The following is a 114,536-nucleotide window of genomic DNA, read 5'->3' as shown; positions in this document are numbered from 1 at the left end:
AGACCTCCATCTCCCGGTCGGACAGGCGGGTGTGCGCGGCCTCTTCGTTGGACTCCCCCAGGCTATGTGCCAGTTTTTCGGCCATGGGCGGGCTGACATAGGTGCCGCCGCGCGCCACCTTTTGCAGCGCCGTCACCAGTTCGGTTGCGGCGCTTTCCTTGGTCAGATAGGCTGCTGCCCCGGCGCGGAAAGCCCGTGCGACGTACTGCTCCTCTGCGTGCATGGTCAGCACCAGCACACGTACGGTCGGGTGATCGTCATGCAACTGGCGCAACAGCTCCAGCCCACTGCGCCCCGGCATCGATAGGTCAAGCACGATCACCTGCGGCTGGTGCTCGCGCACGAGCTGCAGCACCTGGGTGCCGTCGGACGCTTCGCAGGCGACTTCGAAATCTCCAGCCCGCTCCAGGATATGGCGTACGCCGTCGCGCATGACAGCGTGATCGTCGGCAATCATCACGCGGATCATGGTCCGGTCTCCTCGGTCACTTCGTGGGCAGCAGGAAAGCGCACGCTCACCCGAAATCCGTTGTTTGGCGTATGCGTGATGGAGGCCTGACCGCCCAGCAGACGCGCGCGCTCGCGAATGCCCAACAGCCCCAGCGGCTTGCGCTCACCCGCTGCGGGCGGCACCCCGCTCCAGCCACGGCCGTTGTCCTGAATCGACAGTTCAAGCATGCTGCCTTGCTGCACAAACTCGATATCGACGCGGGTCGCGTCGGCATGGCGCACCACGTTGTTGAGCGCCTCCTGCACAATCCGGAACACCGAGATTGCCGCACGCTCCTGCAGCGGCGTCTCCTGAGCGTGTACGTTGACGATCAGCCCAAAGCGCTGACGGAAGTTCTTGCCGATCCACTCGATGGCTGGCACCAGCCCGAGTTCATCGAGCAACGGCGGACGAAGATCTGCAGAAATCTGCCGCACCGCCGCAATGGTCTCGTCAATCACGCGTTGCATGGCCTCTGTCTGAGAGATGAGCGCCCTGTCATTTTCCCCGGCCTGCAAATCCGTCGCCAGCAGTGAGATGTCCATCTTGAGCGCGCTCAGGCGCTGCCCAAGGTCATCGTGCAGCTCCCGGGCGATGCGATGCCGTTCTTCCTCCCGCGAAGCCAGAATGCTGTCCGATAGATGCTGCAACTCCTCTTGCGAGCGCCGCAGCGCAGCTTCTGCCCGCATGCGCTCCGTGGTGTCGCGCAGCATCACGGTAAAGAGCTTGCCGCCATTCACCTCGATCTGCGAGATCGACGCCTCGATCGGGAATTCCCGGCCGTCGGCATGCAGCGCGAACAGCGGACGCTGCTTGCCCATCTGGCGCTCTGATACGCCCGTCACGCCAAAACGCCGCACGTGTGCCTCATGTGCACCGCGAAACCGTTCCGGCATGAAATCGGACAGCGGACGGCCGATGGCATGCTTGGCCGGGCATCCGAACAGGGTTTCCGCCATGGGATTGAACAGAACGATGCGCTGGGCATCATCCACGGAAATGATGGCTTCCATGGAGGAGCGGATGATGCCCGCCAACCGGGCCTCGCTCTTCTCCAGATCGGTCAGATCCTTGGCCACCGCTGCCCGCAGCATGCGGAGTCGTAACCAATAGAAGACGAGCGCCAGGACGACCGCAATGCTTGCCAGGGCTAACAATACGAACGGCGCATCCCGGGCCTGAAGTGCCATGGCAAGCCAGGCGACTGACGCAGCCAGCAGCAGAATGGCCAACCCGCCCGCCACCAGTTCGGCCGGTGTGGAACGCGATAGAAACAGGCGCCTGCGCGACGCCCTCTTTGAGGAATGGCTGTCTTGCTCCACCACAGATGCCACCAAAAAAGGCCGGGATGCACACAACATAGCGCATTCAGATGGCGGCAGATACTAGCCGTGTGATGGATGCGCCTCAGAAGAGCTCGCCGTCCTTGTCAGGGATCCCTGACAGCATCGCAGCGTATGCCGACGCACATCTCAGCGCCGCCTGATTTCGCGCAAACGCCGCACCTTCGATACTGAGCATACGGACACCGAACTGTGGCTGCATGCGGTGGCCGATCCCGCTCCGCCCAACCAGGCGCGGGACCTAAATACAGTGCGTGCCCTCCGGAGGCCCCATGATTCCGAGCTCTCTCCAAGCCCAGACGTCCGTCGACGTTGTCCGCCCCACGTCCCTGCCCCCGCTCAAGCTGGTCCGCGATGCAACACGGAGCAGCCAAACAGCCAGCCCGGCGCTGAGCAGCCAGTGCGCCAACTGCATGATGCATTGGGCGTGTATCACCGCAGCCGTACCTTCCACGCAACAAGAACAGCTGGACCGGTTGGTGCATACCTGGCGCAAGGTCGGCAAAGGCGAATCGCTGTTCCGTGCGGGCGACACCTTTCATGCGCTGTATGCCATCCGCTCCGGCTCCTTCAAGACGGTCGTTTCTCACCCCAATGGCACGAACCATGTGACGGGCTTCCAGTTGGCGGGGGAAACCCTTGGTCTCGATGGCATTGCCGCCGATCGTCATACGTGCGACGCAATTGCCCTGGAAGACAGCACCGTCTGCTCGATGCCCTTCCACTGTGTTGAAGACCTGTGCCAGGACATTCGTCCGCTGCAGCGTCGGCTCCACCAACTGATGGCGGAAGAAATCGTGCGCGAATCCGGGTTGATGCTGCTGCTGGCTGGGCTGACAGCAGAGGCGCGCGTCGCCACCTTCCTACTCAATCTGTCCACACGCATGCAAGACCGGGGCTATTCCGGGTCCAGCTTTACGCTGCGGATGACGCGCGAAGAGATTGGCAGCTATCTGGGCATGCAGCTGGAAACCGTCAGCCGAGCGCTGTCGCGGTTCCAGCGCGAAGGCTGGATCGCGGTGAGCGGCAAGCAGATTGAGATTGCCAACAAATCGGCGCTCAGTGAACTGTAGCCGCTCGATGGAAGGCAAGCGCCGCCGTTGAAGATGCTGGCGGCGCTGCCCTGCCATCAAGTGGCGAGCTGCAGATGGTCGATGACTTCCGTCACGCCAGGCGCAGACCACGCGGCCCCCGTGGCCGCCTTGCGTTCCGATGCGGAGTCGACGCGGCCACTCAACGTCACCGTCCCGCCCTGTACGGACACCTGGATATGGTTGGCTTCGCGCGCGGCATGACGCTGGAGTGCCGCCCCGATCTGCTGCGTAATGTTGGCCGGCACCACGCGCGACTTGATCTTCAGGCGGTTGATCAACCCGGCCACGCCACGCAGTGAACCGACGGCATGCGCCGCAAGTTCACACTGGTAAGGCCAATCCAGCTCGCCCGAGAGCGTCACCCACCCGTTCTCCACCAGAACTTCGATGCGGTTGGATGGCAGGCTGGAATGCCACTCCAGAGCTGAGCGCGCCGCCTCGGCAACGTCCGCGTCCGTGTGTGTACCGGGCAATCGCACTTCGATCTTCTGAACCACGCCGCGCACACCCGCAACGCGTTCGGCTGCGTGCTCTGCCGCAACCTTCTCAAGATAGCTATGTACGTGCCCAGTGAGTGTCACCACCCCGTGGTCGACTTCCACACCCACGCCTGCCGCATCCACCGCGGGCTCCCAGAGCAGTTCGTCATTGACGTCCTGCTTGATACTCAAGTCGCTTTTCATACCTCACTCCTACTGTGCTTACGCTAGCCCGCTAGCCCCACTTGCGCTCTCGCAATGCCTGGCAGCTCAGGCAGCGCAGTGCGGTTGGCTGCGCTTGCAGGCGCAAGAAGGGAATCGCCTCGCCGCAATCCACACAGATTCCGTACTGCTGCTCCTGCATGCGTTGTCGTGCGGCATCAACCTGCGCAAGCTCGTTTCTGTAGTGAGCGAGCATGATGTCGTTCGTCTGGTCACCAGCCTCTTGATCCGCCAGGTCTGCGTTCTCGACGGGTGCCTCGCGAGAGGCTGGCTTGGTGGCCGCGCGCAGTGTTACCAGTTGACGCTGTGTACGCGCCTCTTGTTCGTCGAGCAATGTGTTGAGCCGCACCCATTGCGCCTCGGTAAAGCGGTCCATGCACACTCTCCTGCCGTCGATCTGATGCGCAATCCCTGCGTAGAGGTTTCAGGCCTCGGTCGGTGACAGCCATGCCGGCCGGCGCTTGGATTGATCCCACTTGCCGGCGGTCTGCACTTGCTCGATGAAACCCGAGATCTCTTGCTGGGAAAGACCACTGAGCACATCGCGCTGGCAAAGTGCCAAGACGGGTGCCGGAATGGCGGAGGTGATGCGCGCGATCTCTTCCATGGCGCTGAATGCCCCACGCGACGCCATGACGCAAATCACCGACAGGTTCGCTGAGAACGGCGATTGATCCGCCAGGAAATCCCGCATCGGCGAGGCCAGATGCCCCATCCAGATTGGCGCCAGCACAACAACCTGGTCGACCTCATCCAACGGCGGTCCGGCATAGTGATACTTGGCGCGCTTGTGGAATAGCGTTTCGATCACGCAGCGCAGATCGCCAAGAATGCCGGCACGCGGATACTCATCCGAAACCTCGGCAAGCTGCCAACCGCTTTGCGCCGCCATCAGTTCAGCCACCTGGCGTGCCGTGCCGGTGCGCGAGTAGTAAACGATCAGGTTCTTTTCCATGGCAAATGTCCGGAATGGATCAGGTTGGGAGATGCGTCGCCGTGGGTCAGGTGCCCACCCAAAGGTGGTCGATCACGGCACGTACACCTGGCGCGTCCATGGCGGCCTCGCGCGCGGCACGGCATTCATGCAGATTGCGCAGGGGCCCGTACAGCGTGACCGTGCCATCCGCCACCACGACATTGATCCGCGCGGCGTCGAGAACGGCCTGGCGCTGCAGCGCCTTGACGATGCGCTCAGACAGGTCAGCCGGGCCAGCGGCTTCCCGTAGGGTCAATGCGTTGGCAACCGATGTCACGCCGCGCACACGCTGCACGGTATCCAGTGCTGCACGACGCTGAAAATCTTGGTCAACCTCGCCCCGCAAGGTCACTGCACCGTCCTCGACCATGACGCGAATGGCGTCGGCAGGCACGGCGGTATTCCAGTGGAGGGCGTCGCTGATAGCTTGAGCGATTTCCTCGTCAGGGCGCCGCATATCGGGCGGCACGCGCACCTGCACGTGCACAACAAGCGCGGTCACACCAGCTACCCGGCGAATGGCTTCCTCTGCGGCATGCTTGTCCGCAAAGCTATCGGCACTGCCCGAAATCGTGACGACGCCGTTCTTGACGCGAACGGAAAACCGGTCGGCATCCACAGCCGGATCCCATTGCAGTTCTTCTTCCACGTCGCTCTTGAGCTGGATGTCGTTCTTCATGGTGGTCTCCTGGAACAACGTCCGGACTCAGTGAGACAGCAAGACCGGTACGGTCATCGTCTTGAGCAGCGTGCGCGTCACCCCACCAAGCACGAGTTCACGCAAACGGCTGTGCCCGTAGCCCCCCATCACGATCAGGTCTGCGCTGAAATCGGCGGCGCGCGACAGCAGCATCTCGCCAACTGCGACGTCGGAATCCACACAACGCGCTTCCTCAACCGTGGGTTCAATGCCATGTGCCAGCAGTGCGCGGGCGACTTGGCCAACGGTCGTGTCCTCCGCCCAATGTTGCGGGCGGTCACCCGTCATTTGCAGCACCCGTACGGTGTTTCCGGACATCAGCGGCATGGCATCGTGCAGCGCACGTGCCGACTCTCGGCCACCGCTCCACGCCACTAGCACCTTCTGCGCCACGCTCGTAAAGCGGCCTGCATACGGCACGACCAGTACCGGCCGGCCTGACTCAAGGATCAGCGTTTCAACAAAATCGGGGGCAACAAAGCTCTCGGCGTCGCTCGCGTCTTCCTGGCCGACAACCAACAGGTCTGCTTCACGAGCCTGACGCAACACCTCAGCCAGCGGATCACCGTCGACTGCCCGCCATTCCGTCTCAACAGGAACGGATTGCATCGCCTCACGAAAACGCGCGTGTACAACGTCCCGAACACGGTCGCGCCGATTGCGGTCCTCTTCCAAGTAATGCGCTGCGCCTTCCATCCGGTAGAACCAGTTCGGGCTTGGCGCAAAGCTTGCGTAGACAGCGATGAGCTTTGCGTGGTGCGCCTGCGCGTAGCACGCGGCAAGACTGAGGCGGTGCACCGCGCGCTCGCTGGCATCCAGGTGCACCATCACACTGGCATAGGTCATGATTGAGTTCTCTTCTGTTTCAAAGGCAGCGCACACTAGGCGATGGCGAGGTTGGCAAGCGGTTCCGTCATGGTGTGCTCGGTTTCAGGCGGAACGGCCCGCACCAGCAACACCGGGAGGGTGCTTTGCCGGGTCACGCTCTCCGCCACGCTACCGAGCAGCATGCGACGGAATCCACGCCGACCGTGCGTGCCGAGTACCAGCAGCTTGGCCTGAGCGTCGTTGGCCATTTGCTCAATCGCAAAACCGACGTCAAAGCTGCCAATCGGGTCGTTCACAACCACGCCTTTGACACGGACACCCGCTTTCTCAGCTTTGGCTTTTGCATCCGCCACAATCTGCTTACCTGCATCGATCAGCATCTCCGTAAAGCCACGTACGTCGATGTAACCGACGTCGTACCTGAGGTAGCTGTTGTCGATCACGTGGGCGATGACGAGCTCGGCATCCAGCTTGAGCGCAAGCTGGATTGCCTCACCCAGGGCGCGATCCGCAGTAGGACTGCCGTCCACTGCCACCATAATCCGGTCGTACATGATGTGCCTCCACATTGAATCGGCCGAGCGCCCAAGCACGGGCTGACGTGATTCCATGTTGGACCACTGGATGAATTGACCCTTGATTTACATCAGCGTTTGCCCACCCGCGAAGCGGCTCAACCCCACTTGATCTGCCTCAAAGGGGTCGGTGTGCAACTCGCTAGACTTTTCCCTTGCCCACCGCCGCCAGCAATCGCTACGTCTACGTGGGGCCACCACATCTTGTGCGGGATCAACTTCCGAACTCTGCCCGTTCATATAGTGAAAACGTACGCGCATCGGAGTCCAGCATGAGGGTCAGTGAGATTTGCTCCCACCGCATCGTCCACGTTCCGGTATCCGCAACGCTGCAGACGGCCGCTCGGCTGATGCGAGACCAATGCCTGCGGGCGTTATTCGTGACTGAGCACGGCGTAACAGGAATGCGGGTTGTCGGCATCGTGACGGACCGCGACATGGTGGTGCATGGCATCGCCAGCCAGGCCAATTGCGCTCAAACCACCGTGTCCGAAGTCATGACGCGCGGCGTGCTGACCATTCAGGGGCATGCAGTCATCAGCGAAGCACTGCGCACCATGCTCGGTCACGGCCTGCATCGCCTTGCGGTGATTGACGATCAGCAGCAGCTCATCGGCATGCTGACTCTGGATGACACCATCCGCGCGATCGGCGGCGAATGGACTCTGTTGGCCGGCATTCTCGGCCGCGACCGGTGCACCGATCATGGTTCCGAAACCCTGTCTCCAATCACCGTTTCGGACGTCCACCCGATTTCATTTCATCAGTAGGAGCGCTGCCATGTTTCCCAATGTTGGAACCACCGACCGCGTCATTCGCATCCTGATCGGTATCGTGATGATTCTGCTGGCGCTGTTCAGCAAGGTACCGGCCTGGGTTGGATGGCTTGGCCTGGTACCGCTACTCACCGGCCTCATCCGCATGTGCCCGGTCTATTGGATGATGGGCATCGGCCGAGATTGACTAGGCGGCAATCCAAAATATCATCCAGCTTGCAACGAGCGCGGTCAGCAAGCCGACAGCGACCTGACCCGCAAATGCTTTCCCCCCACTGGTTGCAACAACCACTTTGGTCAGGGTGTTGACGGACAACGCCAGCATGATGAGTGCGCCTGCGGCCAAACGCGCAATTGCTCCGCCAGCCGCCTGGGTAGCGATAGCAGCGGTGGCAGCATGCACATCAGCTAACGCACCAAACAATGTAACTGCGACCACCGCAACGGTCCCAAACCACTCCCGCGACACCGCTGCGATCAGCAGCAAGGTTGCCGTCCACAGCCCAAAGCCGACGGCGGCGCGCCAATGAATTGAAGAGGACGCATTGTCCCCCTCCGCTTCAAGCGCCGCGCTGTCACGCATCATCCAAAATCCTGCCCAGCCCGCCGTCACCAGCACGCCAACGGCAAGCGGTATCACCAAGGACCGCAGTAAGGCAGGATCGATCGCAAGCACCAGCAACGCCATCTGTACCAATGTTGCAACGTTCGACAGCAATGCTGCAGCAACAGCCCCGCTTGTTGACGAACGTTTCGCGCGTGCCCGTGCCCCCATGCTTGCAATGGTCGCCACGCTGGACGCAAAACCGCTGAACAAGCCTGCCAACGGGAGTCCGATGCGGTCGCCAAGCCATCGCACCGCCACGTGACCGACATTTCCCATCAGCATGACGAGCAACACCGCCAACCAGAGCGAATGCGGGTTCCAGGCCTGCAGCGGGCCCATGGATCGATCGGGAATCGCAGGCCAGATGAGCAATGCCGCGACGGCGAGCGTCAGCAAGTCAGCAAGCTCACGCTGTGTGATCACCGTGCGGGCGAATCGATGCAACGCCGTTTTGGCGTACAGCAACATCAGCAGTACCGTCCCCAGCGCGGCAGCCATTTCCGGCTCGCTCACGGCGTATGCGCCCAGCAGGGTCGTTGCGACAAGCGCTAGTTCCGTGGTCAGCCCGGGATCGTCTTCGGCCGAGTGGTGATACTCGACAGCGGCGAGCGCCGCAATACCAAGTAGGACGCTAGGCACCGCAAATGGAATGGGAAGGCTCGCAGCAATCGCCCCCGCCAACCCCGCGATCGCAAACGTCCTCATTCCAGCGGGCAACTCTTCAACACCTGCGTGGCTTCGCTCTCGCTCAAGACCGATGGCTAGCGCCAAGCCCAACGCAACGGAAAACGACAGTAGCGAGGACATTCCTTTTACGGCTTCAATATTGCGTTCGTTCAGTATGGCCAGCGGCGGGTCGCCCCCTTTGATCTAGCGCAGTTGCTGGCCCGGTGTCCAAGCGATGGCCCAACATGGGTCGTTCATACTGGACATGTGCTTTGTGTGCGGAGGCGTCCATGCTCAATTCGATGCAAGCCATGGTTCTCGATGGCGCGCGTAGACCTTTGCAGCTGCGAAACGTGCCAGTCCCGAATCCGGGCCTGGGTGAAGTGCGAATCGCGGTATCGGTGTGTGGGGTATGCCGCACCGATCTGCATATCGTGGATGGTGAGCTTCCCAACCCCAAGGCATCGCTCATTCCCGGCCACGAAATCGTGGGCGTGGTCGAATCCTGTGGCCCGGACGTTTCTTCGCCTGCGCCAGGCGATCGAGTTGGGGTGCCCTGGCTTGGCTGGACATGTGGAGCCTGCCCGTTCTGTTTGAGCGGGCACGAGAACCTGTGCGACCACCCTGCCTTCACGGGCTACACGCGTGACGGCGGCTATGCCGAATACGTGGTCTGCGATGCCCGGTACTGCCTGCCCATTCCAGAGCAGTATGACGATGCGCATGCGGCTCCGCTGCTGTGCGCAGGCCTGATCGGCTACCGCACGCTAGGCATGGCTGGAGATGCGCGTCGAATCGGCATCTATGGCTTTGGTGCGGCAGCGCATCTGGTCACCCAGATCGCCGTGGCGGAGCAGCGCAAAGTGTTCGCCTTCACACGCGCCGGAGACACTGCCGCACAGCAGCTTGCCCTGGCAACAGGCGCCAGTTGGGCTGGATCGAGCGATCAATCTGCGCCAGAGCTGCTGGATGCGGCCTTGATCTTTGCTCCGGTTGGGGCGCTGATACCACAAGCCCTGCTGGCTGTCGCCAAGGGGGGCACCGTGGTCTGTGGCGGCATTCACATGAGCGATATTCCGTCGTTCCCGTACCGGCTGCTGTGGGAGGAACGCAAGCTCATGTCGGTCGCCAACCTGACCCGCGCGGATGGTCTTGCGCTGATGCGTGTGGCATCGGCAATCCCACTAAAGGTTCATGTCACGCCGTACCGGCTGCAAGATGCCAACACCGCACTGGATGACCTGCGCGCTGGGCACGTTGCCGGTGCCGCAGTACTGAGGGTGACGCCTGACAAGCGTTGATGTGCGTCAAGGGGGCGCCCTCCATGCGGTCTACGCTGGTGACACGCGGCACCATCCCGCATGATCCCCTTGGAGACCACCATGTACCAACGCATCCTGCTCGCTATCGACGGAAGTCATGCATCGCTCCTCGCATTGCATCAGGCCATCGTCGTAGGCAAAGCCACTGGCGCAGAGGTCGAGGCCTTGTTTGTGGCTGACAACTCGGACTTGACCTTCGACATGGTCGGCTGCGACTCAGTTGCCTACGCAAAGCGTGTGCTCGAGGTGGGCCGGGAAACCCTGGCCAGCGCGGCGACCAAACTGGAGACGGCCGGCATCAAACACTCGACCAAGCTGCTGGAGCGAGGCATCGCACCCGGCCAGATCTCGGCGACCATCGTGGCGGAAGCCAACGAGAACGGAGCGGACCTGATCGTACTTGGTACGCACGGCCGGAGTGGGCTCAGCCATCTGGTGCTGGGCAGTGTGGCCGAAGGCGTGGTTCGCAAGACCAATAAACCTGTGCTGATGGTTCGCAGCGAGGTTGAAGAGTGACCAGCAGCGCAAGCCTTGAGCATGCTTGTCACGCGTAGAAGCCAAGCCGGTCGCTAGCGCAATTGAGAGAGGTCATCTGGATTCTCGGGGCGACCGGAAAAATCGGACCATTCTGGGATAGGTTCAGAAACGGTAGCTCGGCGCGAAATGGCTCCGAGATATCGACGAAGCGCACGTAGTGCGTACTATCCATGGCCGCGCTGTGCGTCTTCGGCACGATACTGACCTTGGCACTCGCCGTCTTCTTGGTCGTCGCCGCCTCTACCGCCAACCTGATCTGCTGGCCGGCGATGGTCACCGATAGCCACCGCAACCTATTTCTTTGAAAATCAATACGTTACGGCGGCTTCTCTATAGCTGGCGATCGTCCTCGAAGAACCTGGTTCTATTCCCACTCAATCGTCGCAGGCGGCTTGCCGGAAATGTCATACACGACTCGGCTCAATCCACGCACCTCATTGATAACGCGGTTCGACACGCGGCCGAGCAGCGCATACGGCAGATGCGCCCAGTGCGCGGTCATGAAGTCAGTCGTCTGCACCGCACGCATGGCCGTCACGTAGTCATACGTGCGGCCATCGCCCATCACGCCCACGGACTTGACTGGCACAAACACCGCAAACGCCTGGCTGGTCAGGTCGTACCAGCTCTTGCCCACATCCGCCTCCGTGCACAGGCCGGCGGCAGCATCCTGCGCCGTGGCCTTGGTGCCGCGCAGTTCTTCGATGAAGATCGCATCGGCGCGGCGCAGCAGGTCCGCGTACTCGCGCTTGACCTCACCCAGAATGCGCACGCCCAGGCCCGGACCCGGGAACGGATGGCGATACACCATCTCGTGCGGCAGGCCCAGCGCCACGCCCAGCTCGCGCACTTCGTCCTTGAACAGATCCCGCAGCGGCTCGAGCAGCTTCAGACCCAGCGTTTCCGGCAGGCCACCCACGTTGTGGTGGCTCTTGATGGTGGTTGCCTTCTTCGTCTTGGTGCCGCCCGACTCGACCACGTCCGGATAGATCGTGCCCTGCGCCAGCCACTTCGCGTTGGAGAGCTTCTTGGCTTCTGCCTGGAACACTTCGACGAACTCGCGGCCGATGATCTTGCGCTTGGCTTCCGGGTCGGTCACGCCGGCCAGGTGGCCGAGGAACTGCTCGGAGGCATCCACGTGCACGACCTTGGCGTGCAGGCGGCCGGCGAACATGTCCATCACCATCTTGCCTTCGTCCAGGCGCAGCAGGCCGTGGTCGACAAACACGCAGGTGAGCTGGTCGCCAATCGCACGGTGGATCAGCGCTGCAGCCACTGACGAATCCACACCGCCCGACAGACCCAGGATCACCTCTTCATCGCCCACCTGTTCGCGGATGCGCTGAACGGCTTCCTCGATGTGGTCGCGCATGACCCAGTCCGGCTTGGCACCGGCGATCTCCAGCACAAAGCGCTCAAGCAGCGCGCGGCCTTGCACGGTGTGCGTGACTTCCGGGTGGAACTGCACGGCGTAGTAGCCGCGCGCCTCGTCGGCCATGCCGGCGACCGGGCAGCTCGGCGTGGACGCCAGCAGCTTGAAGCCCGGCGGCAGCTCGGTAACCTTGTCGCCGTGGCTCATCCATACCTTGAGCATGCCGTGGCCTTCCGGCGTGGCGAAGTCCTGGATGTCCTTGAGCAGGCGGGTGTGGCCATGGGCACGCACCTCGGCGTAGCCGAATTCACGGTGGTCGCTCCACTCCACCTTGCCGCCCAGCTGCACGGCCATGGTCTGCATGCCGTAGCAGATGCCGAGCACCGGAACACCCAGGTCCCACACGGCTTGGGGCGCGCGCAGCTGGTGGTCTTCATAGGTGCTGGCGTGGCTGCCGGACAGGATGATGGCCTTGGGTGCGAACTCGCGCACAAAGGCGTCGGACACATCGTTCGGGTGGATTTCGCAGTAGACGTGCGCCTCGCGCACGCGACGCGCGATCAGTTGCGTGACCTGCGAGCCGAAATCAAGGATGAGGACTTTGTCGTGCATGTTGTGGAGGAATGGAATCGGCAATCGTGTCGACTTCAGTGCCGGGGCCGTAGCCAGGCGGCGGCATGTAGGCGGGTTCTTTGCGCTCGGCGGCTTCCGCGCGCTGGCGTTCGCGCTCGGCAGCGGCATCGTCGCGGGCTTTCTGCGCGCGCTCGCGTTCATTGGTGCGCACACGGCGCGAGGCGGGAATCTGCACGGCGGAAAACGCCGCCAGCACCGCAGCAAACGTCGGCAGCCAGATGCGGCCCGCGCCTTCCACCGGCAGGTGGAAGAACAGCAGCCAGGCAATCACCAGCACGGCCACGGCCAGGTTCACATGGCCGACCACCTGCGCCACGGCGGTGGTCAGTTGCCCGTTGATGGTGGCTTGCCACAGCAGCCAAGCCAGCCCGATCAGCGTGACGCCGAGGAGTTGGCCGTACATCGCCGGTTCCGGCTGCGGCAGTTGCAGCGCGCCGAAGATGGACGTCATCGGCGAAGCCAGGAGGACGAGACCGACGCACAGTGCGACAGCCGCATCCAGAAACAGAACGAGTCGCAAAAGCGCTTTCATCAGTGTCTCCAGTTGCGGGTGGCCGCCCGTGCTCCGGCCACCGGTTAAATCGGCCGGAGCGCCCGCGCGCCCCGGCGGCAGTACTGCTTTGCCTTCTATCTTGTATGCGGTGATCGGAGCCGATCAGTCGCGGTGATAGTTCGGTGCTTCCTTCGTGATCTGCACGTCGTGCACGTGCGATTCGTTCATGCCAGCGGCCGTGATCTCGACGAACTGGCTCTTCTCGTGCCATTCGGCAATCGACGCGCAACCGCAGTAGCCCATCGACGAGCGAACGCCGCCCGTGAGTTGATGCACGATCGGCAACGCAGAGCCCTTGTACGGCACGCGACCCTCGATACCTTCCGGCACCAGCTTGTCAACGTTGGCGGTGTTGTCTTCCTGGAAGTAACGATCGGCAGCGCCATCCTTCATCGCGCCCACCGAGCCCATGCCGCGGTAGCTCTTGTACGAACGCCCCTGGAACAGGAACACCTCACCCGGGGATTCATCCGTACCGGCGAACATGCCCCCCATCATCACGGTGTGCGCGCCGGCAGCCAGTGCCTTGGCAACATCACCCGAGTAGCGGATACCACCATCGGCGATCAGCGGCACGCCGGTGCCCTTGAGCGCTTCGGCCACGTTGGACACGGCAAAGATCTGCGGCACACCCACGCCGGCGACGATCCGCGTCGTGCAGATCGAGCCCGGGCCGATACCGACCTTGACGCCATCGGCACCGTGATCGACCAGCGCCTTGGCCGCTTCACCCGTGGCGATGTTGCCGCCAATCACCTGCACTTGCGGGTAGTTATCCTTGATCCAACGCACGCGACTGAGCACGCCCTGGCTGTGGCCGTGCGCGGTATCGACCACGATCACGTCCACGCCTGCCTTGACCAGCAGATCGATGCGCAGGTCGTTATCCGGGCCCACGCCCACGGCCGCGCCCACGCGCAGCGAACCGCGCTCGTCCTTCGAGGCCAGCGGGTATTCCGTGGCCTTCTGGATATCCTTGACGGTAATCAGGCCGCGCAGCTCGAAAGCTTCGCCCACCACCAGCACGCGCTCCAGGCGGTGCTTGTTCATGAGGCGCTTGGCCTCTTCCAGCGAGGCGCCTTCCTTGACGGTGACGAGCTTCTCGCTCGGCGTCATCTTGGCGCGCACCGGGGCGTCCAGTTCTTCTTCGAAGCGCAGGTCGCGGTTGGTGATGATGCCCACCACCTTCTTGCCTTCCAGCACCGGGAAACCCGAGATGCCGTGCTGGGCCGACAGCGCCATCACGTCGCGGACCTTCATGTCCGGGCCGATGGTGATCGGATCGCGCAGCACGCCCGATTCGAAGCGCTTGACCTTGGCAACTTCGCGCGCCTGTTCTTCCGGCTTCAGGTTCTTGTGGACGATACCGATACCACCCTGCTGCGCCATGGCGATGGCGAGCCGCGCTTCCGTAACCGTATCCATGGCAGCGGAGACGAGCGGAATGGCGAGTTCGATCGAACGGGTGAGCTTGGTGCGAAGGGACGTATCGCGGGGCAGGACGGCCGAATAGGCCGGGACGAGCAGCACGTCATCGAATGTGAGTGCTTTCTGGACAAGACGCATAGCAATTTCCTCTAGGCGCAAAATCGGATTATACGGGAATTCGCCCCACGGTTGTAGAAGGCCGTGCTATGCTCGATAAATTTTTCTTCGCGCACGCACCTAAAGCGCTATGCGCCGCCAGCGGCCGCGCAGAATCTGCCTCGCAAGTGTTCGAATGGGAATTGGCCTATTGTGCGCCCTGCTGGCCGGGGCGATGTGGGGCATGGTCTTCATTGCGCCCCGGGCGCTGCCAGCGTTCTCGCCTTGGGAACTGGCTCTAGGCCGCTACCTCGCCTACGGCGCCATCGCGGCCATTGCCGCTGCTCCCATCCTCCCCCGTATTGCCCGCAAGATCACCCGCGCCGATTGCCTGGCGCTGGTCAAGCAATCCTGCAGCGGCAACCTTGTCTATTACGTTCTGGTGGCATTTGGCGTGCAGCTCGCCGGGGTTGCACCCACCTCACTCATCATCGGCATCTTGCCCATCACCGTGACAGTGCTGGGACGGCGCGACCATGGTGCCGTGCCGCTTTCCCGGCTGATCTGGCCGCTGCTGGTGGTGGCCATCGGCATCGTGTGCATCAACATCGACCTGTTCGGCCATGAGAGCGCCGCGGCCGCGGCCAATATTCGCCCCATCTGGCAACGCGTCGCCGGCATTGCCTGCGCGGCCGGTGCGCTGTGCAGCTGGACCTGGTACGCGGTAGACAATGCGCGCTACCTGCAACGCAATCCGCATTTCTCGAGTAACGAGTGGTCGGCGCTGTATGGCATCTCGAGCGGTGCTCTGTCGAGCGCTCTGACCGCAGTCGCCTTGCTCGTGACCGGCACAGGCTGGGCCAGCGGCGGTGGCCGCGTCTGGGGCACGTTCTGGGCAGTGAACACTGCCGTGGCACTGGGCGCGTCGCTGATCGGCAACAACCTGTGGAACATCGCGTCTCGCCGCCTGCCACTCACGCTGTCAGGCCAGTTAATCGTATTCGAGACGCTGTTCGCACTGGCATACGGCTTTGTGTACGACGGGCGCTGGCCTCGCCCGCTTGAAATCGCGGCAATCGCCTTGCTAATCGTGGGTGTCGGCTGGTCGGTGCGCTTGCACGCAGAAGACAAGTCTGCATAAACTGGGCGCCTTGCCGGGGGGCGAGTCGATGTGCCAAGCTGGGCCATCGGACTACATCATCAAGTGGCGATCACGCCACCGGGCTCCCGTGCGCGTCGTGGGGCCGTCGTCGGGTCGGCCAGCGCGCCATCGGCAGGCCATCGAACGAGAACTCCATGAAACGACTGCACGTCCTGCTGCCCGCCACCGCCACACTGATCGCCCTCGCCTGCCCGGCGGTCCAAGCACAATGGGCCTGGCAATGGCGCGATGAGAAAGGCCTGATGGTGTACAGCGACGCGGCACCGCCGCCGTCGGTACCGCCCAGCCGCATCATCCGCAACCCGAACAGCCGCACCGCTACCGCGTACGAAGCAATGCCGGCACCGGCTTCCGCCGTTCAGGCCGCCTCTGCACCCAAAGCCGCCCAGCCCGCCTCCAGCGTAACCGTTGACCCGGACGAAGCCCTGCGCAAACGCATGGCCGATCGCGCAAAGAAGGAGCAGGACGAGGCCAAACAAGCCGAAGCCGCTCAGCGCAAGCAGGCGGAATGCGCGCGCCTGCGCAACGAAACCACGTATATGCAGGAAGGCCGCCGTATCGGTACCGCGCAGGCCGACGGCTCGATTGCCTATATGGATGACAACCAGCGTGCCGCCGCCGTTGCGCGCAATCAGGCTGCCCTGAGCACCAACTGCAACTGAGCGATCGTTACTTGAGGACGTCGTCTTTGGGCGGCGCCTCGGGTGGCGCCCCATTACGCAGCCACTTCAGGCCTTCGCGGGTACCGGTTGCCCGTACCTTCTGCACGCGGCGCCGGCGCGCCGTCTTCGGATCGGCGATCAGCGGCCCCAGGATCTCCACCCGATCGCGCGCATGCAGCCGCGCATCCGGCGTCTTGCGCTTGCCATAGATGCCCAGGCGGCATGTATCGATCGTCAGATCCGATCCATCCAGAACCCCCGAGATCCGCACCGCATCAGCCACTGTCGACTGCGCCGGCACCTGTACATTGACCAGCCGCGGCGGCGTGACCGTCGCCAGGCAAACCATCACCTCAAGCTGCTCAGGATTCACCATAGACGGTCTCAGCGCGCTTGACGAAGGAATCGACGAAGGTATTGGCAATCATGCTGAACACCGGGCCGATGATTTTTTCCAGCAGGTGGCTGGAGAACTCGTAATGCAGGTGGAAGTTGATCTTGCAGGCGTCGGCGCGCAACGGCGTGAACACCCAAAAGCCGGTGAAGGCCTTGAAAGGGCCGTCGGCAAACTGCATATCAATCCGGGTGGGTCGCGTTTGCGTATTGCGTGTCCGAAAATGCTGGCGGATACCCTTGAAGGCAATATCGACGCGCGCATCGAGTGACGTCTCCGTCTGCTCGAAGATCTCTACGCCGCCGCACCAAGGCAAGAAGTTCGGATAATCCTTGACGTTGGTGACCAGGTCGAACATCTGTTCGGCCGAGTGGCCAATCAACACGGTTTTTTCAACGTCTGCCATGCGCCATCCGAAAGCTTTGCACGCCGCACATCCATAAGACACGCGGCGGATTTGTTAAACTCGCCATTTTATCGCAGCGCATGCAGGGATCGTCACCCCCTGTGCGCTCACCGCACATTCCAACGTATGACCATCGCCGACAACAAGAAAGCCTTTTTCGATTACTTCATCGAAGAACGCTACGAGGCAGGCATGGCACTCGAGGGCTGGGAGGTGAAGGCCATCCGCGCCAACCGTGCGCAGATCAAAGAAGGCTACGTCGTCATCCGTAACGCCGAGTTGTTCTTGATCGGGGCGCACATCAGCCCGCTGCAATCGGCCTCCACGCACGTCAACCCCGACCCCGTGCGCACCCGCAAGCTCCTGCTACACGCCGAAGAGATCAAGAAGCTGATCGGCAAGGTCGAGCAGCGCGGCTACACGCTCGTCCCGCTCAACCTGCACTACACGCGCGGCCGCGTGAAATGCGAAATTGGTCTCGCCAAGGGCAAGAAACAGTTCGACAAGCGCGAAACCGAGAAGAACCGCGACTGGCAGCGCGAGAAGGCGCGCCTCATGCGCGAGAAGGCCTAATCGCCTTCTCGCCGCACACCTGCGCTTAGGCGCCCGGCCGCTGCTGCTTCACGATCGTCAACGCTGACGCAATCATCGTGCTCAGGTCGCCCATATTGCCCGGCACGATGAGCGTATTGCCCTGCTTGGCCAGGTTGCCGAACGCGCTCACATACTCTTCCGCCACCTTCAAGTTGACTGCGTCGATGCCGCCATCGGTGCGGATCGCGTGACCAATCTTCTGGATCGCCTGCGCGTTGGCCTCAGCCACCGCCAGAATCGCTGCTGCCTCGCCCTGCGCCCTGTTGATGGCGGCCTGCTTTTCACCTTCGGACTTCTGGATGGCCGCTTCACGCGCGCCGGATGCCAGGTTAATTTGCTCCTGACGCTTACCCTCTGATGCGGCGATCAGTGCACGTTTCTCGCGTTCCGCCGTGATCTGCGCCTGCATGGCGTGCAGGATTTCCTTCGGGGGCGTCAGATCCTTGATCTCGTAGCGCAGCACCTTCACGCCCCAGTTGGAGGCGGCCTCATCCAGCGCATTGACCACGCTGTGGTTGATGAAGTCGCGCTCTTCAAACGTCTTGTCCAGCTCCAGCTTGCCGACCACCGAGCGCAGCGTGGTTTGCGCGAGCTGCGTGATGGCGACCACGAAGTTGCTCGAACCGTACGACGCCCGCATCGGGTCGGTCACCTGAAAGTACAGGATGCCGTCCACCTGCAATTGCGTGTTGTCCTTGGTGATACAGATCTGGCTCGGCACGTCGAGCGGGATTTCCTTGAGCACGTGCTTGTAGGCCACGCGGTCGACAAAGGGCAACACGATGTTGAGCCCCGGCGACAGCGTTGCATGGTACTTGCCCAGCCGCTCCAGAATCCAGGCGTGCTGCTGCGGCACGATCTTGATGCCCTGCGCGATCAGCACGATAGCGGCAAACAGAACGATAAGCGCGAGAGTCCCCAGCTCGAACATAGAACCTCCGGTTGTTGGTATTGGGTGCTAAGGCTTAATGTTTGGGTGCGACAACCAGCACGTTGCCGCGTACCTCGACGATGCGGAATTCGCCGCTCGAAGCAGTGGCGTGCGGCGCCAGCTCGACGTCCCACGCAGCGCCACGATACTGCACGCGCGCACGACGCTCAGGCGACCACGCGTCTACGCGCAGCACCTCGCCGATATCCAGATTCACGTTGCGATTGCGGGCGGCATCTTCGCGCGTCACGCGCCCATAGCGCGAGCGCCGCAGCCCAGCGATGCCGAACACCGCGACGACGGCAGCCACAATGGCCTGCGCCGGAAATGCCAGCCCGACCAGCGCCGCCAGACCACCGGCCAGCAGGCCAATCGCCACCATCAACAAGTAGAACGTACCCGTCATCAGCTCACCGATGACGAGCAGCACAGCCAGCGAAAACCAAACGGTCTGAGCCGACATGCTCCCTCTCCCAGAAAAAAACCCCCGCGACGCTGCACGTCTGCGGGGGCATATCGCTCGGCCCCCGCCTGCGTTGGACGCCGCCGGGCACTTCGCGTTCTTGTTAGCGCGTACCCATCACAAGATACGCGCTTTGTCTTACAACACTCTAGATCCGGCCCGAATTAGGCCGAACCCAGCTTCTTCCACGTGTCGACCACCGAATCCGGGTTCAGCGAGATCGACGAGATGCCTTCCTTGGCCAGCCACTCGGCAAAGTCCGGGTGGTCGGACGGGCCCTGACCGCAGATGCCAACGTACTTGTCCATCGACAGCGCCGTGGAGATGGCACGCTGCAGCATGAACTTGACCGCCGGATCACGCTCGTCGAAGTCCTTGGCCAGCAGCTCCATGCCGGAGTCGCGGTCCAGACCCAGCGTGAGCTGCGTCAGGTCGTTCGAGCCGATCGAGAAGCCGTCGAAATGCTGCAGGAACTGCTCAGCCAGGATCGCGTTGGACGGCACTTCGCACATCATGATCAGGCGCAGGCCGTTTTCGCCGCGCTTCAGGCCGTACTTGGCCAGCAGCTCGACCACCTTCTCGGCCTGGCCGAGCGTACGCACGAACGGCACCATGACCTCAACGTTGGTCAGGCCCATTTCGTCGCGCACGCGCTTCATGGCACGGCACTCCATCTCGAAGGCTTCAGCGAAGTCTTCAGCGATGTAGCGCGAGGCACCACGGAAGCCCAGCATCGGGTTTTCTTCGTCCGGCTCGTAGCGCGAACCGCCAATCAGCTTCTTGTACTCGTTGGACTTGAAGTCCGACAGGCGCACGATCACCGGCTTCGGATAGAACGCCGCGGCGATGGTGGCGATGCCCTCGGCCAGCTTGTCGACGTAGAACGCGCGCGGGCTGGCATGGCCGCGGGCCACGCTTTCCACAGCCTTCTTCAGGTCGCTGTCGACTTGCGGGTAGTCGAGGATCGCCTTCGGGTGGACGCCGATGTTGTTGTTGATGATGAATTCCAGACGCGCCAGGCCAACGCCGCCGTTCGGAATCTGGCAGAAGTCGAACGCCAGTTGCGGGTTGCCGACGTTCATCATGATCTTGGTGCTGATCGTCGGCATTTCGCCACGCTGGACTTCCGTGATTTCGGTTTCCAGCAGGCCGTCGTAGATCTTGCCTTCGTCGCCTTCGGCGCACGAGACCGTCACCAGGGTGCCGTCCTTCAGCAGGTCGGTGGCGTCGCCGCAGCCGACCACGGCCGGCACGCCCAGCTCACGCGCGATGATGGCCGCGTGGCAGGTACGGCCGCCACGGTTGGTGACGATGGCCGAAGCACGCTTCATCACCGGTTCCCAGTTCGGGTCGGTCATGTCGGCAACCAGCACGTCGCCGGGCTGCACGCGTTCCATCTCGGCCGGATCGTTGATCACGCGCACCGGGCCCGTGCCGATCTTCTGGCCAATGGCACGGCCGGTCGTCAGCACCGGTGCCGAACCCTTCAGGCGGAAGCGCTGCTCGACCTTACCGTGTGCCTGGCTCTTCACCGTTTCCGGGCGGGCCTGCAGGATGTAGATCTTGCCGTCCTTGCCGTCGCGGCCCCACTCGATGTCCATCGGGCGGCCGTAGTGCTTCTCGATGATGACGGCGTACTTGGCCAACTCCGTCACATCCGCGTCGCTGATGGAGTAGCGGTTGCGCAGTTCGCCCGGCACGTCGACGGTCTTCACGCGGCCAGCTTCGCCCGGCGCGGTGAATTCCATCTTGATCAGCTTGGAGCCGATCGAGCGGCGGATGATCGGGTACTGGCCGGCGGCCAGCGTCGGCTTGAAGACGTAGAACTCGTCCGGGTTCACCGCACCCTGCACCACCGTTTCGCCCAGGCCGTAGCTGGAGGTGATGAAGACGACTTCCTGGAAGCCCGATTCGGTGTCGATCGTAAACATCACGCCCGAGGCGCCGCAGTCCGAGCGCACCATGCGCTGGATGCCCGCCGACAGGGCCACCACGTCATGGGCAAAGCCCTTGTGCACGCGGTACGAAATCGCACGGTCGTTGTACAGCGAGGCGAACACGTGCTTGATCTTGTCGAGCACGTCGTCGATGCCCAGCACGTTGAGGTAGCTCTCTTGCTGGCCAGCGAACGAGGCGTCCGGCAAGTCTTCAGCTGTGGCGGAGGAGCGCACCGCGAACGATGCCTCGGCACCTTCACGGGCAGCCACGCGAGCGTACGACTCGCGAATCTCCTGCTCCAGACGCGGCTGGAACGGTGCGGTGGCGACCCACTCGCGGATCTCCTTGCCGGCAACGGCCAGCGCCTTGACGTCGTCGACGTCCAGCGCAGCCAGGCGCTGCGAGATGCGCTCGGTCAGGTTGTTGTGGGCAAGGAAGTCACGGAATGCCAGTGCCGTGGTGGCAAAACCGCCCGGAACGCGCACGCCGGCGCTATCCAGCTGGGAGATCATCTCGCCCAGCGAAGCGTTCTTACCGCCAACGACCTCAACATCGGTCATCCGCAGTTGCTCGAACGGCAGCACATAGGCGCCGTCTTGCGACAGGTTAGTCATACAAAAGTCCCTAAGCTAAGTAAAAAACCGGTCGGATACGCACGGGGCATGTTTTTTTCGTCTGGCCATGCGAATCGCTTGGCTAAATCATCCGGGGGAGCCGCTGTGACATTGTCTGGCGGGCGGCGGGCCCGAATTGCTTAGCGAAACGATCGCCGCTATTCTACCGTGCCGCAGCACGATTTCTTGCCTGCGTGCTGGAAAAACCCCTTGTTTTCGATGATCGACCTCGCCGCCGCATCTGCCGCCCGCCCGGCCGCCCGCACTGTCTTTATCGTGTCGGATGGCACCGGGATCACCGCAGAAACCTTCGCCCACTCCATCCTGGCCCAGTTCGAGATGAAATTCCGCCAGGTGCGGATTCCATTTGTCGACACGATCGAGAAGGCGCATGTGGCGGTTGGCAAGATCAACGAGGCGTTCAGCGCCGAGGGTGTTCGCCCGATCGTCTTCACCACGCTGGTGGATGCCGAGGCCAACCAGATCGTCCATCGGGCCAAGGCCACCATCCTGGATATGTTCCAGACCTTCATCGAGCCGCTCGAGAAGGAGCTGAACCTCAAGTCCACCCACGCCATCGGCCGCTTCCACCAGAACGCCGACACTGAGGCGTACAAAAACCGCATCGAAGCGATCAACTTTTCACTTGCGCACGATGACGGCCAGTCACACAAGAACCTGGCCGAGGCGGATGTGATCCTGGTGGGGGTGTCGCGCAGCGGCAAGACGCCAACCAGTCTTTATCTGGCGATGCAATACGGGGTGAAATCAGCTAACTATCCGCTGATTCCCGACGATTTTGAGCGCGGTAAGCTGCCCACGGTGCTGTACGACTACAAGAGCAAGATTTTCGGGCTGTCGATCGACCCACAGCGCCTGTCCGAGATTCGCAACGAACGTCGCCCAGGCAGTAAATACGCCGCAGTGGAAAACTGCCGTTACGAGGTCAATGAAGCCGAATCGATGATGCGCCGGGAGGGCATCAAGTGGCTTTCGTCCACGCACAAATCGATCGAGGAGATTGCGACGACGATCCTGCAGGACGTCAAGATTGAGCACAACAACTACTGAGCGTCGTGCTCACGCAATGAAAAACGGCCGGGTTCAAACCGGCCGTTTTGCTTTTCTGGCGATGCAGGCTCAAGCGCGGTCACGCACCCAGTTGCCACCGTGCGCAGCTGCCTGGGCCGCAGGAGAAGTTGCCAGATAGGCCAGCGCCTGCTCGGTCGAGCCCTCGTGATGCGGCGTGTAGCTCGGCCGGAAGTAGCGCAGCGCCGCCCCCAGCATCTTCCAGAACGACGGCAGGCAATTGCGCCGCGAGCCATGCCACCAGCCACGAATAAACCCCGGAAACCGCCCCGCCCCCGGATCGTGCTTGTACATGAAGCGGAAACCGGTGATCAGGAAGTACAGCAACAGCAGGATCGTGGTCAGCATGTGGAAGCAGCGTTCGAGATACGTGCCGCCCATATGCCGGAAGATGTCGAACGCAACGGTCCGGTGTTCGACTTCCTCCGCGCCGTGCCAACGCAAGAGATCCAGCATGACCGGATCGGCCTTGACGGCATCCAGCCCCTTGGCGTTGAGCACCCAGTTGCCGAGATAGCCGAAGAAGTGCTCCAGCGCGGCAATGATGCCCAACTGCTGCCGCAACCAAAAGCGTGTATGGCCGATCTTCAGGCCGAGCGGCTGCTCGCCGAGCACCTTGGAGAACAGCCAATCCAGCCGCTTGGTGAAAGGTGCGGTGTCGATACCGTGGTCCTTGTAGTAATGCGTCAGCACGCCGCCGTGCGAGCGCGAGTGGACTGCCTCCTGACGCAGGAAACCCTCGGCGTCGGCGCGCAGCTTCGCGTGAGTGATCTGCGGCATGGCCTTGTTGTAGACACGGCAGAACCACAATTCACCCGCCGGAAACAGCAGGTTCAGGATGTTGATGATGTGCGTGCTGGACGGATCGCCGGGAATCCATTGGATGGGCGTCTCTTTCCAGTCGAAGCGGACGTGGCGGGCCTTGATGTAGTAGTCGGGCGCGGTCATGGTGGTCTCCTGTCGTTCTTGTCGGCGGCGGGCTCAATGTCCAGCCATGCTCACGCGTGCGATCAACCGGCTCAGCCACTGCGCATAGCGTGAGATGAAGCGCGACGAATGCGCCTCGATGCCGATCGTGACGACCGGCTTGTTGCCCAGCACCGCACGTAGCATGGCTTTGGCGACAGTCTCGGGCTTCAGGCCGCGCAGCTGGTAGAGCTTGGTCGCGCGGGCGCGCAGTTGGGCCTGCTGTGCCTCGGTCGTGCCGGCGTAGACGGTAGAGGCCATGATTCCGGTCTCGGCAAAGCCCGGGCAGATGGCCGACACACCGATCCCCTGCCCGGCCAGTTCGCCGCGCATGCACTCGGACAGCATCAGCACGGCGGCCTTGGTGGTTGCATAGGCCGCGAGATCACGCGACGGCGCAAAAGCGGCGGCTGACGCGGTATTCAGGATGTGCCCGCCCTGCCCGCGCGCCACCATCTGCTTGGCGAACAGCCGTGCGCCATGAATCACGCCCCACACGTTCACATGCAGGATGCGTTGCCAATCGCGCTCGGAGGTGTCGACGATGCCGCCGGCCATGCCGATGCCCGCGTTGTTGACGACGATGTCTGCGCCACCCAATTCCTTACCGACCCAATCGACCAGGGCCTCCATCTGCTCCGCGTTGCCCACGTCGGCGACGCGCGCCCAGACCTTGCCGCCGGAGAGGCGGATGAGCGTGGCCGTGCGTTCGGCGTCGTCTGCGCGAATGTCGACCGCGACGATGCTGGCGCCCTGCTCCGCAAATTCCTGTGCCGCACAACGGCCGATACCGCTGCCCGCGCCGGTGATGACGGCGAGCTTGCCCGTCAACGGCTTGCGCCCGCCATGCTGGCGGGCACGCTGCAGCACTTCAGACTCCGGCTTGCCCTCGGCGTGCTCGATCAGCTCGCGCGCCATCTCGGCCATGCGTTCAGCGTGCGTCACGGGCAGCCAGTGGCGCGCCACCACTTCGCGCCGCCAGTAGTTCGGCACCCAGCGCGACAGGTCTTCGGACAGCGCCGGGCTGACGTACTTGTCCAGCGTGGGCACGATCACCTGCACGGGTGCATGCGCGTATCGCTTGCGCGGCGTGAACAGGCTGCGGATGAAGTTGGCGCGATACAGCGAGACTCCACGTACACCATCGGCCGTCTGCGTAGCACGCGGCACGATGGTGGTCTTTTCCACGCGACGCAGTACACGCGGCCACGCACGGCCCAGCCAAAGGCGCCAGCTCAGCTCCGGCACGATCGGCAGGTGGAACAGCAGCACGTACCACGAGCGCACAAGCTGCCCCAGCATCTTGCCCAGCGACGACGGCGTCGGCCGCAGCAACCGCGCGCGCATCCAATGACCCACGTGGTCGAGGCACGGCCCCGAGCACGACGTGTACGACGCGATGCGCCCACGCAAGCGCTCTTCCGTCACGAACTCCCACGACTGGATCGAACCCCAGTCGTGCGCGATCAGGTGAACCGGCTTGTTCGGGCTCAGCGTATCGATGACGGCGATGAAATCGTCGGTCAGCCGCGCGAAGGCGTAGTTGCGCATGCCCTTGGGCGCGCTCGATTGCCCCGCACCGCGTACGTCATAGGCGATGACGTAGTAGTCGCGCGCGAGTATTGGCGCCATCTCGTGCCAGACCTCGCTGTTGTCCGGGTAACCGTGGACGAGCACGACGGTCGGGCGAGCCGGGTCGCCCCAGGTCTTGACGGCGAGCGCGACATCACCGGATTGCACGGTGCGCTCGGCACGTGGAAAGGCGGCGGCCGGCTCGAACAACGCCAGCGGGGCCTCTTCAACAAGCGTTTTCATCTGAGCCTCCGCAAGCATCAGGCGGCGCGCTGCTGCGCAAGCTGGCGCTGCTGCCAACGACGCACGTGCGGCAGGTCGTCGTCGAGCCAGTAGGCGTCGTCTTCAGTAATGACGAGCAGCTCTTCAAACTTGGCACCCACACCGTGGAAGCCCAGGTGCGGCTCGACGGCCCACATACCCGGTACCGGTGCGTGCTCGGAGCGCCGGTCGATCGACCACAGCGGCGACCATCCGTCCTGCTTACCACTACGCACTTGATCGAGGATCAGGTTGCGCGTGGCATTCAGCCCGAAACGCGCCACGAACCGCGGCTTAGACGGGCTTTCCAGCTTGGCCACGCGATGCGCCAATACCTTAAACGGATAGGCCTTGTGGCGCGGCTCCACACCCTGTTTCATGCAGAGCTGGTCGACCGCGCGTGCCACCTCCGCCATCGGGCGACGCTCGCGAATCAAGCGCACGATCAGCTCGCGGTGCGCCATCAGATCGTCCAGCAGTTGTTCGAGGATGGCATTCTGGCCAAGACACGTGGCGTAGCCCACATCGGCAATCACGCCATTGCGCACGGGTGCCACGTCCAGAATGACGGGCATGTTCTCCTCCAGCCGCCGCGACGACGGGAAGAAGGCCATGTTGAAACCCGCCATGTGTGTCAGGCCCGAAAAGCCCTGGAACGCCGTACGATCGCCAAACCAGGCGAACGGCTTGTGCAGCCAGTCGTGCACGCCGCGGTCACCCAGCCACTCGGTGAGCAGCTTGGCTGCGTCCTTCTCGGTCATGCCTGGGCGCAGCATGCCCCCAACGGCCTCAACGCATTGATAGGCGAGTTGCTGGATTTCGCGAAACTGCGCGAGCTCGTCGACATTGACGCGCGCCAGGGCGGGGTTCGGCATTGCCGGTCTCCTTGAGTCTGGTTATCGAGGGGCGCTCAATGGCACCTATCTCAATGTTCCATTACTCAATGGCAAAGTCAATGCGGGACTTTTCTGGCGTTTGAAAACGTCGTGTGACCGGTAGTCAACAGGAAAATGAGATCAGCCAGCACGGCGCTGGCGTACCGCCTCGAACAGGCAGATGGCTGCTGCGGCAGCCACGTTGAGCGATTCCATGCCGCCTGGCTGCGGAATCGTCACCGGTGTAGTGACGGCCGACAGCCATTCATCCGAAACGCCCGCGCCTTCATTGCCGAACACCCAGCCGACGGGTGCACTCAGCGGCACGTCGAAGACCGCCTGCCTGGCGTGCGACGACGTTGCCAGCAACGGCACCTGGATGCGCGGGTGCAGGCTCTCGAACGTGCAGTGCTCGACGATGTTCAGGTGGAAATGTGCGCCCATTGCAGCGCGCAGCGTCTTGGCCGACCATGCAAACGCGCAGCCTGCCGTCATGAACACATCGCGCACACCCGCCGCCGCCGCGCATCGCAGAATGGAGCCGACGTTGCCGGCATCCTGAATACCGTCGAGGATCACACAATCGGCATCGACCGAATGCGGCAGATGCCCCTCCGGCGTTTCAACCAAGGCGATCAGATCAATGCCGTTGACCACCGTGGTGAGCTGCGCGAACAGATTGTCGGCCAGCAGGATGACGGTCTGCGGGTCAACGCGATCCAGCAGCACCGAGACTTCCGGGTGTTCGCTATGACGCTCGGAAACCAGGAGCTGGGCCGGCACATGGCCCGCATCCAGATAGGCCGAGACCAGATGCACGCCATCCAGCACGGATTGCCCCGCGCGCCGGCGCTGCTGCGTCGAGCCCGACAGCGCTTTCAGGTGCTTGAAGATCGCGTTGTCGCGGGAAGTGATGTGCTTCATGAAAATCAGTTGTCCCAGGCAGGGCTGACGCTGGCCCTGGTTGCGGGCTGTGCTTCAAGTGCACGGCGCACCGGTGCGAACGAACGGCGATGATGCGGCGTCACCCCATGCACCTCAATGGCAGCTAGGTGCTGAGGCGTACCGTAACCGGCGTGCACGTCGAAACCGTACTGCGGAAACTCCGCATGTAGCGCAACCAACTGTCGGTCACGCGTGACCTTGGCAAGGATCGACGCCGCTGAAATTTCCTGCACCAGCGCATCGCCCTTGACGATGGCCTCCACGGCAAACGGCACCTGCGGGCAACGGTTGCCGTCCACTTGCACGAGATCCGGCAACGTGCCCTTCGCCGCCACGCCCTGTACGGCGCGCTGCATCGCCAGCATGGTCGCGTGCAGGATATTGATGCGGTCGATCTCGTCGACAGTCGCTTCGGCCACGTGCCAGGCGAGCGCCTTTTCGATGATCTCGTCGTAGAGCGCTTCGCGCTTCTTTGCGGTAAGGATCTTGGAGTCGGCCAGCCCGGCAATCGGCTTGCGCGGGTCGAGGATGACCGCAGCCGCCGTCACCGGCCCGGCCAGTGGCCCACGACCCGCTTCGTCCACACCGCACAGGATGCGTGTGCGCTCGCTCGCCGGCGCTTGCGACAGCAGCAAGCCGAGCTGATCCGGATTGGGTTTACGGGAAGCCATGGCGTTAGAGCTTACCGCGGCTGCGCAGCAGATCGACCACGACCTTCGCGCCGATCTCCGCCATGTTCTGCTTGAGCGTCAGGTGCATTTGCGTGAAATGCTCGCGCAGGAATGTCGCATTGGCGTGGTCGTTCAATTGCAGCAGCGTCTCGCGTGCGAGCGCCTCGGGCGTCGCGTCGTCCTGCAGCAGCTCGGGCACGACAAAGCGGCCGGACAGGATGTTCGGCAGCCCCACATAGGGCAAATAGCCCTTGCGCTTCATGATCTGCGCTGTCAGCCAGGGCACCTTGTAGGTGATGACCATGGGCTTCTTGTACAGCGCGGCTTCCAAGGTGGCCGTGCCACTGGCGAGCAGAATGACATCGGCGGCTTCCATGGCGGCGTGCGACTGGCCATCGACCACCCACAGATGCAGGCCTGGATGTTCGGCAAGCAGGGCATCGACCCGCTCACGCAATGTTGCGTTGGCGGCCGGCAGCACGAATGCGATGTCCGGCTCGACCGCCTGCATGCGCGCCATGGCGGCAAACAGCGTTGGCCCCAGGTTTTTGACCTCGGAGTTGCGGCTGCCCGGCAGCACCGCCACGACCTTGCGGCCCAGCGGAAGACCCAGACGCGTCCGTGCGCCTTCCACGTCCGGCACCAACGGAATCTCATCCGCCAGCGGATGGCCGACGTACGTGGCAGGAATGCCCGCCTTGGCGTAGATCTCCGGCTCGAATGGGAACAGGCAGAGGATGTGGTCGACCGCGCGCGCGATCGTCTTGATACGCCCCGCGCGCCACGCCCAGATCGACGGACTGACGAAGTGCACCACCGGCACACCTGCCCGCCGCATGGCGATCTCGACGTTGAAATTGAAGTCCGGCGCGTCAACGCCGATGAAGGCCAAAGGCGGCTTGGCCAGCAGGTCCTGCTTGAGTTCCTTGCGGATGGCGAGAATCTCACGCAGTTGGCCGAGTACTTCCACGTACCCGTTGACCGACAACTTGTGCATCGGCCAGTTCGACTGGAAGCCCTGCTCCGCCATCCGTGCACCGCCGATGCCGTTGTAGGCAATATCGGACGGCAGTTGTGTGCGCAACCCCTTGAGCAGCAGCGAGGCCAGCAGATCGCCGGACGCCTCGCCGGCCACCATGCCGAGGCGGCGCGCCGACGCAGCCTCCTGGGCCTGCTCGATCAACGTACGATGCCGCGCTTGGTGGCGGCGATGAAGTCAGCAAACGCGGTCAGCACTTCACGCGTCGGGGCATCGTCGGTCTGGGCGGTCTGCGCCGCAATCTCGGCCTTGGCCTGATCGAAGCTCAGGTCGCTCTTGTAGAGCAGCTTGTACGCTTGGCGCAGACCGGTGATCTGCTCGGCCGTGAAGCCGCGGCGGCGCAGGCCCTCCACGTTGATACCGTGCGGCGCGGCCTTGTTGCCGCCCTTGTCGCTTGCGGCAATCACAAACGGCGGCACGTCCTGCACCAGCGCCGATGCACCGCCCAGCATCGCATGCGCGCCGATGCGTACGAACTGATGCACACCCGACATGCCGCCAAGAATGGCCCAGTCGCCCACTTCCACGTGGCCGGCAATCTGCGCGTTGCTGGAGAACACTGTGTGGTTGCCCACACGGCAATCGTGTGCGATGTGCACGTAGGCCATGATCCAGTTGTCGTCGCCGATAGACGTAATGCCGGCATCCTGCGAGGTGCCGGTGTGGATCGTGGTGAATTCGCGGATGGTGTTACGGTCGCCAACGATGAGCTGCGTCGGCTCATCGCGGTACTTCATGTCCTGCGGCCGGCCGCCTACCGACGCGAAATGGCCGATGCTGTTGTCGCGGCCCAGCGTTGTATAGCCTTCGACCACCGTGTGGTGGCCAACGCGCGTGCCCGCGCCCATGCGCACGTTCGGGCCGACAACGGTAAAGGCGCCGATCTCGACGCTCGAGTCCAACTCGGCCTTCGGGTCGATCTGCGCTGTCGGGTGGATCTTGCTCGTGGTCATGCGGCTCCCTTCGGTTCGTCCTTGACGATCGCGCACATGATTTCAGCCTCGGCGGCAAGCTTGTCTTCCACCATGGCATACACCTTGAACTTCCAGAAACCGCGCTTGCCGCGCAGCACTTCTGCGTGCAGGCAAAGCTGATCGCCCGGCACCACCTGGCTCTTGAAACGCGCGCCGTCGATTGCCGTGAACAGGTAGAGATCGTTCTCGTTACGCTGATGGCCCGGCTCACCGAAGGTCAGCAGCGCAGCGGTCTGCGCCAGCGCTTCGAGAATCAGTACGCCCGGCATGACCGGATGCCCCGGGAAATGACCATTGAAGAACGGCTCGTTGAACGTGACGTTCTTGATTGCCTTGATGCGCTTGCCGGCTTCCAACTCGACCACGCGATCCACCAGCAGCATCGGGTAGCGATGCGGCAGCAAATCGAGGATCTTCTTGATGTTGAAATCGCTGACGAGGCTCGTCGTCGCGCTCGTCACATTCGATGCTTCAGTCATGATTCTTTTCGCAGGTCTTTGACCCGCTGTTCCAGTTGTTGCAACCGTTCGCGCATGCGCGTCAGGCCTCGGACGATGGCCGCGTTACGTTCCCAGTCGCCATGCGGCATGAACGGGAAGACGCTGGTGAAATGGCCACCGGATTTCGTGATGGATTTGGTGATGGACGTGCCGCCCGAAACGGTCACACGGTCCGCAATCGTCAGGTGACCAGCAAAGTTGGCTGCACCACCGATGATGCAGTAGCGACCGATCTTCGTGCTGCCGGAGATCGCCGCGCAGCCCGCAATGACGGTGCACGCACCAACGTGCACGTTGTGCGCGATCTGCACCTGATTGTCGATCTTGCAGCCCTGCTCGACGACCGTGTCGGCCATGGCACCGCGGTCGATGGCGGTATTCGCGCCAATCTCCACGTCGTCGCCAATCACGGCGCGGCCTGTCTGCGGGATCTTCACCCACTCGCCACCCTGCGGGCCGAAGTCCGGTGCGAAGCCAAAGCCGTCAGCACCGATCACCACACCGCTATGCAAGATGCAGCGCGCACCCACCACACAGCCGTGGTAGATCGAGACGTTGGCGTAGAGAAGCGTGTCATCGCCAATGCGTGCATCCGCGCCGACGAAGCTGTTGGCGGTGATGCGCACGCGCTCACCCAGCACGGCACCCGCTTCGATCGTCACGTTCGGGCCGATCGAGCACGAGGCAGGCACCACGGCACCCTCATCCACGCTGGCACTCGGGTGAATGCCGGGCACCACGGGGCGCGCTGCCAGCGCAACAAAGCGCTGGGCAACACGGGCAAACGCGGCGTACGGATTGGCAGCCACGAGCCAGTTGCGACCGTCGGCGTGGCCCTGGGCCGCAAGCGTTTCCAAGTCGCGGGGCGACACGATGATCGCGCCCGCACTGGAGCCTACAGCCTGATTGAGGTACAGCGGATTGGAAAGAAAGGCGAGCTGATCGGCGCCGGCCTGGTCCAGCGGCGCGATCGACTTGACGATCAGGCCTGCGTCACCCTGGACGGTCGCGCCGAGCGACGCGGCAAGTTCACCAAGCGAAAACGACATGGGAACAACCTCATTTCGCCGATTGCGAAGCATTCAGTTGCTTGAGCACATCATCAGTGATGTCGATGCGCGGATTCACGTACACAGCTTCCTGCACGATCAGATCGTATTTACGCTGCTCGGCGATCTGACGGATCACACGGTTGGCGCGCTCAAGCACCTGGGCCAGCTCTTCATTGCGGCGCTGGTTCAGGTCTTCACGGAATTCGCGCTGCTTGCGCTGGAAATCGCGGTCCAGATCGGACAGTTCGCGCTGACGACGCGTGCGGTCAGCATCGGCCAGCACGGCCGAGTCCTTGTCCAGTTTGTCGGACATGGCCTTGAGCTTAGCGGCCGTGTCTTGCAGATCGCGATCGCGCTTGGCGAACTCGGCTTCCAGCTTGGACTGCGCCGCCTTTGCCGGCTGCGAGTCGCGCAGGATGCGCTCGGAATTGACAGCGGCGATACGCGCTTCCTGCGCAGCAGCCGGCAGCGCAAAGCTGGCAGCTGCAAGCGCGGCAAAAGCAACGGACACGCCCATGCGGGACAACGTGATGCGCGTGGATTTCATGATGAATGCGGTCATTAGAATGCAGTCCCGATCTGGAACTGGAAGCGTTGAGTCTGGTCTTGGGTCTTCCGCTTGATCGGGAAGCCCATGCTGATCTTCAGCGGACCAATCGGCGACAGCCACGACAGGCCGAAACCTGTCGAGTAGCGCATATCGCCAAGCTTGTACGGCTGGGCGGATTCCGCGAACACGTTACCGTAATCGAAGAAGGTGAACAGACGGACGGTGCGGTCTACACCCGAACCCGGCAGCGGGAAGATAAATTCGACGTTACCGACAAACTTGCTTGCGCCACCGATAGCAATGCCGTTGGCGTCGCGCGGGCCCAGGGTACTGGTTTCGTAACCGCGCACCGAGCCGATACCGCCCGCGTAGTAGTTCTTGAAGATCGGGAAGTCCTTGCCGCCGTAGCCCCGGCCATAGCCGATCTCGTTGTTGAAGGCCATCGTGAACGACTTCGACAGCGGGTAGAAGTACTGGTGCTGGTAATACAGACGGAAGTACTCGTTGCCGCCCGGCACACCGACCTCCAGGTTGGCCTGTTGATAGCGGCCACGCGTCGGCACCAGCGCGCTGTCACGCTGGTCCTTCGACCAGCCGATCGTGAACGGGAAGTTGTTGGTCGTACGGCCGTTCTTGGCAACCCAGTTCTGGTAAGACAGCGGCGTATTGACCGACACGTCGATGGTCGTACGCTCGTAGCCGATGCCGAAGAATACGGTATCGGTTTCCGAGAACGGCACGCCAAACTTCACGTTACCGCCCTGTTGCACGATCTTGTAGTTCGAATCGCCGGTGTAGTACAGCGGCTGATACGTGCGGTAGTACAGCTCGGTCGAACGGCTGATGCCGTCGGTCGTGAAGTACGGATCGTATTGCGTCACTGCAATCGTGCGGTTTGCCTTGGAGGTGTTCACGTCCAGGCCCAGGCTGGTACCGGAACCAAACACGTTGTCCTGACGGATACCGGCCGAGAGCACCACCTTGTCAGTCGACGAGAAGCCCACGCCCAGGTTGATCTGGCCGGTCGGCTTTTCCGTCACGTTGACATTCACGTCCACCTGGTCAGGCGTGCCCGGCACGTCTTCGGTGGTGATGTTCGCATCGGTGAAGTAACCCGTGCGGTTGATACGGTTCTGCGAGAGCTGCAGCTTCTCACCGTCAAACCACGAGGCTTCCATCTGGCGCATTTCACGGCGCACCACTTCATCACGCGTCTTGCTGTTACCCAGCACGTTGACGCGACGCACGTAAACGCGACGACCCGGATCGACCACCAGCGTGAGCGCAACAGTGCGGTCCTTCTGGTTGATCTGCGGCTGCGGGTTGATCGTGGCGAAAGCGTAGCCGTATGTGCCGAGCAGATCGGTGATCGACTTGGTCGTGGCCGACAGCTTGGCCGAGGAGAACACATCGCCCTGCTTGAGCTTGATGAGCTTCTCCATTTCGGCCTGCTTCGAAAGCAGTTCACCGGTCAGCTTGATGTCCGACACCTTGTACTGCTCACCCTCGTGGATGTTCAGCGTCAGATAGATGTCCTTCTTGTCCGGCGTGATGGAAACCTGGGTCGACTCGATGGCGAACTCCAGGTAACCGCGATCCAGGTAGAACGAGCGCAGTGCTTCCAGATCAGCGGTCAGCTTCTGCTTGGAATATAGATCGTTCTTGGTGTACCACGACAGCCAGTTGGGCGTGGACAGCTGCATCTCGTCGCGCAGATCGCCTTCCTTGAAAGCCTTGTTGCCGACAATATTGATCTGGCGGATCTTGGCAGTCGGGCCCTCGTCCACCGTGAAGGTGATCGACACACGATTGGCATCGACCGGCGTGACGGTAGTCGACACGTCGGCGGCGTAGTAGCCGCGCGAAACGTACTGGCGCTTGATTTCCTGCTCGGCGCGATCGATCAGCGACTTGTCGTAGTAGCGGGCTTCCGCCACGCCCACGCCGCGCAGCGTGCGGCGCAGTGCATCCTTATCGAATTCCTTGAAGCCGATGAACTCGAGCTGTGAGATGGCCGGACGCTCTTCAACGCGCACCACCAGCACGCTGCCTTCGGCGCGAATCTGCACGTCCTTGAAGAAGCCGGTGTTGTAGAGCGCACGGATCGACTCGGCACCCTTCTCGTCGGTGAAGGTCTCACCTACCTTCACGGGCAGATAGCCGAACACGGTGCCCGGTTCGACGCGCTGCACCCCCTCCACGCGAATGTCCTTCACGACGAACGGCTCCACTGCATGAGCCTGACCGGCAGTCACGGTCAGCACGGAGGCCGCCAGCACGCTGAGCGGGAAGCGATGTTGTCTGATCAATCTAATCCCCTAATTGGATCCAGTAGGAATCCACTTCCGAGTGTTTTCAAAACCTTGGGTTGCCCACTCACGCTTGTGGCAACGATAAGGCTTGCCGATCAAGCTTGATTACGGTCTAGCCTCGAGTCAGAAACAGCCGACTCAAATCGTTGTACAAGGCGAGCGAAGTGAGAAGCAGAATGCAGGCGACGCCGATCTTTTGAAGTACTGCTTGCCAGGATTCTGGCACGGGTCGGCCTGTCAAAAATTCCACGCAATAATACAGCAAATGCCCCCCATCCAATACCGGAACGGGCAACAAGTTCAAGACACCAAGGCTGACGCTGATCAATGCGAGAAAGCCTACAAAGGTCTGCCAGCCAAGGCTTGCCGCCTTGCCAGCAAAGTCGGCCACCGTGATCGGACCACTCAGGTTCTGCAGCGAAGCCTGCCCCACGATCATCTTGCCCAGCACCTGCAGCGACAGCACCGAGGTCTCCCAGACCTGACGCAATCCGTGCACCACTGCGGCGCCCGGCGCGTCGCGCATCAGCGCCGTTTCGACCTTCTGGTTAAGCTGGGCACCCAGCTTGCCGACCTTCGGCCCGCTCGGATTCTTCGGATCGGCATCGGCATCGGGACGCACCGGCAGCGTCATCGGCTCGCCATTACGCAGAATGTCGATTGAGGCGTTCTGCTCCGGCATCGCACGAATCTGGCGGATGAGATCCATCGCCTGGTCCGCAGGCTGGCCCGCGAAGCGGACGACCTGATCGCCGGCGCGCAACCCGGCGCGGGCGGCAGCGCTGTTCGGCAGAACATCGACGATGGTGACCGGACCACCGAGCAGGCGCAAACCGATCTGGTCGATCACGTCGGCCTGGGGCGTACGCGCGGGGCTCGGCAGGCCGTGCAGGCGAACGGTACGCTCTGTGCCATCCGTACCACGCACTTGCACAAGAGCGTCATGCCCCGCGATACCAGCGGAATACAGGCGCATGCGCACATCGGCCCAGCTACGCACGGTGCCCGGGGCTTCCACATCGGTGCCAACGGCGATCACCCGGTCCTTTGCGCGCAGATCAGCCTGAGCGGCAATGCTGCCTGGCGGCGGCGCACCAAGGATGGGCAACGGCTCAACCGCCCCAACCCACGCCAGCGTGGCGTACAGAACGATCGCCAGCAGGAAGTTGGCGACAGGGCCTGCGGCTACGATGGCGAAACGTTTATAGACAGGCTGGTGGTCGAAGGTGCGCGGCAGCTCTTCGGGCAGGATAGGCGGGTCTTTCTCGGGATCTCTCGCGCCCTCGCCCAGCATCTTGACGTAACCGCCAAGCGGGATGGCACAGATGGTCCATTCGGTGCGGTCCGGGCCGCGACCGACATGACGGAACAGCACCTTGCCGAAGCCGACCGAGAACCGCAGCACTTTCACGCCGCACAAGCGCGCGACACTGTAGTGGCCCAGTTCATGAATGACGATCAGTACCGCGATCGCAAAAACAAACGCTAAAACGGTCTGCAAGAACCTTCTCCGGATGCACTGATGGGCGCGCACGGGCGCAACCCGCACGAGCGCATTATGTTACCCGCTCGCGCTGACGGAGCACTTGTCACGCGGCAGGCAGATGCGCGCACGCTGTCGCAATGTAATGCTCGGCCCAACTGCGCGCCTGCGCATCAGCGGCGAAAACGGTGTCGAGCGAGTCTGCCGGCACGATAGAGGCACGCGCCAGCGTGTCGCCCACCACGGCGGCGATGTCGGTAAAACGGATGCGGCGCTGCAAAAATGCCTCGACCGCCACCTCGTTGGCCGCGTTCAGCACAGCAGGTGCCGTGCCACCGGCGCGCAGCGCATCGAAAGCAAGCGCCAGGCACGGGAAGCGTAGCAAGTCCGGCGCCTCGAAAGTCAGCGTGCCGGTGGCAGCCAGATCCAGCAGTGGCACGCCCGCTTCAATGCGCTCCGGATAGGCTAGCCCGTAAGCGATCGGCGTACGCATGTCGGGGTTGCCGAGCTGCGCGAGTACCGACCCGTCGTCGTAACCGACCATCGAATGAATCACGCTCTGTGGGTGGATCAGCACCTCGAGACGCTCGACCGGCACGCCAAACAGCCAGTATGCCTCGATCACCTCCAGCCCCTTGTTCATCATGGTGGCGGAGTCGACCGAGATCTTGCGCCCCATGACCCAGTTGGGATGGGCGCAAGCCTGGTCGGGCGTGACGTCGACGAGGGCGTCGACCGCACGTGTGCGGAATGGGCCGCCCGAAGCGGTCAGGACGATGCGCGACACGCCGCGCCCAAACTTCGGGGCCTGTTGCGGCAGGCACTGGAAAATGGCGTTGTGCTCGCTGTCGATCGGCAGCACGGTGGCACCATGCTGGTGAACGGCGTCCATGAAGAGCGCGCCGGACATCACCAACGCTTCCTTGTTGGCCAGTAACACACGCTTGCCGGCACGCACAGCGGCCAGCGTCGGACGCAAGCCCGCAGCGCCAACAATGGCCGCCATCACCGCATCGCAATCGGGGTGCGCGGCGGCCTCTTCCAGCGACTCGGAACCAAAACGGATATCGATGCCAGCGGCATCGGCGCCCAGCTGATCGCGCAACGCATCCGCCGCGACGGCCGAGCCGAGCACAGCCATCTGCGGACGAAACTCGCGGCACAGCGTGGCGAGCTTGTCGGCCTGCGCGTTGGCCGTGAGTGCGAATACGCTGTACTTGTCGGGGTGACTGCGCACCACGTCAAGCGTGCTGTCACCAATGGAGCCGGTCGCGCCAAGAACGGTCAAACGCATCATGTTCGGAAGACGCCTCAGGAAATCAGCAACGCAGCCAGCGGAAACACCGGCAGTAGTGCATCGATACGGTCTAGCACGCCACCATGACCGGGCAGCAGACGGCTGCTGTCCTTCATGCCGACCTGGCGCTTGAGCAGGGATTCAAACAGGTCGCCACCGATGCTTGCGGCCACCAACACGATCGTCAGTGCCAGGGCCACGACCGCACCATTCTGGTCAAACTGGCGCGAGAACCATGTCGGCGCAAACCAGTGCGTGACGCCCGCCACCGTGGCAATGATTGCCACGAGCACGGCCCCGCCGATCGCACCTTCCCATGACTTGCCTGGGCTGATGGTCGGTGCCAGCTTACTGCGGCCAATGGCCTTGCCGACGAAATACGCACCCACGTCAGCGGCCCAGACGAGCACCGCCACGGAAAGCAGGAAGGCAACCCCATGTGTGCGCAGTTCAATTGCGGCATGCACGAACGCCGGCAAGATCACCAAGCCCAGCAGCGTGAAGACGGCTTTACGCGTACCGTGCAGTTCTCGTACGCCCCCCGCCAGCAGGCCCCAGGCGACCACCCAGGCGATCACCGCGCCGTGAAACAGCGGCCGTACGTCGCCACGCACAGGGATGTCGTGCCAGGCGATCGTCAACACAACCACGACCGCCGCGTACAGCATCGGCCCCCACCAGCTCGGCAAGCGCACCAGCCGCCCCCATTCCCAGGCTGCCAGCACGGCAAACACCGTTACCAGCCCGGCAAGGCCGGCTGGTGGTGCGAAGAACAGAATGGGCAGGATGACAATCAGCAGGCAGACAGCGGTAATGACGCGAGTCAGCAGCATGTGTCAGGCTCCGGCGGATAGCGCGGGGGGAACATCGGGCTCGAGCTGCGCGCTGGTACGGCCGAAGCGGCGCTCGCGGTTGCGATACCAGGCGAAGGCACGATCCAGTTCCGTGGCATCGAAATCGGGCCAGTAGCGGTCGGTGAAATACAGCTCCGAATATGCAAGCTGCCACAGCAGGAAGTTGCTGATGCGCTGCTCGCCGCCGGTGCGGATGAACAGATCCGGCTCGGGCGCGTAAGCGAGCGCCATGTACGGAGCGAGCATCTCTTCGGTGATGGCTTCGGGCGCGATGCCCGGTTGCGCCACCAACAAGGCACGCATCGCCTGCAGGATGTCCCAGCGCCCGCCATAGTTGGCGAGGATCGTGACGGTCAGGCCTGGATTGGCGGCTGTCTTGGCCTCTGCCTCACGGATCAGCAACTGGATGCGCGGGCTGAATGCCGAGAGATCGCCCACCACGCGCAGACGGATGCCGTTATCGTGCAGCTTGCCCACCTCACGACGCAGTGCCGTCATGAACAGCTTCATCAGGAAGGTGACTTCGTCGGCCGGGCGGCGCCAGTTCTCGGAGCTGAAAGCAAACAGCGTCAGGTAACCGACACCTCGGCGCGCTGCGGCTTCAACCGTCGCACGCACGGCGTCGAGGCCGCGACTGTGCCCGGCCACGCGGGGCAAATGGCGCTCGGTGGCCCAGCGGCCGTTGCCATCCATGATGACAGCAACGTGGCGCGGCGTATCGGCGGTGTCCGGCACCGCCAGTGTGGAACTGATATGCATGAATCGGGCTTCCCGCAGCCGGCACCCAATGCACCGCCCCCGGGAGACGGCCTTACACCGTCATGATTTCCTTGTCTTTCTCGGCAACCAGCTTGTCGATTTCGGCGACGAACTTGTCGGTCAGCTTCTGCACGTCGTCGCCACCGCGGCGCTCGTCGTCTTCCGAGATGGCCTTGTCTTTGACCAACTTCTTGAGTTGCTCGTTCGCATCGCGGCGCAGGTTGCGCACGGCGACCTTGGCATCTTCACCTTCGCCTTTCACGACCTTAGTCAGCTCCTTGCGGCGCTCTTCGGTCAGCGCGGGCGTCGGGACACGAATGATGTCACCCATGGTGGCGGGATTCAGGCCCAGATCCGCTTCACGGATGGCCTTCTCCACAACTTGCACCATCTTCTTTTCCCACGGCTGCACGCCGATCGTGCGTGCGTCCACCAGGGTCACGTTGGCGACTTGGCTGATCGGCACCATCGAGCCGTAGTAGTCGACTTGCACGTGGTCGAGCAGGCCGGTGTGGGCACGCCCAGTACGGATCTTGGCCAGATCCGTCCTGAGAGCCTCGATCGACTTCTGCATCTTCTGCTCGGCATTCTTCTTAACATCGGCGACGCTCATACTTCCTCCGAACGATAACGGCGGCCTGCCGGACATGCGCCCCGGAACACGACACAGGGCACCGGCAAGACCAAAAAGACAATAGGCGATTTTACATGGAAGCCGCTCGCCAACGCCATTTACGCGGGGTCAGCGAACGGTAAAAAAGGCGCTTGGCAAGCGGCGAGGCCCGGCCTCAGACATGCACCAGCGTGCCTTCGTCTTCACCCATGATGACGCGCTTGAGCGCGCCCGGCTTCTGGATCGAAAACACCTTGATTGGCAGCTTCTGGTCGCGGCACAGCGCGAAAGCGGTCGCATCCATCACCTGCAGGTTGCGCGAGATGGCCTCGTCGAACGTGATGGTGGTGTAGCGGGTGGCGCTCGGGTCCTTCTTCGGGTCGGCGGTGTAGACGCCGTCCACCTTGGTGGCCTTGAGGACGATCTCGGCGCCGATTTCCGAGCCGCGCAGCGCGGCAGCGGTGTCAGTCGTGAAGAACGGGTTGCCGGTGCCGGCCGCGAAGATCACGATCTTACCCTCTTCCAACTGGCGAATCGCGCGGGGGCGGATGTACGGCTCGACCACCTGATCCAGGCGCAGCGCCGATTGCACGCGGCCTTCGAGGTTGGCGTGACGCATGGCGTCCTGCAGGGCCAGCGCGTTCATCATCGTGGCCAGCATACCCATGTAATCGGCCGTGGCGCGGTCCATGCCGGCTGCACCACCCGCGACGCCGCGGAAGATGTTACCGCCACCGATCACCACTGCCACCTGCACGCCCAGCTTCACGATTTCGGCGATGTCGTTGACCATCCCTTCGATGGTGCTGCGGTTGATGCCGAAGGCATCATCGCCCATCAGGGCTTCGCCGGAAAGTTTGAGTAGAACGCGCTTATAGGCAGGCATGGAGATCCTCGTGACGATTCCTGGTACGGGAAACAGGAAAGGGGGAAATGACGCTGCGATCGGCGAAGCCGAGGGCTCCGCTCATCCCGCAACCTTCTTGCGCGGAAGCCGTCCTGGCGTGATAGCCGGCCGACGCCCGCGCAAGCAGGCTGCACCTGCAAACAGGGCACCTTGCGGTGCCCTGTCTGTTCGGCATTATACGATCGCGCCGATGGAGAAAAGTTGCCCTTCCGGCCCACATTTGTGCCGGCGGCGGGCTGACTGCCGCCCCATCGGTAGCAATCGCTGCAGCATTACGCCTGTTGCTTTGCAGCAGCCACTTGGGCAGCCACTTCAGCAGCGAAGTCGTCCTGCTTCTTCTCGATGCCTTCGCCCACCACGTACAGCGTGAAAGCCTTCACGGTCGTGTTGGCAGCCTTGAGCATCTGCTCGACGGTCTGCTTGTCGTTCTTCACGAACGGCTGGTTCAGCAGCGAGACTTCCTTCAGGTACTTCTGCACGCTGCCTTCCACCATCTTGGCAACGATGTCAGCCGGCTTGCCCGACTCAGCAGCCTTCTGCTCGGCAACGCTACGCTCTTTGGCGACCAGCTCGGCCGGCACGTCATCCGCAGACAGCGACACCGGCTTCATGGCAGCCGCCTGCATTGCTGCGTCCTTGGCGGCCACTTCGTCACCCTGGAACGCCACCATCACGCCGATACGGGTGCCGTGCAGGTACGACGTCAGCTGGGTGCCTTCGAAGCGCTGGAAGCGGCGGATCGTCATGTTCTCGCCGATCTTGCCGATCAGGCCAACGCGCACGTCTTCAACAGTCGGGCCGAAACCGTCTTGCGACAGCGGCAGCGCGCCGATAGCCGCAACGTCAGCCGGATTGCTCTTGGCGATCAGCGCAGCCACCGAGTTGGCGAAGGCCAGGAACGAATCGTTCTTCGAGACGAAGTCGGTTTCGCAGTTGATCTCGACCAGCGCGCCGACCGTACCGTCCACAGCAGCCGCGACCACGCCTTCAGCGGTGATACGCGAGGCGGCCTTGCCGGCCTTGTTGCCCAGCTTCACACGCAGGATTTCTTCAGCCTTTTCCAGGTTGCCTTCGGCTTCCGTCAGGGCCTTCTTGCATTCCATCATCGGCGCGTCGGTCTTCGCGCGCAGTTCTGCAACCATGCTTGCGGTAATTGCCGCCATTCTCATGCTCCTTGTTTCAGATCGTCGTCCGGTCGCAAGCGGATCCGTCTTCGCTTCGCGCCGGCCTGTCGTCCGGTTTCCATCCGGCCGCCCCACGAAATACGACGCGCGTGGGGCACCCGCATGACAAATTTCAAAAAAAAGGGGCGTTTGTTACGCGCCCCTGTCTGGCCATTGGCTTCGATGCAGCGCATCGAAGCGGCCTGACGCGCTCCCCGCTCGACAATGCGGCGGGCGCGCGCCTTCTTGTGTTTTTAGCCTTCTTGGACTTCGACGAAGTCGTCGCCGCCGCGAGCGGCCTCAACCACTTCCTGGACCGCGTTTGCACGGCCTTCCAGGATCGCGTCGGCCACGCCGCGCACGTACAGTGCAACAGCCTTGCTCGAGTCGTCGTTACCCGGAATGACGTAGTCGATGCCTTCCGGCGAGTGGTTCGTGTCAACCACGCCGATCACCGGAATACCCAGCTTGGCAGCCTCGGTCACGGCAATCTTGTGATAGCCAACGTCCACCACGAAGATGGCGTCCGGAATGCCGCCCATGTCCTTGATACCACCGATGGACTTTTGCAGCTTGTCCATTTCGCGCTCGAACATCAGCGCTTCCTTCTTGCTCATGGTGTCGGTCGCGCCAGCTTCCTTGGCGGCTTCCATGTCCTTGAGGCGCTTGATCGAGGTCTTGACCGTCTTGAAGTTGGTCAGCATACCGCCGAGCCAGCGGCTGTCGACGAACGGCATGCCTGCACGAGCGGCTTCCTCAGCCAGGATCTCGCGCGACTGACGCTTCGTGCCGACGAACATGATGGTGCCCCGGTTGGCTGCCAGTTGGCGCACGTACTTCAGTGCGTCCAAGTACATCGGCAGCGTCTTTTCCAGGTTGATGATGTGAATCTTGTTGCGATGGCCGAAAATGAAGGGGGCCATCTTCGGGTTCCAGAAGCGGGTCTGGTGGCCAAAGTGGACACCGGCTTCCAGCATTTCGCGCATGGTCACGGACATGAAATTCTCCAGTCGGGTTAGGTCTAAAGCCGCCTCAGACATCCGCCGCATGCGATACGACGGACACCCGCGGTGAAGCGGCTCGCGATTTCAAGCACCGCCAGCCACATGGCCAGCAATCTGCTCAGCCGGCGATTATAGCCCCAAAAACCCAATCAACTCAATACCTTCCAAGCATTGACGGTGGACAGACCGAGACCAGCGCCAAGCGCCCAAAAACCCCGTCCGGGCCGCTTTGGTGCGATAATTCATCCTTTAGCTACAACGTGGCGCCTCGTGCGCCTGCGTGCAGAAAGAGTCACAGCATGGCCGTTACCATTCACACCGCCGAAGACATTGCGCACATGCGCGTGGCCTGCCGGCTTGCGTCCGAAGTCCTGGATTACATCACCCCGTTCGTCAAACCGGGCGTAACCACAGGCAAGCTGAACGAGTTGTGCCATGCCTACATGCGTGACGTGCAAGGCACTGTGCCGGCGCCGCTCAACTATGCGCCGCCGGGCTACCCACCCTTCCCCGCGTCGATCTGCACGTCGGTCAACGACGTGATCTGCCATGGCATTCCGGCCGACAAGGCGCTCAAGAACGGCGACATCGTCAACTTGGACATCACCGTCATCACCAAGGAAGGCTATTACGGCGACACCAGCCGCACCTTCATCGTCGGCGAAGGCTCGATCCTGGCCAGGCGACTGACGCAGGTGACCTTCGAGTGCATGTGGAAGGGCATCGCCGCAGTGCGCCCCGGTGCACGCCTGGGCGACATTGGCCACGTGATCCAGCAGCACGCCGAGGCTGCCGGCTACAGCGTGGTGCGCGAATACTGCGGCCACGGCATCGGCAAGGTCTTCCATGCAGACCCGCAGATCCTGCACTACGGCCGTCCGGGCACCGGCATGGAGCTCAAGGCCGGCATGATCTTCACGATTGAACCGATGATCAACGCGGGCAAGCGCGATATCCGCACCATGCCCGACCAGTGGACGGTCAAGACGCGTGACCGCAGCCTGTCGGCCCAGTGGGAGCACACCCTGCTGGTGACGGAAACCGGCTACGAAGTGCTGACTGTATCGGCACTGACGCCGCCGGCACCGGAATTCGTGCGCGAAGGCACGCCGGCCACGGCCTGATTGAACCTGGCGGACGCTCGCCCCGCGAGTGCACCGCAGCGGCCGGCCCAGTGCCGGCCCGACTCTTGCAGCGACCGGACACTTCCTCCGGTCGTTGTTCCATTCACGCTCCGCTCATGCACACCGCCGCTGCCGTCAACCCCGAGATTTCGCCACGCGACACCCTGAAGGCCGAACGCACGCACCTGTTTGCGCAGTTCGACCAGCATGCCAACGTGCACCAACTTGTGACCAAGTTGGCCCGCTCGGTGGATCGCGCACTGGTGCAGCTCTGGCAGGACGAACAGATGCCCGCCGATTGCGCGCTGATCGCGGTGGGCGGTTATGGGCGCGGCGAGCTGTTCCCGTATTCCGACGTCGACATCCTCCTGTTGCTGCCGCAAACCGCAGACAAGGCACCCGAGTCGCTTCAAGCACGCCTGGAAGCGTTCATCGGCCGCTGCTGGGACATGGGGCTGGATATCGGCTCATCAGTGCGCACGGTGGACGAATGCATCCACGAGGCGTCACAGGATGTCACGGTGCAGACGTCGTTGTTGGAAGCGCGTCTTCTGACCGGTGATGAGGGCCTGTACCGCACGTTCGAGACGCACTACCAGGGCCATCTCGACGCCACGGACTTCTTTCAGTCCAAGCTGCTGGAAATGCGCCAGCGGCACGCCAAGTACCAGGACACGCCGTACTCGCTTGAGCCCAACTGCAAGGAAAGCCCAGGTGGCCTGCGCGATCTGCAGGTGATTCTGTGGATGACGCGTGCAGCGGGCTTTGGATCGAGCTGGAACGAGCTGCTTGCCAACGGGCTGCTCACGCGCCGTGAGGCGCAGGAACTGGCGGGCAACGAGCGCCTGCTCAAGACCATCCGTGCGCGCCTGCACATGCTGGCCGGGCGGCGCCAGGATGTGCTCGTTTTCGATTTGCAAACACAGCTGGCCGAGGCCTTCGGCTACCGCTCGACCACCGCCAAGCGCGCCAGCGAGCAGATCATGCGCCGCTATTACTGGGCGGCCAAGGCGGTCACGCAGCTCAACACGGTGGTGCTGCAGAACATCGAGGCACGCCTGTTCCCGACCGAACTTGGCATCACGCGCAAGATCAATGAACGCTTTGTCGAGCGCCAGGGAATGCTGGAGATTGCTGACCCCGACCTGTATCAGCGCGAGCCGACCGCCATCCTTGAAACCTTCCTGCTGTACGAGCAGGTGCGTGGCATCAAGGGCCTGTCGGCCAACACGCTGCGCGCGCTCTACAACGCCCGCACGCTGATGGACGTGAAATGGCGCAAGGACCCGGCAAACCGAGCGCTGTTCCTGGAGATCCTGCAGCAGCCCCAGGGCATTACGCACGCACTGCGTCTGATGAACCAGACCAGCGTGCTGGGGCGCTACCTGCTCAACTTCCGGCGCATCGTCGGGCAGATGCAGCACGACCTGTTCCACGTCTACACGGTGGATCAGCACATCCTGATGGTGGTGCGCAACATCCGCCGCTTCGCCATCGTCGAGCACACGCACGAGTTCCCGTTCTGCAGCCAGTTGATAGCGAACTTCGACAAGCCGTGGGTGCTAACCATCGCTGCGCTGTTCCACGACATCGCCAAGGGGCGCGGCGGCGATCACTCCGTGCTCGGCATGACCGATGCGCGACGCTTCTGCAAGGACCACGGCCTCGCCAAGGAAGACAGCGACCTGATCGTCTGGCTGGTCGAACATCACCTGACCATGAGCCAGGTGGCACAGAAACAGGACGTGGGCGACCCCGATGTCATCCGCCGCTTCGCCGGTCTGGTTGGCAATGAACGGCGCCTGACAGCCCTGTATCTACTGACAGTGGCCGACATCCGTGGCACCAGCCCCAAGGTGTGGAATGCCTGGAAGGGCAAGCTGCTCGAAGACCTGTATCGCATGACGCTGCGCGCGCTGGGCGGCGCGACCACCGATCCTCACGCCGTGCTGGAAGGCCGCAAGGAACGTGCACGCGCGCTCTTGCGCCTGGCCACGGTGGATGACACCGCGTACGACGCGCTATGGAAGCAGCTCGACGTGGGCGTGTTCCTGCGACATGGCGCGAGCGACATCGCCTGGTTCACGCGGCACTTCCATCAACGGATCGACACCACCATCCCGATCGTGCGGGCACGCATCTCGCCCGTTGGCGAAGGGTTGCAGGTAGCGGTGTATTCGCCCGACCGGCCCGACCTGTTCGCACGCATCTGCGGCTACTTCGAGCGCAAGAGCCTGACGATTCTCGACGCGAAGATCCACACCACCAAGCACGGCTACGCGCTCGACACCTTCCAGGTGGCCGACCCGGGCACCGGCCTGGTGGAGCCCGGCCACTACCGCGACATCATCACGCTGGTCGAGCACGAACTTGCCGAGCAAATCTCGCGCGAAACCGCCCTGCCCGAACCGCCGCGCGGACGCATCTCGCGGCAGTCGCGCAGCTTCCCGATCAAGCCGCGCGTCGATCTGCGCCCCGATGAGCGTGGGCAGTACTACCTGCTGTCCATCTCGGCCACCGACCGCACCGGCCTGTTGTATGCCATTGCCCGCGTGCTCGCCCACCATCGCGTGTCGGTGCACACCGCGCGCATCAACACGCTGGGCGAACGCGTGGAAGACATTTTCCTGGTCGACGGCGCACGCCTGACCCAGGACACCAAACTGCAGCTCGCGCTTGAAAACGAGTTGCTTGATGCGCTCGCCATCTGAGCGCCAGCCTTACCGGTCTTGATTCATGACTACCGATTCTGACGATTTCCCGGGCGACGACGACAAGCGCCGCAGCGACCCAACCCAACGCGCCACCCGCCCGGGCAAGCGCGCCACGCTCGGCGTACGCCGCGACGAGGAAGGCAACACCGTGCGCACCACGGGCAGCAAGCCGCTGCGCGCGTCTGACCTGAACCGCGACCGCCTGCCGCTGCGCCCGTCGCAACGTCGTCCGGAGCCGGCGGAAGGCGAGCGCAAGCCGCGCCCGCCGCGCCGTGACAGCAGCAAGGACAGCGGCCAACCGCCGCGCCGCGCGCAAAGCGATCGCCCGCCACGCCGGTTTGACGACGAACGTCCACCACGCAAGTTTGGCGATGATCAGCGCCCGCCGCGTCGCTCCGATGACGAGCGTCCGCCGCGCCGTTTCGAAGATCGCCCACCGCGCCGATTTGACGATGAACGCCCGCCGCGCAAGTTCGGCGACGATCAACGCCCGCCCCGTCGCTCCGATGACGAGCGTCCGCCGCGCCGTTTCGAAGATCGTCCTCCGCGCCGATTTGACGATGAGCGCCCGCCGCGCCGGTTCAGTGACGACCAACGTCCGCCCCGTCGCTTTGATGACGAGCGCCCGCCGCGCCGTTTCGAAGATCGTCCGCCGCGCCGGTTTGACGATGAGCGTCCGCCGCGCAAGTTTGGTGACGACCAGCGACCACCACGTCGCTTTGAAGACCGTCCTCCGCGCCGTTTCGAAGATCGCCCACCGCGCCGATTTGACGATGAACGCCCGCCGCGCAAGTTCGGCGACGATCAACGCCCGCCCCGTCGCTCCGATGACGAGCGTCCGCCGCGCCGTTTCGAAGATCGTCCGCCGCGCCGGTTTGACGATGAGCGTCCGCCGCGCAAGTTTGGTGACGACCAGCGACCACCACGTCGCTTTGAAGACCGTCCTCCGCGCCGTTTCGAAGATCGCCCACCGCGCCGGTTTGACGATGAGCGCCCGCCGCGCCGATTCAGCGACGACCAACGTCCGCCCCGTCGCTCTGACGACGAGCGGCCACCGCGTCGTTTCGATGACGAGCGCCCGCGACGTTATGGTGACGATCAACGCGCTCAGCGTCGTGATGGCGACCAGCGCCCGCCGCGTCGTTTTGACGATGAGCGTCCACCCCGTCGATTCGACGACGAGCAACGGCCGCCGCGTCGCTATGGCGATGACCGCGCACCGCGTCGTTTCGATAACGATCGTCCGCCGCGCCGTTTTGAAGATCGCCCGCAACGTACTGAGCGTGACGAGCGCGCGCCGCGCCGCACCGAGCAGGAGGCACCGCGCCAGGCTCCGCAAGCCGACGAGAGCGGTCTGGTCCGGCTGTCCAAGCGCATGTCCGAGCTGGGCCTGTGCTCGCGCCGCGAAGCCGATGAGTGGATTCCGCGCGGCTGGGTGTTGGTGGACGGTGAACCTGTCACCGAGCTGGGTTCGCGTGTGAAGCCGGATGCGATCATCGAAATCCATCAGGCTGCACGTTCTGAACAGGGCGAACGTGTGACCGTGCTGCTGCACAAGCCGGTCGGCTACGTGTCGGGACAAGCGGAAGACGGCTACCAGCCCGCCGCTGCACTGTTCGTGCCGGAAAACCAGTGGGAGCAAGACCCCACGCGCAAGCGCTTTGCACCGTGGCAACGCAAGGCACTGGCGCCGGCCGGCCGACTGGATATCGACTCCACGGGCCTGCTCGTGCTGACGCAGGACGGCCGCGTGGCGCGCCACCTGATCGGCGAGGATTCGACCGTTGAGAAGGAATACCTGGTGCGCGTGGTGTGGAACTCGCCGGAAGGCCGGGTCGAGCACGACATCTCCAAGGTCTTCCCGGAAGAGCTGCTGGAGAAGCTGCGCTTCGGCCTGTGGCTCGATGACGAAGAGCTCAAGCCCGCGAAGGTGAGCTGGCAGAACGAGGAGCAACTGCGTTTCGTGCTGCGCGAAGGCAAGAAGCGCCAGATCCGCCGCATGTGCGAACAGGTGGGTCTGGAGGTGATTGGCCTCAAGCGCATCCGCATGGGCCGCATCGTGCTGGGTGACCTGCCGGTCGGCCAGTGGCGCTTCCTGGGGCCGTTCGAGAAGTTCTGAGGCAAGTCCCTGCCCCAAAGAAAAGCCGGTCAACGCAAAACGCGTTGACCGGCTTTTTTATGACCGCTGCAGCCAGATCAACGCTGCGGCGGCTGACAGGCTGCGCCCGTGGTGTTGGCTGACGCCGGCGTGCCAAACACGGCCTGCGCACCGCAACGCGAGCCGAACATCTTCGCCTGATCATGCCCGACGCCAATCACCTCGTGCGACTGGTGATTGATACGCCTGCGCGGGCCGGCCAGGTAACGCTCATAGCGCCAGTAGTTGCGCGCACGGTCCAGCCGTGTCGGCCCTTCAGCTTCAGCACCGCAGGTCTTGTCGAGCACGCGATGGTTCGGATCGTTGTCGCTCGTGCCCACAAGGTACGTCACGTGACGCTGCGCATAGCGGCTGAACAACACCTTGCCGCTCTTGCCGGCTGCGTAAGGAACCATGTCGACCATGCCGTACTTGTAGTGATCGTAGTCCGGGCAGGTACGGGTGCTGTAGCGCGCGAAGCTCCTGCCATGCGGACGATCCGGCGTGAAGTACAGGTACGACGATGGATTGGCGACGACGTAGTTCAGGTCGATCCCGCGCTTGCGGATGCCTTCGTCCACATTGTTGAGCACGGCGTAGCGCTGCACGATCTGCCCGCCGCCAGAATGGCCCGCCACCGTCACGCGCTTGACGTTGGGCGCGCGCGCTGGGTCGGTCACGTAGTCGATCAGGTCGTCCAGCACTTTGAGCGAGCTCAGCTCAGTGTACGGTGCATTGTTGGCGTTGAAGCCACCGATCCAGCCGTCCACCGACCACACCGGCATGCCGTCGAAGCCCTTGCCCGCATCCGGCTCGCCAGGAAAGTTTGGGGCGATCAACAGAATCTCATTGGCATTGCGGCCACTGGCGGTAAGCAGATCGGCACCGGCTGCGTAGTAATCGTTGCCGTTGCGCTGCAGGCCGTGCTGCACGAGCACGACCTCGCGGATGCCGCTCAGGTCGCCGTCGAGCGGATGGTTGGCGTAGACCGGGAAGTCATAGGCAACGGCATCGCTGCCCAGATGGACGCGCTGCCAGACCGGGCCCTGAGGCTTCTCGGCGACCGGTGCGGCGGCCGTGTCCGTCGTCTGCGGACCGGCACAAGCCGCCAGGCCCAGCATGGCCACCGCAGCCATCCCAAGCGCCAGCCGGCGCCACCCCCTCAAACCATCACGCTTCATGTCATCTCCGTCGTGGATGAAAAATGCGCCCACCTGCCCCCGCAGGTGCAGCGCTCCCACAGTCACGATCCGCTGTCGCCTCAGTCGTCGTGATTCGCGGGCAGTTCTGGAAACAGGATTTCGGTAAAGCCGAAGCGGGTGAAGTCTTTCACGCGCATGGGGTACAGCACGCCCTGAAGGTGGTCGCACTCGTGTTGCACGACACGGGCGTGAAAGCCCTCGGCAATGCGGTCGATGGTGTGGCCCTGCTGGTCAAAGCCGGTGTAGCGCAGGCGCGTGTAGCGCGGTACCACGCCGCGCAGGCCGGGCACCGAGAGGCAGCCCTCCCAGCCTTCTTCCGTCTCGTCGGTCAGCGGCTCGATGGTCGGATTGATGAGCACCGTCTTGGGCACCGCCGGCGCATCCGGATAGCGCTCATTACGATCGAACCCGAAGATGACGACCTGCAGGTCCACGCCGATCTGCGGAGCCGCCAGGCCGGCACCGCGCGCAGCGTCCATCGTGTCGAACATGTCTTCGATCAGCGCGGTCAGCTCGGGCGTGTTGAAGCGCTCGACTCGTTTTGCCACACGCAGCAGGCGGCTGTCGCCCATTTTGAGGATGTTTCGGATCATGCCGAGTCTCCTGCCTATTTCTGGCTATTTTTGCAACAGCGCGAGCATACCCGCTTCGTCCAGAACCTTCACTCCCAGTTCTTCCGCCTTGGCGAGCTTGCTGCCGGCTTCTTCGCCAGCGATGACGTAATCGGTCTTCTTCGATACCGAGCCCGATACCTTGGCACCCGCCGCTTCCAGCATGGCCTTGGCGTCGTCGCGCGTGAGGCTGGGCAGCGTGCCGGTCAGCACGACGGTCTTGCCGGCGAGGATGCCCTCTTCTGCAGCCTCCTCAGGCATGGCTGCGAGCAGTTCTTCACGCAGCGCGTCGAGTTTCGCGAGCTGCGCGCGATGGTCATGTGCACTCAGCCATTCAAGCAGCGACGCGGACACGTCCGTCGGCAAGCCAGCCAGTTGCTCGGCTTCCACGGCAGCCAGCTGCGCGAGCGTGGGTGCTGCCACGGCCAATTGCTTGGCGCGCGCGGCGGTCAGCTTGGGCACGCCGAGCGTGGCGTACAGCTCAACCGGCTCCAGCTTCTCGCGCAGCTTGGCATTGGGCGCGTGCTCACCCTGCGGCGCGACACCGGCTTCGAGCAATGCGTCCAATGCTTGCTGGTTCTTCGGCTCGGCAAAGAAATCGGCAATGGCTTCGGCCACCGTCGCACCCACATCCGGCAACGCCAGCAGCAACGGCGCCGGAGCACGCCGAATCACAGCCAGACTGCCCAGCCAATCGGCGAGTGTCTTGGCGGTCGATTCCCCCACGTGGCGGATACCCAGCGCGAACAGGAAGCGCGCCAGCGGAGGCGTCTTGCTGGCCTGGATACCTTCAAGCAGGTTCTCCGCCCACTTGGTGGCGATCTTGCCTGCGGCAACAGTCTCGGGGGTCACACCGTCGCGTTCGTCTGCGCGGCGCTTCATTTCGAGAAAGTCTTCGAGCTTGAGCTTATACAGATCGGCGATGCCGCGCACGTAGTCCAGCTCGACCAGGTTGTCGATGTAGCGCTCGCCCAGGCCGTCGATATCCATCATGCGGCGGCCGGCAAAGTGGCGGATCGCCTCCTTGCGCTGCGCGGAGCAGAACAACCCGCCCGAGCAGCGGGCCACGGCTTCACCCTCTTCGCGTACGACGTGCGAGCCGCACACGGGGCACGTCTTCGGCAATTCGAACGGCGGGTATTTCGGCTGCTGCTGCGGGTTGAACAGGTCACTACCCGGCACGTCGTCCATCGGGCGGCGGTCGAGCACCACGCTCACCACTTCGGGGATCACGTCACCCGCGCGGCGCACGATCACGGTGTCACCCACGCGCACGTCTTTGCGGCGGACTTCATCTTCATTGTGCAGCGTCGCATTGGTCACCGTCACGCCGCCAACAAACACCGGAACCAGACGCGCCACCGGCGTGATGGCACCCGTGCGGCCAACCTGCACACCAATCGCTTCAACCGTGGTCAGCGCTTCCTGCGCCGGATACTTGTGCGCCACCGCCCAGCGGGGCTCGCGCGTGCGGAAGCCCAGCTCGCGTTGCAACGCAAGGTCATTGACCTTGTAGACCACGCCGTCGATGTCGAACGGCAGGCTGTCGCGCTTGGCGCCAATGGCCGCGTGGAATTCGACCAGACCCTCGCCGCCCAGCACCGCTGCACGCTCCTTGCTGACAGGAAAGCCAAACGCCTGCAGCGCGTCGAGCATGCCGGAGTGCGTCTTGGGTTGACCACTCCAGCCCACGACTTCGCCCAGGCCATAGGCGAAGAACGACAATGGTCGCTCGGCGGCCATCTTCGGATCGAGCTGGCGCACGGCACCGGCAGCAGTGTTGCGCGGGTTGACGAACGTCTTGTCACCGCGCTCGCGCTGACGGGCATTGAGCTTCTCGAAATCGTCGCGGCGCATGTAGACCTCACCACGCACTTCGAGCACCTCGGGCATCGTGCCGCCCACCGCGTACAGGCCCAGCGGAATCTGGCGGATCGTGCGGATGTTCTGCGTGACGTCTTCGCCCGTGGCGCCATCGCCGCGCGTAGCAGCCTGCACAAGGAAGCCGCGCTCGTAGCGCAGGTTGATCGCCAGGCCGTCGAACTTCAGTTCGGCGGCGTATTCGATGGCGGGATCGGAGTCGGCCAGGCCCAGCTCGCGACGCACGCTGGCGTCAAAGGCAAGCGCACCGTTCGCAGTGGTATCGGTCTCGGTGCGGATCGACAGCATCGGCACCACGTGCTTGACGGGTGCGAACTCGGGCAGGATCGCGCCGCCTACCCGCAATGTGGGCGAATCGGGCGTCTTCAGTTCGGGATGTGCTGCTTCCAGCGCCTCCAGCTCGCGGTACAGCCGGTCATATTCGGCGTCCGGCACGCTGGGCAGGTCGAGCACGTAGTACTCGTGGGCGTAACGGTTCAGCGTGGCGCGCAGCCACGCTGCCCGCGTCTCGGGCGTTACTCCGGACGCGGGTTCTGCAGTCTTGCTCATGGTGATTCCGTCAGTGGCTGAACAGGCGCACCGCGGCGCTGGAACCGGCCGGAATGCCGCGCGATTCGAGCTTGTCGTACAGCACCCGCAGATGCTTCTGGATGGCAACGAAGGACTGCTCCGTCAGCGGACGCAGGTTGTCGTCCACCACCTGCGCGCCCATGCGCTGCGAGAGCGTGTAGGCGTATTCGCAGACCAGCTTGAACGGCTTGGAAGCCTCTTCGGCCACCGGCACGTCCAGCAGCAGCGTGATCTGGCGCCCGGCCTTGACGGTCAGGTCGTCGCGCAGGAAGTTGGTGTCGCCAAACTGCAGTGTGAACAGCGCGCGCTGCACGCCATCGGTACCCGCGTGGTAGCGCGTGAAGCGTGTGCCGTCGCGCGAGAGCACGAGGCCGTCCTGCGTGGCCACGGTCTGCACGTAGGCGGCCGACCATGGTGCGCCGTCGGAGATCACGCTCACGCCAAGCTGCACGTCGCATTCAGCGGCAAACGCATCCAACTCGCGCGCATTGGCGATGGTCTCATTCATGTCCGGCAGCTCGGGGACGGAGTCCGCCGCTTCCGACAGCGGATCGATCGCGTTGATGAACTCCGAGAACTCCAGCGCGTTGAGCGGGCCCGTGCGATTGGCCAATTGCACGGCCACTTGCAGATCAAGGTAGCGCTGACCTGCACGGAGGGCTTCCCATGCGTTTGCCGCCGGGTTCAGGCCTTCCACGTGGATCTGCTTGGTCCCCGCACGGCGCAGCTTGGACAGCGTCGGCAGCAGGCGGTCTCCCGACACTTCGCGTTCGGGGTGCAGCGAAACGATGCAATCAATCAGCGGATCGATCACGCCGTTGGCCGGCTCCAGCGAGCCTGGTGCAGGCTCGGCAGCTTCTTGCGTTTCATCAGCCTGCGCAGCTTCCCGCGCAGCCTCTTCGCTGGTGGGCGTGAGTTCTGCACCGATCACGCCGGCTTCGGTTTCTGCGCTGCCGGTGGACGGTGCGTGCGGTTGCGGTGCGAGGCCCGGCTCCAGACGCGGTTCCACACGACCGATCTCATCGCGCTCGCCACCGAGCGCCGGTTCGTGGCGCTCTGTCCCCGTCCAGCCTTCACCGCGTGGCGCCTCATCAGCGGGCGGGTTGTAAGCCTCAGGACGGCGTGCCTTGCGAATCTGCCACTGGTTGTACACCACGATCACCAGCACAAACACCACACCGGCGCCCAGCAGCGCCATGACCAGGTTGTTGTCTTGCATTTACGCGGCCTCCGCCATGGTCAGCGCGGCATCCATATCCACCGCCACGATCCGGGACACGCCCTGTTCCTGCATGGTCACACCGATGAGCTGTTGCGCCATTTCCATCGCAATCTTGTTGTGAGAAATAAAAACGAATTGGGTCTTGTCGGACATGCGCTTGACCATGTTGGCGTAGCGCTCGGTGTTGGCGTCGTCCAGCGGCGCGTCCACCTCGTCCAGCAAGCAGAATGGGGCCGGGTTCAACTGGAACATCGCGAACACCAGCGCAATGGCGGTCAGCGCTTTCTCGCCGCCCGACAGCAGGTGAATCGTCGAGTTCTTCTTGCCTGGCGGCTGCGCCATCACCTGCACGCCCGCGTCGAGAATCTCTTCGCCGGTCATGATCAGCTTGGCCTGGCCGCCGCCGAACAGCGTCGGGAACAGCTCGCCGAAGTGATGGTTGACCTGGTCGAAGGTGCCTTGCAGCAGCGAGCGCGTTTCCTGATCGATCTTGTGGATCGCGTCTTCGAGCGTGGTGATGGCGTCGTTCAAATCGGCCGATTGCGCGTCGAGGAAACCCTTGCGCTCGCGTGCCGCAGCCAACTCGTCGAGCGCGGCCATGTTGACGGGGCCCAGCGCGTTGATAGCGTTGTTGATGCGCGTGACTTCGCCTTGCAGATAAGACGGCTTGAGATCGCCGGTCAGTCGTTCGGCCAGCGCGGCTTCGTCCACGTTGGCAGTGGCAAGCTGCTCGGAGAACTGCTCCTGGTTCAGGCGCGCGGCCTGTTCCTTCAACTGCAGTTCGGTGATGCGATCGCGCAGCGGTTGCTGGGCGCGTTCGGCAGTCAGGCGCTGCTCATCGAAGGCACGCAACTGGGCCGTCAGCGCATCCAGTTCAATGCGCGCGGCGCCGAGCTTTTCTTCCTTCTCGGCGCGGCGTTCCAGCGCTTCCTGCAGGCCGGTGTGGGCGGTCTGCTCGTTGATCGTTTCGAGTTCGGCGCGGGCGTTTTCCAGCGTCAGGACGATCTGCTGCGCCTGGTCGCTCGCCACCTGGATGTTGCGCTTCAACTCGGCGATGCGGTTGCCCAGGTTGCGCTCGGCAAAATGCGCCTCTTGTGCACCGCGCTCCAGGTCACGCAGCGCGTTGCGGGCATCGCCCAGGCTCGCTTCGAGTGCTTCGAATGCCTGCTGGCTGTCTTCAAAGCGCGCCTGCATGTCGGCGAGTGCGGCGTCGTGCTGTTCGAACGTCGCCTCGGACTCTGCACGGATGGCACGTTGCTCTTCGATCTGCGCGCGAATCTCTTCCAGCTCGCTGTCGATCTGGCCGCTGCGGGCGTTGTAGCGCTCCATCGCCTGCGAGAGCTTGAGCACGTCCATCTGCAGCACGTGTACGCGGCGCGTGGCCTGATCGGCGCGGGCACGCACATGCAGGAGCGCCTGGCTGGCTTGGGTGTAGGCCGCATCTGCACGAACGGCAGCGCTCTTGGCCTCATCCGACAGCAGCATCTGCGCGCGCACCTGCTTATGCAGGTTCTCGATTTCCTGCGCGCGGGCCAGCATGCCGGCCTGCTCGGAATCCGGCGCATACAGTTGCACCGACGAACGGCCGATCAGGTGCCCTGCCTTGACGACAAACGTGCCGCCCTCGGGCAGCGTCTGGCGCGCAGTGAGCGCGGCCTGCATGTCGTCGGCGATATAGACGTCGGCCAGCCAGTCCTGCAGCACGGCGCGAATGCCCGGCTCGGTCACTTGCAGCAGCGACATCAGCGAGCGCAACCCGGCCGGTGCATCGACTGGACGTGCGGCCGGCGGCGGCGAATAGAACGCCAGCTTGGCGGGCGGTGCATCGGCGGCAAACGCCTTGATCCAATCGAGGTTGGACACTTCCAGCGCGCCGAGCTTCTCGCGCAGCACCGATTCCAGTGCCGGCTCCCAGCCCTGCTCGATCTGCAGCTTCTTCCAGAAGCGCGGCAGCTCGCTCAGCTCATGCTTGGCCAGCCAGGGCTGGACCTTGCCGTCGGTCTGCACGTTTTCCTGCAGTTGCTTGAGCGCGGCAAGACGGGCTTCCAGGCTGGCGATGGCAGCGGCTTCGGATTGCACGCGGTCCTGCGCGGCGCGGCGGGCTTCGTCGAGTTGCGGCAGTTGTGTCTCGGCGTCTTCCAGCGCGGCTTGCGCTTCGGCCAGGACTTCTTCCTGTTCGGCCAGTTCTGCGCGCAGCGTTTCGAGCTGCACGTCGTCCGGCTTATCGAGACCGGAGGATTCTTGCGACAGACGTTCGCGGCGCTGGTCGAGTTGCTGCAACGCCTGGTCGGCATTGCGCTGGTGCGCAGCTTCAAGCTTGAGCGCCTGTTCCGATTGCAGGATGGCGGCGCGCTGGTCATTCAGCGTGGTCTGCGCATCGCGCCACTGCGTTTCCATGCCGGGCAACTCATCCGACTTGCGGGCGACTTCCTCGGCGGCCTGCGCGGCACGCTCCTCGGCCATGGCGAGCTCTTCCTCGGCCGCGGCCAGATCTTCCTGCGCCTGATCGCCCTGCGTGTGCCATTGGTCCTGCTGGGCCGTCAGCGTGGCGATCTGCTGCTGGATACGGTTGCGCGACTCCACCACGTAGCGAATCTCGGCTTCCAGGCGGCTGACCTCGGCGTTGGCCTCGTACAGCGCACCCTGCGCAGCGTGCATCGCATCGGACGACGCGTAGTGCGCGACGCGCATCGTTTCCAGTTCGGCTTCGATGTGGCGCAACTGTGCGGTCTGCGCTTCAAGGTCGATCTGCGCTTGCTCGATGGCGCGCTGGTGGCGCTCCTGCTCACCTTGTGCTTCGCGCTTGCGCAGCAGCCACAGCAAGTGCTGCTTCTCTTCGCCGTCGGCCTGAAGGCTCTGGAAGCGCTGCGCGACCTCGGCCTGGCCTTCGAGCTTTTCGAGATTGGTGCCGAGTTCACGCAGGATGTCTTCCACGCGCGTGAGGTTTTCACGCGTATCGGACAGGCGGTTTTCGGTTTCGCGGCGGCGTTCCTTGTACTTGGACACGCCGGCAGCCTCTTCCAGGAAGATGCGCATGTCATCGGGCTTGGCCTCGATGATGCGCGAGATCATCCCCTGCCCGATGATGGCGTAGGCGCGCGGCCCGAGACCCGTGCCAAGGAAGATGTCCTGGATGTCGCGGCGGCGCACCGCCTGGTTGTTGATGAAGTACGACGACGTACCGTCGCGGCTCAGGACGCGCTTGACCGCCACTTCGGCGTATTGGCTCCACTGGCCAGCGGCGCGGCCTTCGGCGTTGTCGAACACGAGTTCGACACTGGCCCTGCCGGCCGGCTTGCGCTGCGTGGAGCCGTTGAAGATGACGTCCTGCATCGATTCGCCACGGAGTTCCGCAGCGCGTGATTCGCCGAGCACCCAGCGCACGGCGTCGATGATGTTGGATTTACCGCAACCGTTCGGGCCGACGATGCCGACGAGCTGGCCCGGAACATGGAAATTGGTCGGATCGACGAAAGACTTGAAGCCTGCGAGCTTGATCGAAGAGAGGCGCACGTTGAGGTCGTCTCGAAGGGATCAGAAAAGGGGATAAAGCGGGCGCCCAAGGAACGCGCCTTTGCCGTCACATCAGCGCCGTACAGCGCGGCATGGCAAGGCACACCCCAGGGGCGCGGATGGCGTCATCATACCATTCGCGCCCTGGGCTCCCGCCAATCAAATCGCTACAAAAATGGACGAAATTTGCAGCAACGGAAGGTAAATTGCTGCGGATTTGTCAGCAGTTTCACCTTCCTGACAAATGGCGTCAGTCCGGGCGACGGGTGCGTGAACGTTCCGGGGTGGCCAGCCAATCCAGTAACGCTTTGTGCAGCGCATCAGGATCCTGGATTTGTGGCGCATGACCCGCATCCGGAAATTCGACCAGCGTCGCGCGGGGAATGGCCTTGGCCGTGGCCCGGCCAAGCTCCGGATAGTCGCCCAGACGCGCACGCAACTCCGGTGGCGCGGTGTCCTTGCCGATGGCGGTGGTGTCTTTCTGACCGATGAGCAGCAGCGTCCACGGGCGCAGTTGGCCGAATTCATAGACAACGGGCTGCGTGTAGATCATGTCGTACAGCAGCGCCGAATTCCACGCCACCAAGTCCCGTCCCGGGCCGCGATACATGCCCGCCAGCATCTGCACCCAGGGTTCGTATTCCGCGCGCCATTGGCCGGCGTAATACGTGGATTGCTCGTACGCGCGGATGCGGTCTGCGGTCGTCTGCTTCTCGCGGGCGAACCATTGGTCGACCGTCATCGACGGCACGCCCTTGGTCTTCCAGTCTTCCAGGCCGATCGGGTTGATCATCACCAGCCGCGACACTTCGGTCGGATACATCAGCGCATAGCGCGTGGCCAGCATGCCGCCCGTCGAATGGCCGATCACGATGGCCTGCTGGATACCGAGCGAGGCCAGCAGCGCATGCGTGTTATTGGCCAATTGCTGGAAAGTGTACTGATACGCACGTGGCTTACTGGATTTACAGAAGCCGATCTGGTCCGGCGCGATCACGCGGTAGCCGGCACCGGTCAGTGCCTGGATCGTGCCCTCCCACGTGGCCGCGCAGAAATTCTTGCCGTGCAGCAGCACCGCCACCTGGCCGTTGGACTGCTTGGGCGCGACATCCAGGTACGCCATTTCCAGCGCACTGCCCTGGGATTCAAACTTGAAGAGCTTGACCGGCGCTGGGTAGTCAAAGCCTTCCAGCCGGGGGCCATAGGCGGGGCCGCTTTCAGCCGGTGCGGCTTGGGCAACAGCGCCGGCCATCGACAACGCAATCGTCAACGCTATGGAAATCGAACGAAGCAACATCAACGCACTCCTTGATGGATTCGTAAAACGCCAGCGCTACTTGCGCCGCGACAGGCCCGACAGCGCGCCCGCCAGGATGATGCACGCGCCGCCCACCATTTCTTGCGGGGATAGCCGCTCTGACGTCAGCAGCGCCGACGACACAGCCGCCACCACGATCTCGAACAACATCAGCAGCGCGGCGCGATTGGCCGGCAAGCGTTGCAGGCCGCGCTGCACCATCGCATTACCGCCCACGAGCACGCACGCCATACCGAGCAGCAGCATCCACGTGTTGGGTTGCGCGATGGCTGCGGGAACCGCGTGCACACCATCGAGCAGAATCGCCGCCGGCAGCCCCACCAGGGCACAACCCGTAAAGACGACCACGGTGCGCATTTCCGGTCGCATGGTCGGGTGACGCTGCCCGGCCAGGCGCGAAAGCACGTTGTTGCACGCGAAAGCCAGGCCGGCTATCAACCCCGCCCATTCCGCCGCTGAACCCGGCCACGGCGTACCGGCCTGCCCGGACCACAGCATCAGCATGGCACCCGACAAGGCCAATGCGAGCAAAACGCCCCCGCGCAGCCCCAGGCGCTCATGCAGCCAGAAGCGCGCCAACAGCGCCGTCCACACCGGCGTGAGATAGAACAGCAGCAGCACACGCATGACCGTGCCGTGCACCGTACCCCAGACAAAACCGGCGTTGGTGATGCCTGCCGCCAGCCCCAACGCCGGGATCAGCCAGGACCATTGGAAAGTGGGAAAGTGCCGCCGCAGCACCACGGCTGCGATCACGCCGGCCACGGCGCCCGTCACCGACGAGGCCAGCATGCTGCCCAGCCCCCAGCCGGCCAGCAAGCGGTACGGGTACCAGGAAATCCCCCAGACTGAGGCGCCCACAAGGATGAACAGTGCCGCCGACCATTGCGGCTCGTGATGGGTGGCGCCGTCTGCTGAGGGCGCCGAAGAAGCAATCGTTGTCATGAATCCAATAAAAAACGGCGGAAAACCGCCGCTTCCAGCAATGTCTTGGCGTGGCCAACACACGTTGGCCGTATAATTTCGGGCTCCGCCCGCAAGCACCGAGCTTGCCCACCTAACCCGCCCAGCACCGTGAATCCGCGCCTGTCCGCCCTGCAGCCGTATCCGTTCGAGAAACTGAAAGCGCTCGTCAAGGACGTGACGCCCAGCGCCGCTCATGCGCCGATCAGCTTCGGCATCGGTGAGCCCAAACACCCGACGCCTGCACTGGTGAAAGATGCGCTGGTCGCCGCGCTCGGCGGGCTGGCGAATTATCCCACGACGCTCGGCTCGGATGCACTGCGACAGTGCATCGCCGGCTGGCTGGAGCGCCGCTATGGCTTGCCGAAGGTCGATCCGGCCACCGAGGTCATCCCGGTAAACGGCTCGCGCGAGGCGCTGTTCTCGTTCGCCCAGACCGTAATCGACGGCAGCAAGCCCGGCGCCCGCGTGCTGTGCCCCAACCCGTTCTATCAGATCTACGAAGGCTCAGCGCTGCTGGCCGGCGCGACACCGTTGTTCGCCAACAGCAATCCGGCGCGCAATTACGCACCCGATTTCGATTCGATCACGCCGGAAGAATGGCGCAACGTGCAGCTCGTCTTCGTGTGCAGCCCGGGCAACCCGACTGGCGCCGTGCTCACGATCGAAGACTGGAAGCAGCTCTTCGCGCTGTCGGACGAATACGGCTTCATCATCGCGTCGGACGAGTGCTATTCCGAAATCTATTTCGACGAGGCCAACCCACCGCTGGGTGCGCTGCAGGCCGCCCACCAGTTGGGCCGCGGTTTTGAACGTCTGGTGATGTTCTCCAGCCTGTCCAAGCGCTCCAACGTGCCGGGCATGCGCTCGGGCTTCGTGGCGGGTGATGCCAAGCTGCTCAAGGCTTACCTGCTGTATCGCACGTATCACGGCAGCGCGATGAGCCCGTCGGTGCAATCCGCTAGCATCGCTGCGTGGAACGACGAGACCCATGTGCGCGACAACCGCGCGCAGTACGTCAAGAAATTCCAGCAGGTCACGCCGATGCTGGCCGAAGTGCTGGACGTGGCCCTGCCCGACGCAGCCTTCTACCTGTGGGCCAACGTCAAACGCACGGGCCTGTCGGACACCGAATTCGCACGCCAACTGCTGGCCGCCAAGAACGTCGCCGTGCTGCCGGGCAGCTACCTCGCCCGCGAGGCGCATGGCACGAACCCGGGCCAGGACTACGTGCGCATCGCCCTGGTGGCCGGCGTGGACGAATGCCTGGAAGGCGCGCGCCGCATTGTCGAGTTCTGCCAGCAACGCTGATCCCCTACCCTTTTTTGAATCTCTCCTAGAGCCAACAAGCCATGACGCAACAACTGCAATCCCTGATCGATCAAGCGTGGGAAGACCGCGCCAACCTGTCGCCCAAGGCCGCGCCGGCCGATGTCCGTGAAGCGGTGGCCAACGTGATCGGCCAGCTCGACAAGGGCGCGCTGCGCGTGGCCGAGAAGAAGGACGGCGAGTGGATCGTCAACCAGTGGATCAAGAAGGCTGTGCTGCTGTCGTTCCGCCTGGAAGACAATGCGCCGATGGCCGCTGGCGGCTTCACGCAGTTCTACGACAAGGTGCCGAGCAAGTTCGCCAACTACACGGCGGAAGACTTCGCCGCTGGCGGCTTCCGAGTGGTGCCGCCGGCCGTGGCACGCCGCGGTTCGTTCATCGCCAAGAACGCCGTGCTGATGCCGTCGTACGTGAACATCGGCGCCTATGTGGATGAAGGCACGATGGTCGACACGTGGGCCACCGTCGGCTCGTGCGCGCAGATCGGCAAGAACGTCCACCTGTCGGGCGGCGTGGGCATTGGCGGCGTGCTGGAACCGCTGCAGGCCAACCCGGTCATCATCGAAGACAACTGCTTCATCGGCGCGCGTTCGGAAGTGGTGGAAGGCGTGATCGTGGAAGAGAACTCGGTGATCTCGATGGGCGTGTACCTGGGCCAGTCGACCAAGATCTACGACCGCGAAACCGGTGAAGTCAGCTACGGCCGCATCCCGGCGGGCTCGGTGGTGGTGGCGGGCAACCTGCCGTCGAAGGACGGCACGCACAGCCTGTACTGCGCTGTGATCGTCAAGAAGGTCGACGCCAAGACGCGCGCCAAGGTTGGTCTGAACGAGCTGCTCCGTGGCGACTAAGTAGGAACGGTGGGCGTGTCGTGTAGTCTCATCGGCACGCCAACCAACCTGAACGCAGCATGTCTGGAAAACTCGACAAACTGCGCCAACGCATCATGGGTCTTGATCCAAACACCATCGGTACCGTCTTGTCCTTGCTGCCCACCATCCTGGAGCAGGCCAACAAGACCATCGACAAGTTCAAGAACCGCAAGAAGGCCGGGACCGAACCCGCTCGTGCGGACGGTGCCGCGCCCGACCCGAATACCCGGATTGCCGAGCTGGAAGCGGCGATCCTGCAGCAGGCCGAATCCGTCAAGCTGCTGGCCGAGCAACACGCCATCACCATCGATGCCCTGCGCGATGAAGCCGCGCGGCTCGAACGCCGTCTCAAGCGCATGACGTGGCTGGCGTCCATCGGTTTTGCGCTGGCAATCGCTGCACTCGTCATCGCACAGCAAGCCTCCCGACACTGATCTCGAATCCCACCATGACGACCCTGCACGGCATTCCCAATTGCGACACCGTGAAGAAAGCCCGCACGTGGCTCGAATCGAACGGCGTTGCCTACACCTTCCACGATTTCAAGAAACAGGGCGTGAGCGCCGACATGCTGGCCGGCTGGCTCAAGCACGTGCCGCTCACGATGCTGCTCAACCGCAAGGGCACCACGTGGCGCGCGCTGTCGGATGCTGACAAAGCGCGTGCCGAAGACGAGGCTGGCGCCATCGAACTGATGCAGGCCAACCCGTCGCTCATCAAGCGGCCGGTGCTGGTGCACGGCAAGAGCGTCAACGTCGGTTTCTCAGCGGACCAGTACGCCACCCTGTTCTAACAATAACGACAACACCGCCACTGTCATGCAGCCCACGCTTGCCCTCACTGAAGACCTGATCCGCCGCCGCTCCGTCACGCCCGAAGACAAGGGCTGCCAGGACGTGCTGATCGAACGCCTGACCGCTGCCGGCTTCGAATGCGAAACCGTGGTCAGCGGCCCGGACCACTTTCGCGTGACCAACCTGTGGGCTGTCAAGCGCGGTACCGCAGGCACCGCAGGCAAGCTGCTTGTGTTCGCGGGTCACACCGATGTGGTGCCCACCGGCCCCGTCGAACAATGGCACTCCGATCCGTTCGAGCCCACGCACCGCGACGGCAAGCTCTACGCGCGCGGCGCGGCAGACATGAAGACGTCCATCGCCGGCTTCGTGGTCGCCTCAGAAGAATTCGTTGCCAAGCACCCGGACCATGCTGGCTCGATCGGCTTCCTGATCACCAGCGACGAAGAAGGCCCGGCGCACGACGGTACCGTCAAGGTGTGCGAGCTGCTGCGCGCACGCGGCGAGCGCTTGGATTACTGCGTGGTGGGTGAACCGACCTCGGTGTCCACACTCGGCGACATGGTCAAGAACGGGCGACGCGGCTCGCTGTCGGGCAAGCTCACAGTCAACGGCGTGCAAGGCCACATCGCCTATCCGCATCTGGCCAAAAACCCGATCCACCTGGCCGCCCCGGCACTGGCTGAACTCGCTGCCGCCACCTGGGACGACGGCAACGAATATTTCCCGCCGACCACGTGGCAGATGTCAAACATCCACGGCGGCACGGGCGCGACCAACGTGATCCCGGGCCACGTGACGATCGACTTCAACTTCCGCTTCTCCACGGCTAGCACGCCGGACGGCCTGAAAGCCCGCGTGCACAGCATCCTCGATGCGCACGGCCTCGACTACAAGCTCGACTGGACGCTGGGCGGCGAGCCCTTCCTGACCGAGCGCGGCGAGCTGTCCGAAGCGCTCGCCTCCGCCATCCAGGCCGAATGCGGCGTGACCACCGAGCTGTCGACCACGGGCGGCACGTCGGACGGCCGCTTCATCGCCAAGATCTGCCCGCAGGTGATCGAATTCGGCCCGCCGAACGCGAGCATCCACAAGATCGACGAGCACGTGGAGGTAGCCTTCATCGAGCCGCTGAAGAACGTGTATCGCCGCGTGTTGGAAACGTTGATTGCCTGATGGCACGCAACGTCGAGATCAAGGCGCGTGTACGCGATGTGGCAGCGCTGCTGGAACGCGCTGCCGCCATCGCCGATTCGGGCCCCGAGCGCATTGATCAGGACGACACGTTTTTCGCCTGCGCGAACGGGCGCCTGAAGCTGCGGCAGTTCTCGCCCGAGCGTGGCGAGCTGATCCACTACTTCCGCGCCAACAGCACCGGCCCGCGCGTGTCCAGCTACAACATCGTGCCGACCACCGCGCCCGATGCGCTGCGCGACACGCTGGCTGCCGCCATCGGCACCGCCGGCCGCGTCATCAAGGTGCGTCAGTTGTATCTGGCCGGCCAGACGCGCATTCACGTGGATGCCGTGAAAGACCTCGGCGATTTCGTCGAACTCGAAGTCGTACTGCGCGATGACCAATCCGAAGACGACGGCGCGAAGATTGCCCACGCCCTGATGCACTCCCTCGGCATTGCCGAGTCCGACCTGCTCGACGTTGCCTACGTTGACCTGCTCGCCGCCAAACAAAACTGAGCCGAACATGACCGCCCACACCCTCCCCGCCTCTCATCCGTTCACCACGGTGCGCGACCTGCTGCGCTACGCCGTGTCGCGCTTCACGGCTGCCGGCCTCGTCTTCGGCCACGGCAGCGAGAACGCCTACGACGAAGCCGCCTACCTGCTCCTGCACACGCTGCATCTGCCGATCGACACGCTGGAGCCGTTCATGGACGCGCGTCTGCTGCCCGAGGAAGTGGCCGCCGTGCTGAAGGTGATCGAGCGCCGCGCCGTCGACCGTGTGCCCGCCGCCTACATCACGCACGAGGCGTTCATGCACGGCATGCGCTTCTACGTGGACGAACGCGTGATCGTGCCGCGCAGCTTCATCGGCGAATTGCTGGAAGACGGCCTGGAGCCGTGGCTCGACCAGGAAGACGGCCCGACCGATGTGCTGGAGCTGTGCACCGGCTCCGGCTGCCTGTCGATCCTGGCGGCGCTGCAATGGCCCAACGCAACGATCGATGCGGTGGATCTGTCGCCGGACGCCTTGGTGGTCGCCAATCGCAACGTCGACGATTACAAGCTGGAAGACCGCATCCGCCTGCACGAAGGCGACCTGTATGCGCCGCTGCCGCCGGGCGTGCACTACGACGTGATCCTGACCAACCCGCCGTACGTGAACGAAACGTCGATGCAGGCGCTGCCGCCCGAGTACCGTGCCGAGCCGCACATGGCCCTGGCCGGCGGCAACGACGGCATGGACATCGTGCGCCGCATCCTGGCTGACGCACCGCGCCACCTCAAACCGCACGGCGTGCTGGTGGTGGAGATTGGCAACGAGCGCGAGAACGTCGAGGCGGCGTTCCCGGATCTCGACCTGATTTGGCTGCCGACCAGCGCTGGTGAAGACCAGGTGTTCCTGATCACGCGCGAAGCGCTGTAAGCGCACGGCGTTCCGAACGCGACATTTCACGTTCGGAACCCGCCGTTTGAGGTTCACCAACACGAAACGCCGGGCTCAAAGCTCGGCGTTTCGCGTTCCAGACGCCGTGGTTGAGGTTCCGAACCTGGCGCATCGCGTTTTGAACCTCGAGGGGACGGAGTCCGGAACCCCGTATTCCCAGTTCAGCACGTGGTGATTGCTGTTCGGAACCTCATACGCCGCGCTTGGAACTCCGCGTTTGACGTTCAAAACGCGGCGCATGGGGTGCAACACTCGGACAAGGCGGCTATCGCTGCCATGGCGTCACGATTTCACTTCATCACATGCGTCTTTCACGACGCAGATGGAAAAGCGCTTATCGAATACCTGGCCGCTTGGGCAGTGGTCGAAGACGGCTTGCGACTGGGCATCGCAGGTGGCGTAGGCGGTGGTGCAGTTGGTGCGCACGGGTTGCTTGGGGCCGCGGTTCGTGCCGTCGTCGATCATAAAGCGGGCGGATGGCGACGGGCATTTGAAGTCGGCGGTGGCTTTGGCTAGTGCTGCAGCGGCCTGTTCGGCTTTGCTTGTGTGCGGTGTCGGTGGGCTGGATGGGCGGCGGTCGCAGGCCGTCAGTGCTAGCGCACACAGCAGCATGCCGAGTGTGAGTGCGCGGGTCATGGGGTACTCCTTCGGGGTTGGTTATCCGAAGTTTACGCTGCGCCGGTGGGTGTGCAATATGGTGGTGGTCCATCCCTATTTCGTCCCCTGCCGGGGCCGACTTACTTTCTTTGTCTTGCCAAAGAAAGGTAAGCAAAGAAAGGCGCGCCCGAGATGGCGAAAGATTCCTTGAATTTTCGTAACCGGGCGGAGGCGGGGAAAACTCGCTGCGCTCAGACAGTTCCCCCGTCTTTTTTCCGCCCGCTTACACAAATTCAAGGCGCCATCTAGGGCAGGTACGGCCAAACCGTCTGGGCGCGGACGTTAGCGCTAGGGCGCGCTCTCGCAGGGCGTCGCGTTGCTCAGCGCAGCATCGCCGACATGGCCGACAGGCTGTTGAGCATGCGCACGGCGTGTTCGACCGAATCGGCTGCGAAACGCAGCATCGTTCCATCCATGCGTTCCAGCGCGGGCCACTGGCAGAACAGGTCGGCCAATGCGGGCGTTTGCGTTTGCAGGCGGCACACGATGGGCGCCTGGATGCGCAGCGGCACGCTGAAGTGCCCGCGCTGCACCGTTGCCTTCACCGCGGCATAGATCGCATCGCACGATTGTTCAGGTGAGAGCGATGTCCCTGCGCTCTGCCCTTCTGCCTGCTTGGTTTCCACAAACGTGGTGTGCGGGAGCAACGGTTTGGTCTCTTTGATGAAGACGTCGTCGCCGCTGGCCACGGCTACGGGCACGCCGCGTTCGCCGGCGAGGGCGCCGTAGAGACCAGCCTCGCCCAGCTCCTGCTCGTTGAACCAGACGCGCGCAAACGCGAAGCTATTGATGGTGTGCGCGAGCACGCCACGGCTGCCAGCGCGGGCGTGGTAGCCGATCATGCAGACGGCGTCGCAGCCGTCGATGCCGGCCATCATGCTCAGGTAGCGTGGTTTGCCAAGGACGAAGCGCGCGCGGCGATCGATCGAATCGGGGATGAGGTTGCGGAAGCCGCCATGCGAATCGTTGACGAGCACGTCCGTGGCGCCGCCGTCGAAGGCACCTCGCACAGCAGCGTCGGCTTCGGCGGTCATCCAGCGGCGGGCGCGTTCGTATTCGCCGTTGCCGGCGCGCGTCTGCTCGGGGTGGAACACATTGGCCACGCCTTCGATGTCGGCGGAAATCAGAATGCGCATGAGGTCAGAGTAAGTCGGTCAGGGCGCGGCGTGTGTGGCCATCTCGGCCAGTCACGGCGGTTGCGTGAAAGAGCGCATGCACGATGGCTTGCTCCACGCTGTCGGCGGCGGCCTGGAACAGCGGGTCGAGATGCGATTCGTGCGTCATGGCGATGGCCGGCATGGCGCGCGTGCCTTGGTGCGGCACGGTGTAGGCGGTGGAGAACGCCAGCGCAATGTCGCCGCTGCCATGGCCGAAGACGGAGCCCGTGCGTGCAAGGCCAGCGCCTGCGCGCAGAGCAAGGCGACCCAACTGGCGCGCATCAAGCGGCGCGTCGGTGGCCAGCAGCATGATGATCGAGCCCTTTTCTGGGCCGGACTCGGCAGCAGCCAGCGCCTTCGCCAGCTCAGTGCCAACATGTTTCCCCGCCAGCGTCAGGTTTTCCGTCACGCCAAAGTTGGACAGCACCAGCGCGCCGACCGTGCGTTGCGTGCCGTCCGCCAGCGTCACCACACGCGAGGCGGAGCCGATGCCACCCTTCACGCCGAACGACGACATCCCCCGCCCTGCGCCGACTGCGCCCTGCTCGAACGTTTCGCTTGCAGCAGCGTAGGCCGCGTCGTAATGCACGTCATGAACGGCAAACGCCTGCAGGTCGTTCAGGTAGCCGTCATTGCATTCGAAGACGAGCGGATTGACGGTGGACCACGCACGGCCGATCTGCGGATTTGCCGCCACGGCCTGACGGATCTGTGCCTGCGCCACAGCGCCCACGGCGAATGTGTTGGTCAGCGCAATCGGCGTCTCCAGCACACCCAGCTCTTCCACTTGCACCAGGCCGATGCTCTTGCCGAAGCCGTTGATCACTGCGCAGGCTGCCGGCACCTTGTCGACGAACGGGTCACCGGCATGCGGGCGCACCACGGTCACACCCGTTTGGACGTCGCCGCCGGCAAGCGTGGCGTGGCCGACGGTTACGCCGGCAACATCGGTGATGCTGTTGCGTGACCCCGCCGGCAGTGCGCCGATGTTGGGAAGACTGACAGGCATATCAACGGCGATCGATCTTCGGGTCCAGCGCGTCGCGCAGGCCGTCGCCCAGCAGGTTGAATGCCAGCACGGTCAGGAAGATCGCCAGGCTCGGGAAGATCGCCACGTGCGGTGCCGTCACCATGTCGGCGCGGGCTTCGTTGAGCATCGCGCCCCACTCCGGCGTGGGCGGCTGTGCGCCGAGGCCCAGAAACGAGAGGCTGGCGGCGGTGATGATCGACGTGCCGATCCGCATCGAGAAATACACGACGATGGACGAGATCGTGCCCGGCAGGATGTGCCGCATGATGATCGTCCAATCCGATGCGCCGATGCTGCGCGCAGCCTCCACATACGTCAGGTGCTTGAGCATGAGCGTATTGCCGCGCACCAGTCGCGCAAACGCCGGGATGCTGAACACCGCCACGGCAAAGATCACGTTGACCATGCCGTTGCCCAGGATGGCCACGATGCCGATCGCCAGCAGAATGCCGGGGAAGGCGAACAGCACGTCGGAGATGCGCATGACGATGCGGTCCCACCAGCCTTCGTAGTAGCCGGCCAGCAGGCCGAGTACGGTGCCGATGATCGCGCCGATGATGACCGACACGAAGCCCGCTTCCAGCGAGATGCGCGTGCCCATCAGGATGCGGCTGAAGATGTCGCGGCCGAGCGAGTCGACGCCAAACCAGTGCTGCGCCGATGGGCCAGCGTTGAGCGCGTCGTAATCGAAATAGTTTTCCGCATCGAACGGCACGATGTGCGGCGCAAGAATCGCGATCAGCACCAACGCGATCACGAACACACCGGCGCCCATCGCCAGATGCTGCTTGCGGAACTTGCGCCAGAACTCCGTCCACGGGGTGCGGACGGGTTCGGTGGTGGCTTGTGCGGCGATGGCCGGATTGGATGCCTGCGTCATGGTGGCCCCCTTACTTCTTGTAGCGGATGGTCGGGTTGATCACGGTGTACAGCATGTCCACCACCAGGTTGATCAGGATGAACTCCAGCGAGAACAGCAGCACCTCGGCCTGGATGACCGGGTAGTCGCGCATCTCCACCGCATCCACCAGCAGGCGCCCGAGGCCCGGCCAGTTGAACACCTTCTCCACCACGATCGAGCCGCCCAGCAGGAAGCCGAACTGCAGGCCCATCATGGTCACCACCGGAATCATCGCGTTGCGCAGGCAATGCTTGATGACCACCACCGTTTCACGCACGCCTTTGGCACGGGCGGTGCGCACAAAATCTTCCTGCAGCACTTCCACAAACGATGCGCGGGTGAAGCGCGCCATCACGGCGGCCACCGCGGCGCCCAGTGTGAGCGACGGCAGGACGTAGTGCTTCCAGGTATCCGCCCCGATGGACGGCAGCCAGCCGAGTTGCACGGAGAACACTTCCATCAGCAGCATGCCCAGCGCGAATGCCGGGAATGAGATGCCCGACACGGCCAGCGTCATGCCCAGGCGGTCGGGCCACTTGTTGCGCCACACGGCGGACGTGATGCCGATCACCATGCCTAACACCACCGCCCACACCATGCTGGCAATCGTCAGATTGAGCGTGGGCCAGAAGCGTTCGCCAATCTCTTCGCTCACCGGGCGCTTGGTGCGGATCGAATTGCCGAACTCACCGCGCACGGCATTGGTGAAGAAGTGCACGAACTGCTCGTGCATCGGCTTATCCAGCCCCAGGTCGCGGCGCACCAGGTCGACGGTCGCTTCGTCGGCATCGGCGCCAGCGGCCAGGCGGGCCGGATCCCCCGGCAGTAGGTGCACGAACATGAACACCAGCAACGCCACGATCAGCAGCGTCGGGATCACGCCCAACACACGTTTTAGGAAGTAATTCAGCATGGCAATCCACCACAGGCGGAAATTCAATGGCCCGCGCACGGACTGCGCGGGCCGGTACTGCATAGAGGCTTACTGCTTGATGTCGATGTCGTCAAAGCTGAACGAACCGTCCGGCGCCACATAGGCACCCGACAGACGCTTCGCACGTGCGTAGACGATCTTCTCCGTCACCAGGAAGGCCCACGGGGCGTCTTCCCAAATGCGCTTCTGCGCGTCGGTGTAGAGCTTGGTCTTCTCGGCGCGGTCGGTGGTACGCAAGGCGCCGGCAATGTCGGCATCCACCTGATCGTTCTTGTAGTACGCCGTGTTCAACTGCTTAGGCGGCATCGATTCGGAAGCCAGCAGCGGACGGATCGCCCAGTCGGATTCACCCGTCGACGACGACCAGCCCGTGTAGTACATGCGCACGCCGGCCTGATCCGGAGTCGGCACGCTCTCAACGCGCTCGACACGCTGGCCGGCTTCCAGTGCCTGCACCTGCGCCTTGATGCCAACTTGCGCCAGTTGCTGCTGCACGAACTGGATGATCTTCTGTGCGGTCGTGTGGTTATAGGCCGACCACAGTTGCGTCTCGAAGCCGTTCGGGTAGCCGGCTTCCTTCAGCAGCTCTTTCGCCTTGGCCGGGTTGTAGGGCCACGGGCCCAGCTTGACGGCATAGTCAACGCCCGGCGGCACCACACCCTCGGACGGCACGGCGTAGCCCGAGAAGGCCACCTTGGTCAGCGCATCCTTGTTGATGGCGTAGTTGATCGCCTGGCGCACCTTCGGGTTGTCGAACGGTTTCACGTGGGTGTTGAACGTGACATAGCGCTGGATGATCGACGGTGCGGCGATCAGGTCCACCTTCGGGCTGCCCTTGAGCACGGCAGCCTGCTCGAACGGAATGCTGAACGCGAAGTCCGCTTCGCCCGTCTGCATGACGGTGGCGCGGGTGTTGTTGTCCACCACCGGCTTCCAGGTGATGGTGTCGATCTTCGGCAGGCCATGCTTCCAGTAGCCGTCAAATTTCTTGCCCTTCAGGTAGTCGGTCTGCTTCCACTCGACGAATTCGAACGGGCCGGTGCCGACCGGGTGGAAGGCGATGTCCTTGCCGTACTTCTTCAGCGCCGTGGGCGAGATCATCGCCGCCGACGGGTGGGCCAGCACGTTGATGAACGGCGAGAACGGCTCCTTGAGCGTCACGCGCGCGGTGTTGGCGTCCACCACCTCGGTCTTGGCCACGCGGTTGAACAGCACGAAGCGCTTGAGCTTGTTGGCGGGGTCCGTCACGCGGTCCAGGTTGGCCTTGACAGCGGTGGCGTCAAACGTGGTGCCGTCGTGGAACTTCACGTCCTTCTTCAGCTTGAACGTATAGACCAGGCCATCCTTGCTGACTTCGTAGCTGTCGCACAGCACATTGACCAGCTTCATGTCCTTGTCGAAGCCGAACAGGCCTTGATAGAACGACTTGGCGGCGCTGAACGACAGCGTGTCGTTGGCGTCGTACGGGTCCATCGTGGTGAAGGTCGAGTAGACCGCCATCACGGCGTCCTTGGCGGCAAAGGCCGGCATGGTGAATGCGGCCAGGGCCAGGCCGCTGGCAACCATGGCTGCACGCGGGGCGAAAGCAAATCGATTGAACATGTCCTTCCTCCTCAAAGAAGTGTTTGACTTCACTACGTTCAGTAAGCGCCGCCAATCGAATGGCGGGCAACAAAGTGGTCTGGCGCCACTTGCACCAACGGCTGCACCACCGGCAGGTCGCCAATGGCACGGATCGGGCTGGGGATTTCGTGCGTGGACAGTTCACGCTTGAGGTGACGGCGCGCCGGGTCTGCAATCGGCACGGCGGACATCAGCTTCTTCGTGTACGGGTGCTGCGGGTTCTCGAAAATCGCGCGGCGCGGGCCGATCTCGACGATCTGCCCCAGGTACATCACCGCCACGCGGTGGCTGATGCGCTCCACCACTGCCATGTCGTGCGAGATGAACAGGAACGCGACGCCAAATTCCTTCTGCAGATCGAGCATCAGGTTGACGATCTGCGCCTGGATGGACACGTCCAGCGCGGACACCGACTCATCGGCAATCACCACCTTCGGGTTCAGTGCCAGCGCGCGCGCAATGCAGATGCGCTGGCGCTGCCCGCCCGAGAACTCGTGCGGATAGCGCGACGCGTGCGCGGGCTGCAGGCCCACCTTGTCGAGCAGCCATTCCACACGTTGCTGCGCCTCTTTGCCGGAGGCCACCTTGTGCACCAGCAGCGGCTCCATGATGGAGTAGCCGACCGGCACGCGCGGGTCCAGCGAGGCGAATGGGTCCTGGAAGATGAACTGGATATTTCGGCGAAGCGTCTGGAGCGCGTGCCCCTTCAGCTCGCCGATGTTCTGGCCGGCAAATTCGATGCTGCCGCTCTGGCTGTCCACCAGACGCAAGAGCGACCGTCCCGTCGTCGACTTGCCGCAGCCCGATTCGCCGACCAGCGCCAGCGTCTCACCAGGGTAGAGATCAAAACTGACCTGCTCCACGGCATGCACCCGGCGCGTGACGCGGCCGAAGATGCCCGTGGGCACGTCAAAGCGCGTGACGAGATCACGCACGCGCAGAATGGGTTGCACATCGTGCGAAGCGGCCGGCTGCGGCGTGGTATCGACCGCAGCGGCAGTCCCGTCCACACGCAACAGGGGAAAACGCGCCGGGCCATCGGTACCTTCCATCGAACCCAGGCGCGGCACGGCCGAGAGCAGCGCACGCGTGTACGGGTGCGCCGGCTGCGCAAACACGGTGGCCGATGGCCCCTCTTCCACGCGGTCGCCCTTGTACATGACGAGCACGCGGTCGGCTACCTCTGCCACCACGCCCATGTCGTGCGTGATGAACACCACCGCCATGTGCAGCTCCTGCTGCAGCGCGCGGATCAGTTGCAGGATTTCGGCCTGGATGGTCACGTCCAGCGCGGTGGTCGGCTCGTCCGCAATCAGCAGCGACGGCTTGCACGACAGCGCCATCGCAATCATCACGCGTTGGCGCATGCCGCCCGACAGCTGATGCGGATAGCGCCCCAGCACGTTGCGCGCCTCAGGAATGCGCACCAGTTCCAGCATGCGCAACGCCTCGGCCTTGGCCTCGCTGGGCGACTTACCCTGATGCAGGCGGATCGACTCGGCAATCTGCTCGCCCACGGTGAAGACCGGGTTGAGCGAGGTCATCGGCTCCTGGAAGATCATCGCGATGTCGGCGCCACGCACGCCGCGCATGGCTGCCTGGCTAGCGTTCGCCAGGTCCAGCAACTCGCCGTTGCGGCGGCGCAGGTGCATCTGGCCGCCAACGATCTTGCCGCCGCCATGCTCCACCAGCCGCATCAGCGCCAGCGACGTGACCGACTTGCCCGAGCCCGATTCGCCCACCACCGCCAGCGTCTCGCCGCGATCAACATGAAACGACAGGTTGCGCACCGCATCGACCACGCGCTCGGACGTGGCAAAGCGCACGCTCAGGTCTTGCACCTGCACGATGCGCTGATCGGGCATCGCAATCGTGGTGGGCTGCTTGGTTGCTGTCACGGTAGCTCTCCTACTTTCCTGCTCAGCGATAGATCGACACGACAGGCGCCTCGGCGCCACGTGCGAACCCGCGGTACATCCCTTCGGTGTTGAACGGCAAGGCGACGTTGCCCTGCGCATCCACGGCGATCATCCCGCCGCGGCCGTTGATGGCCATCAGCTTGCGCATGACCACGTCGTCGCTCGCGTCGGCCAGCGACTTGCCGGCGTATTCCATCTGCGCGGCCACGTCGTAAGCAGCCACGGCGCGGATGAACATCTCGCCCGTGCCGGTGCACGACACGGCAGCCACGTTGTTGGCGAAACAACCCGCGCCAACGATGGGCGTATCGCCCACGCGGCCGACTTTCTTGTTGGTGACGCCGCCTGTGGAGGTGGCTGCTGCCAGGCGGCCTTGCGCGTCGCATGCCACGGCGCCTACGGTACCGAACTTACTGTCTGGGTCGATAGGCGCGTTTTCCTTGGCCATGAGCGATGCCGCGTCGTGATCGAGCAGCGCCATGCCGTCTTGCTGGCGAGCGCGCTGCCACTGGGCATAGCGCGCTTCGGTGTAGTAGTAATCGGGTTCGACGAACTCCAGCCCTTGTGCATGCGCGAAGGCCTCTGCACCCTCGGAGGTGAACAGCACGTGTTCGCTGTGCTCCATCACGGCACGCGCGGCCAGGATCGGATTGCGCAGGCGCTTGACGCAGGTCACGGCACCGGCAGCCAGCTTGGCGCCATCCATGATCGACGCATCGAGTTCGTACGTACCGGCGCTGGTGAGCACTGCGCCTTTGCCCGCGTTGAACAGCGGGCACTCCTCCAGCAGACGCGCAGCTTCGGTCACTGCGTCGAGCGCGCTCCCGCCTTCGACGAGGATGCGCTGGCCTGCTGCCAGGATGTCGTTGAGGGCCTGCTCGTAAGCGGCTTCTTTCTCGGCGCTCATGGCCGTGCGGGTGATGGTGCCGGCGCCGCCGTGGATGGCAAGGATGGGCGTGGTCATGCGTGGCTCAATGAAAATCAGTTTTCAGCGGTGCGCTTGCGGCCGCGTCGGGTGTTCGTGGGCGCGTTGGCGGCGTCGTTGCCGGACGCCGTACGCGGCTGTTGACTGGTATGCAGCCACGGCAACACGAATTCGGTCAGTCGCTCAGCCGATTCCAACGAATGCGCGGATCGGTGCGCCACAGCGCCGCACAGGGCTTCGAAGAGCGCCACGGCTGCGGTGTCGGACGTGGCCGAAAACTGCCGCTCCGGGCGCGCATACAGTGCAATGTCCGCCAGCGGCGCCAGGGGCGAGGTCGGGCTGTCGGTCAACGCCAGCACCTGGCAGCCCTGCTCACCGGCTTGCTTGGCCAGCGTGATCGTGTCGGCCGCGTAACGCGGAAACGCAATGGCGATCAGCAAATCCTTCCGCCCGATCTTGCGCAGTTGGCGCGCGGCATCCGATGCGCCGCCCGGCTGTGAAACGGAGATCACCGTGTCGCAATACAGATCCAGCCCGTGTCGCAGCAGGCCAGCCAGATAGCCGCTGGCGCCAAAGCCCATCACGTAGATGCGTTTTGCGCCCAGGATGGCGTCCACCGCGCGCTCGCAGGCCGTGGCGTCGAGCATGCGGCGCGTGGCGTCGAGGTTGGCAATGTCTTCGTTGAGCGACGCGGCAAAGATCTCCGCGCTGGTGGCCGGACGCGCCAGTTCGTGGCGCAGCTTTTCTACTGGCGCGAGGGTTGCCTCGAAGCCGCGCAGCAGCCCGGCACGGAATTGCGGATAGCCGTCAAAACCCAACGCCAGCGCAAAACGGTTGGCCGTGGCAATCGACATGTCCACTGCGGCGGCAAACTCGTCGATGCGCATGGTGGCCGCACGAAACGGGTTCGCCAGCACGTATTCGGCCATGCGCTGGTGCGCGGGCGTGAGCGTGGCAAGCGCCGCCCCAATGCGCTCGGAGACCGTCGCATCGGCGGCAAATGCGCCTTTCGACACATCCGTACGCTTGCTGGTGGATTTCGCCATGTTCCTGGGCCGTGAAAATTTTGTGTAAATGTATTTTCACGAATCGACCATGTAAAGAAAAAAACTTTCACAACGACCTATGGTTTTCCCTAGGTCGAAAGCGGCTGCACAGATTGCGGGCGAGCGCCGCCTCCGCACGGTGCAATGCACCAGTCCAAACACCCAGGGCGCGCCAGGATCGTGCGGCGCAGCACGCTACAATCCCACCCTTCTCCGATTTGCCATCAGCACAGTTTTTCGTGATCCGATTCGACGACCTCGTCCTCCAGCGTGGCACCAAGGTGCTGTTTGACCACGCCACCGCCACACTCAACCCCGGTGAACGGGTCGGCCTTGTCGGCGTGAACGGCAGCGGCAAATCCACGCTGTTCTCGATGCTGCGCGGCGAGCTTCACGCCGACGGCGGCGAAGTCGCCATCCCGCCCACCTGGCAGGTCGCCCATGTGGCGCAGGAAACCCCGGCGGTTGACCGCAGCGCGCTCGATTACACGCTCGACGGCGACACCCGCCTGCGCGACATCGAAAGCCGCCTAGCCGCCGCCGAAGCCGCTCACGACGGCCACGCCCAGGCCGAAGCCCATACTGCGTTTGCCGATGCCGACGGCTACACCGCCCCGGCGCGCGCGCAGGCCCTGCTGCTCGGCCTCGGTTTCACGATGGCGCAGACCATGCAGCCGGTGGCAAGCTTCTCCGGCGGCTGGCGCATGCGGCTGAACCTGGCGCAGGCGCTGATGTGCCCGTCCGACCTGCTGCTGCTCGACGAGCCGACCAACCACCTGGACTTGGATGCCGTGGTCTGGCTGGAGGACTGGCTGTCGCGCTACGCCGGCACGCTGGTGATGATTTCGCACGATCGCGAATTCCTCGACGGCGTGTGCAACGTCACGCTGCATATCGAGCACCAGAAGCTCAAGCGCTACGGCGGCAACTACACGCAATTCGAGACGCAGCGCCTGCAGCAGATGGCCCTGCAGGAAGCGTCGTACGCGCGCCAGCAAAAGCAGATCGCGCATCTGGAATCGTTCATCACGCGCTTCAAGGCCAAGGCCAGCAAGGCCAAGCAGGCACAGAGCCGCGTCAAGGCGCTGGAGCGCATGGAGCGCCTCGCACCCGTGCACGCAGCAGCCGGTTTCTCCTTTGAGTTCCGCGAGCCCGATGCGGCGCCCAACCCGATGCTCACGTTCGAGGGCGTCGATTGCGGCTATCCAGGGCCGAGCGAAGATCAACCCATCACGATCCTCAAACACCTGACGTTCTCCATCCAGACCGGCCAGCGCATCGGCCTGCTGGGTGCCAACGGCCAGGGCAAGTCGACGCTGGTGAAGACGCTGGCCGAGACGCTGGCGTCACTATCGGGCACGATCCGCCGCGGCAAGGGCCTGCAGATCGGCTACTTCGCGCAGCACCAACTGGAAACGCTGGACGACCATGCCTCGCCGCTGCTGCATCTGGCACGCCTGGCACCGGATGTGCGCGAGCAGGAACTGCGCGACTTCCTCGGCAGCTTCAACTTCCGCGGCGACATGGCGACCGCGCCCATCGAACCGTTCTCCGGTGGCGAAAAAGCACGCCTGGCGCTCGCACTCATCGTCTGGCAGCGCCCCAACCTGCTGCTGCTCGACGAGCCGACCAACCACCTGGATCTCGACACGCGCGAAGCGCTCACCATGGCGCTTGCCCAGTTCGACGGCACGCTGATCCTCGTCTCGCACGACCGGCACCTGCTGCGCGCCACGACCGACCAGTTCCTGCTGGTCGGCCAAGGCACCGTCGCCCCGTTCGATGGCGATCTGGACGACTACCGCGATTGGCTGCTCAAGCAGGCCGCCGCCAAGCGTGCGGCAGCCAGCGCTCCAACGGCGTCAACCGATGCAGATGGCACACCTGCCACCAATCGCCGAGACCAGAAGCGCGAAGAAGCCGCCGAACGTCAACGCCTGAATGCGCTGCGCAAGCCGCTGCAAAAGAACGTCGACACGATCGAAAAACGCATGGCTCCGCTGCAAAAGGAAAAGGCCGAACTCGAAGCCTTCCTGGCCGATGGCGCCGCGTACGAAGAGGCCAACAAGACGCGCATGATGGAAAGCCTGCGTCGTCAGGCCGAAGTGAACACCGAACTCGACCAGTTGGAAGAACGCTGGCTCGAACTGCACGAACAACTCGAACAAATCGGTTAATGCCGGCATGTCCGGCCAAGGAGACCTTGTTGAAGACAACCCCGTCGCCGGACACCGCCACCTCCACCAACCAGCCGCTGGCAGGCGTGCGCGTGCTCGATCTCACGCGCCTGCTGCCCGGCCCTGCAGCCACACGCCACCTGGCTGATCTCGGCGCCGAGATCATCAAGATCGAAGACCCAGGCCCCGGCGACTACGCCCGCGACATGATGCGCACGCCCGCCGACCGTGCAGCCGAACGCCCGAGCCTGTTCTTCCGCTCGCTCAATCGCGGCAAGACCGAAACGCGGCTCGACCTGAAGCTTGCCGAAGACCGCGAAGCGCTCATCGAACTCGCACGCCATGCGGATGTGCTGATCGAGAGCTTCCGCCCAGGGGTCATGGCGCGCCTCGGCGTCGGCTGGGACACACTGCGCGCTGCCAACCCGGCGCTGGTGATGTGCTCCATCAGCGGCTACGGCCAGGATGGCCCGCTCGCACAAGCGGCGGGTCATGACATCAACTACGTCGGCTATGCGGGCATGCTGGATCAGCTCACCAGTGCCAACGGCACGCCCATCGTCCCCAACGTGCAGATCGGCGATCTGTTGGGCGGTGCGTTGATGGCGGTGGTCGGCACCCTCGCGGCGTTGGTGGATGCACGCGCCACCGGACGCGGCCGCCATGTCGACGTATCAATGACGGACTCGGTGTTCGCGCATAACCTGATGGCGTTCTTTGCCGTCGGCATGCGCGGCAAGGCGAGCCCCGCCGGTGCTGACCTGCTCAACGGCGGCGTGCCGTGCTACGGCGTCTATCGCACGGCAGATGACCGCTTCATGGCCGTCGGCGCACTGGAGTTGAAGTTCTGGCAGGCGATGTGTGACGTCATCGGCAAGCCCGAATGGAAGGACAAGCACTGGGCACTCGGCCAGCGCGTTGGTGGTGAGGACGCACGTGCCCTGCGCGATGAACTCGCGGCGCTGTTTCTCACCGCCCCTCAAGCCGAATGGACCGCGCGTTTTGCTGATGCCGACTGCTGCGTCACGCCCGTGCTGCGCATGGAAGAGGCGATGCAGCACCCGCTCTTTACCGAGCGCAACAGCGTGGTGAAGGAGAACGACGAGCCTGTACAGCTCGCCCTGCCGCTACGATTTGCCGACTGAACCAGCGCGGTCCAGTTCGTCCAGCAGGCGTGCAGCCTCTTCCAGTTGATGCTGGCTGAACACGCGAATGCCGTGCTGGCGCAGCAGCGCCGCCGTCACCCCCTCACCGGGCTGCAGTTGGCTGGAGAACGTACCGTCGTAGAGAAACGCAGAACCGCAGGACGGGCTGCGCTCGGTCAGCACGGCCACATGCACGCCGGCTTCCTGTGCTGCCTCCAGGGCACGTTGCGCGCCCTGTACAAAGGCATCGGTCACGTCATGACCATGGTGCTCGACCACACGGGCAGCGCCACGTAGAACGGCAGCACCGCCGCCCTCGCCGTGGATTTCCGCCGGCAGGCGCGGCACCGGCAGGCCGCCGGCCATCTCAGGGCACATCGGCACGATGCGCCCTTCCATCTGCCAGCGCGCCAGGATGCCGCCCTCGGTGACGACCGTGCCGCCGTCATAGCGCACTGGCTGACCCAGCAGACATGCGCTGACGAGAACGCGTTGCACGGTCGATCGCTCCGGTTTAACGACGCTCGCGGCGAATCATCGCCACCACCAGCGTCAGCGACAAAATCACCAGCCAGATCAGCGACCACACCGGCACCGACACACCCAGCACCGGGGGCATCGGCCCGACGCACAGGCCATCCGCCTCGAACACCTGCGGCAACCATTTGGCGGTAGGTAGCGCATTGACCCAGTTTTCGATCGGGTCGATCCCGCACGTGGCCTTCGGGTTCAGCAGCAGAGACACGTGATACCCCGCCACGCAGAGCCCCGCCAGCCCAGACAGCATGCCCAGCCCGTGCCACAGCAGCCGCGTGGCCGACGACAGCGCCGCCAGCAAGGAAAACACGCCGATCCCGAGGAAAGCGAACCGCTGCAGGATGCACAGCGGACACGGCTGCAACCCCTCCACGTGCTGCAGATACAACGCATAGCCGACCACCCCGAAGGAGATCACGGCAATCAGCAGGAAAAAGGCACGCGAATTGGCTTGCATGACGGCGTCAACTCAGAGGGGTCGTAGAGAAAAGTTGGCGAATTATCGCATTGCAACAGCTCGGGCACTTTCAAATGGTGCGAGCGACACCGTTGCGAAATTTTGAAGGATCAGGCTTCCAGCGCCCGCACCCGGTCAATGGCCTGCTCGATACGCTCGACGGCAATCACCTCCAGACCGTCAATCGGCTGCTTGGGCGCATTCGATTTCGGGATGACGGCAACCGAGAAGCCCAGCTTGGCCGCTTCCTTCAAACGCTCCTGACCGCGCGGCGTGGGGCGAATCTCGCCCGCCAACCCGATCTCACCAAACACCACCAGCCCGCGCGGCAGCGCCTTGTTGCGCATCGACGAATGGATCGCCAACAGCACCGCCAAGTCCGCTGCCGGCTCGGTAATCTTCACCCCTCCTACTGCGTTGAGGAACACGTCCTGGTCGAAGCACGCGATGCCCGCGTGGCGGTGCAGGACCGCCAACAGCATCGCCAGCCGGTTCTGTTCCAGCCCCACGGCCAGACGGCGCGGGTTCGGCACATTGGCTGTGTCCACCAGCGCCTGAATCTCCACCAGCAGTGGCCGCGTACCCTCCTGCGTCACCAGCACGCACGAGCCCGGCACCACCTGTTCGTGCTGCGACAGAAACAGCGCCGACGGATTCGCCACACCGCGCAAGCCCTTCTCCGTCATCGCAAACACGCCCAGCTCGTTGACGGCGCCAAAACGGTTCTTGAACGCGCGCACGAGTCGATAGGCCGAATGCGTGTCGCCCTCGAAGTACAGCACCGTATCGACGATGTGTTCGAGCACGCGCGGGCCCGCCAGCGCACCTTCCTTGGTCACGTGGCCAACCAGGATGGTCGTCACATCCAGCCGCTTGGCAATGCGCGTGAGTTGCGCCGCGCATTCACGCACCTGCGCCACGGAGCCCGGCGCAGAGGTCAACGCCTCCGAATACAGCGTCTGGATCGAATCGATGACGACGACTTCGGGCTTTTCCGTCTCGATGGTTGCCTGGATACGTTCGAGCTGGATCTCGGCGAGCAGCGCCAGGTTCTGGCTTTCGATGCCGAGGCGATGGGCACGCAGCGCGATCTGCGAGCCGGATTCTTCGCCGCTCACATACAGCACACGGCGCGTGGCCGACAGGTTGGACAGCGCCTGCAGCAGCAGCGTCGATTTGCCGATGCCCGGATCGCCGCCGATCAGCACCACACCACCACCTACCAGGCCACCGCCCAGTACACGGTCAAACTCATCGATACCGCTGGAGAAGCGCGGCACGTCTTCTGCATCGATCTCCGACAGCTTGCGCACCGTTGCGCTCGATGCCAGCGACTGGAAGCGTGCGCCCGCGCCGGATGCCGGCTGCGCCACGGTTTCCACCAGCGTGTTCCACTGCTGGCAATGTGGGCACTGCCCTGCCCATTTCGGCGCCGTGCCGCCGCATTCGGTGCACGTATAGACCGTCTTGCTCTTGGCCAAAAAACCCCCTGCTTGCGGCCGCTGCGTTTGCTGAGCGGCCGCTTGATCTTCGTATTGCGTGTGTGACTGGATACGGCGCTCAGGCCGCCTTGCCAAGGTCGCCTGCGTCAGCCGTTTCAACCGGCTCAACGGTCACGGGCACGCGCGGCGCCAGCGCACACATCAACTCATAGCCGACAGTACCGGCGGCGTGGGCCACCTCGTCGATCGGCAGGCCTTCGCCCCACAGCGTGACGGGTGTACCAATACGGGCATTCGGCATGCCCGAGAGGTCGACCGTAATCATGTCCATCGACACGCGGCCCACCGTGTGCGTGCGCACGCCGTCAACCAGCACCGGCGTGAACTGGTCACCCCAACCGGGTGCGTGACGCGGGTAGCCGTCTGCATAGCCGCACGCCACCACGCCGATACGCATCGGGCGCTCCGCCACAAAGCGCGAGCCGTAGCCAATGGTGTCGCCCGGCTGCAGGTCCTGGATGGCGATCAACTCGCTCTTGAGCGACATGGCAGGCATCAGGCCGGTGCCTTCGATATCGCTGGCAAGTCCCGTCGGCGAGGCCCCATACATGATCACGCCCGGGCGCACCCAGTCGCGATGCGCCTTCGGGTGCCACAACGTGGCGGCAGAATTCGACAGCGATGCCTCGCCCGGCAGCCCTTGCGTGGCCTGCTCGAAGGCTGCCAATTGATGCTCGATGCCCCGCGGACCATCCGCATCGGAAAAGTGCGTCATGTGGACGATGGTGCCGATGCCGGAAATGGCACGTGCACGTTCCCACGCGGCACGGTAAGCCTCCGGTACGAAGCCCAGGCGGCTCATGCCAGTGTTGATCTTGAGCTGCACGCTGATGGGCCCTTTCAGACGGGCCAATTCCAGCATGCGCAACTGGTCTTCGCTATGAACGGTCGTGGTCAGTCGGTGCTGCTCAACGATGGCGAGGTCCTCTGGCTTGAAGAAGCCTTCCAGCAGCAGAACCGGCCCCTGCCAGCCGAGCTGGCGCACACGCACGGCCTCATCGAGATCGAGCAGCCCGAAACCATCGGTCTGGCGCAGGCCTTCGTAGGCACGCTCGATGCCGTGGCCGTAAGCATTGGCCTTGACGACTGCCCACACGCGCGAGTTCGGGGCGTGGCGGCGGGCAACCTGGAGATTGTTGGCAAGTGCGGGGCCGTGAATGACGGCCTGAATGGGTCTTGGCATGACGGCAAACCTGCAGAACGTTGGTGCGATGTCGCACTTGTGGTGCGACATCGGTGTTGCAATGCAATAAGTGCTGCGCGGCTGGCGAAGCCATTATGGCCAACCCCGCGCGATCAGCGTTCTATTTGACCACAGGACGCCAACTGGTTCGCGCCGTTGGGCTGATCGGCAAAAAAGAAAGTGCGCTGCCGTCACCGGAAGCGCACAAGTTTCATGTTATAAAGCCGTTCAATTTAGGCATGGGCAAACATACGTGATGCATTGGCGGCATAAGGAAAGTTGGGCAACGACCACTTCTTTTTGCACGATGGCATCGCATACAGTTTGACCGTGTGGGCAGGCGAGACCAAAAGACGCACCGAGCGGAACGCATGCCTCGGACGCCTGTCAGTGAAGATTCCTGCGGTTGTCCGGCGATGCGTGTCTTGCAGCACCGAACTGATCCGGCAAAGGGAACCACAGCTAGGGAGCCCGCGCGGGCAGTGGCACGTATGCTGCACTCGTGCGCCTGCGCGCTGCACGGCCGGTCAGCCGATGTATCGCTCGGCCGGCGACCTGGAAGGGAAGCTTCCGTACGCCAGCACCGCGCCTGTGCGTCGTGAAGACGGGATTGGCACCGCGCTCTACGGGGACGAATTCGAAGGTATGAAGAAGGGCTTTTACACCATCATGGCGGCGCAGTTTTTCTCGTCGCTCGCCGACAATGCGCTGCTGATCGCGGCCATCGCCCTTCTCACAGAGATGCATGCCCCGCAGTGGATGACGCCGCTGCTCAAGCTGTTCTTCGTGCTCTCTTACGTTCTGCTTGCCGCCTTCGTTGGTGCCTTTGCCGACTCCAGGCCCAAGGGCAAGGTGATGCTCATCACCAATGCCATCAAGCTGCTGGGCTGCGGTGTCATGCTCACCGGCCTGCATCCGCTGCTCGCCTATGGCGTGGTCGGCTTTGGTGCGGCGGCATACTCGCCTGCCAAGTACGGCATCCTGACCGAGCTGCTTCCCCCGGAGAAACTCGTTGCTGCCAATGGCTGGATCGAAGGGCTGACTGTCAGTTCGATCATCCTTGGCACCGTGCTGGGCGGCGCGCTCATCTCCAAGCACATATCGACGTGGCTGCTGTCATTCGACATTCCCGGCCTCGAAGCCATCGACACGCCGGCCGAAGCGGCCATGCTCGTGATCATGGCGCTCTATCTGGTCGCAGCGCTGTTCAACTTGCGTATTCCCGATACCGGCGCACGCTATCCGCAGCAGGAAAAGAACCCGGTACGCCTGATCTCCGAATTTGCCGACTGCTTTAACGCCCTGTGGCGCGACAAGCTAGGCCAGATCTCGCTGGCGGTAACCACGCTCTTCTGGGGCGCCGGCGCCACGCTGCAGTTCATCGTGCTGAAGTGGGCCGAGCAATCGCTTGAGCTGAACCTCTCGCAAGGCGCCATCCTGCAGGCCGTGGTGGCTGTAGGCGTGGCCGCCGGTGCCATGGCGGCTGCCGTGAAGATTCCGCTGCGCCGCTCGCTCGACGTGCTGCCGGTGGGCGTGGCAATGGGCGCCGTCGTCATGCTGATGGCGTTCTACACCAAGCACACGATCCCCGAAGTCACCTTCCACATCGGCGAGATGAAGCTGCCGCTGTACATGCTGATCGCCTACCTGTTCCTGATGGTGGTGGGCGCCATGTCGGGTTTCTTCGTGGTGCCGATGAACGCCCTGCTGCAGCATCGCGGGCACGTGCTGCTCTCGGCGGGCCACTCGATTGCCGTACAGAACTTCAACGAGAACGTTTCGGTACTGTTGATGCTGTGCCTGTACGCACTGCTCATCAAGTTCAACGTGCCGGTGAGCATCGTGATCGTGTCATTCGGCATCTTCGTATGCATCACGATGGCGCTGGTGATGCGCCGGCATCGCATCAACGAAAAGATCTATCACACCGCCGCGCTCATCGGCGAAGACAAGCACCATTAAGCGCCGCCGCGCGCCTCCGCCAGGAGCCACGCGCGAAACGCGGCAACCTCGGGCCGTCCGGCCGAGGCCCGCGGATACACCAGCCAGTAGCTGAAGTCGTTCGGCATGCTCACGTCGAACGGCTGCACCAACCGCCCGGCCGCCAGATCGTCGGCAGCAAGCATCAATCGGCCCAGCGCCACCCCCTGGCCTTCCACAGCCGCCTGCAGAACCATCCCCGCATCGTTGAAGACCACACCCGATGATGTACGCTGGGGCGGTGTCACACCAGCGTGCTCGAACCATGCGCGCCATGCGCCCTTCGGCTCGTCATGCAGCAGCGTGGCATGGCGCAAGTCCATCGGTTCCACCAATGGCTCACGCAATGCGGGGCTGCACACGGGGCTCAGGTATTCACGGGCGATGAGGTCGGCTTTCAGGCCGACCCAACGGCCAAGCCCTGAACGGATGCCGATGTCGAAGCTGTCGTCGGTGTACGCCCACAGTACGGTGGAGGTTGTCAGCTTGAGCTCGATCCCGGGATGCTGCGCGCGGAAACCGCCCAGCCTCGGCAACAGCCAGCGCGAGGCGAACGACGGTAATGCGCTGATGCGCAGCGTGTCTTGTGGGCGTCCGCTCAAGCGCGCAGTTGCCTCCGCAAGACCGTCGAACAGCTGTGTCAGCTCAACAAGGTAACCGCCGCCCTCCGTCGTTAGCGCGAGCGCATGCCCGCGTCGGGCAAACAGCTTCAGGCCGAGCCAATCCTCCAACTGCCGTACCTGGTGGCTAATGGCGGCTTGCGTGACACACAACTCGGCGGCGGCACGGGTGAAGCTCAGGTGGCGCGCGGCAGCCTCAAAGGCCCGCAACGCGCCCAGTGGTGGCAATCGTCGCATGGCGTTTGCTCGATAACCCTGGTTGATCGAAGCCATGAGGATAGATCGTTTTGCACCGCGCCGTGCCGCCCGTCTAATGGCGCTTTCGGCGCACACGCGCCGCCGTCATTGGAGACCGACGCCATGCTCGCTTGGGAACTGTGGGCCGCCTTCTTCGGCTACGCCATCCCGATGGTCATCAGCCCCGGCCCGGGCAACACGCTGCTGGCAACCGCTGGAGGGCGCTTCGGCATCCGCGGTTCGGTACCGTTCTGGCTGGGCTTTGAGGCGGCCAACCTGATGCTGTGCCTGATCTACGGCCTCGGGCTCGGCCGCGTGCTGCACGACTACCCAGCCTTCGAGCAGGCGCTGAAATGGGTGGGCGTGCTGTACCTGCTCTACCTCGCCAAGGGCTTTCTAGTGCCGCCCTCCAACGGTGCGAAGCAGGAGAGCGACACCTCGCACCTGGGTTTCGGTGCGGGCTTCTTTTGCGTGATGATCAACCCGAAGATCCACTCGATGATCGTCGTGATGTTCGCGCAGTTCCTGAAACCTGGCGCGGGCATGGCAACGCAGGTGACGCTGCTCACAGCGGCCTTCCTGGTCGTTTGCGTGGCATGCCACTTCCCGTGGATCGCGGGCGGCAAGATGGTGCTGCAGCGCTTCCGCTCGCCGCGGGCGCTGCGCATTCAGGGGTGGATTTTTGGGGTGTGCATGCTCGCGGTGGCCGCATATGTCGCGCTCACCTGAGTGCGAAGTTACTGGCCTCCGCGCTCTGCATACACCTTGCGTGCGAGGCAGAGGTCCTCCCACGCGCGAGCCTTGTCGGTCAGTGTGCGGAGCAGGTAAGCCGGGTGATATGTCACCACCACGGGCACGCCTTCCACCTCATGCACCTTGCCGCGCAGCTTGCCTACCGGCGTTTGCGTCTGCAGCAGATTCTGTGCAGCAACGCGGCCCAGCACCACGATGATCCGCGGCTTGACCAACGCAATCTGACGCTTGAGGTACGGATCGCACATCGCCGCCTCGTCCGGCTCAGGATCACGATTGCCTGGCGGACGGCACTTGAGCACGTTGGCGATGAACACGCCCCGTCCTTCACCCTCCTGGCGCGACAGGCCAATCGCACGCAGCATGCTGTCGAGCAGCTTGCCGGCTTGGCCGACGAAAGGCTCGCCCTGCTTGTCTTCCTGCTCGCCCGGGGCCTCGCCGATCAGCATCCACTCCGCCTGCCGATCGCCAACGCCGAAGACAGTATTCGTGCGGCGCTCGCACAGCTTGCACGACGTGCAGCCAGAAACGGCCGCTTCAAGCTGGGCCCAGTCAAACGCGGCGATGCGTTGGGCGCGAGGCGCAACAGCATCGCTCGGCACGTCGATCATGTCAGGCGTTGCAGGAACCTCGACACGCGCAACGACGGGCGCCGGGGCGGCCACCACAGTCTCAAAGGCAACCGGCTCAGCGACGGCGACCTCGGGAATCTCGACAACCTCGGCGATTTCCGCCTCAACCGACTCGGCACCGCGCAACATCCATTCATTGGAGACACCCAGCGCCTCCAGCATGCGAGATCGACGATTCATGCTGCCTCCACCCCGCTCGCTTCGCAGACGATGCGCATGACGAGCGCGTCTTCCCGCGTGTTGTTCTCGGCCGGGTAATAGCGTTTGCGGCGGCCGATCTCAGCAAACCCGACGCGGCGATACAGCGCAATCGCGCTGGTGTTGGACGGCCGCACTTCCAGCAGCAGGCTGCCAAAGCCATGTGCCAGTGTGAGTGCCACTGCCAGATGCAGAAGCCACCGCCCCAGTCCCTGCCGCTGCCAGACGGGTGCCACCGTCACGTTCAGCAGGTGCATCTCATCAACGACCGGCATCAGGATCAGGTAACCGGCAACCTCGTTGCCGCCGTCACGCAGCACGATGCCGAGGTGACCAGACTTGAGCGAATCCTCGAAGTTGCCGCGCGACCAGGGAAAGGCGAACGCGGCCTGCTCGATGGCTGCTACGCCTGCCAGATCCAGTGCTGTCATGCGCTCGGCGCGCCAGCCGGTAGGCAGTGGCGTCTGCGCGGTCACGCTGGCCAGTGCGTTGTCAATCAGGCTCATGCGTGGGGCCCTGCCGCAGCCTTGGCCTGCTGCACGGCCTGGCGCTCTTCGATGGTGAGCGCAACCTTGTCGCGCACGTACAGCGGAGCAGCATCTTCCGGGCGGACCGTGTGGCCGGCAGCCAGCAGGCGCAGCCCGAGCGTGACGATTTCGCGTGCGTGTGGTGCCACCTCGGGCAGCACCACGGCAGCGCCAGCTGCAACGCTCAATTGATCGCCAAATACCGTGGCGGCGTTGCCAGCCAGCCAGTACGGCTGCGCTGGTGCGGCCACGGTTTGCGGGCCACTCACCTGGATGGCCGACAGCGCGTGCCAGCCCGAAGCATCCTGTGTCGCATCGGCGGGCACGAAGCTGGCCCAGTAGCACTCGTCCATGCGCGCATCGAGCGCAACGGTCACGGCCGTGCCCGCTGGCAGCGAGGCACGCGTCTGCTCGGCACAGGCCACCAGCGAATTGACGGGAACAATCGGGAGATCGGCCCCAAAGGCCAAGCCCTGCGCCACACCACACGCGGTACGCAGGCCGGTGAACGAACCTGGCCCGGCGCCAAAGGCAATTGCCGCGCAATCGGTCAAGGCGATGCGGGCTTCGGCCAGCAACTCGCCGGCAGCCGGCAGCACGCGGCTGCTGGAGCGCGCACCGGTGTGCTCGTGACGGAACAGCGTGCGCGTGCCGTCACCAAGGGCGACGGAACAGAACTCGGTGGAGGTATCGAAAGCAAGAATCCAGGGCATGGCGGCATTGTACCGGCTGGTGTGACGGCTGAATGCCCAAACCCACGGCAGCCCGTGCGGAAAATTGGGCAGAAAACCGAAGGCATCCTCGAATTCAAACGGCCCGGCTGAGCGACCCCGGCGCTATCATCGCCGGACCATTGTTTTCAGCCGGGAATCATCATGAGCGACCTGCAAGCCCGTTTCGACCAAGCCCAGATCGACGTCAAGGGCCTCTCCGAGCGCCCTGCCAACATGACGCTGCTGCGCCTGTACGCCCTCTTCAAGCAAGGCGCTGAAGGCGACGCGCACGGCGACAAGCCGGGTTTCACCGACATCGTCGGCCGTTACAAGTTTGAAGCGTGGGAAGGCCTGAAGGGCACCTCGCAAGACGATGCGAAGCAGAAGTACATCGACCTCGTCGAAGAACTGAAGAGCGGCGCGACGACCTGATCGCTGCCTCGCCAGACAAAAAAACCGGGCCTTGCGCCCGGTTTTTTTGTTGCGCACAGGCCAGCTACGCCACGATGGTGAGGTTCATGAGCTTGCGGGTTACCTGATTGGCACCGGTCAGCCGCACAAACAACGCGAAACTGCCGGGGGTGCTCGGAACCAGCCACTCACCCCACACATAGTTGGGCGCGCCGCCTGGCATCGGGTGCAGAACGATCGTGCCAAGCAGTTGCCCACCGCGTTCCGGCTCACCGAGAAACACTTCGGCCCAGCCACCGGTGTCCTGAACCACCTCGGCGTCGACGCCAATGCGGAAACTGGCGTACCGACCGCCGACCACCTCCGCGTAGTCCGATGCCAGCTCGCCATGTGCATTGCGCACCGCCAATGGCGTAAGCGATGCATTCTGCGACGCTACCGTCTGCGCAGCTGATGCGACCACCAATGGGAACCACCCCTCCTTGTTCTGCGCCGGACTGTCGTTGGTGATACTGATGGCGTTGTGCGTGGTTGCCTGGCCGCTGGCGCTGCGCACGCTTGGCACGAAGTAGATGGCCTTGCCGTCTGCGCTCACCACGCCGGAGCGGTGTTCGTCACCCGGCTTGATCTTGGCATTGCCAGTGGCACTGGAGATGCGGATCACCGTGGCTGATGGCTGCAACGCATCGGGATTGATCTGCAGACCGGCCTCCTTGAACTTCGGCGACGCCTGCAACGCAGAAGCCAGCGCGTTGAGCACCTCGGCTTGCCCCGCGCTGCCCCGACAAACATAGGTGATCGTCTCCAGCACCGTTTTATTCTGATCCTGCAGTTCGATCTTGAACTCAACGCCGGGCAGCGGGATGTTGCGCAGGCGGATCGTAGCGAAGTCGGTGTGGCGAACGTGCGTCTGCGGTGCAAGCGTGCCGTCACTGCGACGCCAGCGAATCTCATTCTCCGGGTCGACCACAGCATAGATGCGGTACTCGCGCGTGAGGGCACCCTCTGGCAGCACGGGGGTTTTGAACGCCAGGCGGGCACGGCCGATTCCGCGCGGTGGAATCACATGCTTGCTCTCCGTGGCTGACCGTTGACCGTGCGAATGCGAGGGGTCGGCCAAGTTTGCGTCGACAAACTCGACATCGGCGGTGCCAATGATCGAACGCGTACCGGTTTCTTCTCGTGAAACGGGATCGACCTCAACATAGTCAAAGCGGACCTTGACTGGCTTGAGCGCACCGTTCGGCGCTACGCCAAGCCTGCTGCCGAGGCTGAAGTTGTGGACGCGCACCTCGAGCATCAGCATGGTGCCCGGCTTCACCGCCCCCGACACCGGCGTGCGCTGGCCGGTGGTCTGACTCACGCTGTCGTAGTAAGCCAATCCACCTCGGATGCGGCGGGCGTTATCCAGCGTGTTGAAGCCGCTGCCATCAGGCAGGAAACGGTATGGCAGGTTGAGCGCGGCGTCCGGCGCGGCGTAGGTTTTCGCCCACCACTCCTGGCCGACACCCTCGGTAAAGCTGGTGGCGCTTGCCATCTTGAGCGTGCCGTCCCTGGTCACGTAGAACAGCGGCAGAAAACCGTAGCCCATGTTCTTGTTGCTGCTCGGCTTGGTCAGCAGCAGCTTCCTGGTGCGTGTGCCGGTGATGTTGTTCACGCGCTGGTTGGTCCAACCATGACTGCCACCCGTCGACGTCTTGAAACTGGCTTTGACGCTCGTGCTGAAGAGGAGATATTCCGCCGATGCCTCGTATGAGACCGTGGTGTCGGAGCTGCCGCTGAGGGTCTTGCTGTATTCGAAGCTATTGGTCTCGGCCGTAGAGGCACTCCAGCTGATGTCCACGGCTTCGCTGTTGCCGTTGCAGAAGTACAGGATCGGCGTGGTCAGCGGTTCGGTCACCTCGACGCTTTGTCCGGGTGTCTTACTGGGGCGGCGGAACCCGCCCATGTCGGCAGGCGTGTAGCGAACGTTCATGCCGGGCGCGAGCACCGGATAGCTCAGCGCGTTGCCGTTCTGGTGAGTGGGCTGATAGACATCGGGCAACATGCTGCCGTCGCACGACACCGCTTGGTCAGGAAACGGACGCGGCACCGAAATATCGACGAAGACGTAGTCGCCGCTGGCGGTCTTTCGGCCAAGCATGCGGTAACGATAAATGTCGGTGGTCTCCAGCACGTAACTCAGCGCATCGTCGCAATTGGTGCTGGCCGACAATTTGGTGGAGAGGCTGCTGCCCTCGCTGCCGTACTCGGTGGTCTTCTCGTTGTAGGCGTAGCCGAACTTGACGGTCTCGGTCACGTTGATCGACATACCGGTTTTCTTGATATCGCCAACCGTCACACCGGCACCCACGGTGAGCTCATCGCTGTGGTTGAACGTGTCCGCCACAATGTTGGTGCGGGCGGTCGTCACCTGCTTGCTCTGCTCGTCGGTGTAGGTGATGTTGAAGCTCGGATTGAGGCTGACGTTGACTATGCCCAGCGGAGTCGGTGGATCGTTGTTGGGCAGGTAGTCAATATGTTTGGGCGGCTCCTGCAGGACGTAGCTTGTACTGAGGATGTTGTTGATCGTGATGCGCACCGGCGGCCCCAACTGGGTCGATCGCCCTTGGAAGTCGTAGGCAACGACAGCAACACCGGTATTGTCAGCAGAGCCGAATCCTGGGTCGCTTGATGCGTTCTTCTCGTCGTAGTCCGCAATGCTGATCCCCTGCGGACCATCGACGTTCAATGTGCCTCGATGCAGGGTGACCACCCCGGGCTTACCCCCGCCGTTGTTGGTGAGGCTGGCCATCACGAGTGTGTCGGTCGGCGTCGGCGGATTGATCTGCCCGTCGAACAGATTGGCCGCCTTGGCGTCGAGCTGCACGATCAGCTCGCCGGTGTCCCGGGTCTGGGCCTGGCCGTACCAGGTGAAGCTCCATACGGGGGCCGCTGCGCCATCGCCACCGGCCTGCGCCGCCGAGACGGAGAACCCCACCGCTTTGAGGTAGTTGTAGGTATCGTCATAGACGGCAAACGGCTTTCTTTCGGTGGCCAGCACGGAATACACCACCGCCAGCTGCTTGCGGCCCAGCGTGTAGCCTTTGGCCGGATCCAACCGATACTGCCCCGCCGCCAGCGCGAACACCTGCTTTCTCGGCCCCTGCAGATAGACCTGATCCGGCGTCTTTACGCGGCTCTTGAAATCATCGCGGTTGTTCACCTTATGGTGATGGCGCACCGCCAGCACGCCCCCCTCCTTGAGCGCGTAGTACGGATCGCGATCAAGCATCGTCACGATCAGGTTGCAGATGTTGTCGTTCCCCCCGGATCGCCGGCCGTCCGCGTGGTAGATCACCGCCACCTGTTCGCGCCCTAGCCCGACCGGCACGCCGTCAATCTTGCGCTGACCAGTGAGGCCCAGAAAATCGCCGACTGCCACATCCAGCCCGGTGTTTCCCGCGACCTTGTCGGCAACGATGATCTTCTCGCGTTGAATGAGGCCGGTGGTGCGGTTGTTCGCATTCACCGTGTAGTCGTAGACCACGGCCTGGATCCACATCTTGTCTGGGTTCGCGCGCTCTGCCGCGTAGTAGACGACCAGGATCTGCCGCTTGCCGTTGCCGCTGAAATCGCCGGTCTTGACGATCACGGTGCCGGGCCTGCGCTGCGACTCGCCCAGCCGCGGCAGGAAAGCCAACGGATCGGGCAGACGGATTGCCGTGGCCGAGGCCGGCACGCCCCAGGCAAAGTTGAACACCTCCAGCGTCAGGTCGCGGCCGGTTGTTTCGCGCACAGTGATGATTTCATCGCGCGTGCGCCCATCGATCACCATGCCGTCGAGATCCGCAATCGCCAGCGCCCCCGGGGTCTGCATGTGCATCTTGTCGTCACGCAGATTGACATTGTCCGTAAAGGTGAAGGATGGGAGTGCGGTCTTGGCCACCGCGACAGCACCGCCCAGGTTGGAAATCTCCCACGTCACCTTCGCAAGCTCGTTGCCGGCGGGTGCCAGGCTAATGCGCTTGAGCGCAAAGCACTCGTCGTAGTCATCTGACATGACCCGGCCAACCGCCAGAGCATGGCGCAAATAGGCGTCCGGCGTGCCGCTGCCAGCGTCAAAACTGCCGGATTTCGACTCGCCTAACCCACGGCTCCCATTGAACAGATGCGCATTGAACTTGGCACGCGCATCGTTCCTAGCCCAGGTCAGGACACCCAGGCCCTCATCGCGGAACAGCACGCGGCTGTTGGCTGTCCGGCCAAACGGATCGGTCATGGATTGACCCGCCGTCAGGCGTGGCGGTTGCGTTGCAAGTGCTTCATTGGTCTCGACAAACATGGTGTTCCCTCATCCCGTGGCAAGGCATCGATCGCCAGCCCAGCGAATGCCAGGGTGGCCGCTGCGATGGCGACCCTACCGACTTGAACGCCGCGGGTATGTAGCACAAATGCGCTACATGGATGCGCAGACCGCAAGCATGCGGGTGCAGAGGGAATCCGCCACACGAAGGAAAACGGTGCGGCGATGGGGCCTGGCATGCGCACATCCCCGAACGGAAACGCGCCGGGGTTCGTGCTACCGGGAAAGGTGCGTGCTCTTACTGCGCGGCGGACACGACCGCCGCCTCGCGTCGGCGCATGCGCCACGCAGCCAACACCGCCAGCGCGCACAGCGTACCGAGAAAGATGAACGTCTCATCGAAGGCGAGAATGCGCGCCTCCGGGTCGACCGCCGCGCTGTGAATGGTCTCGATGCCGCGCGAGGCGAGCCGCCATTGTAGAAAGATGCCCGTGGCGGACACGCCAATCGCCCCACCCAGCTGCCGCAGGAAATTGACGGCGCTGGAGCCCTGCGGGATCAGCGTGAAATCGACACCGCGCATGGCACCCAGGCTCAGGGACGGCAGCACGAAACCCAGTCCAATGCGGCCGATGATGGCAATGGCGATCAGCAACAGGTAGCTCGTCGCGCGCGTGTTGGTCGCCATCAGGAAGAACGACAACGCCAGTGCGGCCAGCCCGAACGACACTAGTCGGAACGGCTCGATACGGTTGGTCAGACGCCCGGCCAGCATGATGGTCACGGCCAGCACCATCCCAGCCGGCAGCAGCACCAGCCCCGCGCGTGACGGCGCGTATGCCAATGCCACCTGCATATACACCGGCACCAGATAGGTCGAGCCGTACAACCCCGCTCCGTAGATAAACGCGACCACTGCCCCCATCGCAAATTGCCGATAGCTGAACAGCCGCAGATCCAGCAACGGCGACTCCACCCGCCGCTGCCAGAACACGAAGCCCGCTACGCACACAGCAGCGATTGCCATGAGCACAACGCCGTGTGCAGCATCCGCATGCAACGCCACCAGCCCATTGAGCAGAGACGCCGTGGCCGCGCCGATCAGCAACAACCCGCGCCAATCGAGCGGCTTGGGCTCACCCGCCATGGACGAGTTGAGCGCCATGAAGCGCCGCGCCATCATCCAGCCCAGCATCGTGAACGGCACCACCACGAAGAAGATCGAGCGCCAGCCGAACAGCTCCGCCAGGAAGCCGCCCACGCTTGGGCCCACTGCAGGCGCCAGCACCACGCCAAAGCCGAACAGGCCAAACGCCTTGCCCTGCTCCCGCTCGGGAAACACGCGCAGGATCAGGATATTCGGCAGCGGCTGCATGATGCCGGCGGCAATGCCCTCGACCACCCGCATGGTGATCATCACCTCGTAGTTGGGCGACAACCCACCCGCCAGCCCACCCACGCCCAGCAGCAGCAACGCGCCGATGAACGTGCGCCGCAGCCCGAAGCGCAGCAGCAGCCAGGGCGTGAGCAGCATCGACAGCGTCATCGCCACCATGAAGCTGGCCGACACCCACTGCGCCCGCTCCTGCCCCAGCATGAAATGCCGGCTCAGATCGGGAATCGCCACGTTGACGATGGTGGCCGAGATGACGGACGACACCGCGCCCACCATCAGCGTGAACAACACCAGCCACTTGAAGCGCTCGCCGTAGCGGGCGCGCAGGGCCTCCAGGGTGGGCGTGAATGTCGTCATGGTCTCGTTCTAGTGATGTGAGACGACTTGGGGGACAAACCCTGCCCGGTGCGTCCTCCACGCAACGGGCGGGTGGTGGAGCAATCAGCCGAGACGGCCCGTGGCGGCAATCTCGCGAATGCGGCGCACGGTATCGATATCGCTCTCGCGATAGGCCGATTTGACGATCTCGGAATAGCGCGTGTCGCCGGTCTCATCTGCGCTGGGCAGCGTGGTGTCGTAGACGAAGCGGATGAACGCCGCGTTGGTGTCGTTCGTCTCGATCGTCATCGTGAGCGAGCCGCCGGCATGTTCGCCAGTGGCCGCGGTCGTGTAGGTCACGCGCTTGTGCGGCTCCAGGGTCACGCGGTCTTGGATTCGTGCCTTGCCGAAGCGCAGTTCACGCTCGACCCAGCCGTCACCTTCAGCGGTGATGACGCATTCGTCCAGGCTTTCGACAAATTCGGTTTGTTCACGCACGCGCAGCACCAGGCCTTGCCAGATCTGGTTGAGAGTGAGCGTATCGATCAGGGGGTTCAGTGGATCGTTGACTTCCACCAGGTGTTCAAAGCGCAAAGCGGCCTCCGCAAGATTTCCTGACATTATCGCGCGGCGCGGCGAACCTTGCGCCAAATGAAAAACGCCGGCGGGTTACCCCAGCCGGCGTTTCCATTGCGAGCCTCAAGCGTCGCTTAGATTTCTTCGTACAGTGGCAGTGTCAGGAATTCTGCAAAGTCTTCCGACGTCGACATCTGTTCGAAGATCACTGCAGCGCGGTCAAAATGGCCCACCGCGCCCGTCTCCTTCACCTTGGCCAATTCTTCCGGGATCAGCTTGCGCACGAGGTCGGCCGTGACCTTCGTGCCGTCTTCCAGCTTGCCCTTGGGCGAGCGGATCCACTGCCAAACTTGCGAGCGCGAGATTTCCGCCGTGGCAGCATCTTCCATCAGGTTGTGGATCGGCACGCAACCGTTGCCGGCCAGCCATGCGCCCAGGTAGTGGATGCCGACGTTGATGTTCATGCGCAGGCCGTGTTCCGTGATCGGCGTTTCCGGCTGGAAGTCCAGCAGGTCGGCAGCCTTCACTTCCACGTCCGGGCGTTGCTTCTCGAACTGGTTCAGCTTATCGCCCAGCACCGCCACGAATTCCTTCATGGCCGGCTCGACCAGACCTGGGTGCGCCACCCAGCCGCCGTCGTAACCGTCGGTCGCGTCACGCTTCTTGTCGCCGATGATGCCGGCCATGGCGATGGCGTTCTTCTCCGGATCGTTCTTGATCGGGATCAGCGCGCTCATGCCGCCGATGGCGGGCGCACCGCGCTTGTGGCAAGTCTTGAGCAACAGCAGCGCGTAGGCGCGCATGAACGGCGAGGTCATCGTCACCTTGGCGCGGTCGGCCAGGCAGAAGTTCTTGTCGACCTTGAACTTCTTGATGCACGAGAAGATGTAGTCCCAGCGGCCAGCGTTCAGGCCAGCGCTGTGCTCACGCAGTTCGTACAGGATTTCTTCCATCTCGAACGCGGCGAGAATGGTTTCGATCAGCACGGTGGCCTTGATCGTGCCTTGCGGTAGGCCGATCTCGTTCTGGGCCATCACGAAGATGTCGTTCCACAGGCGTGCTTCCAGATGGCTTTCCATCTTCGGCAGGTAGAAGAACGGGCCGGCTCCGCGGGCGATCTGTTCCTTCGCGTTGTGGAACAGGAACAGCGCGAAGTCGAAGATGCCGCCCGAGACGCGCTCACCGTCGATCAGCACGTGCTTCTCGTCCAGATGCCAGCCGCGCGGGCGCACTTGCAGCGTGGCGATCTTGTCGTTCAGCTTGTACGTCTTGCCGTTTTGCTCCAGCGTGAGCGTGCGGCGGATGGCGGCCTTCAGGTTGACCTGGCCCTGGATCTGGTTGTGCCAGCTCGGCGAATTCGAATCTTCGAAGTCGGTCATGTAGCTGTCCGCGCCCGAGTTGAACGCGTTGATGACCATCTTGGCATCGACTGGACCAGTGATTTCAACGCGGCGGCAGTGCAGTGCGGGCGGGATTGGGGCAACCTTCCAGTCGCCTTCGCGGATGGCCTTCGTCTCGGCCAGGAAATCCGGGCGCTCGCCGGCGTCCAGGCGCTTGGCGCGCTCGACACGGGCGGCCAGCAGCTCTTTGCGACGCGGCTGGAAGGCACGGTGCAGCTTGGCAACCAGCGCCAGTGCTTCGGGGGTCAGAATGTCTTCGTAGGCCGGGAGGATCTCGGCCTTGATCTCCATGCCTTGGGGCAGCGTGAGCGCCATGGTGGTTCTCCTATTGTTGCTTGTCGAGTGAGGGTTGAACGGGCCCGGCCTTGTCTTGCATTGCAGGTGGCCGATGGTCTTGGTTGGTCCTACTTTCTATCTAGCTACTGCGTTTGTTGCCGCGCCTGTACAAACTGCAGCAGATCGCGCATGTCGTGGCCAGCCGCTGTGGGCGCCACGTCGAGCGCCTCGGGCGGATGCCCCAGGCGGTTGATCCAGAACGTTGTGAAGCCGTACCACGTCGCGCCGCAGGCATCCCAGCCGTTGGACGACACGAACAGAATCTGCTCCGCTGGTACGCCAAAAGCTTGCGGTGCCAGCGCGTAGGCTTGCGGCGCCGTCTTGTACAGCTTGACCGCATCGACTGACAGCACGTGATCGAACAGCCCCGACATGCCGGCACTCTTCACGGCGATGTCGAGCATCTGCGGATTGCCATTGGAGAGAATGCCCAGCGGCAAGCCCATCTCGCGCAGACGACGCAGCGCGGGCACGTTCTCCGGAAACGCCGACAGGCACGCATATTCGCGCATCAGCGTGGCTTCGTCTTGGGCGGAAAGTTCTACACCCAGGCGTGCCGCCGCATAACGCAGCGCATCAATAGTGATGTCCCAGAACGGCTTGTAGTGCTCGCCCGAGGGGCCCGCCAGCGAGCGGATGCGCGTGTAGTCGATCTGCTTGTCACGCCAGAGCACCGACAGCGCCTCGCCCTTGCCGGCAAAGAGTTGCTCGGCGCGCGCAGCCACGGAATACACGTCGAACAACGTGCCATAGGCGTCGAAGACCACCGCGCGAATCGAACGCATGCCAAAGCTCCACGGACCCGAAGGCGGCGCACCCCGTTTGTTCTATCACACAGAACGCCCATCCGACCTTCGCAACGAGGGCCATTGTAGAAAAGGTGACGCACCGCACAAAGACGGCAATGGTCACTTGATCTTTAACTTTTACCATCGGAATGACGAGTGATAACCTTTATATTCGTCACAATCCCGCGCTTTCCGATACATTCCAAACCCTATGTCTCTGTGGGCTCAATTCTGGTCGATTGCACAGTTCGTGCCGGTCGCAAAACTGATGCTGTACGCCGCGCTGGCGCTGCTGGCCGGTTTGGTGCTGGGCGTCATGGCGGTATGGGGGCTGCATCGTGCCGGCCTGCTGCGGCGGCGCACTCGGATCGGGCGTTGGGTGGCGCGCCTGTATTTCCTGTATCTGCCCGTCGTGCTGGCAATCTGCGCGATGCAAGCCGCGTTGGCCGTGTGCGTGGAAGGCACATTGGCAGAACATCTGAAGACCGCTCGCCCCGTCATCCGGACATTGACGCAGCAGACGCTCGGCGCGATGCAGGTGCAACTGCAATCGCTGCTTGAACAGCATCCGCAGTTGTCTACGGTTTCGATTGAGCATGTGGTGGACGCCGCCGTTGACCAAGCCGTGCAGGCACCGGAGGCCATGGGGAATGGCGCGCTGCGGCAACTGGCTGCGGCGGGTGCCGCGCTGCTGGGGGCACACGCGTTTCGCGAAACGATCAAGGACGTGCTGGTGGAGCGCCTGCAGAAACTCGCGCATATCGACGCGCAAACCACGCGCATTGCGCTGCGCCAATCCTTGGCATCACTGGCCGACGGCGAATTCGTGGCGAGCATCCTGGCCGAGCGGATACATGCATTCTTCATTGCGCTTTATCGCGGCATCGGGTTGCACTGCCTCTTCTGGCTGGCCCTGGCGGCACTGGAAATCGGCCTGGCGCAGTGGCGCCTGCGCCGGACATCGACACCGGCGGGACTTCCCGCCTAACCGCGCTCGCATCTGCATGGCTCAATTCAAGCAACTCGAAACCTTTGTCTCCGTGGCGACGCGCGGCAGCCTGTCTTCTGCGGCGGCCGCTGAAGGTGTGGCACCGGCCATCATCGGCCGCCGCATCGATGCGTTGGAGGAACGCCTGGGCGTGAAGCTGCTGGTGCGCACCACGCGGCGCATCACCCTCACCTTTGAAGGCTCTGCGTTCCTGGAGGATTGCCAACGCATCCTCAACGACCTGCACAACGCTGAAGCCAGCGTCTCCGCCGGTGGCGTAAAGGCCAGCGGCCACCTGCGTGTGACGGCCCCGGCCGGTTTCGGCCGCCGCCACGTTGCGCCGATGGTGCCGGACTTCATCGAGGCACACCCGGACGTGTCGATGACGCTGGACCTGGGCGACCGCGTAGTCGACCTTGTCAACGAGGGTTTCGATTGCGCCATCCGCCTGGGCGACCTGCCCGATTCGAGCCTCGTGTCGATCCGCCTGTGGGAGAACCGCCGCGTAGTGGTGGCTGCGCCCGCTTACCTGGAGCGCCGCGGCGTACCCACTCAGGTGGAGCAGCTCTCGGGCCACAACTGCCTGGCCTTTGGCGCCAGCGCCAACGTGCAGCGCGGCTGGGTCTTCCAGCAGGGCGGCAAGACCGTCACCGTGAAGGTATCGGGCACGATGGAATGCACCGACGGCGCGGTCCTGCGCGAGTGGTGTCTGCAAGGCTACGGCCTGGCGTGGCGCTCGTGGTGGGAGGTCGGCCACGACATCGCCACCGGTAAGCTGGTGACGGTGCTCGACGCCTTCGAGGCGCCGCCGATCGGCATCCACGCGGTATTTCCGCAGCGCAAGCATCTGCCGCTGCGCGTGCGGCTCTTCATCGACTTTCTCAAGAACACCTACGGCAACCCGGCCTACTGGCGCCGGGCCGACGCCCTCATCGGGATGGACTAGCGATCACTCCGGATGGGTGGAACATTGCACGCGGCCTACAATCAAGACAACGCATATTCCACCCAACCAAGGAGGCCGCATGTTCCAGCACATCCTCATCCCGACCGATGGTTCCGAGCTGTCGCGCAAGGCGGTGGCGGGCGCGCTCGATTTTGCCAAGACGCTCGGCGCGCGCCTGACGGCCTACACGTGCCTGGAGGAATATCCGTACACGCCCTTCTCCGAGATCGTCGTGGAAACCCCTCAGGCCTTCAAGGAGCGCGTTGAAGCCCAGGCGCGCGTGGTGCTCAAGGACGTGGAAGACGCCGCCCGCAGCGCCGGCATCAACTGCGATACCGACATGAGCTGCTTTGCGGTGCCCTACATGGGCATCATCGATGCGGCAGAACGTCACGGCTGTGACGTCATCTTCATGGCCTCGCACGGCCGGCGCGGACTGGCCGGACTGCTGCTCGGCAGCGAGACGCAGAAGGTGCTCACGCACACCGAAATCCCAGTAATCGTCTATCGCTGAGCCACCTCCAGAAGCCCCGACTCCCTCGACACGCAGCCGCCCCTGACCGGGCGGCTTTCTTTTTGTCCTTGACTCTTGGCTTGTCCGTGCATACAACTTTGTACACAAAATTAAATAATCTTGTGCACAGTATTGCGCACAATGACCGCACGGCCTGAACTCGACTTCATGCCGGCACAAACCAAGGAGAAGACAGAATGACCACCACCACCGCTTCGGCGGCACCGGCGGATGATCCGCCGCACGCGCATTCCAACGTCGTCATCAAACCGCAGTACGACCCACGGCTCACCAACGAAGACCTCGCCCCGCTACGCAAGCAAACCTGGGGCACCTACAACATCTTCGCGTTCTGGATGTCGGACGTGCACAGCGTGGGCGGTTACCTGACGGCAGCGAGCCTGTTCTCGCTGGGCCTGTCGAGCCTGCAGGTGCTGTTTGCGCTGCTGGTGGGCATTCTCATCGTGCAAGTGTTCTGCAACCTCGTCGCCAAGCCCAGCCAAGCGACCGGCACGCCGTATCCGGTGATCTGCCGGGCCTCGTTTGGCGTGCTGGGTGCCAACATTCCGGCCATCATCCGTGGCCTGATCGCGGTGGCGTGGTACGGCATCCAGACCTATCTGGCTTCGCATGCCTTCTTGATCGTGGCGCTGAAATTCATGCCGGAACTCGCACCGTACGCAGACTTGCAGCAGCATGGCTTCGCCGGCCTGTCCACGCTGGGCTGGGCAGCCTTCATGTTGCTGTGGGTCCTGCAAGCGTTCGTGTTCTGGCACGGCATGGAATCGATCCGCAAGTTCATCGACTGGGCTGGCCCGGCGGTGTACGTGGTGATGATTGCGCTGGCCCTGTGGCTCGTACACAAGGCGGGTTGGGAAAACATCAACTTCACGCTCTCCTTCCTCAAGTACGAAGGCTGGGATGCCGTGCCCGTCATGCTGGGCGGGATCGCGCTGGTAGTGTCTTACTTCTCCGGGCCGATGCTCAACTTTGGCGACTTCTCGCGCTACGGTAAGGACTTCGGCTCGGTCAAGCGCGGCAACTTCTGGGGCTTGCCGGTCAACTTCCTCGGCTTTGCGCTGCTGGTGGTCATTACCACTTCCGCCACGCTGCCTGTGTTTGGCCAGTTGATCTCTGACCCGGTGGAAGTCATCTCCCGCATCGACAATACGACAGCAGTGGTGATCGGCGCGCTGACCTTCATGATTGCCACCATCGGCATCAACATCGTCGCCAACTTCGTCTCGCCGGCGTTCGACTTCTCCAACGTGGCGCCGCAGCACATCAGCTGGCGCACGGGCGGCATGATTGCGGCGGTGGCCTCGATCTTCATCACGCCCTGGAACCTCTACAACAACCCTGAGGTGATCCACTACACGATCGACGTGCTGGGCGCCTTCATCGGCCCGCTGTTCGGCATCCTGATTGCGGACTACTACTTCGTGCGCCGCCAGCAGATCAACGTAGATGATCTCTACTCGATGCGCCCGACGGGCACCTACTGGTTCCGCAACGGCTACAACCCGGCAGCCGTCTGGACGATGATCCCGTCCGCGCTGATCCCGATGGCCTGCGTGGTGTTCGAGCGCCTGCAATGGCTGGCCAACTACAGCTGGTTCATCGGCGTGGGCATCGCACTGGTGCTCTACACCACGCTGAGCCGCAAGCAACTCGCCTCCGCCCGTTGACCCTTACGACGCATCGACATGGACATCCGCATCATCAACCCCAACACGACCGCCAGCATGACCGCGCTGATCGGCCGCTGCGCACAGGCGGCGGCTGCATCGGGCACACGCATCACGGCGGTCAGCCCGAAGATGGGCCCGGCCTCCATCGAGAGCCACTACGACGAAGCGCTCTCCGTGCCCGGCATCCTCGAAGAAATCCGTCATGGCGAACGCGACGGCGCCGATGCCTACGTGATCGCATGCTTTGGTGACCCGGGCCTCTACGCCGCACGTGAGTTGGCGCACGGCCCCGTCATCGGCATTGCCGAAGCGGCTATGCACGTGGCCAGCCTGATCGGCAACAGCTTCAGCGTAGTAACAACGCTGGAACGTACCGTCGGCATGGCCTGGCACTTGGCCGAGCGCTACGGCATGCGCCATGCCTGCCGCAACGTCCACGCGAGTGACTTGCCGGTGCTGGATCTGGAAAAGCCGGGCTCCAATGCGCGCGGCATCGTCCTGCAAGCCTGCCGCGACGCACTGGCGCAAGACCGCAGCGACTGCATCGTGCTCGGCTGCGCCGGCATGGCCGACCTGTGCGAAGACCTGAGCGCCGAACTGGGCGTGCCCGTCATCGATGGTGTGGTGGCGGCGGTGAAGCTGGTGGAGGCGCTGGTCGGCATGCGGCTATCGACCAGCAAGCGCGGCGATTGGGCGCGCCCGCTGCCAAAACCCTACACGGGGATGCTTGCACCGTTTGCATTAGCCTAGTGCGGCACGGAAGGGTGCATTTGCTACCATGCATCCTTCCGCCTTTTTCTTCCGCTCTGTCACCCGCCATGCCCGCATCCGAACGGGAAACCACCGACAGCCAGCCTGCTGCCGAGCCGATCTACCAAGGCCTGCTGACGGCCATCATGGAACACCGCCTTCCGGCCGGCACCAAGCTGGTCGAAGAGCGGTTATGTGAAGCCACCGGCGCAGGCCGGCCCCGCATCCGCCAAGTGCTGGCGCGGCTGGCGCATGAACAACTCGTGACACTGGTGCCCAACAAGGGCGCCTTCGTCGCGCAGCCCTCCGTGGAGGAGGCGCGCGACGTCTTCCAGACCCGCCGCATCATCGAACCCGAACTGGCCGCCATGCTGGCACGCGCATGCAGGCCGGCGCAGGCCAAGCGCTTGCGCGAACACATTGCCGCAGAGCATGCCGCACGCGAGCGTGGCGATCGCGCCGCCACCATCCGCCTCTCCGGCGAGTACCACGTGCTCATCGCCGAGATGGCCGGCAACCACGTCTTGGCGCGGCTGATTCGCGAGACCGTCTCACGCACCTGCCTGATCATCACGCTGTACGACCGCCCCGGCCTGCCCGCCTGCCCCGAACACGAGCATGACACCCTCACCGAGGCCATTACCGCAGGCGATGCGGCACGCGCGCACGACCTGATGCGCGAGCATCTTGAGCACATCGAGCATTCGCTGGATCTGCACACGACGCCAACGTCGGCACTGGATCTCGAATCGATTTTCAAGCGCGCCTGACCTGCCGCGCCACAAAACGCTACCCTTTTTGCAAGCGGCGTTGCCAACAATGTCTCCCTCATACCAACCCTGCTTGAGGAGACACCATGCAAGCCCGCACGATCACAGCCCTGGCGCTGTCGATTGCCGCATCCTGCCCGCTGAGCGCAATCGCAGACGTTGCGCTCGACGGTCGGTCCGCCACACCTGAAACCATCACCCGCATCGCGCTGGGCGAATCCGTGCGGATCACGCCCGAGGCACGCGAACGCGTTCGCCAATCGCACCAACTGCTGCTGGACGCGGCACGCCATGGTCAGCAGATCTACGGTCTGACCGTGGGTGTAGGTGAAAACAAGGACCGGGAAATGGTCGACGCCAGCGGTCAGTTGACGCCGGAGGTGATCGACGCCTCGCGCCGCTTCAACATCGGGCTGCTGCGCTCGCACGGCATGGGCACTGGGCCGGATGCTTCGATCACAGATACGCGTGCCGCCATGGCGGCACGGCTCAACGGTATGTTGGCCGGCGGTACAGGCGTGCAACCTGACGTTGTTGAGGCCTATGCCGCAGCGCTCAATGCCGGCGTCACGCCTGCCATGCCAGCCAGCGGCTCGGTGGGCGAAGCGGATATCACGCTGCTCGCACACATCGGCATCGGCCTGATGGGCGAAGGCGAGGCCTACTACCGTGGTCGCAGGCAACCTGCCCTGCAGGCGCTCCAGGCGTCGGGCATCGTGCCCATCACCCCCTTCGGCAAAGACGGTCTGTCGATCCTGAGCTCCAACGCATACAGTGCCGGCCTGGCAGCATTGACCTTGCATGAGATGGACCACCTGGCAACCGTCGCCAAGCAGGTCTACGCACTGAGCCTGCAGGCGCTCAACGGCAATGTGTCGCCGTTTCTGGAGGACACGCTGGCGCTGCGGCCCTTTCCGCAGACGGTGCGCGCCGGCGCAGACCTGCGGCGCCTGCTCAACGGCTCCAGCCTATGGGACCACGATGCCGCTCGCCCATTGCAAGACCCGTTGAGCTACCGCACGAGCGTGTACCTGCTCGGCGAGCTGGACCGCGCGAGCGCAACAAGCCGTGCTTTGATCGACGTCCAATTGAACAGCTCCGATGACAACCCTGGCGTTGCATTGGGCGTACATGCGCGCTCCAACCGTGCGCAGGAAATGCAGGGGTACATGCCGGGCGGTGCAGTACTGCCCTCCGCCAACTTTGAGCCGCTGCCCTGGGTACTGGCCTTCGAGAGCATGGGTATTGCATTGGCCCAGCACGGACTGACGGTGGCGCAGCGCGTCGTCAAGCTGAATGACACGAAGTTCACCGGCCTGCCGCGATTCCTTGGCACCGAGACGGCCGTGCAAGCCCTCGCCGAAATTGAAAAGCCTGCCACCGCGCTTGCCATGGAAACCAAAGCGTTGGCGCAACCCGTGTCGCTCGACTACCTGCCGATGGCAGGCAACATTGAAGACGTGGCGACCAACGCGCCGGCCGTCGTTCAACGCGTGCGCAAGCAGATCGACAACACCTACGCACTGTTGGCCATTGAGGCTGTGCAAGCCGCACAAGCCATTGACCTGCGCAAGCGCAGGACGCCTGGCTTCACGCTGTCACCCTCGTCGCAAGCGCTCTACAGCGCGCTGCGTGTGCGCGTACCGTTTGTCGATCAGGACCGCGCCCTTACCGACGACTTCCGTGCGGCAATGCAGGTGTTGCGCCAGATGCCGCAGTAATCCGCACACAAAAAAAACCGCGCCGTTGAGGGAAGCGCGGTTTCGAGAGGCCAGCGTGTGGTCAGCACGCCGGCCCAGGTGACCTGAATGCCGGATGCGTCGGCAACCTCAAGCAACCTTCTTGGCTTGCGCCTTTTCTTCGAAGAATTGTTCGTCTTCCGTCGAGCCCTTCAGCGCCGTCGTCGATGCGTCGCGCTCGATGGTTTGCGTTACGGCATCGAAGTAGCCCGTACCGACTTCGCGCTGGTGCTTCACTGCGGTAAAGCCACGCTCCGCGGCCTTGAACTCGGCCTCTTGCAGCTCGACGAAGGCGCTCATCTGGTTGCGGGCGTAGCCGTAGGCCAGGTTGAACATCGAGTAGTTCAGGGCGTGGAAACCGGCCAGCGTGATGAACTGGAACTTATAGCCCATCGCACCGAGTTCCTTCTGGAAACGGGCAATCGTCACGTCGTCCAGATTCTTCTTCCAGTTGAACGACGGCGAGCAGTTGTAGGCCAGCATCTTGCCCGGGAACTTGGCGTGGATGGCCTGGGCGAACTTCTTGGCGTATTCGAGATCCGGCTTGCCGGTTTCGCACCACACGAGGTCGGCGTACTCGGCGTAGGCCAGGCCACGCGAGATGGCTTGCTCCAGGCCCGGCTTCGTACGGTAGAAGCCTTCCACAGTGCGCTCGCCGGTGCAGAACGGCTGGTCGTTCTCGTCCACGTCGGCGGTCAGCAGGTCAGCGGCTTCCGCGTCGGTACGTGCGATCAGCACCGTCGGCACACCCATCACGTCGGCAGCCAGACGCGCGGCCACCAGCTTGCTCACGGCTTCACGCGTCGGCACCAGCACCTTGCCACCCATGTGGCCGCACTTCTTCACGGCAGCCAGTTGGTCTTCGAAGTGCACGCCCGCAGCGCCGGCTTCGATCATGGCCTTCATCAATTCGAACGCGTTGAGCACGCCGCCGAAACCGGCTTCCGCATCCGCCACGATCGGGGCGAAGAAGTCGATATCGTCCTTGCCTTCCGACCACTGGATCTGGTCAGCGCGCTGGAACGTGTTGTTGATCTTCTTGACGACTTTGGGCACCGAGTCCACCGAATACAGCGACTGGTCCGGATACATTTCGCCGTTGCTGTTGGCGTCGCCGGCCACTTGCCAGCCCGACAGATAGATCGCCTTCAGGCCAGCCTTGACCTGCTGCATGGCCTGGTTGCCCGTCAGTGCGCCCAGTGCGTTGACGAACGGCTCGTTGTTGATGAGGCTCCACAGCTTCTCGGCACCACGCTTGGCCAGCGTGTGCTCGATCTGCAGCGAGCCGCGCAGGCGCACCACGTCTTCCGCGGTGTAACCACGCTTGATGCCCTTCCAACGTGGGTTGGTGTCCCATTCCTTCTGCAGTTGCTGCACTTCCTGTTCGCGGGTCATCACACTCTCCTGTCCAATCGCATCCATCAAATTGAAGCCGAGGCCACTCACGCATCGCTTTGAGTCGCTGGCACCGTCTCGGGATGCCGCCGGGCGACTGGCCTCATATGTCTTATATAAGAGTGTAGGGAAGCCCGATGCGCTGCAACAAGAAGAACCTCGCCCAGAATGCAAGTTTTTATTTCTTTATTTTCAGTAGCTTATGATCAATATTTCACGATACGGCAAGATTTTCCCCATCATGAAAGATGCGGATGGTGCCCTGCGATGTCAGATTTTTGCGGATCAAAAAGACTTTCCGCATTATGAAAAATCGACAACCACTACCGTCACATAGGGGCAAGGCAAAGAAAAACGCCGCGGTTGCGGCGTTTTCAGTGACGCTGGCGGATGAACTCAACTGCGCGCCAGCCGATGTGCAACCCAGTCCCCGCCCGTAATGACATGCCGCCCAGCAATGTGCGTCGGGCTGACCGGATAGACGATGCATTCGATGGATTCGCTGCCCAGCATCACCGCGTGGTTCTCGCGCAGGAAGAGCGCATCGCCTCCGGGGTACACCTCTTCGATCTCGTCGAGCACCGCGACGAGCGCCGCGTCGATACGGTAGACGTCACCGCGCACGGCCGTGCCGGTCGGGTCCAGCACCAGGCCCGGATACGTGCCGAAGTCGTACAGGCGGCCATGCAACATCGCCGTGCCCAGCAACTCAGGCTCTGGGATGCCCCGCTTGGCCGCCGCGACACGCAGGTCATTGGCCTCCCCGGCGCGCAACGTGCCGTAGACAAACACGTGGATGGCGTTGGCGTAGCTCATGCGAGTTGGTCCTGAGAAACCAGCACGCCGTCTTCATCGGCATAGATCCACTCGCCGGACTGGATGTATGCACCGGGCATCTGCACGCCCACTTCACGCTGGCCGGCGTTCTTCTTGACGCTCTTGCGCGGATGCACTGCCAGCGCATGAATGCCGACGTTGCACTCAATCAGCTCGCGCGTGTCGCGCACGCAGCCGTTGAGCAGGATGCCCTCCCAGCCGTTCTCCTCGGCCAGCTTGCCGAGGTTGCCGCCCACCAGCGCGCATCGCAGCGAACCACCACCGTCGATGACGAGCACGCGCCCTGCGCCCTGCTCTTCCAACGCGGCGCGCACGAGGCCGTTGTCTTCGAACACCTTGAGCGTGGAAGCCGGCCCCGCAAAGGCGGCACGCTTGCCAAAGCTACGGAACACCGGCGTGAGCACGCGCAGGCTTCCGTAGACGAGCTTGTCTTCGTGCATGTCGCACAGGTCGGTCACTGGGGTCATCGTCATGGCAATGGGATGGAAAGGACGTTGGCGAAAGCGGGGTCAGCCGCGCGACTGTGCGCGCAACGAATCGATGGTCGCGCGTGGGCTGATGATGTTCGGATCGGTCTGCACCTCGATGATCGTGGCAACGGGCGCGGCCAACGCAGTCTCAACGGCCGACTGGAAGCCTTCGAGCGAGCGTACCGTGTGCCCCTCGGCGCCATAAGCGCGCGCCAGTGCCGCAAAGTCCGGGTTGCGCAACTCGGTGCCGCTCACGTGCTCGGGGTATTCGCGTTCCTGATGCATGCGGATGGTGCCGTACATGCCGTTGTTGACCACGATGAAGATCACTGGCGCGTTGTACTGCATGGCGGTCGCCAGTTCCTGGCCGTTCATCAGGAAGCAGCCGTCACCGGCCATGCAGATGACGGGCGTGTCGGGACATACGATCTTGGCAGCCACGGCAGCGGGTGCCCCGTAGCCCATCGCCCCGCTGGTCGGCGCCAATTGCGTGCGCGAGCCGGACGCCAGCGCACCGTATTGATAGAAGCGATGCAGCCACGTGGCGTAGTTGCCCGCACCGTTGGTCAGGATGCTGTTGTGCGGCAGGCGCTCCCGCAGCCATTGCATGGCGCGGCCCATGTCGATGCCCTGTCCTGTGAATGGCGGCGGCACGATGTTGGCGAGGTAGTCGGCGTGGGCAGCTTCCGTCCAGGCGGACCAGCGCGGCGGCCTATCAGACGCTTGAGGCGAAACGCCTTCCAGTGCCTCCGCCATCGCGGGCATGGATGCGTGGATCATCAAGTCCGCCTGATAGACGCGGCCCAGCTCTTCCGCGCCAGCATGCACGTGGATGAGCGTCTGCTTCGGACGCGGCACGTCGAAGAGCGTGTAGCCGGAGGTCGTCATCTCGCCCAGACGCGGGCCGATGGCGAGCACCACGTCGGCCTCTTTCACGCGTGCGGCGAGCTTCGGGTTGATGGCAATGCCAACGTCGCCCGCGTAGTTCGGGTGGCGATTGTCGAACAGGTCTTGCCGGCGGAACACGCAGCCGGTGGGCAGGTTCCAGCGCTCGGCAAAGGCCTGCATGCGGGCGGCGGCCTGTGGTGTCCAGCCGGAGCCGCCCAGCAGCAACAGCGGGCGCTCCGCGTTCTGCAGCAGCGCCTTCAGTTGGGCGAGGTCATGCGGGCCGGGCCAGGCCATCGCACGTGGCATTGGCGACACGTCCGCCACCACGGCAACCTCAGTCAGCATGTCTTCCGGCAGCGCCAGAACAACCGGGCCAGGCCGGCCAGCAGTGGCGGTCTGGAATGCCCGGGCAATGTATTCTGGAATGCGCTCCACGCTATCGATCTGCGCGACCCACTTGGCCATCTGGCCGAACATGCGACGGTAGTCGATTTCCTGAAACGCTTCGCGGTCGGCGAAATCACGGCCAACCTGACCGATGAACAGGATCATCGGCGTAGAGTCTTGAAACGCGGTATGCACGCCGATGCTGGCGTTGGTGGCACCGGGCCCGCGCGTGCAGAAGACGATGCCGGGGCGGCCGGTCAATTTGCCGTAGGCGTCGGCCATGTTGGCTGCACCGCCTTCCTGCCGGCAGATGATGAAGCGCGCACGATCGCGGCGCTGATAGAAGCCTTCGAGCACCGACAGATAGCTCTCGCCCGGTACGCCAAAGGCGATGTCGACACCGTGCTCAACCAACGCATCGACTAGGATCTGCCCGCCGTGGCGTGGCGTGGGTTGGGTGCCTGCGGGGCGTGCGACTGCGGTCTCCATGGCGGGTGGTCTCGCGCTTGACTCGTTGACGATACAACGGATCATAGCGGAAGGCCCGCACACGTACACACCTGAATCGGTCTACATCTGACGGAACAGATGCGCGTATTGCCGCGCCACGGGCAACGTCTCAGAGCGCCCGCGAATCTTCAGGCCCAACCGGCCCAGCGACGAGTGCACGGCGCTCGACACATGCGTCACGTTGACCACCGTGCCGCGATGCACCTGCCAGAAGTGCTCTGGGTCAAGCTGCGAGAGCAACTCGCGCAGGCTCATGCGGATGAGCGATTCACCGCTGCTGGCGACCACGTTAACGTACTTGTCAGTCGCTTCCAGATACAGCACCTCGTCCACGGGGATGAAGCGCACTTCCTGGCCAACCAACGCTTTGATGAAGCGCAGATAGCCGCCCTGTGGCGTCACGCGGGTCTGCGCGGCGCCTTGCAGGCCGGCAAGGCGCTCGACGAGTTCAGCCAGTGTTTGCGCAGGGTCGGCAGCGGCACTGCCGTTCGGACGGGTGCCAAGACGCGCCTTCAGGCGCTTGACCGTTTCGGCCAGCCGTTCGGTCTGCACCGGTTTGAGTACATAGTCGACAGCGGCCTGCTCGAAGGCATCGAGCGCGAACTGGTCGTACGCCGTGACGAACACCACCAGCGGCCGATCTTCCCGATCCGACAACTCACGTGCCACGTCAATGCCTGAGAGCCCCGGCATGCGGATGTCGAGGAAGACAACGTCCGGCCCCTGCCCGGCTTGCGTGTCGTCAATCACGTCCAGCACGGATTGCCCGTCGTGCACGGCCGGCAACAGCATGGCCTCGGGCCAGAGTGCAGCCAGTTCGGCGACCAGGTTGTCAGCCAGCGCCGGTTCGTCGTCGGCAATCAGCAGGCGGGGGGAAGACGGCATCGGTCAGGTTCCGGCGGGCGCGCGCGAAGACAGCGCTGGGTTGGCGGCGGGGCGCGCGGGCTGGGAAAAGCGGCAGCGCCATTCAGGTGCGTCGGCTTGGGCAGGCGTGTCGGCGGTCTCACGTGCGAGCGGCAGCTCAACGATAATCGTCACGCCATGCGGCACCGTTTCCGTAATCGTCAGGCGCGCGTCACCATCAAACAGGCGCGACAGGCGTTCACGCACATGCGTGAGACCAAGTCCGGAGCCCTTGCCGCCATCGTTGCCGAAGCCGACGCCGGTATCGCGCACTTCCAGCACGAGGCGCTCGCCGTCGCGTCGGGCCGAGAGTGCGATCTCTCCGCCTTCGCGTGCCGGCTCGATGCCGTGCACGACGGCGTTCTCCACCAGCGGCTGGATCAACATGGGCGGGATGACGATGTTGGCGATGGCATCGTCCAGCGTCAGCGAAAACCGCAGCCGATTGCCGAAGCGCAGCGCCTGGATGTCGAGATACGCACGCAGCAGCGCAAACTCCTGCGCCAGCGTGCATTGCTCGGCGCGGGCATGTGAGAGCGAGGTGCGCAGGAAACCGATCAGGTGCTGCAGCAAACGCCGCGCGCCAACCGGGTCCCGTGCGATCAGCACGTCCACATGGGCGAGCACGTTGAACAGGAAGTGCGGTTCGATCTGTGCCTGCAGCGCCATGAGTTGCGCACGCACGACCTGCTTCTCGGCCTCTTCACGGTCCAGCGCATCGAGCGCGGCCTGACGCTCCAGCGCGACCAGCTTGCCGCGCGACCAGTAGTAGTAGGTTGCCCCCAGCGCGGCCAGCATCGTGATGATGAAGCTCATGCGCAGGCTATCGGCGCGCCAGGGCATGGGGAACGGCGCGTTCATGCAGAGAATCATGCGCGCCACCCATTGCCCGAACGGCACGCCAATCACCACCGCGCCGACCACTACCCACGGAAAGAACTTCTTGCTGGGCGGTCCATCGCCCCAGAACACGTGGCGCGGAATGCCGATCAACGAGAACACCGCCAGACCGATCGACTGGCTGAAAACAAAATCCTGCCAGAACGTCTCTTCCGGCCGGATGCCGAACGCCAGCACCGTCGCGATCAGCGTGTTGATGACGATGATGACGGCGTAGCGGATCAGCCAACGCCACAGGAGGCGCAGGCAGTCAGCAAGCGAAGGAAACGACACATTGGCGAACATGCGGGCGATCTTACCGGAGGGGACTCCAGCACCGGAACGTGGGGTTTCCCGCATCACGGGCGACCGGCTTGCGCGCGCAGGCGGATGAGCTCCTGGTCAACCATGCGCTGGTAGCCGCCGCCCATGCTCCAGGCCAGGCTCAGGCCGTGTGCGGCCAGGCCCATCCCCCAGCCCAGCAGCGGCCAGATGAACCAGAACTGCCCGCGCGACAGCGCAATCGCCGCCAACACGGCGTTCACGGCTAGAAACGACAGGAGGTGGATGCGGAACCCCATGCGGGCGCCGGCTCGGTGGCGGGCACGGCGCAGCAGGGCATCGTCGGATTCGGCTGGCTGGGTGTAGGGGATGCCGGACATGGTGGTCTCTGGTGGAACCGGGGATGTCCGCAGTATAGGAACGGCGCCTGGGCAGGCGCCACGCGGGTGCGACGAACGGTGGGATTCGGGGTGCGAACGTAGCAGCCTCCCCACTGACAGGTCCCAAGATGCGCGCCTGGGCTTTTCTCGCATCAACTTGTGCATCTGCCGCACAGGTTCTGTGGCGCAGGCACTGTGGTGGTGAGCGGCGTCGATCCATAGACTCGGTTCCAGTGCACAGCATGCTCAGCTCAAGCAGACGCGGCGTGCCAATCCATTGCGTACACCGATCCGTTCCCAATGAAAACGATGATGAAAAAGAAACTGCTCCTGCCGCTGCTGTCGGCACTTGCGCTGACCGCCTGCGGCGGTGGCGGTGATGACACTCCGGTACACCCGGGGCTGGTGTCGCTCCCAGCCAGCGCACTGACGTGGACCGAACTGCCGGGCTCCGGTGGCGTGAAATATGCCAATGTCCAAGGCGACCTGGCCGGGCACGGCAACTACGAAGCATTCGTCCTCTTCCCCAACGGGCTGGACAACCCGTACCACGTGCACACGCAGGACCTGCCGACCGTGGTGCTCAAGGGCACGTTCTACGCCATTGTCGATGGCAGGCGCATCGATTATCCGCCGGGCTCCTACTACAACCTGCCGGCCAACATGCCGCACTACAGCGGCTGCGCAACGGGCGACGATTGCCTGCTGTTCCAGTATCAGCGCGATCATTTCGACCTCGTTCCCACCACCCCGGGCTCGAGCGGCGCATCAAGCGCAAATCTGGTGTCGTTCCCCGCCAGCGACCTGACGTGGACCGAGTTGCCGGGCAGCGGCGGCGTCAAGTACGCCAACGTTCAAGGCGACCTGGCCGGACATGGCCCTTACGATGCGTTCGTCCTCTTTCCGAACGGCGCGAACAACCCGTACCACACCCACACCCAGGACTTGCCCACCGTCGTTCTGAAGGGCACGTTCTACGCCATCATCGACGGCAGGCGCGTCGACTATCCGCCGGGTTCCTACTACAACCTGCCGGCCAATCTGCCGCACTTCAGCGGTTGTGCGACAGGGGATGATTGCCTGCTGTTCCAGTATCAGCGCGATCATTTCGATCTGGTGCCCGCGCGCCGCTAAGGTCGGCACCCTGTGTTCGGCGAGCTGCACCTCAGCTCGCCGAATTTCGTTGACGCGCGGCCTGGGCCCAATGGCAAGCTGCAGCGGATGCGGCGTGAGGAATCGTAGACATCGGCACCGAGGATGTCCGCCGTAGCCTGATCAGGCGGCCAGCACCTCCCGAGCCGACTGCGTCACCACCGTAGAAGCCACCGCCTCCGCCACCGTCTCCCGCGACAGGTGCGGCGCGAACATACCGATGAAGTCATGCGCATAGCCGCGCAGGTAGGCGCCACGGCGCACCGCCACGCGCGTGGTATTGGGCTCGAACAGATGATCCGCCCCGATGCAGACGAGGTTGTCGTCCTTGCGCCCGTCATACGCCATCGAGGCGATGATGCCCACGCCCACATCCAGCGCGACGTAGGTCTTGATCACGTCGGCATCCATGGCCGTCAGCACGATCTCGGGGTGCAGGCCGGCGCCGGCAAACGCGGCGTCGATGTTGCGGCGGCCAGTAAAGCCGGCGTCATAGGTAATCAGCGGGTACTGCGCCACGTCTTCCAGCGTGGGCAGCGGGTTCTTGGTGAGCGGATGGTCCGGGCTGACCACCAGCACGTGGCGCCAGCGGTAGGCCTCGAACGAGGTCAGCCCCGGCTCGTTGGCCACGGCCTCGGTGGCGATGCCGATGTCAGCCTGGCCCGTCAGCAGCAGTTCAACGATGTGCGATGGCGAGGCCTCCTGCAGCGCCAGCGTGACGTGCGGGTATTCCTTGCGGAACGACTGCACGACCTTCGGCAACGCATAGCGCGCCTGCGTGTGCGTGGTCGCCACAGTCAAGCGGCCGGACTGGCGCCCGGAGAACTCCTCGCCAGCCTGGCGCAGGTTTTCGGCTTCGAGCAGTAGGCGCTCGACAATGCGCACGATCTCGCGACCCGGCTCCGTCAGGCCGGTCAAACGCTTGCCGTAGCGCTCGAAAATCTCCACGCCGAGCTCGTCCTCCAGCTCACGGATCTGTCGCGACACGCCCGGCTGCGACGTGTACAGCGCGTTGGCGACTTCGGTCAGGTTGAACTGGCGGCGCACCGCCTCGCGGATGGAACGCAGTT

At 63.5% G+C, this 114,536-nt stretch carries 106 protein-coding genes (2 of these 106 running past the window's edge); 32 read left to right on the top strand and 74 right to left on the bottom strand.

Annotated features, from left to right (window positions below):
- Together ACS13N_RS15315 and ACS13N_RS15310 are read right to left on the bottom strand one after the other, a co-directional pair.
- Window positions 1–469 carry the 5' portion of a response regulator gene (locus tag ACS13N_RS15315; RefSeq protein ID WP_438932420.1) on the bottom strand. It extends 179 nt beyond the left edge of the window, so only the first 469 of its 648 coding nucleotides appear in the window; its start codon is at window positions 467–469; its stop codon lies beyond the left edge, outside the window.
- Entirely contained in the window at window positions 466–1,851 is a 1,386-nt protein-coding gene (locus tag ACS13N_RS15310) for a PAS domain-containing sensor histidine kinase (protein ID WP_438932419.1), read from the bottom strand. Before ACS13N_RS15310 ends, ACS13N_RS15315 begins: the two co-directional genes overlap by 4 nt.
- Window positions 1,852–2,105: 254 nt before the next feature.
- Here ACS13N_RS15310 and ACS13N_RS15305 point away from each other — a divergent pair, with 254 nt between their 5' ends.
- Window positions 2,106–2,906, top strand: coding sequence for a helix-turn-helix domain-containing protein (locus tag ACS13N_RS15305; protein WP_438932418.1), 801 nt, complete (start codon window positions 2,106–2,108; stop codon window positions 2,904–2,906).
- Between the two features lie 56 nt (window positions 2,907–2,962).
- Here the strand turns inward: ACS13N_RS15305 and ACS13N_RS15300 are convergent, their stop codons facing one another.
- From ACS13N_RS15300 to ACS13N_RS15275, 6 genes are read right to left on the bottom strand one after another with little or no spacing between them, the layout of a single operon-like run.
- On the bottom strand, window positions 2,963–3,610 hold the full coding sequence (locus ACS13N_RS15300; protein ID WP_048932078.1) for a BON domain-containing protein: 648 nt from the start codon (window positions 3,608–3,610) through the stop codon (window positions 2,963–2,965).
- 31 nt (window positions 3,611–3,641) lie between these two features.
- Window positions 3,642–4,004 (bottom strand): TraR/DksA family transcriptional regulator, encoded by a 363-nt coding sequence (locus ACS13N_RS15295; protein WP_438932417.1) that lies wholly within the window; start codon window positions 4,002–4,004, stop codon window positions 3,642–3,644.
- 48 nt (window positions 4,005–4,052) lie between these two features.
- Window positions 4,053–4,583, bottom strand: coding sequence for a flavodoxin family protein (locus ACS13N_RS15290; protein WP_438932416.1), 531 nt, complete (start codon window positions 4,581–4,583; stop codon window positions 4,053–4,055).
- Between the two features lie 46 nt (window positions 4,584–4,629).
- Window positions 4,630–5,283 carry a BON domain-containing protein gene (locus tag ACS13N_RS15285; protein WP_438932415.1) on the bottom strand — a complete coding sequence of 218 codons (654 nt, stop codon included), beginning with the start codon at window positions 5,281–5,283 and terminating at the stop codon, window positions 4,630–4,632.
- A 27-nt stretch (window positions 5,284–5,310) separates the two neighbouring features.
- Window positions 5,311–6,150 carry a universal stress protein gene (locus ACS13N_RS15280; protein WP_438932414.1) on the bottom strand — a complete coding sequence of 280 codons (840 nt, stop codon included), beginning with the start codon at window positions 6,148–6,150 and terminating at the stop codon, window positions 5,311–5,313.
- Between the two features lie 35 nt (window positions 6,151–6,185).
- Complete coding sequence (locus tag ACS13N_RS15275; RefSeq protein WP_438932413.1) at window positions 6,186–6,686, bottom strand: universal stress protein; 501 nt, start codon at window positions 6,684–6,686, stop codon at window positions 6,186–6,188.
- 293 nt (window positions 6,687–6,979) lie between these two features.
- On the opposite strand from ACS13N_RS15275, the gene ACS13N_RS15270 reads away from it, so the two are divergent.
- Window positions 6,980–7,477: a CBS domain-containing protein gene (locus tag ACS13N_RS15270; protein WP_438932412.1), complete on the top strand. Its 498-nt coding sequence runs from the start codon at window positions 6,980–6,982 to the stop codon at window positions 7,475–7,477.
- A 10-nt stretch (window positions 7,478–7,487) separates the two neighbouring features.
- Window positions 7,488–7,670 (top strand): YgaP family membrane protein, encoded by a 183-nt coding sequence (locus ACS13N_RS15265; RefSeq protein WP_438932411.1) that lies wholly within the window; start codon window positions 7,488–7,490, stop codon window positions 7,668–7,670.
- Here the strand turns inward: ACS13N_RS15265 and ACS13N_RS15260 are convergent, their stop codons facing one another.
- Window positions 7,671–8,897, bottom strand: coding sequence for an MgtC/SapB family protein (locus ACS13N_RS15260; protein ID WP_438932410.1), 1,227 nt, complete (start codon window positions 8,895–8,897; stop codon window positions 7,671–7,673). It lies immediately after the preceding gene.
- A gap of 149 nt (window positions 8,898–9,046) precedes the next feature.
- Between ACS13N_RS15260 and ACS13N_RS15255 the strand changes: the two genes are divergently transcribed.
- Together ACS13N_RS15255 and ACS13N_RS15250 are read left to right on the top strand one after the other, a co-directional pair.
- Window positions 9,047–10,057 carry a zinc-dependent alcohol dehydrogenase family protein gene (locus ACS13N_RS15255; RefSeq protein ID WP_438932409.1) on the top strand — a complete coding sequence of 337 codons (1,011 nt, stop codon included), beginning with the start codon at window positions 9,047–9,049 and terminating at the stop codon, window positions 10,055–10,057.
- Between the two features lie 81 nt (window positions 10,058–10,138).
- Complete coding sequence (locus tag ACS13N_RS15250) at window positions 10,139–10,594, top strand: universal stress protein (RefSeq protein WP_438932408.1); 456 nt, start codon at window positions 10,139–10,141, stop codon at window positions 10,592–10,594.
- A 28-nt stretch (window positions 10,595–10,622) separates the two neighbouring features.
- On the opposite strand, the gene ACS13N_RS15245 is transcribed toward ACS13N_RS15250, so the two are convergent.
- The 4 genes from ACS13N_RS15245 to guaB form a co-directional block, all read right to left on the bottom strand.
- Window positions 10,623–10,892 (bottom strand): hypothetical protein, encoded by a 270-nt coding sequence (locus ACS13N_RS15245; protein WP_438932407.1) that lies wholly within the window; start codon window positions 10,890–10,892, stop codon window positions 10,623–10,625.
- 87 nt (window positions 10,893–10,979) lie between these two features.
- Window positions 10,980–12,599, bottom strand: a complete 1,620-nt coding sequence (gene guaA / locus ACS13N_RS15240) for a glutamine-hydrolyzing GMP synthase (RefSeq protein WP_438932406.1) — start codon at window positions 12,597–12,599, stop codon at window positions 10,980–10,982.
- The gene (locus ACS13N_RS15235; protein ID WP_438932405.1) at window positions 12,574–13,152 is read right to left on the bottom strand and encodes a hypothetical protein; all 579 of its coding nucleotides are present in this window, start codon (window positions 13,150–13,152) and stop codon (window positions 12,574–12,576) included. The genes guaA and ACS13N_RS15235 overlap by 26 nt, the downstream gene beginning before the upstream one ends.
- A gap of 123 nt (window positions 13,153–13,275) precedes the next feature.
- Complete coding sequence (gene guaB, locus ACS13N_RS15230) at window positions 13,276–14,739, bottom strand: IMP dehydrogenase (protein ID WP_438932404.1); 1,464 nt, start codon at window positions 14,737–14,739, stop codon at window positions 13,276–13,278.
- Window positions 14,740–14,893: 154 nt separating this feature from the next.
- Here guaB and ACS13N_RS15225 point away from each other — a divergent pair, with 154 nt between their 5' ends.
- The gene (locus ACS13N_RS15225; protein WP_438932403.1) at window positions 14,894–15,838 is read left to right on the top strand and encodes a DMT family transporter; all 945 of its coding nucleotides are present in this window, start codon (window positions 14,894–14,896) and stop codon (window positions 15,836–15,838) included.
- 155 nt (window positions 15,839–15,993) lie between these two features.
- Complete coding sequence (locus ACS13N_RS15220; RefSeq protein ID WP_438932402.1) at window positions 15,994–16,521, top strand: hypothetical protein; 528 nt, start codon at window positions 15,994–15,996, stop codon at window positions 16,519–16,521.
- Between the two features lie 7 nt (window positions 16,522–16,528).
- Here ACS13N_RS15220 and ACS13N_RS15215 read toward each other — a convergent pair whose 3' ends face one another.
- Window positions 16,529–16,897 (bottom strand): RnfH family protein, encoded by a 369-nt coding sequence (locus ACS13N_RS15215; RefSeq protein ID WP_438932401.1) that lies wholly within the window; start codon window positions 16,895–16,897, stop codon window positions 16,529–16,531.
- Window positions 16,884–17,321: a type II toxin-antitoxin system RatA family toxin gene (locus ACS13N_RS15210; protein ID WP_438932400.1), complete on the bottom strand. Its 438-nt coding sequence runs from the start codon at window positions 17,319–17,321 to the stop codon at window positions 16,884–16,886. Before ACS13N_RS15210 ends, ACS13N_RS15215 begins: the two co-directional genes overlap by 14 nt.
- 126 nt (window positions 17,322–17,447) lie before the next feature.
- Between ACS13N_RS15210 and smpB the strand changes: the two genes are divergently transcribed.
- Window positions 17,448–17,894, top strand: a complete 447-nt coding sequence (gene smpB / locus ACS13N_RS15205) for an SsrA-binding protein SmpB (RefSeq protein ID WP_438932399.1) — start codon at window positions 17,448–17,450, stop codon at window positions 17,892–17,894.
- 25 nt (window positions 17,895–17,919) lie between these two features.
- On the opposite strand, the gene ACS13N_RS15200 is transcribed toward smpB, so the two are convergent.
- The 3 genes from ACS13N_RS15200 to ppsA form a co-directional block, all read right to left on the bottom strand.
- Complete coding sequence (locus ACS13N_RS15200; RefSeq protein WP_438932398.1) at window positions 17,920–18,846, bottom strand: SPFH domain-containing protein; 927 nt, start codon at window positions 18,844–18,846, stop codon at window positions 17,920–17,922.
- 34 nt (window positions 18,847–18,880) lie between these two features.
- Window positions 18,881–19,309 (bottom strand): NfeD family protein, encoded by a 429-nt coding sequence (locus tag ACS13N_RS15195; protein WP_438932397.1) that lies wholly within the window; start codon window positions 19,307–19,309, stop codon window positions 18,881–18,883.
- Between the two features lie 164 nt (window positions 19,310–19,473).
- Window positions 19,474–21,861, bottom strand: coding sequence for a phosphoenolpyruvate synthase (gene ppsA, locus ACS13N_RS15190; RefSeq protein WP_438932396.1), 2,388 nt, complete (start codon window positions 21,859–21,861; stop codon window positions 19,474–19,476).
- A gap of 219 nt (window positions 21,862–22,080) precedes the next feature.
- Here ppsA and ppsR point away from each other — a divergent pair, with 219 nt between their 5' ends.
- On the top strand, window positions 22,081–22,932 hold the full coding sequence (gene ppsR, locus ACS13N_RS15185) for a posphoenolpyruvate synthetase regulatory kinase/phosphorylase PpsR (protein WP_438932866.1): 852 nt from the start codon (window positions 22,081–22,083) through the stop codon (window positions 22,930–22,932).
- Between the two features lie 69 nt (window positions 22,933–23,001).
- On the opposite strand, the gene ACS13N_RS15180 is transcribed toward ppsR, so the two are convergent.
- The 19 genes from ACS13N_RS15180 to rpsB form a co-directional block, all read right to left on the bottom strand.
- Window positions 23,002–23,898 (bottom strand): metal-dependent hydrolase, encoded by an 897-nt coding sequence (locus ACS13N_RS15180; RefSeq protein WP_438932395.1) that lies wholly within the window; start codon window positions 23,896–23,898, stop codon window positions 23,002–23,004.
- A 33-nt stretch (window positions 23,899–23,931) separates the two neighbouring features.
- Window positions 23,932–25,731: an SDR family oxidoreductase gene (locus ACS13N_RS15175; protein WP_438932394.1), complete on the bottom strand. Its 1,800-nt coding sequence runs from the start codon at window positions 25,729–25,731 to the stop codon at window positions 23,932–23,934.
- A gap of 17 nt (window positions 25,732–25,748) precedes the next feature.
- Window positions 25,749–26,624 carry a M24 family metallopeptidase gene (locus ACS13N_RS15170; protein ID WP_438932393.1) on the bottom strand — a complete coding sequence of 292 codons (876 nt, stop codon included), beginning with the start codon at window positions 26,622–26,624 and terminating at the stop codon, window positions 25,749–25,751.
- A gap of 141 nt (window positions 26,625–26,765) precedes the next feature.
- Window positions 26,766–27,548, bottom strand: a complete 783-nt coding sequence (locus ACS13N_RS15165) for a TrmH family RNA methyltransferase (protein ID WP_438932392.1) — start codon at window positions 27,546–27,548, stop codon at window positions 26,766–26,768.
- A 5-nt stretch (window positions 27,549–27,553) separates the two neighbouring features.
- Entirely contained in the window at window positions 27,554–28,240 is a 687-nt protein-coding gene (gene rnhB / locus ACS13N_RS15160; RefSeq protein WP_438932391.1) for a ribonuclease HII, read from the bottom strand.
- Between the two features lie 4 nt (window positions 28,241–28,244).
- A complete protein-coding gene (lpxB, locus tag ACS13N_RS15155; RefSeq protein ID WP_438932865.1) occupies window positions 28,245–29,378 on the bottom strand; it encodes a lipid-A-disaccharide synthase in 1,134 nt (377 codons plus the stop codon).
- A gap of 41 nt (window positions 29,379–29,419) precedes the next feature.
- A complete protein-coding gene (gene lpxA / locus ACS13N_RS15150; RefSeq protein ID WP_039595858.1) occupies window positions 29,420–30,232 on the bottom strand; it encodes an acyl-ACP--UDP-N-acetylglucosamine O-acyltransferase in 813 nt (270 codons plus the stop codon).
- Window positions 30,229–30,732, bottom strand: a complete 504-nt coding sequence (fabZ, locus tag ACS13N_RS15145) for a 3-hydroxyacyl-ACP dehydratase FabZ (protein ID WP_039595859.1) — start codon at window positions 30,730–30,732, stop codon at window positions 30,229–30,231. Before fabZ ends, lpxA begins: the two co-directional genes overlap by 4 nt.
- Window positions 30,729–31,802, bottom strand: coding sequence for a UDP-3-O-(3-hydroxymyristoyl)glucosamine N-acyltransferase (gene lpxD, locus ACS13N_RS15140; protein WP_438932390.1), 1,074 nt, complete (start codon window positions 31,800–31,802; stop codon window positions 30,729–30,731). Before lpxD ends, fabZ begins: the two co-directional genes overlap by 4 nt.
- 10 nt (window positions 31,803–31,812) lie before the next feature.
- The gene (locus tag ACS13N_RS15135; protein WP_438932389.1) at window positions 31,813–32,367 is read right to left on the bottom strand and encodes an OmpH family outer membrane protein; all 555 of its coding nucleotides are present in this window, start codon (window positions 32,365–32,367) and stop codon (window positions 31,813–31,815) included.
- On the bottom strand, window positions 32,367–34,664 hold the full coding sequence (bamA, locus tag ACS13N_RS15130) for an outer membrane protein assembly factor BamA (protein WP_438932388.1): 2,298 nt from the start codon (window positions 34,662–34,664) through the stop codon (window positions 32,367–32,369). Before bamA ends, ACS13N_RS15135 begins: the two co-directional genes overlap by 1 nt.
- Before the next feature lie 115 nt (window positions 34,665–34,779).
- A complete protein-coding gene (gene rseP / locus ACS13N_RS15125; protein WP_438932387.1) occupies window positions 34,780–36,168 on the bottom strand; it encodes an RIP metalloprotease RseP in 1,389 nt (462 codons plus the stop codon).
- Window positions 36,169–36,256: 88 nt separating this feature from the next.
- Window positions 36,257–37,447 (bottom strand): 1-deoxy-D-xylulose-5-phosphate reductoisomerase, encoded by a 1,191-nt coding sequence (gene ispC, locus ACS13N_RS15120; RefSeq protein ID WP_438932386.1) that lies wholly within the window; start codon window positions 37,445–37,447, stop codon window positions 36,257–36,259.
- A 14-nt stretch (window positions 37,448–37,461) separates the two neighbouring features.
- The gene (locus tag ACS13N_RS15115; protein WP_438932385.1) at window positions 37,462–38,280 is read right to left on the bottom strand and encodes a phosphatidate cytidylyltransferase; all 819 of its coding nucleotides are present in this window, start codon (window positions 38,278–38,280) and stop codon (window positions 37,462–37,464) included.
- Between the two features lie 3 nt (window positions 38,281–38,283).
- Window positions 38,284–39,060, bottom strand: a complete 777-nt coding sequence (gene uppS / locus ACS13N_RS15110) for a polyprenyl diphosphate synthase (RefSeq protein WP_438932384.1) — start codon at window positions 39,058–39,060, stop codon at window positions 38,284–38,286.
- Between the two features lie 52 nt (window positions 39,061–39,112).
- A complete protein-coding gene (gene frr / locus ACS13N_RS15105) occupies window positions 39,113–39,673 on the bottom strand; it encodes a ribosome recycling factor (RefSeq protein WP_438932383.1) in 561 nt (186 codons plus the stop codon).
- Between the two features lie 175 nt (window positions 39,674–39,848).
- A complete protein-coding gene (pyrH, locus tag ACS13N_RS15100) occupies window positions 39,849–40,559 on the bottom strand; it encodes a UMP kinase (protein WP_039595868.1) in 711 nt (236 codons plus the stop codon).
- Between the two features lie 293 nt (window positions 40,560–40,852).
- Entirely contained in the window at window positions 40,853–41,743 is an 891-nt protein-coding gene (tsf, locus tag ACS13N_RS15095) for a translation elongation factor Ts (RefSeq protein WP_438932382.1), read from the bottom strand.
- A 254-nt stretch (window positions 41,744–41,997) separates the two neighbouring features.
- Window positions 41,998–42,741, bottom strand: coding sequence for a 30S ribosomal protein S2 (gene rpsB, locus ACS13N_RS15090; RefSeq protein ID WP_039595870.1), 744 nt, complete (start codon window positions 42,739–42,741; stop codon window positions 41,998–42,000).
- A gap of 305 nt (window positions 42,742–43,046) precedes the next feature.
- Between rpsB and map the strand changes: the two genes are divergently transcribed.
- From map to ACS13N_RS15075, 3 genes are all read left to right on the top strand, one after another.
- Window positions 43,047–43,871 (top strand): type I methionyl aminopeptidase, encoded by an 825-nt coding sequence (gene map, locus ACS13N_RS15085; RefSeq protein ID WP_438932381.1) that lies wholly within the window; start codon window positions 43,047–43,049, stop codon window positions 43,869–43,871.
- A gap of 116 nt (window positions 43,872–43,987) precedes the next feature.
- Window positions 43,988–46,582: a [protein-PII] uridylyltransferase gene (locus ACS13N_RS15080; RefSeq protein ID WP_438932380.1), complete on the top strand. Its 2,595-nt coding sequence runs from the start codon at window positions 43,988–43,990 to the stop codon at window positions 46,580–46,582.
- A 25-nt stretch (window positions 46,583–46,607) separates the two neighbouring features.
- Window positions 46,608–48,704: a pseudouridine synthase gene (locus tag ACS13N_RS15075; protein WP_438932379.1), complete on the top strand. Its 2,097-nt coding sequence runs from the start codon at window positions 46,608–46,610 to the stop codon at window positions 48,702–48,704.
- 77 nt (window positions 48,705–48,781) lie between these two features.
- On the opposite strand, the gene ACS13N_RS15070 is transcribed toward ACS13N_RS15075, so the two are convergent.
- The 7 genes from ACS13N_RS15070 to ACS13N_RS15040 form a co-directional block, all read right to left on the bottom strand.
- Window positions 48,782–49,903 carry a hypothetical protein gene (locus ACS13N_RS15070; protein WP_438932378.1) on the bottom strand — a complete coding sequence of 374 codons (1,122 nt, stop codon included), beginning with the start codon at window positions 49,901–49,903 and terminating at the stop codon, window positions 48,782–48,784.
- Between the two features lie 80 nt (window positions 49,904–49,983).
- Entirely contained in the window at window positions 49,984–50,517 is a 534-nt protein-coding gene (gene def / locus ACS13N_RS15065; protein WP_438932377.1) for a peptide deformylase, read from the bottom strand.
- A 24-nt stretch (window positions 50,518–50,541) separates the two neighbouring features.
- Window positions 50,542–52,965 carry an NAD-dependent DNA ligase LigA gene (ligA, locus tag ACS13N_RS15060; protein ID WP_438932376.1) on the bottom strand — a complete coding sequence of 808 codons (2,424 nt, stop codon included), beginning with the start codon at window positions 52,963–52,965 and terminating at the stop codon, window positions 50,542–50,544.
- Between the two features lie 10 nt (window positions 52,966–52,975).
- The gene (locus ACS13N_RS15055; RefSeq protein ID WP_438932375.1) at window positions 52,976–54,205 is read right to left on the bottom strand and encodes a cell division protein ZipA C-terminal FtsZ-binding domain-containing protein; all 1,230 of its coding nucleotides are present in this window, start codon (window positions 54,203–54,205) and stop codon (window positions 52,976–52,978) included.
- Window positions 54,206–57,721, bottom strand: coding sequence for a chromosome segregation protein SMC (gene smc, locus ACS13N_RS15050; RefSeq protein WP_438932374.1), 3,516 nt, complete (start codon window positions 57,719–57,721; stop codon window positions 54,206–54,208).
- A 250-nt stretch (window positions 57,722–57,971) separates the two neighbouring features.
- On the bottom strand, window positions 57,972–59,018 hold the full coding sequence (locus ACS13N_RS15045) for an alpha/beta fold hydrolase (RefSeq protein WP_438932373.1): 1,047 nt from the start codon (window positions 59,016–59,018) through the stop codon (window positions 57,972–57,974).
- 36 nt (window positions 59,019–59,054) lie between these two features.
- Window positions 59,055–59,984, bottom strand: coding sequence for a DMT family transporter (locus ACS13N_RS15040; RefSeq protein WP_438932372.1), 930 nt, complete (start codon window positions 59,982–59,984; stop codon window positions 59,055–59,057).
- 129 nt (window positions 59,985–60,113) lie between these two features.
- Between ACS13N_RS15040 and dapC the strand changes: the two genes are divergently transcribed.
- Genes dapC through prmB form a run of 7 tightly spaced genes read left to right on the top strand, consistent with a single transcriptional unit; the run spans window position 60,114 to window position 65,601 of the window.
- Entirely contained in the window at window positions 60,114–61,313 is a 1,200-nt protein-coding gene (gene dapC / locus ACS13N_RS15035) for a succinyldiaminopimelate transaminase (protein WP_438932371.1), read from the top strand.
- Between the two features lie 41 nt (window positions 61,314–61,354).
- The gene (dapD, locus tag ACS13N_RS15030; protein ID WP_021194364.1) at window positions 61,355–62,182 is read left to right on the top strand and encodes a 2,3,4,5-tetrahydropyridine-2,6-dicarboxylate N-succinyltransferase; all 828 of its coding nucleotides are present in this window, start codon (window positions 61,355–61,357) and stop codon (window positions 62,180–62,182) included.
- Window positions 62,183–62,241: 59 nt separating this feature from the next.
- On the top strand, window positions 62,242–62,637 hold the full coding sequence (locus ACS13N_RS15025; RefSeq protein ID WP_438932370.1) for a hypothetical protein: 396 nt from the start codon (window positions 62,242–62,244) through the stop codon (window positions 62,635–62,637).
- A gap of 14 nt (window positions 62,638–62,651) precedes the next feature.
- Entirely contained in the window at window positions 62,652–62,996 is a 345-nt protein-coding gene (locus tag ACS13N_RS15020; RefSeq protein WP_438932369.1) for an arsenate reductase, read from the top strand.
- A 25-nt stretch (window positions 62,997–63,021) separates the two neighbouring features.
- Window positions 63,022–64,173, top strand: a complete 1,152-nt coding sequence (gene dapE, locus ACS13N_RS15015; protein ID WP_438932368.1) for a succinyl-diaminopimelate desuccinylase — start codon at window positions 63,022–63,024, stop codon at window positions 64,171–64,173.
- On the top strand, window positions 64,173–64,691 hold the full coding sequence (locus tag ACS13N_RS15010) for a class IV adenylate cyclase (protein WP_438932367.1): 519 nt from the start codon (window positions 64,173–64,175) through the stop codon (window positions 64,689–64,691). Before dapE ends, ACS13N_RS15010 begins: the two co-directional genes overlap by 1 nt.
- A 7-nt stretch (window positions 64,692–64,698) precedes the next feature.
- The gene (gene prmB, locus ACS13N_RS15005) at window positions 64,699–65,601 is read left to right on the top strand and encodes a 50S ribosomal protein L3 N(5)-glutamine methyltransferase (RefSeq protein ID WP_438932366.1); all 903 of its coding nucleotides are present in this window, start codon (window positions 64,699–64,701) and stop codon (window positions 65,599–65,601) included.
- Between the two features lie 303 nt (window positions 65,602–65,904).
- On the opposite strand, the gene ACS13N_RS15000 is transcribed toward prmB, so the two are convergent.
- The 9 genes from ACS13N_RS15000 to ACS13N_RS14960 form a co-directional block, all read right to left on the bottom strand.
- Window positions 65,905–66,258 (bottom strand): chitin-binding domain-containing protein, encoded by a 354-nt coding sequence (locus tag ACS13N_RS15000; protein WP_438932365.1) that lies wholly within the window; start codon window positions 66,256–66,258, stop codon window positions 65,905–65,907.
- Window positions 66,259–66,599: 341 nt separating this feature from the next.
- Complete coding sequence (locus ACS13N_RS14995; protein WP_438932364.1) at window positions 66,600–67,415, bottom strand: M55 family metallopeptidase; 816 nt, start codon at window positions 67,413–67,415, stop codon at window positions 66,600–66,602.
- 4 nt (window positions 67,416–67,419) lie between these two features.
- Entirely contained in the window at window positions 67,420–68,445 is a 1,026-nt protein-coding gene (locus ACS13N_RS14990; protein ID WP_438932363.1) for a DmpA family aminopeptidase, read from the bottom strand.
- 1 nt (window position 68,446) lies between these two features.
- A complete protein-coding gene (gsiD, locus tag ACS13N_RS14985) occupies window positions 68,447–69,346 on the bottom strand; it encodes a glutathione ABC transporter permease GsiD (RefSeq protein WP_438932362.1) in 900 nt (299 codons plus the stop codon).
- A 10-nt stretch (window positions 69,347–69,356) separates the two neighbouring features.
- On the bottom strand, window positions 69,357–70,280 hold the full coding sequence (gsiC, locus tag ACS13N_RS14980; RefSeq protein ID WP_438932864.1) for a glutathione ABC transporter permease GsiC: 924 nt from the start codon (window positions 70,278–70,280) through the stop codon (window positions 69,357–69,359).
- A gap of 69 nt (window positions 70,281–70,349) precedes the next feature.
- On the bottom strand, window positions 70,350–71,903 hold the full coding sequence (gsiB, locus tag ACS13N_RS14975) for a glutathione ABC transporter substrate-binding protein GsiB (RefSeq protein WP_438932361.1): 1,554 nt from the start codon (window positions 71,901–71,903) through the stop codon (window positions 70,350–70,352).
- 38 nt (window positions 71,904–71,941) lie between these two features.
- Window positions 71,942–73,822 (bottom strand): dipeptide ABC transporter ATP-binding protein, encoded by a 1,881-nt coding sequence (locus ACS13N_RS14970; protein ID WP_438932360.1) that lies wholly within the window; start codon window positions 73,820–73,822, stop codon window positions 71,942–71,944.
- A gap of 22 nt (window positions 73,823–73,844) precedes the next feature.
- Window positions 73,845–74,807 (bottom strand): isoaspartyl peptidase/L-asparaginase family protein, encoded by a 963-nt coding sequence (locus ACS13N_RS14965; protein WP_438932359.1) that lies wholly within the window; start codon window positions 74,805–74,807, stop codon window positions 73,845–73,847.
- A 17-nt stretch (window positions 74,808–74,824) separates the two neighbouring features.
- Window positions 74,825–75,814: a MurR/RpiR family transcriptional regulator gene (locus tag ACS13N_RS14960; protein ID WP_438932358.1), complete on the bottom strand. Its 990-nt coding sequence runs from the start codon at window positions 75,812–75,814 to the stop codon at window positions 74,825–74,827.
- A gap of 239 nt (window positions 75,815–76,053) precedes the next feature.
- Here ACS13N_RS14960 and ACS13N_RS14955 point away from each other — a divergent pair, with 239 nt between their 5' ends.
- Complete coding sequence (locus tag ACS13N_RS14955; RefSeq protein WP_438932357.1) at window positions 76,054–77,991, top strand: ATP-binding cassette domain-containing protein; 1,938 nt, start codon at window positions 76,054–76,056, stop codon at window positions 77,989–77,991.
- A gap of 29 nt (window positions 77,992–78,020) precedes the next feature.
- Entirely contained in the window at window positions 78,021–79,136 is a 1,116-nt protein-coding gene (locus ACS13N_RS14950; RefSeq protein ID WP_438932356.1) for a CaiB/BaiF CoA transferase family protein, read from the top strand.
- Here the strand turns inward: ACS13N_RS14950 and ACS13N_RS14945 are convergent.
- From ACS13N_RS14945 to alr, 4 genes are all read right to left on the bottom strand, one after another.
- The gene (locus ACS13N_RS14945; protein ID WP_438932355.1) at window positions 79,119–79,634 is read right to left on the bottom strand and encodes a DUF523 domain-containing protein; all 516 of its coding nucleotides are present in this window, start codon (window positions 79,632–79,634) and stop codon (window positions 79,119–79,121) included. The two genes, ACS13N_RS14950 and ACS13N_RS14945, sit on opposite strands and share 18 nt — an antisense overlap.
- A 16-nt stretch (window positions 79,635–79,650) precedes the next feature.
- Window positions 79,651–80,130 (bottom strand): disulfide bond formation protein B, encoded by a 480-nt coding sequence (locus ACS13N_RS14940; RefSeq protein ID WP_438932354.1) that lies wholly within the window; start codon window positions 80,128–80,130, stop codon window positions 79,651–79,653.
- Window positions 80,131–80,240: 110 nt separating this feature from the next.
- The gene (gene radA, locus ACS13N_RS14935) at window positions 80,241–81,611 is read right to left on the bottom strand and encodes a DNA repair protein RadA (protein WP_438932353.1); all 1,371 of its coding nucleotides are present in this window, start codon (window positions 81,609–81,611) and stop codon (window positions 80,241–80,243) included.
- A gap of 79 nt (window positions 81,612–81,690) precedes the next feature.
- Window positions 81,691–82,815, bottom strand: coding sequence for an alanine racemase (gene alr, locus ACS13N_RS14930; RefSeq protein WP_438932352.1), 1,125 nt, complete (start codon window positions 82,813–82,815; stop codon window positions 81,691–81,693).
- Between the two features lie 645 nt (window positions 82,816–83,460).
- On the opposite strand from alr, the gene lplT reads away from it, so the two are divergent.
- A complete protein-coding gene (gene lplT, locus ACS13N_RS14925) occupies window positions 83,461–84,777 on the top strand; it encodes a lysophospholipid transporter LplT (RefSeq protein ID WP_438932863.1) in 1,317 nt (438 codons plus the stop codon).
- Here the strand turns inward: lplT and ACS13N_RS14920 are convergent.
- A complete protein-coding gene (locus ACS13N_RS14920; RefSeq protein ID WP_438932351.1) occupies window positions 84,774–85,688 on the bottom strand; it encodes a transcriptional regulator GcvA in 915 nt (304 codons plus the stop codon). The two genes, lplT and ACS13N_RS14920, sit on opposite strands and share 4 nt — an antisense overlap.
- An 87-nt stretch (window positions 85,689–85,775) precedes the next feature.
- Here ACS13N_RS14920 and ACS13N_RS14915 point away from each other — a divergent pair, with 87 nt between their 5' ends.
- A complete protein-coding gene (locus ACS13N_RS14915; protein ID WP_438932350.1) occupies window positions 85,776–86,381 on the top strand; it encodes a LysE family translocator in 606 nt (201 codons plus the stop codon).
- An 8-nt stretch (window positions 86,382–86,389) separates the two neighbouring features.
- Here the strand turns inward: ACS13N_RS14915 and ACS13N_RS14910 are convergent, their stop codons facing one another.
- Genes ACS13N_RS14910 through tsaB form a run of 3 tightly spaced genes read right to left on the bottom strand, consistent with a single transcriptional unit; the run spans window position 86,390 to window position 88,475 of the window.
- Complete coding sequence (locus ACS13N_RS14910) at window positions 86,390–87,217, bottom strand: uracil-DNA glycosylase (RefSeq protein WP_438932349.1); 828 nt, start codon at window positions 87,215–87,217, stop codon at window positions 86,390–86,392.
- On the bottom strand, window positions 87,214–87,741 hold the full coding sequence (rimI, locus tag ACS13N_RS14905) for a ribosomal protein S18-alanine N-acetyltransferase (RefSeq protein ID WP_438932348.1): 528 nt from the start codon (window positions 87,739–87,741) through the stop codon (window positions 87,214–87,216). Before rimI ends, ACS13N_RS14910 begins: the two co-directional genes overlap by 4 nt.
- Window positions 87,738–88,475 (bottom strand): tRNA (adenosine(37)-N6)-threonylcarbamoyltransferase complex dimerization subunit type 1 TsaB, encoded by a 738-nt coding sequence (gene tsaB, locus ACS13N_RS14900; protein ID WP_438932347.1) that lies wholly within the window; start codon window positions 88,473–88,475, stop codon window positions 87,738–87,740. Before tsaB ends, rimI begins: the two co-directional genes overlap by 4 nt.
- Window positions 88,476–88,637: 162 nt before the next feature.
- Here tsaB and ACS13N_RS14895 point away from each other — a divergent pair, with 162 nt between their 5' ends.
- Window positions 88,638–88,907: an acyl-CoA-binding protein gene (locus ACS13N_RS14895; RefSeq protein ID WP_438932346.1), complete on the top strand. Its 270-nt coding sequence runs from the start codon at window positions 88,638–88,640 to the stop codon at window positions 88,905–88,907.
- A gap of 64 nt (window positions 88,908–88,971) precedes the next feature.
- Here the strand turns inward: ACS13N_RS14895 and ACS13N_RS14890 are convergent, their stop codons facing one another.
- The 5 genes from ACS13N_RS14890 to ACS13N_RS14870 all read right to left on the bottom strand — a co-directional run bounded on the left by ACS13N_RS14890 (window position 88,972) and on the right by ACS13N_RS14870 (window position 97,982).
- Window positions 88,972–93,210 (bottom strand): hypothetical protein, encoded by a 4,239-nt coding sequence (locus tag ACS13N_RS14890; RefSeq protein ID WP_438932345.1) that lies wholly within the window; start codon window positions 93,208–93,210, stop codon window positions 88,972–88,974.
- Between the two features lie 259 nt (window positions 93,211–93,469).
- Entirely contained in the window at window positions 93,470–94,924 is a 1,455-nt protein-coding gene (locus ACS13N_RS14885; protein WP_438932344.1) for a DHA2 family efflux MFS transporter permease subunit, read from the bottom strand.
- An 84-nt stretch (window positions 94,925–95,008) separates the two neighbouring features.
- Complete coding sequence (locus ACS13N_RS14880; protein ID WP_438932343.1) at window positions 95,009–95,479, bottom strand: SRPBCC family protein; 471 nt, start codon at window positions 95,477–95,479, stop codon at window positions 95,009–95,011.
- Window positions 95,480–95,595: 116 nt separating this feature from the next.
- Window positions 95,596–97,176 carry a malate synthase A gene (aceB, locus tag ACS13N_RS14875; protein ID WP_438932342.1) on the bottom strand — a complete coding sequence of 527 codons (1,581 nt, stop codon included), beginning with the start codon at window positions 97,174–97,176 and terminating at the stop codon, window positions 95,596–95,598.
- A gap of 104 nt (window positions 97,177–97,280) precedes the next feature.
- Window positions 97,281–97,982, bottom strand: a complete 702-nt coding sequence (locus ACS13N_RS14870) for a haloacid dehalogenase type II (protein ID WP_438932341.1) — start codon at window positions 97,980–97,982, stop codon at window positions 97,281–97,283.
- 214 nt (window positions 97,983–98,196) lie between these two features.
- Between ACS13N_RS14870 and ACS13N_RS14865 the strand changes: the two genes are divergently transcribed.
- The 7 genes from ACS13N_RS14865 to ACS13N_RS14835 all read left to right on the top strand — a co-directional run bounded on the left by ACS13N_RS14865 (window position 98,197) and on the right by ACS13N_RS14835 (window position 105,365).
- On the top strand, window positions 98,197–98,973 hold the full coding sequence (locus ACS13N_RS14865; RefSeq protein ID WP_438932340.1) for a hypothetical protein: 777 nt from the start codon (window positions 98,197–98,199) through the stop codon (window positions 98,971–98,973).
- 16 nt (window positions 98,974–98,989) lie between these two features.
- Window positions 98,990–99,919: a LysR substrate-binding domain-containing protein gene (locus ACS13N_RS14860; protein ID WP_438932339.1), complete on the top strand. Its 930-nt coding sequence runs from the start codon at window positions 98,990–98,992 to the stop codon at window positions 99,917–99,919.
- 79 nt (window positions 99,920–99,998) lie between these two features.
- Window positions 99,999–100,433 carry a universal stress protein gene (locus ACS13N_RS14855; protein WP_048932252.1) on the top strand — a complete coding sequence of 145 codons (435 nt, stop codon included), beginning with the start codon at window positions 99,999–100,001 and terminating at the stop codon, window positions 100,431–100,433.
- Window positions 100,434–100,630: 197 nt separating this feature from the next.
- The gene (locus ACS13N_RS14850) at window positions 100,631–102,121 is read left to right on the top strand and encodes an NCS1 family nucleobase:cation symporter-1 (protein ID WP_438932338.1); all 1,491 of its coding nucleotides are present in this window, start codon (window positions 100,631–100,633) and stop codon (window positions 102,119–102,121) included.
- 18 nt (window positions 102,122–102,139) lie between these two features.
- Complete coding sequence (locus tag ACS13N_RS14845; protein WP_438932337.1) at window positions 102,140–102,874, top strand: aspartate/glutamate racemase family protein; 735 nt, start codon at window positions 102,140–102,142, stop codon at window positions 102,872–102,874.
- Between the two features lie 68 nt (window positions 102,875–102,942).
- A complete protein-coding gene (locus ACS13N_RS14840; protein WP_438932336.1) occupies window positions 102,943–103,644 on the top strand; it encodes a GntR family transcriptional regulator in 702 nt (233 codons plus the stop codon).
- Between the two features lie 86 nt (window positions 103,645–103,730).
- Window positions 103,731–105,365: an HAL/PAL/TAL family ammonia-lyase gene (locus ACS13N_RS14835; protein WP_438932335.1), complete on the top strand. Its 1,635-nt coding sequence runs from the start codon at window positions 103,731–103,733 to the stop codon at window positions 105,363–105,365.
- A 108-nt stretch (window positions 105,366–105,473) separates the two neighbouring features.
- Here the strand turns inward: ACS13N_RS14835 and aceA are convergent, their stop codons facing one another.
- From aceA to ACS13N_RS14800, 7 genes are all read right to left on the bottom strand, one after another.
- The gene (gene aceA / locus ACS13N_RS14830) at window positions 105,474–106,778 is read right to left on the bottom strand and encodes an isocitrate lyase (RefSeq protein ID WP_438932334.1); all 1,305 of its coding nucleotides are present in this window, start codon (window positions 106,776–106,778) and stop codon (window positions 105,474–105,476) included.
- A 396-nt stretch (window positions 106,779–107,174) separates the two neighbouring features.
- Window positions 107,175–107,594: a gamma-glutamylcyclotransferase family protein gene (locus ACS13N_RS14825; protein ID WP_438932333.1), complete on the bottom strand. Its 420-nt coding sequence runs from the start codon at window positions 107,592–107,594 to the stop codon at window positions 107,175–107,177.
- Window positions 107,591–108,088: a ribonuclease E activity regulator RraA gene (gene rraA, locus ACS13N_RS14820; protein ID WP_438932332.1), complete on the bottom strand. Its 498-nt coding sequence runs from the start codon at window positions 108,086–108,088 to the stop codon at window positions 107,591–107,593. Before rraA ends, ACS13N_RS14825 begins: the two co-directional genes overlap by 4 nt.
- A 36-nt stretch (window positions 108,089–108,124) precedes the next feature.
- A complete protein-coding gene (locus ACS13N_RS14815) occupies window positions 108,125–109,849 on the bottom strand; it encodes a thiamine pyrophosphate-binding protein (RefSeq protein ID WP_438932331.1) in 1,725 nt (574 codons plus the stop codon).
- An 81-nt stretch (window positions 109,850–109,930) separates the two neighbouring features.
- Window positions 109,931–110,755: a LytR/AlgR family response regulator transcription factor gene (locus ACS13N_RS14810; protein ID WP_438932330.1), complete on the bottom strand. Its 825-nt coding sequence runs from the start codon at window positions 110,753–110,755 to the stop codon at window positions 109,931–109,933.
- A gap of 3 nt (window positions 110,756–110,758) precedes the next feature.
- Window positions 110,759–112,012 carry a sensor histidine kinase gene (locus ACS13N_RS14805; RefSeq protein WP_438932329.1) on the bottom strand — a complete coding sequence of 418 codons (1,254 nt, stop codon included), beginning with the start codon at window positions 112,010–112,012 and terminating at the stop codon, window positions 110,759–110,761.
- Complete coding sequence (locus ACS13N_RS14800; protein WP_438932328.1) at window positions 112,012–112,314, bottom strand: 2TM domain-containing protein; 303 nt, start codon at window positions 112,312–112,314, stop codon at window positions 112,012–112,014. The genes ACS13N_RS14805 and ACS13N_RS14800 overlap by 1 nt, the downstream gene beginning before the upstream one ends.
- 312 nt (window positions 112,315–112,626) lie before the next feature.
- Between ACS13N_RS14800 and ACS13N_RS14795 the strand changes: the two genes are divergently transcribed.
- On the top strand, window positions 112,627–113,448 hold the full coding sequence (locus ACS13N_RS14795; protein WP_438932327.1) for a cupin domain-containing protein: 822 nt from the start codon (window positions 112,627–112,629) through the stop codon (window positions 113,446–113,448).
- Window positions 113,449–113,589: 141 nt separating this feature from the next.
- Here the strand turns inward: ACS13N_RS14795 and ACS13N_RS14790 are convergent, their stop codons facing one another.
- Window positions 113,590–114,536, bottom strand: the 3' portion of a protein-coding gene (locus tag ACS13N_RS14790; RefSeq protein ID WP_438932326.1) for a CysB family HTH-type transcriptional regulator. It continues 13 nt past the right edge of the window; the window shows 947 of its 960 coding nt (coding positions 14–960); its start codon lies off the right edge, out of view; it ends in the stop codon at window positions 113,590–113,592.

Source organism: Ralstonia sp. 24A2, from assembly GCF_051783885.1.
Lineage (GTDB): Bacteria > Pseudomonadota > Gammaproteobacteria > Burkholderiales > Burkholderiaceae > Ralstonia.
This window is presented reverse-complemented; position numbering and strand designations above follow the sequence as displayed.

Excerpts from the sequence above, each read along its gene's own strand:
- ACS13N_RS14965 (WP_438932359.1), bottom strand. The coding sequence starts at position 74,807 with ATGACCACGCCCATCCTTGCCATCCACGGCGGCGCCGGCACCATCACC.
- map (WP_438932381.1), top strand. The coding sequence starts at position 43,047 with ATGGCCGTTACCATTCACACCGCCGAAGACATTGCGCACATGCGCGTG.
- alr (WP_438932352.1), bottom strand. The coding sequence starts at position 82,815 with ATGCCAAGACCCATTCAGGCCGTCATTCACGGCCCCGCACTTGCCAAC.
- ACS13N_RS14825 (WP_438932333.1), bottom strand. The coding sequence starts at position 107,594 with ATGAGCTACGCCAACGCCATCCACGTGTTTGTCTACGGCACGTTGCGC.
- dapE (WP_438932368.1), top strand. The coding sequence starts at position 63,022 with ATGCAGCCCACGCTTGCCCTCACTGAAGACCTGATCCGCCGCCGCTCC.
- rraA (WP_438932332.1), bottom strand. The coding sequence starts at position 108,088 with ATGACGATGACCCCAGTGACCGACCTGTGCGACATGCACGAAGACAAG.
- ACS13N_RS15270 (WP_438932412.1), top strand. The coding sequence starts at position 6,980 with ATGAGGGTCAGTGAGATTTGCTCCCACCGCATCGTCCACGTTCCGGTA.
- ACS13N_RS15295 (WP_438932417.1), bottom strand. The coding sequence starts at position 4,004 with ATGGACCGCTTTACCGAGGCGCAATGGGTGCGGCTCAACACATTGCTC.
- ACS13N_RS15310 (WP_438932419.1), bottom strand. The coding sequence starts at position 1,851 with ATGTTGTGTGCATCCCGGCCTTTTTTGGTGGCATCTGTGGTGGAGCAA.
- ACS13N_RS15075 (WP_438932379.1), top strand. The coding sequence starts at position 46,608 with ATGACTACCGATTCTGACGATTTCCCGGGCGACGACGACAAGCGCCGC.
- ACS13N_RS14910 (WP_438932349.1), bottom strand. The coding sequence starts at position 87,217 with ATGAATCGTCGATCTCGCATGCTGGAGGCGCTGGGTGTCTCCAATGAA.
- ACS13N_RS14850 (WP_438932338.1), top strand. The coding sequence starts at position 100,631 with ATGACCACCACCACCGCTTCGGCGGCACCGGCGGATGATCCGCCGCAC.
- ACS13N_RS14890 (WP_438932345.1), bottom strand. The coding sequence starts at position 93,210 with ATGTTTGTCGAGACCAATGAAGCACTTGCAACGCAACCGCCACGCCTG.
- ACS13N_RS15290 (WP_438932416.1), bottom strand. The coding sequence starts at position 4,583 with ATGGAAAAGAACCTGATCGTTTACTACTCGCGCACCGGCACGGCACGC.
- ACS13N_RS15180 (WP_438932395.1), bottom strand. The coding sequence starts at position 23,898 with ATGACCGCGCCCGACTACTACATCAAGGCCCGCCACGTCCGCTTCGAC.
- lpxD (WP_438932390.1), bottom strand. The coding sequence starts at position 31,802 with ATGTCGTTTTCGCTTGGTGAACTTGCCGCGTCGCTCGGCGCGACCGTC.
- uppS (WP_438932384.1), bottom strand. The coding sequence starts at position 39,060 with ATGCATATCAGTTCCACACTGGCGGTGCCGGACACCGCCGATACGCCG.
- ligA (WP_438932376.1), bottom strand. The coding sequence starts at position 52,965 with ATGAGCAAGACTGCAGAACCCGCGTCCGGAGTAACGCCCGAGACGCGG.
- ACS13N_RS15235 (WP_438932405.1), bottom strand. The coding sequence starts at position 13,152 with ATGAAAGCGCTTTTGCGACTCGTTCTGTTTCTGGATGCGGCTGTCGCA.
- ACS13N_RS14845 (WP_438932337.1), top strand. The coding sequence starts at position 102,140 with ATGGACATCCGCATCATCAACCCCAACACGACCGCCAGCATGACCGCG.
- ACS13N_RS15135 (WP_438932389.1), bottom strand. The coding sequence starts at position 32,367 with ATGACCGCATTCATCATGAAATCCACGCGCATCACGTTGTCCCGCATG.
- ACS13N_RS14795 (WP_438932327.1), top strand. The coding sequence starts at position 112,627 with ATGAAAAAGAAACTGCTCCTGCCGCTGCTGTCGGCACTTGCGCTGACC.
- ACS13N_RS14805 (WP_438932329.1), bottom strand. The coding sequence starts at position 112,012 with ATGCGGGAAACCCCACGTTCCGGTGCTGGAGTCCCCTCCGGTAAGATC.
- tsf (WP_438932382.1), bottom strand. The coding sequence starts at position 41,743 with ATGGCGGCAATTACCGCAAGCATGGTTGCAGAACTGCGCGCGAAGACC.
- ACS13N_RS15055 (WP_438932375.1), bottom strand. The coding sequence starts at position 54,205 with ATGCAAGACAACAACCTGGTCATGGCGCTGCTGGGCGCCGGTGTGGTG.
- lpxB (WP_438932865.1), bottom strand. The coding sequence starts at position 29,378 with ATGGTGGCCGGCGAGGCGTCCGGCGATCTGCTGGCCTCGCTGCTGCTC.
- ispC (WP_438932386.1), bottom strand. The coding sequence starts at position 37,447 with ATGATGCGTTTGACCGTTCTTGGCGCGACCGGCTCCATTGGTGACAGC.
- gsiC (WP_438932864.1), bottom strand. The coding sequence starts at position 70,280 with ATGCTGAATTACTTCCTAAAACGTGTGTTGGGCGTGATCCCGACGCTG.
- ACS13N_RS15010 (WP_438932367.1), top strand. The coding sequence starts at position 64,173 with ATGGCACGCAACGTCGAGATCAAGGCGCGTGTACGCGATGTGGCAGCG.
- ACS13N_RS14840 (WP_438932336.1), top strand. The coding sequence starts at position 102,943 with ATGCCCGCATCCGAACGGGAAACCACCGACAGCCAGCCTGCTGCCGAG.
- ppsR (WP_438932866.1), top strand. The coding sequence starts at position 22,081 with ATGATCGACCTCGCCGCCGCATCTGCCGCCCGCCCGGCCGCCCGCACT.
- ACS13N_RS15305 (WP_438932418.1), top strand. The coding sequence starts at position 2,106 with ATGATTCCGAGCTCTCTCCAAGCCCAGACGTCCGTCGACGTTGTCCGC.
- dapD (WP_021194364.1), top strand. The coding sequence starts at position 61,355 with ATGACGCAACAACTGCAATCCCTGATCGATCAAGCGTGGGAAGACCGC.
- gsiD (WP_438932362.1), bottom strand. The coding sequence starts at position 69,346 with ATGACGCAGGCATCCAATCCGGCCATCGCCGCACAAGCCACCACCGAA.
- ACS13N_RS14855 (WP_048932252.1), top strand. The coding sequence starts at position 99,999 with ATGTTCCAGCACATCCTCATCCCGACCGATGGTTCCGAGCTGTCGCGC.
- ACS13N_RS15170 (WP_438932393.1), bottom strand. The coding sequence starts at position 26,624 with ATGCCGAACCCCGCCCTGGCGCGCGTCAATGTCGACGAGCTCGCGCAG.
- tsaB (WP_438932347.1), bottom strand. The coding sequence starts at position 88,475 with ATGCCCTGGATTCTTGCTTTCGATACCTCCACCGAGTTCTGTTCCGTC.
- ACS13N_RS14920 (WP_438932351.1), bottom strand. The coding sequence starts at position 85,688 with ATGGCTTCGATCAACCAGGGTTATCGAGCAAACGCCATGCGACGATTG.
- ACS13N_RS14800 (WP_438932328.1), bottom strand. The coding sequence starts at position 112,314 with ATGTCCGGCATCCCCTACACCCAGCCAGCCGAATCCGACGATGCCCTG.
- aceB (WP_438932342.1), bottom strand. The coding sequence starts at position 97,176 with ATGGCGCTCACGCTGCCCCAAGGCATGGAGATCAAGGCCGAGATCCTC.
- lplT (WP_438932863.1), top strand. The coding sequence starts at position 83,461 with ATGAAGAAGGGCTTTTACACCATCATGGCGGCGCAGTTTTTCTCGTCG.
- ACS13N_RS15220 (WP_438932402.1), top strand. The coding sequence starts at position 15,994 with ATGAAACGACTGCACGTCCTGCTGCCCGCCACCGCCACACTGATCGCC.
- ACS13N_RS14810 (WP_438932330.1), bottom strand. The coding sequence starts at position 110,755 with ATGCCGTCTTCCCCCCGCCTGCTGATTGCCGACGACGAACCGGCGCTG.
- aceA (WP_438932334.1), bottom strand. The coding sequence starts at position 106,778 with ATGACCCGCGAACAGGAAGTGCAGCAACTGCAGAAGGAATGGGACACC.
- ACS13N_RS15275 (WP_438932413.1), bottom strand. The coding sequence starts at position 6,686 with ATGTACGACCGGATTATGGTGGCAGTGGACGGCAGTCCTACTGCGGAT.
- ACS13N_RS14860 (WP_438932339.1), top strand. The coding sequence starts at position 98,990 with ATGGCTCAATTCAAGCAACTCGAAACCTTTGTCTCCGTGGCGACGCGC.
- ACS13N_RS15080 (WP_438932380.1), top strand. The coding sequence starts at position 43,988 with ATGCACACCGCCGCTGCCGTCAACCCCGAGATTTCGCCACGCGACACC.
- ACS13N_RS14960 (WP_438932358.1), bottom strand. The coding sequence starts at position 75,814 with ATGGCGAAATCCACCAGCAAGCGTACGGATGTGTCGAAAGGCGCATTT.
- ACS13N_RS14815 (WP_438932331.1), bottom strand. The coding sequence starts at position 109,849 with ATGGAGACCGCAGTCGCACGCCCCGCAGGCACCCAACCCACGCCACGC.
- ACS13N_RS15045 (WP_438932373.1), bottom strand. The coding sequence starts at position 59,018 with ATGTTGCTTCGTTCGATTTCCATAGCGTTGACGATTGCGTTGTCGATG.
- ACS13N_RS15000 (WP_438932365.1), bottom strand. The coding sequence starts at position 66,258 with ATGACCCGCGCACTCACACTCGGCATGCTGCTGTGTGCGCTAGCACTG.
- ACS13N_RS15260 (WP_438932410.1), bottom strand. The coding sequence starts at position 8,897 with ATGTCCTCGCTACTGTCGTTTTCCGTTGCGTTGGGCTTGGCGCTAGCC.
- ACS13N_RS15250 (WP_438932408.1), top strand. The coding sequence starts at position 10,139 with ATGTACCAACGCATCCTGCTCGCTATCGACGGAAGTCATGCATCGCTC.
- ACS13N_RS14915 (WP_438932350.1), top strand. The coding sequence starts at position 85,776 with ATGCTCGCTTGGGAACTGTGGGCCGCCTTCTTCGGCTACGCCATCCCG.
- ACS13N_RS15265 (WP_438932411.1), top strand. The coding sequence starts at position 7,488 with ATGTTTCCCAATGTTGGAACCACCGACCGCGTCATTCGCATCCTGATC.
- rnhB (WP_438932391.1), bottom strand. The coding sequence starts at position 28,240 with ATGGCTTCCCGTAAACCCAATCCGGATCAGCTCGGCTTGCTGCTGTCG.
- gsiB (WP_438932361.1), bottom strand. The coding sequence starts at position 71,903 with ATGTTCAATCGATTTGCTTTCGCCCCGCGTGCAGCCATGGTTGCCAGC.
- ACS13N_RS14870 (WP_438932341.1), bottom strand. The coding sequence starts at position 97,982 with ATGCGTTCGATTCGCGCGGTGGTCTTCGACGCCTATGGCACGTTGTTC.
- ACS13N_RS14990 (WP_438932363.1), bottom strand. The coding sequence starts at position 68,445 with ATGCCTGTCAGTCTTCCCAACATCGGCGCACTGCCGGCGGGGTCACGC.
- lpxA (WP_039595858.1), bottom strand. The coding sequence starts at position 30,232 with ATGACCACGAGCAAGATCCACCCGACAGCGCAGATCGACCCGAAGGCC.
- smpB (WP_438932399.1), top strand. The coding sequence starts at position 17,448 with ATGACCATCGCCGACAACAAGAAAGCCTTTTTCGATTACTTCATCGAA.
- ACS13N_RS15285 (WP_438932415.1), bottom strand. The coding sequence starts at position 5,283 with ATGAAGAACGACATCCAGCTCAAGAGCGACGTGGAAGAAGAACTGCAA.
- ACS13N_RS15070 (WP_438932378.1), bottom strand. The coding sequence starts at position 49,903 with ATGAAGCGTGATGGTTTGAGGGGGTGGCGCCGGCTGGCGCTTGGGATG.
- rimI (WP_438932348.1), bottom strand. The coding sequence starts at position 87,741 with ATGAGCCTGATTGACAACGCACTGGCCAGCGTGACCGCGCAGACGCCA.
- ACS13N_RS15300 (WP_048932078.1), bottom strand. The coding sequence starts at position 3,610 with ATGAAAAGCGACTTGAGTATCAAGCAGGACGTCAATGACGAACTGCTC.
- ACS13N_RS15215 (WP_438932401.1), bottom strand. The coding sequence starts at position 16,897 with ATGGTGAATCCTGAGCAGCTTGAGGTGATGGTTTGCCTGGCGACGGTC.
- ACS13N_RS15280 (WP_438932414.1), bottom strand. The coding sequence starts at position 6,150 with ATGACCTATGCCAGTGTGATGGTGCACCTGGATGCCAGCGAGCGCGCG.
- ACS13N_RS15255 (WP_438932409.1), top strand. The coding sequence starts at position 9,047 with ATGCTCAATTCGATGCAAGCCATGGTTCTCGATGGCGCGCGTAGACCT.
- guaB (WP_438932404.1), bottom strand. The coding sequence starts at position 14,739 with ATGCGTCTTGTCCAGAAAGCACTCACATTCGATGACGTGCTGCTCGTC.
- ACS13N_RS14940 (WP_438932354.1), bottom strand. The coding sequence starts at position 80,130 with ATGCAAGCCAATTCGCGTGCCTTTTTCCTGCTGATTGCCGTGATCTCC.
- ACS13N_RS15025 (WP_438932370.1), top strand. The coding sequence starts at position 62,242 with ATGTCTGGAAAACTCGACAAACTGCGCCAACGCATCATGGGTCTTGAT.
- ACS13N_RS15165 (WP_438932392.1), bottom strand. The coding sequence starts at position 27,548 with ATGAAGCACATCACTTCCCGCGACAACGCGATCTTCAAGCACCTGAAA.
- ACS13N_RS15195 (WP_438932397.1), bottom strand. The coding sequence starts at position 19,309 with ATGTCGGCTCAGACCGTTTGGTTTTCGCTGGCTGTGCTGCTCGTCATC.
- ACS13N_RS14885 (WP_438932344.1), bottom strand. The coding sequence starts at position 94,924 with ATGACGACATTCACGCCCACCCTGGAGGCCCTGCGCGCCCGCTACGGC.
- ACS13N_RS15115 (WP_438932385.1), bottom strand. The coding sequence starts at position 38,280 with ATGCTGCTGACTCGCGTCATTACCGCTGTCTGCCTGCTGATTGTCATC.
- ACS13N_RS14835 (WP_438932335.1), top strand. The coding sequence starts at position 103,731 with ATGCAAGCCCGCACGATCACAGCCCTGGCGCTGTCGATTGCCGCATCC.
- ACS13N_RS15175 (WP_438932394.1), bottom strand. The coding sequence starts at position 25,731 with ATGAAAACGCTTGTTGAAGAGGCCCCGCTGGCGTTGTTCGAGCCGGCC.
- ACS13N_RS15040 (WP_438932372.1), bottom strand. The coding sequence starts at position 59,984 with ATGACAACGATTGCTTCTTCGGCGCCCTCAGCAGACGGCGCCACCCAT.
- frr (WP_438932383.1), bottom strand. The coding sequence starts at position 39,673 with ATGAGCGTCGCCGATGTTAAGAAGAATGCCGAGCAGAAGATGCAGAAG.
- rpsB (WP_039595870.1), bottom strand. The coding sequence starts at position 42,741 with ATGTCCGTGACCATGCGCGAAATGCTGGAAGCCGGTGTCCACTTTGGC.
- ACS13N_RS15200 (WP_438932398.1), bottom strand. The coding sequence starts at position 18,846 with ATGTTCGAGCTGGGGACTCTCGCGCTTATCGTTCTGTTTGCCGCTATC.
- guaA (WP_438932406.1), bottom strand. The coding sequence starts at position 12,599 with ATGCACGACAAAGTCCTCATCCTTGATTTCGGCTCGCAGGTCACGCAA.
- ppsA (WP_438932396.1), bottom strand. The coding sequence starts at position 21,861 with ATGACTAACCTGTCGCAAGACGGCGCCTATGTGCTGCCGTTCGAGCAA.
- ACS13N_RS14865 (WP_438932340.1), top strand. The coding sequence starts at position 98,197 with ATGTCTCTGTGGGCTCAATTCTGGTCGATTGCACAGTTCGTGCCGGTC.
- prmB (WP_438932366.1), top strand. The coding sequence starts at position 64,699 with ATGACCGCCCACACCCTCCCCGCCTCTCATCCGTTCACCACGGTGCGC.
- ACS13N_RS15225 (WP_438932403.1), top strand. The coding sequence starts at position 14,894 with ATGGGAATTGGCCTATTGTGCGCCCTGCTGGCCGGGGCGATGTGGGGC.
- def (WP_438932377.1), bottom strand. The coding sequence starts at position 50,517 with ATGATCCGAAACATCCTCAAAATGGGCGACAGCCGCCTGCTGCGTGTG.
- fabZ (WP_039595859.1), bottom strand. The coding sequence starts at position 30,732 with ATGACTGAAGCATCGAATGTGACGAGCGCGACGACGAGCCTCGTCAGC.
- pyrH (WP_039595868.1), bottom strand. The coding sequence starts at position 40,559 with ATGCCTGCCTATAAGCGCGTTCTACTCAAACTTTCCGGCGAAGCCCTG.
- ACS13N_RS15210 (WP_438932400.1), bottom strand. The coding sequence starts at position 17,321 with ATGGCAGACGTTGAAAAAACCGTGTTGATTGGCCACTCGGCCGAACAG.
- ACS13N_RS14995 (WP_438932364.1), bottom strand. The coding sequence starts at position 67,415 with ATGCGCATTCTGATTTCCGCCGACATCGAAGGCGTGGCCAATGTGTTC.
- ACS13N_RS15020 (WP_438932369.1), top strand. The coding sequence starts at position 62,652 with ATGACGACCCTGCACGGCATTCCCAATTGCGACACCGTGAAGAAAGCC.
- ACS13N_RS14895 (WP_438932346.1), top strand. The coding sequence starts at position 88,638 with ATGAGCGACCTGCAAGCCCGTTTCGACCAAGCCCAGATCGACGTCAAG.